Below are 80,851 nucleotides of genomic sequence, written 5' to 3' on the forward strand. Positions count from 1 at the left end.
GGGCGCTGAAGCCCACTGCCTCAACGGTACCTTGTCGGCTCGCTATTCCCGAGTTGCGCGGCCGCCGCAGTGGCCAGGCCCATGAGCTGGTTGACCGCATCGACCAGGGCCAGGCGCACCGAACCGGCATAGTCGGCGATCGCGTAGGCCGCCAAAATGCCCGCCGACCGCTGCGCGGAGTCGTCGAGGCAGACCTGGCCGGCCAGCACCAGCACCGGAAGTTGACGTGCCCGCGCGGCGGCCGCCAGCGACCCCACCACCTTGCCGTGCAGGGACTGCTCGTCCAACTGCCCCTCGCCGGTGACGATGAGATCGGCGGCAGCGATGTCGTCGGCCAGGCCGGTGTGCTCGGCGATGATCGCCGCCCCTGATGCGCACCGCGCGCCCAACGCGAGCAGCGCCGCGCCGATCCCGCCCGCGGCTCCGGCGCCCTGCTCGGCACTCACCTCACGTCCGGCGGCCGCGTCCAGCTCGGCGGCCCACGTGACCAGCCGCTGCTCCAGCTCGGCGACGGCGCGTGCGTCGGCGCCCTTCTGCGGCCCGAACACCCGGGCGGCGCCCCACGGCCCCAGCAGCGGGTATTCGACGTCGGAGGCGGCGACGAGCTCGACCCCGGCCAGCCGGCGGCGGGCCACGTCGAGTCCGCCGAGCTCGTCGACCAGGCCGCGGCCACCGTCGGTGCTGGCGCTGCCGCCCAGGCCGACCACAATGCGCGTCGCACCGGCGTCCAGCGCAGCGGCAATGAGCTGGCCGACGCCGCGGCTGTGGGCGGCCAGCGCGGTCTGCGGGGTCGGCGGCCCACCGAGCAGGGCCAGACCGCAGGCTTCCGCGCACCCCAGGTATGCCGTTGCCGAGGCGGGGTCGTACACCCACTCGGCGTCCACCTCGCCGTCCAGCGGACCCGACACCCGCAGCCTGCGGATCTCCCCCAGCCGGTCCGCCAGCACCGTGACGAACCCCGGGCCGCCGTCCGACTGCGGCGCGATGGTGATTTGATCACCGGGACGGGCCCTGTTCCAGCCCGCGGCGATAGCTGCGGCGGCCTGCACGGCGGTCAGGCTGTCGCCGTAGGAATCGGGGGCGATCAGGACGCGCAGGGCGGAGTGCTCAGCCCCCGAGCCGCTCATTCCAGAGAATGTAGCGGCGGACCCGCAAAGGCGCATCACAACGCGGAACGCCTGCGAAGTAACCTGGCGACTGTGAAGCTGCTCGGCCGCAAGAAAGACGAGACCGCTGCCTCGGAGGAGACCGACGCGGCCACGCCCGACGACGACATCGCCACCTCCTCGGCGTCTCGCGGGTCCCGCACCACCGCGCCGAAGGGCCGGCCCACACCCAAACGAAGTGATCGCCGTCGCGGCCCGGTCGCCCCGGCGCCGATGACCGCCGCGGAAGCCCGCGCCCGCCGCAAATCGCTGGCCGGGCCCAAGCTGTCCCGCGAAGAACGCAAAGCCCAAAGCGCCGCGCGCCGCGCCCAGATGTCCCAGCGCCGCGAGCGCATGATGGCCGGCGACGAAGCCTACCTGCTGCCGCGCGACCAGGGGCCGGTGCGCCGGTTCGTCCGCGACGTCGTCGACTCGCGCCGTAACGTGATGGGACTGTTCATGCCGTCGGCGCTGGGGCTGATGTTCGTCATGTTCGCCGTTCCGCAGCTGCAGCTGTACATGTCGCCCGCAATGATGGCGTTGATGGTGCTCATGGTGATCGACGGGGTCATCCTGGGCCGCAAAGTCAGCCGGCTGGTTGACGAGAAGTTCCCGGACAACACCGAAAGCCGTTGGAAACTGGGGCTTTACGCGGCCGGCCGGGCTTCTCAGCTGCGCCGAATGCGCGCGCCCCGGCCGCAGGTCAAGCGCGGCAGCAAAGTCACCTGAGCTGCCATGCGGACCCTGGTGCTCGGCGGCATCAAGTCGGGTAAGTCCCAGTGGGCGGAGGCGGCCATCGCCGAGTCGCTGGACCCGGTTGAGCCGGTGCGCTACCTGGCCACCGGATCGGTGGCCGAGGCCGACGCAGGCTGGTTGGAGCGTATCGCCGAGCATCGGGCCCGCAGGCCCGAGCACTGGTCGACCGTCGAAAGCGACGACATCGCAGCACAATTGCGGGAGTCGCCGGGGGTGCCGACGCTCGTCGACGACGTCGGCGGCTGGCTGGCCGCAGTCCTCGACCGCCGCGGCTGGGAGTACGGATCGATATCGGACGATGTCGACGAGATGCTGGCCGCGGTGGCCGCTTTCGATTCACCGCTGGTGCTGGTCAGCCCGGAGGTCGGGCTCATGGTGGTGCCCACCACGGCGTCCGGGCGGCGGTTCGCCGACGAATTGGGCACGGCGAACCAGCGGCTGGCCGACCTGTGCGATCGGGTGGTGCTGGTGGTGGCCGGGCAGCCGGTGCAGATCAAGCCCTCGGGCACCGGATGACATTCGGTCCGGTGTCGCCGCCCGACGCGGCCAGTGCGGCCGCAGCCCGCGCCCGGCAGGACACCTTGACCAAGCCGACGGGTGCGCTGGGCCGCCTGGAAGACCTGTCGGTGTGGGTCGCGGCGTGCCAGGGGCATTGTCCGCCAAGACAATTCGAGCGCGCACGGGTGGTGGTGTTCGCCGGTGACCACGGCGTCGCCCGGTCGGGGGTTTCGGCGTACCCGCCGGAGGTGACCGCCCAGATGGTGACGAACATCGACGGCGGTGGGGCAGCGATCAACGCTCTGGCCGATGTCGCCGGCGCGACGGTGCGGGTCGCCGATATCGCGGTAGATGCCGAACCGGCATCCGAACACATTGGGGCGCACAAAGTCCGGCGTGCCAGCGGCAACATCGCGGTCGAAGATGCGCTGACCGACGCCGAAACGACCGCCGCGATCGATGCCGGGCGGCGGATCGCCGACGAAGAGGTCGACGCCGGGGCGGATCTGCTGATCGCCGGCGACATGGGCATCGGGAATACCACGGCCGCAACCGTTTTGGTGGCCGCGCTGACGGACACAGAACCGGTCGCGGCAGTCGGCTACGGCACCGGCCTCGACGACGCCGGCTGGATGCGCAAGACGGCGGCGGTGCGCGACGCGCTGTTCCGGGCCCGGACGGTGAAATCCGATCCGATCGGGCTGTTGCGGTGTTGCGGCGGAGCGGATCTGGCAGCGATGGCCGGTTTCTGCGCGCAAGCCGCGCTTCGGCGCACACCGTTGCTGCTCGACGGGTTGGCGGTGACGGCCGCGGCGCTGATCGCCGAACGCCTGGCACCCGGTGCGCGGCAATGGTGGCAAGCCGGTCACCGCTCCCCCGAACCGGCGCACGCGCTGGCGTTGGCCGCCTTGGACCTGGACCCGATCCTCGATCTGCGGATGCGCCTGGGCGAAGGCACCGGTGCGACGCTGGCCCTGTCCGTGCTGCGGGCCGCGGTGGCCGCGCTGTCGTCGATGACGACCTTCGCCGCGGCCGGTGTGTCCAACCAGATCTCATCGTGATCCGCTCGGTCGCAACAGCTTTCGGATTCGCCACCGTGGTACCCGGGACCGGCGGGCGCCCGCTGGGCGGCGGTGCGATCACGGCGCTGCCGGTGGTCGGCGCCGCCCTGGGCGGGCTTGGCGCCGCCGTGACGTCTGGCGGGTCGCTGGCGTTCGGCGCGGGCAGCCCCCTGGCCGGGCTGCTCGCGGTGGCGGCCCTGCTGGCGGCCACTCGCGGCCTGCACATCGACGGGGTGGCCGACACCGCCGACGGGCTGGGCTGCTACGGGCCGCCCGAGCGCGCCCGGGACGTGATGCGCGACGGCTCGACCGGGCCGTTCGGGGTGGCCGCCGTCGTGCTGGTGATCGCGCTGCAGAGCTTCGCCTTCGCGATGCTGAACGCGGTCGGCATCGTCGTCGCCGTCACCGCGGGCCGGGTGGCGGCCGTGCTGGCCTGCCGCAGGTCGGTGCCGGCGGCCGATGGCAGCACGTTGGGCGGCGCCGTCGCCGGCACTCAGCCGGCGCTGGTGGTAGCGGGCTGGATTGCGGCGCTGGGCGTGGCGTCGCTGTGGGCGGGCCCGCGGCTGTGGGCCGGACCAGTGGCGGTGCTGGTGGCCCTGTACTGCTCGGCGGTGTTGGTGGCGCACTGCGTGCGCCGGTTCGGTGGCATCAGCGGCGACGTGCTGGGCGCCGCGATCGAACTGACCGCTACGGTGACCGCGCTGCTGCTGGCCGCGTTCTAGCTGCGACCTAACCCAGCCGGGTCATCCAGCCGTGGGTGTCGGCGAAGGTGCCGCGCTGGATTCCGGTCAGCGTGTCGCGCAGCGCCATCGTCACTTCGCCGGGTTCACCGTCGCCGATGGTGAATTCGGCGTCGCCGTATTTCACGTGGGCGATCGGGGTGATGACGGCGGCGGTGCCGCAGGCGAACACCTCGGTGATCTCACCGGCGGCGGCCTTCTTCTGCCACTCGTCGACGTCGATCTTGCGTTCCTCGATCGCGAAGCCCGCGTCAGTTGCCAACTGCAACAACGAATCCCGGGTAATACCCGGCAACAGCGAACCCGACAGCTCCGGTGTGACCAGCCGCGCCGAGCCGCCGCTGCCGAACACGAAGAAGATGTTCATCCCGCCCATCTCCTCGACGTAGCGGCGCTCCACGGCGTCGAGCCAGACCACCTGCTCGCAACCGTTTTCGGCGGCTTGGGCCTGAGCCACCAGCGACGCGGCGTAGTTGCCGCCGAATTTCGCCGCACCGGTGCCGCCCGGGCTGGCCCGCACGTATTCCGTCGACACCCAGACGGTGACCGGCCGCAGGCCGCGCGGGAAGTACGCGCCGGCCGGTGAGGCCAGCACCAGATACCGGTACTGCTTGGCGGGGCGGACCCCCAGCCCCGGCTCGGTGGCGAACACGAAGGGCCGCAAATACAACGACTCCTCGCCGCCGGCGGGCGGCACCCAGGCGTTGTCGACGGCGATCAGCTGCCGCAGCGACTCGATGAACAGCTCGTCGGGCAGTTCCGGGATCGCGATGCGCCGCGCCGACGATCGCATCCGGGCGGCGTTGGCATCCGGACGAAACGACACGATCGACCCGTCGCCCCAGCGGTAGGCCTTGAGCCCCTCGAACACCTCCTGTGCGTAGTGCAGCACGATCGCCGACGGATCCAGCTCGATAGGGCCGTAGCCGATGACCCGCGCGTCGTGCCAACCCTGGTCGTCGGTGTAGTCGATCGACACCATGTGATCGGTGTGGTACCTGCCGAAGCCGGGGTCGCGCAGGATCGACTCCCGTACCTCGTCGGCCGTCGGGTTTGCGGTGCGAGAAACCGTGAACTCGAGAAGGCCGCTGGTCATCCTGAGATTGTATCGCCGCCCGCTAGCGGGTTTTCGCGTCGACAAAAGGCGGTCGCACCACTTCGCACTCGACCGCGCGGCCGCGGACGTCGACCGTGACGTGCCGGCCGTCCTCGATGCCGGCGTCGGTGTCGATCAGCGCGAGCGCGATGCCGACTTGCAGTGTCGGAGAGAAGGTTCCCGACGTGGTGACCCCGACCTTGCGGTCGCCGTCGAGCACCGTCAGCGCGGGCCGCAACACACCCCGGCCGACCGCCCTCAGGCCGCGCAACAACCGCGACGGGCCGGCCGCCTTCTCAGCCAGCAGAGCATCCCGACCGAAGAACGCCTCCTTCTTCCAGCCGATGGCCCAGCCGCAGCGGGCCTGCAGCGGCGAAATGTCGGCCGACAATTCATGCCCGTGCAGCGGGTAGCCCATCTCGGTGCGCAGGGTGTCGCGCGCGCCCAGACCCGCCAGTTGCCCACCTGCACGGGTGACCGCGCCGACCAGCGCGTCGAACACCACGCCCGCGGACCCCCAGGGCGGCAGCAGCTCGTAGCCGTGTTCGCCGGTGTACCCGCTGCGGCACACCCGCACCGGGACGCCGGAAAACGAGGCGTCGGCATAGGCCATGTAGTCCATGCCGGTGGGCAGCCCCAACTCGTCGAGCACGTCGACCGAGCGAGGACCCTGCACCGCCAGCACCGCATAGGAGCGGTGCTCGTTGGTGATCGTCACTCCGGCCGGCGCGGCCGCCGCCAGCGCTGCCACCACCGCGGCGGTGTTGGCGGCGTTGGGCACCAGAAAGATCTCGTCGTCGCTGACGTAGTAGGCGATCAAGTCGTCAATCACACCCCCGGATTCGTTGCAGCACAACGTGTATTGCGCCTTGCCGGGTTCGATGCGGCGCAGGTCGTTGGTCAGTGCGGAGTTGACGAATTCGGCGGCGCCGGCGCCGACCACCGACGCCTTGCCGAGGTGGCTGACGTCGAACAGGCCGACGGCGGTGCGGGTTGCGGTGTGCTCGCTGACGGTGCCGGCATACGACACCGGCATCAGCCAGCCGCTGAACTCCGCGAAACTGGCGCCCAGCTCGCGGTGGCGGTCTTCCAGCGGTCCGTGCTGCAGGTTTTCGGGCACGGTGCTCCACACTAATCAAGTGGTCGATTTCGATGCGCTGGAAGCTGCCGGTATCGCCAACGCGCGTGAGCGGGCGCCGCTGATCGAATATCTGGCCGGCCTGGGCTTCAGCGCCGAGGAGATGGTCGACGCCGAGCGCCGAGGCCGGCTGTTCGGACTCGGCGGCGACACCCTGCAATGGTCGGGCCCGCCGATCTACACCCTGCGGACCGCCGCCGAGGCGCTGGGCCTGCCGGTCGAGGACGTCGAACACGCCTGGGCCATGCTCGGCCTGACCGTCGCGGACTCCGACACTCCCACCTTGAGCCAGGCCGACGTCGACGCGCTGGCGACGTGGGCAGCGATGAAAGCCGACTTCGGCGAGGACGCGGCATCCGGATTCCTGCGAGTACTCGGCGCGTCCATTGCCCGGCTGGCCGAGGCGGAGTCGTCGATGATTCGCGCCGGTCGGCCCGAGCTGTGGCTCGGCCACACCGGCGACGAGCTGACCACGGCACAGGTGTACCGCTCGGTCGCCAGGTTCATTCCCCGGATCGGCGCGATGATGGACGCGGTGCATCGCCATCACCTGACCAGCGCCCGGACCTTCATCGAGGGCGTCGTGCCGGGCCCGTCGCCGAGCGTGGTGTGCGGCGTCGGCTTCGTGGACCTGTCCGGCTTCACCGCACTGACCCAGATGCTCACGCCCGCGGAGCTCTCGACACTGCTCAACGGCTTTTCGGCCACTGTCTCCGATGTGGTGCACACCGACGGCGGACGCATAGTGAAGTTCATCGGCGACGCCGTGATGTGGGTGAGCCCGACACCGGAACGGCTGATCAGGGCCGCCACCGACCTCGTCGACCACCCGCAGGCACGCAAGGTCGGGCTGCAGGTCCGAGCCGGTCTGGGCTACGGCGAGATGCTGACGATCAACGGCGACTACTTCGGCAACGCGGTCAACATGGCTGCCCGGCTGGTGGCGGCCGCGCAGCCGGGGCAGATCCTGGCCGCGGCAGCTGTGCACGAGGCGCTGCCGGACTGGCCGGCGACCCTGCAGGAGCCGTTGACGCTCAAGGGTTTCGACGCGCCCGTGACAGCCTATGACCTGCACGTCCACCGCGGTGATTAGGGTGGTTGGCCGTGAGCACCGAACCCGGTTACCAGTCGCCGTCCGTCACCGTCAACTCCGCGCTACCGAGCCGCGGCATCGCCAAGTCGGTGCTGATCGTGCCGGTGGTGTCGACGGGCGACGAGGACCGGCCCGGGGCAAGGCTCGCGGCGGCCGAGCCGTTCCTGGGCGCCGAGGCGACCGCTGAGATCGAGGCCGGCCTGGCAGCGCTGGGCGCCAAGGGCGGCAGCGAGCAGGTACACCGGCTGGTGGTCTCGTCGCTTCCGGTGGGCAGCGTGCTGGCCGTCGGCCTGGGTAAGCCGCGCGACGAGTGGCCCGCCGACGTGATCCGCCGCGCCGCCGGCACGGCGGCCCGGTCGCTGAACGGCGCCGAGGCCGTCGTCACCACCCTGAGCGAGTTGAATCTCACCGCCGCGGTCGAGGGGCTGATCCTGGGCGGCTACCGGTTCACCGCCTTCCGCAGCGAGAAGACGGCGCCCAAGGATCCGGGCCTGCGCAAGATCACCGCGCTGTCGACGGCCGACGGCGCCAAATCGGACGCCGCGCACGCCGCCGCGGTCGCGGCCGCAGTGGCCACCGCCCGCGATCTGGTCAACACCCCGCCCAGTCACCTGTTTCCGGCCGAATTCGCCGCGCGCGCAAAGGCCTTGGGTGAATCTGCCGGCCTGGAGGTCGAGGTGCTCGACGAGAAGGCGCTGCAGAGGGCCGGCTACGGCGGGGTGATCGGCGTCGGCAAGGGCTCGTCGCGTCCGCCGCGGCTGGTGCGGCTGACCCACCGTAGTGGCAAGAAGAACGCCAAGAAGGTTGCCCTGATCGGAAAGGGCATCACCTTTGACACCGGCGGCATTTCGATCAAGCCGGCAGCCAACATGCACTACATGACCTCGGATATGGGCGGTGCCGCGGCGGTCATCGCGACCGTGACGCTGGCCGCGCAGCTGAAGCTGCCGATCGACGTGATCGCCACCGTGCCGATGGCCGAGAACATGCCGTCGGCCACCGCGCAGCGCCCCGGCGATGTGCTGACCCAGTACGGCGGCAGGACCGTCGAGGTGCTCAACACTGACGCCGAGGGGCGGCTCATCCTGGCCGACGCGATCGTGCGGGCCTGCGAGGACAACCCGGACTACCTGATCGAGACGTCGACGCTGACCGGTGCACAGACGGTGGCGCTGGGCGCCCGCACACCCGGGGTGATGGGCAGCGACGAATTCCGCGATCGGGTGGCCGCGATCTCCCAGCAAGTCGGCGAGAACGGGTGGCCGATGCCGCTGCCCGACGAACTCAAGGACGACCTGAAGTCGGCGGTGGCCGACCTGGCCAACGTCAGCGGTCAGCGCTTCGCCGGGATGCTCGTGGCGGGGGTGTACCTGCGCGAATTCGTCGCCGACGGCGTGGCCTGGGCCCATATCGACGTCGCAGGGCCGGCCTACAACACCGGCAGTCCGTGGGGATACACCCCCAAGGGCGGCACCGGCGTGCCGACCCGCACCATGATCGCCGTGCTTGAGGACATCGCCGAAAAAGGTTGATATAAGCCTTCATTCGACGGCATGCTCAGCGCAGGTCGGACCGTAATGCGCTTCGGGCAGCCAAATATCCCGGCATTCCATGAACTCCCGGGCCGGGCGGCGTGAACGACGAGTACAAATACGTGCACCGGCGCGGTAACCGGTGGGGCCGCAGCCCGACAGCCAAATTCAGCACGTATCGCAGCGGATCGTGCAGGCCGCCGTTGATCACTCCCCCACACATGGTTGGGTTGTGGGCTTCCTGCTCCTTGGCGGTGGTCGTCGCTTTCTTCACGATCCGGTCCGCGAAACCGGGCGCGAACCGTTCGATCTGGCTGCCGATGGCATCCGACATGTCGACCATAGATCCGTACGGCACATGGCAATACGTCCACACGGTCTCCATCCCACTTGAGGCACGGGTCGGATCGAACCGGCTCTGATTGGCGAGCGGAACGAACGGCTTGTCCGGATGCCGGCCCTTGTTCACCGCCGACTCGCCCGCAGCAATGTGTTGCAGCGTGCCGCCCAGATGGACGGTGGCCGCCTGCCGGCACTCGTCGGCGCGCCACGGGATCGGGCCGTACAACGGGTAGTCCACTTTGCAAAGCCCCGGACCATACCGGTAATTGGCGTACAAGCGCCGGTACCAGGCCGGCACGCTGTCTGCGAGTATCGACGCGACTTGTGTCGGGGACACGTCAAGCAACAGCACCCGGTGGGCGGGCACATCGGCGAGCCGTCGAACCCAATGGCCCAACCGGATTTGGCCGCCGAGGTGCTCGAAATATCCCAGTAGCGCATCGGCTATCTTTTGCGATCCGCCTCGCGGCATGGGCCAGCCGGTTCGGTGTGCGCTGGTGGCGAACATCAGACCGGCGGCGGCAGTGCCGAAGAGGTTCAGCGGCATGAAGGAGTGCGCGGCCATGCCGGCCAGTAATGCGGGTGCCCGCACGTCGTGAAAACGGCGCTTCGAAATGCCCGCGGTCGAGGCCAGTCCAACACGACCGAACTTGGCAACAGTCATCGGATGCTTGGGCGGGAACGGGTCGAGAATGCTGTCGAACAGCTCAATCCCGTTGGATACCAACGGAGTTAGCAGCTGTTCGTATGCGGACCGGTCGGCGCCCATTCCGGCAGCGGTCTTGCCGACGTCGCGATACAGTGCGACAGCGCTGCCGTCGCCGAGGGGGTGCGCCGCCTCTACCGGGGCGAAGATCCACTCGAGACCGTACTCTTTGAGCGGCCAACGCCGAAAGGCAGGCGATGCCATCGCCAGTGGATGTATTGCCGAGCAGATGTCGCGTACGGATTCGTCACCGGTCACGTGCCCCGACCGGGCGCCGCCGCCGGGTGTGTCCGAACCTTCCAGGTTGCGGGGGTAGATGGCAACCAATGTGAGCCGGTCGGGGATGAGCCGGACCGGTCCTTCGGCGGGCACTTCGATCATCTCGACTCGGCAGCCATCCGGAATCTCGTGCAGCCGCATCGTGATTCGTGCTGCGCCCAGTGCCCCGAGCCCCGCACGCAGCACCAGTTCGCGGCGCGGTTCGCATTTTTCGACGGACGCCTGGTCATTGATCACGAGGGGCCACACCCCGATCGAGTGCCGGATGGCCGCGCCCGGCTCCGGCCAGTTGGGGTCGACCGCCCGGGTGCGGCTGTTGCCGACCGCCCACTGGCTGTAGGTCCACCCGTCGGCCAGCACATCCCAGACCCGCTGACAGGACGCGTGCACGTCTCGGATCGCGGTAAATGCTCGTGTGGCAGCCATCGGCAGGGTTCCTTTCGCATGGCTCGAACCCTGCGGGTACCCGCGCGGGCGGTCGGCGACGCGCGTGAAATTCTCGCTACACCAACCGGCGGCGCGCGGTGCTGCGCAGCACCTGCGGCGCCCACCGGGACACGCCGTAGAGCAGATAGGCCTCCGGTGCCACCGGCCGAATCGCCTTGTTCTTCTTGACCGCCGCGATGATGGCGTCGGCCACCTTGTCCGGGGTGTAGCGGCGCAGGGCGAACATCTTCTCCAGCTGGGCCCGCCGCCCCTCGGCCTGCTCGATGTGTCCCGACGGGGCGTCGAACCGGGTGGTGTGCACGATGTTGGTGTCGATGACGCCGGGGCAGATCGTGGTCAGCCCGACGCCGGCCGCGTCCAGTTCGGCGCGCAGGCAGTCGGAGAACATGTACACCGCGGCCTTGGAAGTGCAATAGGCGTTCAGCTGCTGTGACGGTGCGTAGGCCGCCATCGACGAGACGTTGACGATGTGTCCGCCCGCGCCGCGCTCGACCAGCCGCCGTGCGAATGCGCGACAGCCGTTGACCACACCGCCGAAATTGACGCCGAGGACCCGGTCGAATTGCTCAGGCGGGGTGTCCAGGAAGCGGCCGGCCTGCCCGATGCCGGCGTTGTTGACGACGATGTCGGGCACTCCGTACTCGGCGCAGACCTGCTCGGCGAACGCCTCGACGGCCTCGGCGTCGGCGACGTCGAGCTGGTAGGCGTGTGCCACCCCGCCTGCCGCGGCGATCTCGGCGGCAGTGTCCTTGACGGCGGCGTCGTCGATGTCGCTGACGACGACCTCGGCGCCCTCGCGGGAGAACGCGAACGCGGTGGCCCGGCCGATGCCGCTGCCCGCCCCGGTCACCGACACCAGCATGTCGGTGAAGTAGTCGCGCCGAGGACCGACCTGTGCGCGCCGCAACGCACGGCATGGCGGTTTGCCCTCGGTGAAGTCGGCAAGCTCGTGCACCGCCGCCGCCAGCACCTGCGGGTGCGACATCGGCGACCAGTGTCCCGCCTTGATGTCGCGGCGCCACAGCCGCGGCACCCAGCGCGCGGTGGCGTCGTAGCCGTAGGGCCGCACGTAGCGGTCTTCGGTGTTGACGACGAGCTGCACCGGCACGTCGACGTAGTGGTCGTGCCGATGATGCGCGAACGACCGGAAATAGTTGGCCCGGTAGGTTTTCAGCGATCTGGCAGCGTCTGCAGCCATGGTGTCGGAGTGGTGGATCTGCTCGACGGGGACGTTGTCGACCAGGCGGCGCCGGATCGCCGCGCTCGACAACGCGGCCCGGATGAACAGCGGCGCGAGCACCGGTATGGAGAAGAACGCCATGTAGGTCAGCCGCAGCGCCTGGCTGAGCGCCCGCACAAAGGTGCGGGGCCGGTGCGGGCGCCGCAGGCCGGTGAAGATGTAGTCGACGAGGTGGTCCTGGCTCGGCCCGGACACCGACGTGAACGACGCCACCCGCTTGCCGGCGCCGGGCCGGCTCAGGTACTCCCACACCCCCACCGATCCCCAGTCGTGGGCAAGCACATGCACCGGCCGACCGGAACTGCAGGCGTCGACGACGGCGGCGAAGTCGTCGGCGAATCGGGCCATGGTGTACGCCGAAACCCGCTTGGGCGCCGACGATCCGCCGACTCCACGGTTGTCGTAGCGGACGACCCGGAAGCGCTCGGCCAGCAACGGGACCACGCCGTCCCACAGCACGTGTGAGTCCGGCCAGCCGTGTACCAACACGACCGTGGGTCCGTCCGCCTTGCCTTCTTCGCAGACCGCCAGGCGGACTCCGTCGGCGCTGTCGACGAACCGTTGTGGGGCTGCCATCGCACTCCTTCGCTCCCCCGAGACTTACTGTGACGGCCAGTAGCCCATACCGTTGGTAGCAAGCGTGTTTCGACCCTGCCCGGGCGCTGCAGGGGTGTCAAGAGCCGGCGGGGCCCACGCTGCCCTGGGTGAGTGCCGGTCGCGCCGCAGTGACAGGATGCTGTGGTAAGCCAGAGGTCGACCCGTGCCGACCGACCGATCGATCGAGGAGTCAACAGAGATGGCCTTCTCAGTCCAGATGCCGGCGCTCGGCGAGAGCGTCACCGAGGGGACGGTCACCCGCTGGCTCAAGCAAGAAGGCGACACGGTCGAACTCGACGAGCCGCTGCTCGAGGTGTCCACCGACAAGGTCGACACCGAAATCCCGTCACCGGCGGCCGGCGTGCTGACCAAGATCATCGCCCACGAGGACGACACCGTCGAGGTCGGCGGGGAGCTGGCCATCATCGGCGATGCCGCCGAGGGTGACGGCGGCCAACCCGCCGGCGGGCAAACGCCCGAAGCGCAACCGGAGCAGCAACCCGAGCCGCAAGCCGAAGCGCAACCGGAGCCGCAGCCGGCGGCCCAGCCTGAGCCGCAACCCGTCCCGCAGCCCGCGGCGGCGTCACCGGACGGCGAGGCCGCCGCAACCGGTGCGACCACGCCCGTGCTGATGCCCGAACTCGGCGAGTCGGTCACCGAGGGCACGGTGACCCGCTGGCTGAAGAAGGTCGGCGACCTGGTGGATGTCGACGAGCCGTTGGTCGAGGTGTCCACCGACAAGGTCGACACCGAGATCCCGTCCCCGGTGGCCGGCACGCTGGTCAGCATCACCGCCGAGGAAGACGTCACCGTCGCGGTGGGCGGCGAACTTGCCAGGATCGGCACCGGCGCCGCCGCGCCCGCCGCCAAGCCCGCACCCGAGCCGCAAGCCCCGCCAGCGCCGCAGTCCCAGGCCAAACCAGAAGCCAAACCGGCCCCACCGCCCGAGCCGGCGCCCCAGCCCGAAGCCAAACCCGAGCCGGCGCCCGCCGCCCAAGCGCCAACCACCCCGTACGTCACGCCGCTGGTGCGAAAACTGGCTGCCGACAACAACATTGACCTCAACGAGGTGACCGGCACCGGCGTCGGCGGGCGCATCCGCAAACAGGACGTGCTCGCTGCCGCCGAAGCCAAGAAAGCGCCGCCACCCCCGCCGGCAGCGCAGCCCGCTGCCGCCGGCCCCGCTCCCGCGCCGGCCGCGCCCACCCCGGCACCCGCGCTCGCGCACCTGCGCGGAACCACCCAGAAAGCCAGCCGGATCCGTCAGATCACGGCCAAGAAAACCCGGGAGTCGCTGCAGGCCACCGCACAGCTGACCCAGGTCCACGAGGTCGACATGACCAAGATCGTGGCGTTGCGGGCCAGGGCCAAGACCGCGTTCGCCGAACGCGAGGGCGTGAACCTGACCTTCCTGCCGTTCATCGCCCGCGCCGTGATCGACGCGCTCAAGATCCATCCCAACATCAACGCGAGCTACAACGAGGAAACCAAGGAGATCACCTACTACGACGCCGAACATCTCGGGTTCGCCGTCGACACCGATCAGGGTCTGCTCTCCCCCGTCATCCACAACGCCGGCGACCTGTCGCTGGCCGGGCTGGCGCGCGCGATCGCCGACATCGCAGCCCGCGCTCGCTCCGGCGACCTCAAACCCGACGAGCTGTCCGGTGGCACCTTCACGATCACCAACATCGGCAGCCAGGGCGCGCTGCTGGACACGCCGATCTTGGTCCCGCCGCAGGCCGCCATGTTGGGCACCGGCGCCATCGTCAAGCGGCCGCGGGTGGTCGTCGACGATACCGGCAACGAATCGATCGGAGTGCGCTCGATCTGCTACCTGCCGCTGACCTACGACCACCGGCTGATCGACGGCGCCGATGCCGGACGGTTCCTGACCACCATCAGGCATCGCCTCGAAGAGGGGGCATTCGAGGCCGACTTGGGTCTTTAGAAGGGCTTCGACACCGTGGCCAAGGTCGTCATCGCAATCGCTGGCTCGTCCGGGCTGATCGGTTCGGCCCTGGTCGCAGCGTTGCGCGCCGCCGATCACCGGGTACTGCGCATCGTGCGCAGAACGCCGTCGAACGGCACCGAAGTGCGCTGGGATCCCGAAGCCGGTGAGTTCGACGCTTCGGCGCTGCGCGGCGTCGACGCAGTGGTCAACCTATGCGGCATCAACATCGGCCAGCGCCGCTGGTCGGGCGCATTCAAGCAGACCCTGCGCGACAGCCGCATCACGCCGACCGAAGTGATGTCAGCCGCCGTCGCCGAGGCCGGGGTGGGGGTACTGGTCAACGCCAGCGCCGTCGGCTACTACGGCGACACCAAAGACCGCGCCGTCGACGAAACCGATTCGGCCGGAACGGGTTTCCTGGCCCAACTCTGTAAGGACTGGGAAGCGGCCACCGCGGTGGCCCAGCAGGCGGGCGCCCGGGTGGTGCTGGCCCGCACCGGTCTGGTGTTGGCCCCGTCGGGCGGCGCACTGGGTCGGCTGCGGCCGCTGTTCTCGGTGGGCCTTGGCGCCCGGCTGGGCAACGGCCGCCAATACATGTCGTGGATCAGCCTCGAGGACGAGGTGCGGGCGCTGCAGTACGTCATCACCCGCCGCAAGCTGTCCGGGCCGGTGAACCTCACCGGCCCTGCACCGGTCACCAACGCCGAGTTCACTGCGGCGCTGGGCCGCGCGGTGCACCGGCCCACACGGCTGATCATGCCGGGGTTCGCGGTGCGCGCCGCGCTCGGCGAGTTCGCCGACGAGGGCTTGTTGTGCGGCCAGCGCGTCATCCCGGCCGCCCTGGAGCGCGCCGGTTTTCAATTCCACCACAACACCATCGGCGAGGCGCTGCGCTACGCCACCACCCGACCGCACGTCGCGTAACCTCGCGCCCCATCGAGTGTGAATCCTTGGCTCTGAGAGTGAATGTGGGGTGGGAAAATTGCGATTTCGCCGCCCTGATCTCACACTCGACGCCGTAACTTCACTCTCGAAGCCAACGGTGCGCACTCGACGCCGCCTAGTAGCCTCGGCTTGTGAGCTCCATACGCTCAAGCACCGCGCCCATCGACGTCCGCCAGCTCGGCACCGTCGACTACGCCGCCGCGTGGCAGCTCCAACGAGAACTGGCCGACCAGCGCGTGGCCGGCTGTCCGGACACGCTGTTGTTGCTCGAACACCCGCCGGTCTACACCGCCGGGCGGCGCACGCTCCCGCACGAACGCCCCGTTGACGGCGCGCCCGTCGTCGACACCGACCGCGGCGGCAAGATCACCTGGCACGGACCGGGCCAACTCGTCGGCTACCCGATCATCGGGCTGACCGAGCCACTCGACGTCGTCAATTACGTTCGGCGCCTTGAGGAATCGCTGATCAAGGTGTGCATCGACCTGGGCGTGGAGGTGGGTCGCGTCGAGGGACGGTCCGGAGTGTGGGTGCCCGGCCGGCGCGCGCGCAAGGTCGCCGCAATCGGCGTTCGGGTGTCGCGGGCGACCACACTGCACGGCTTCGCGCTCAACTGCGACTGCGACCTGGCCGCGTTCGACCGGATCGTGCCGTGCGGCATCGTCGACGCCGGAGTGACGTCGATAACGACGGAACTGGGCCGGCGGGTCGGTGTCGGCGACGTCCGGTTGGCCGTCGCCGACGCGGTGTGCGACGCGCTCGACGGGCGGCTGACCCTGAGCTGGCAACCGTCGGCCCGCGTAGCATCGCCATTGTGACTGTCGCTCCGGAAGGCCGAAAGTTGCTGCGCCTGGAGGTGCGCAACGCGGCGACCCCGATCGAGCGCAAACCGCCGTGGATCAAGACGCGCGCGCGAATGGGTCCTGAATACACCGCGCTGAAGAGCCTGGTCCGGCGCGAGGGCCTGCACACCGTGTGCGAGGAAGCCGGCTGCCCCAACATCTACGAGTGCTGGGAAGACCGCGAGGCCACCTTCCTGATCGGTGGCGATCAATGTACCCGTCGCTGCGACTTCTGCCAGATCGACACCGGCAAGCCCGCCGCCCTGGATCGCGACGAGCCGCGGCGCGTCGCCGAGAGCGTGCAGGCGATGGGACTGCGGTACTCGACCGTCACCGGGGTGGCCCGCGACGATCTGCCCGACGGCGGGGCGTGGCTCTACGCCGAGACCGTGCGCGCCATCAAGAGGCTCAACCCGAACACCGGTGTCGAACTGCTGATCCCCGACTTCAACGGCGACCCCGACCGGTTGCAAGAAGTTTTCGAGTCTCGCCCGGAAGTGTTGGCGCACAACGTCGAAACGGTGCCCCGGATTTTCAGGCGGATCCGGCCGGCCTTCCGCTATGAGCGCAGCCTCGACGTGCTCACGGCCGCCCGCGAATTCGGGTTGGTCACCAAGAGCAACCTGATCCTCGGGTTGGGCGAGACGCCCGGCGAGGTGCGCACCGCGCTGGACGATCTGTACACCGCCGGCTGCGAGATCGTCACGATCACCCAATACCTGCGGCCGTCGGCCCGGCATCACCCCGTCGAGCGCTGGGTTCCCCCCGACGAGTTCGTCGAGTACTCGCACTACGCCGAAGGCCTCGGCTTCGCCGGCGTGCTGGCCGGACCGTTGGTGCGATCGTCGTACCGTGCCGGGCGGCTCTACCAGCAGGCTGTGCGGGCGCGCCCGACCGTATCCTGAACCAATGGCGAAATCCCGTAATACCGCGGCGAACAAGGCCGCCAGAGCCGAGGCGAAAGCGGCCCGCAAGGCCGCCGCCAAGGAGCGCCGTAGCCAGCTATGGCAGGCGTTCACCATGCAGCGCAAAGAGGACAAGCGGCTGCTGCCCTACATGATCGGCGCGTTCGTGCTGATCGTCGGGGCCTCCGTGGCGGTCGGGGTGGCCGCCGGCGGGTTCACCATGGTCACGATGATTCCGCTGGGCGTGGTGCTCGGCGCGCTCGTGGCGTTCATCATCTTCGGCCGGCGCGCGCAGCGGTCGGTCTACCGCAAGGCCGAGGGGCAGACCGGCGCGGCCGCGTGGGCGCTGGACAATCTGCGCGGCAAGTGGCGCGTTACCCCGGGCGTGGCCGCTACCGGTCACTTCGACGCCGTGCACCGCGTGATCGGTCGCCCCGGCGTCATCCTGGTGGCCGAGGGGTCGCCGGCGCGGGTCAAGCCGCTGCTGGCCCAGGAAAAGAAGCGCACCGCTCGGTTGGTGGGCGAGATCCCGATCTATGACATCGTCGTCGGCAACGGCGACGGCGAGGTCCCGCTGGCCAAGCTCGAGCGTCACCTGACCAAGCTGCCGGCCAACATCACGGTCAAGCAGATGGACTCGCTGGAATCCCGGCTGAGCGCCTTGGGCACCCGGGCGGGAGCGGCCGCGATGCCGAAGGGGCCGGTACCCGGCGCCGCCAAGATGCGCGGCGTGCAGCGCACGGTGCGCAGGCGGTAGCTACCTGCGGACGACCGCGGTGCCCGTCGCGCGGTCCTGCCAGCCGCGGCCGTCGGCGTCGACGAACAACGCCGGAATGACCAACGCGATGATCAGCCCGCGCAGGGCGGCCCGGCCGAGCCCGACGTACAGCCGCCCGTCGACCGACATCACCCGCAGCCCCAGCGCGAACTGCCCCGGCGTGAACTCGAACAGCCGCACCGCGATCACGCCGAGCACCAGCCAGACGACCAGCACCGCCGTCGACAGCAGGCTCGGCGCAACCAGACCCAGCGTCATTCCCAGCGCGGCAAGCCCATAGGCCACCAGCCAGTCGACCATCAACGCCGCCAACCGGCGCCCCAGCCGGGCCAGCGAACCGGCGCCGTGCTCGGGCAGGCCGAGCGTTTCACCGGGGTATCCGGACGACGAGCCCGGCGGGCCGGACAGCCACGATGCGATGTCACGGGCCATGGCCTCCACAATAAGAGGTCGCGACCCGGTTTCGACGGTGGCGAACCGCGTCGCGTAACGTCAGCGCAACATGGGGTTGACTGCCGGGCAACATCGCCTCCCTACGGTCTGATCGGGCCACCCGTCACGGCCAGTAAAGGAGAGCGCCTCAATGACCGCATTAGATTCGATGCCCTCAGTAAAGGAGAGCGCTTCGGTGTCCGAAAAGACGGCCGACGACATCATCAAGCTCATCAAGGACGAGAAGGTTCAGTACGTCGACGTCCGGTTCTGTGATCTGCCCGGCGTGATGCAGCACTTCACGATCCCGGCGTCGGCATTCGACCAGAGCGTGTTCGAGGACGGGCTGGCCTTCGACGGCTCCTCGATCCGCGGCTTCCAGTCGATCCACGAATCGGACATGATCCTGCTGCCGGACCCGGAGACGGTGCAGATCGACCCGTTCCGCGAAGCCAAGACGCTGAACCTGAACTTCTTCGTGCACGACCCGTTCACCCGTGAGGCGTATTCGCGCGACCCCCGCAACGTCGCCCGCAAGGCCGAAAGCTACCTGGTCAGCACCGGCATCGCCGACACCGCTTTCTTCGGCGCCGAGGCCGAGTTCTACATCTTCGACTCGGTTTCCTTCAACTCTCAGACCAACAGCGCGTTCTACGAAGTCGACGCCATCTCCGGGTGGTGGAACACCGGTGTGAAAACCGAGTTCGACGGCAGCGCCAACCGCGGCTACAAGGTGCGCCCGAAGGGCGGTTATTTCCCGGTCGCGCCCAACGACCAGTACGTCGACCTGCGCGACAAGATGCTGACCAACCTGATCAACGCCGGGTTCACCCTGGAAAAGGGCCACCACGAGGTCGGCAGCGGCGGTCAGGCCGAGATCAACTACAAGTTCAACACGCTGCTGCACGCCGCCGACGACCTGATGCTGTTCAAGTACATCGTCAAGAACACGGCCTGGCAGAACGGCAAGACCGTCACGTTCATGCCTAAGCCGCTGTTCGGTGACAACGGCTCCGGCATGCACACCCACCAGTCGCTGTGGAAGGACGGCGGGCCGCTGTTCTACGACGAGGTCGGCTACGCCGGCTTGTCTGACACCGCCCGCCACTACATCGGCGGCATCCTGCACCACGCGCCGTCGCTGCTGGCGTTCACCAACCCGACGGTGAACTCCTACAAGCGGCTGGTTCCGGGCTACGAGGCGCCGATCAACCTGGTGTACAGCCAGCGCAACCGGTCGGCGTGTGTGCGTATCCCGATCACCGGCAACAACCCGAAGGCCAAGCGGCTGGAGTTCCGCTGCCCCGATTCGTCGGGTAACCCGTACCTGGCGTTCTCGGCGATGATGATGGCCGGTATCGACGGGATCAAGAAGAAGATCGAGCCGCAGGCGCCGGTGGACAAGGACCTCTACGAGCTGCCGCCGGAAGAGGCCGCCAACATCCCGCAGGCCCCCACCTCGCTGGCGGCGGTGATCGACCGTCTCGAAGAGGACCACGAATACCTCACCGAGGGCGGCGTTTTCACGTCCGACCTGATCGAGACGTGGATCGCCTACAAGCGCGAGAACGAGATCGACCCGATCAATGTCCGCCCGCACCCCTACGAGTTCGCGCTGTACTACGACGTTTAAGGACGTTTGAGCACGTGTAGCCGTATCGTCGTCGCATGACGACGCGCAACCTCGAGGCCAGGCTCAGCCCGTACTCGCCTGTGGCGGTGGCGGTTTTCCGGGTGGTGTTCGGGCTGCTGTTTTTATGCCACGGCCTGCAGAAGCTGATCGGCTGGCCGGTCGGGCCCACCGTCCCCACCGGCGAGTGGCCGTTCTATTACGCGGGCTGGATAGAAGCGGTGACCGCGGGGCTGATCCTGGTGGGCCTGTTCACCCGGGCCGCCGCCTTCGTGGCGTGCGGGGAGATGGCGTACGCCTACTTCAGTCAGCACTTCCCGCATGGCTTTTGGCCGATCGTCAACCAGGGTGAGCTTGCGGTACTGTACTGCTTCGGTTTTCTGCTGTTGGTTTTCATCGGCGGGGGCGCTTACGCGATCGACACCCGCCGCCGCACCGGTGCGGGCTGGCGATCGACGAGCGCGCCCTGGACGCGGTTACGACGACATCGTCGGCTCGGCCGCCGGGCATGACCAACACCGCCGTGCCCGCTGCCCGACATCTCCTGCGGGCCAAGGACCTCGCGGACTGCCGTTACTTCGAGCCGCTTTCGGTCGCCGACCTCGCGCACGCGGCGGGACTGTCGAAGGCGCACTTCAGCAGAGAGTTCGCCCGGACATTCGGCGAGACGCCGCACCGATACCTGCTGACACGGCGACTGGAACGGGCAGCGGCGCTGCTGCGCACGACGGATTGGCCGGTTGCCCGGATCTGCTTTGCGGTCGGTTGGGACAGTGTCGGCTCCTTCACGACGAGCTTCCGGCGAATCTTCGGTCAGACCCCAACCGACTACCGGGCCGGATGGCCGCCCGCCGCCCGGCTGGTCCGGATACCGCTGTGCATCGCGAAAGCCTATGCGCGCCCGCAGAACCGCACTTTTCGAGAAGACGATCGCTCACCGCTTGCCTAGGCTTCCTCACACCAGCCAGGGAGGAGAACCCGTGATCAAGATCGCCAACACCCAGTTCTGGGTGCACGACCAAGACGAGGCCGCCGAGTTCTACACCAAAACACTGGGCTGGGAGGTCCGCTCCGACGTCACCATGGAGGCGTGGCAGTTCCGCTGGCTGGTGGTCGCACCGCCGGGCCAGTCCGATGTCGGCCTGGTGCTGATGCCGGTGCCGGGACCGCCGATGCTCGACGCACAGGCCAGCGCCGCACTGGCCGAGCTGGTCGCGAAGGGCGCCGGCGGAACCCTCTTCCTCGAGACCGACGACTGCCAGCGCAGCTATGACGAGTTGTCCGCTCGCGGCGTGGTGTTCAACGACCCGCCTACCCCGCAGCCGTACGGCATCGATACGTCGTTTCGTGACCCGTCGGGCAACAACATCCGCTTGACGCAGGTTCTCGAATTCGACCCGGCCCGAATGTCGGTGTGACAGCGCTCAGGTCGTCAGGCCCGTGGACGCGGCCACGGCAGCAGCATCGGCACCCGTCGGCGGTAGTCCCGGTATTGCGAGCCCAGCATGGCGATCAGGTCGTGCTCTTCCAGCTGAATCGCGATCAGGATGTAGGCGGTGGTGGCGATCGCAAACATCAGGTGACCGGCCGTCATCGTGGGAGCCGCCCAAAAGGCGACAATGAAACCGACCATCAACGGGTGGCGCACCACCCGGTAGAGCAGCGGCGTGCGAAAACTGATGTCGCTCTGCGGTTTTCCACGCCACACGGCAAGCACCTGCCGCAGCCCGAACAAATCGAGATGGCTGATCATGAACGACGAGACGAAGACGGTCGCCCACCCGAGCCAGAACAACGCCCACAACACCAGTGAGCCTGCCGGCATTCTGACATCCCACACCACGGTGGGCATCGATCGCCACTGCCAGTACAGCAGGAACAGCGCCAAACTCGACAGCAGCACATAGGTGCTGCGCTCCAGCGGCTGGGGCACCACACGGGTCCACCACCGCTTGAACGCCGGTCGCGCCATCACGCTGTGCTGGACGGCGAAGACGCCGAGCAGCAGCACATTCACCACGATCGCTTCCCCGATCGGGGCGGCGATGGCGTGATCGACGCTGCGTGGGACCCACAGGTCGCCGACGAAGCCGATCGCATACAGGAAGGACACCACGAACGCCAGATAGCCGACCGCGCCGTAGCCGATTGCGAACACGCGGTTGACCTTCCTTGGGGTAGTAGCTGGTTGGGTCATGGACAGTGCACCTCCCCGCCGGTCCCGACGGTCTCGATGTCCCACTATCCCGCTCTTCGGCGCAGCTGAATAGGGTAGCCGGCTACCCGAATCCGGGTCGCCAGCCAACTCAGCGGACAGTGGCAAAGAACGCGCGGACGTCGTCGACGAACAATTCCGGCTGCTCGAACGCGGCGAAGTGACCCCCGCGCGGCATTGTCGTCCAGTGCGTGATGTTGTAGGCGGCCTCACACCAGCGCCGCGGCGTGGGCAGGATTTCCTTGGGAAATGCCGCGACTCCGGTGGGCAGCTCAACCCGGCCAGCGCCGCCGAAGTTGTTGTAGCTCTCCCAGTACAGCCGCGCCGACGAGGCGCCGCTGGCGGTCGCCCAGTACAGCATCACGTTGTCGAGCAGTTCGTCGCGGCTGAGCACGTTCTCCGGATGCCCGTCGCAGTCCGTCCAGGCCCAGAACTTCTCGACGATCCACGCCAGTTGTGCCACTGGCGAATCCACCAATCCATAGCCCAATGTTTGGGGCCGGGTGGACTGCTGCTTGGAATAGCCGGTCCCCCAACGGCGGTGCTGCGCAATGGCCGACAGCGCCCGCTGCTCGTCCTCGCCGAGTTCGGAGCCGCTGTCTGCCGGCGGCCGGGCGATGGGCATGTTCAGGTGAATGGCGATGCACCGACCGCCGTTGCGGCCGAGTTGTGTGGTGACGGCGGCACCCCAGTCGCCGCCCTGCGCGCCGTAGCGGTCATAGCCGAGGCGGCCCATGAGCGTCTCCCAGGTCTGCGCGATCTTGTCGACGCCCCACCCGGTGCGCGTGGGCTTGCCGGAGAACCCGTACCCGGGAAGCGACGGGCACACGACGTGGAACGCGTCCCCGGGGCGGTCTGGATTGACCAGCGGCTCGATCACCTTGTGGAACTCCACGATCGAGCCGGGCCAGCCGTGGGTGATCAACAGCGGCAGGGCGTCGTCGTGGGGGGACCGTTGGTGGATGAAATGGATGTCGAGCCCGTCGATTTCGGTGACGAACTGGTCAAAGCGGTTCAGCGCCGCTTCGCGTGCCCGCCAGTCGTAGCCGTCGGCCCAGTAGGCGGCCAGCTCGCGGGTGTACGCCAACGGCATGCCCTGGCTCCAGTCGTCGACGCACTCCGCGTCGGGCCACCGGGTGCGCGCCAAGCGGGTCCGCAGGTCGTCGAGGACTTCGCTGCCGACGTCGATGCGAAACGGTGTGACGTGCGGGGTCACAGAATTCGCCGAGGTGACCTACCCATGTGGTAGCCGGCCGGGAAGGACATCTCGATCACTCGAAGCTGGTCGTTCGCCTTGGATTCGAGTTCAAGGACGACGCAGCCCTCGCCGATGGCTTTGGATTCGAGAACCGTGTAATGCTGACCGCCACCTTGGACGTCGGTGATCGGGTCACCTGAGCGCAATGCCTCGACCGGCACGAGTTCGGGGGTTCCGTGTGACTCCACGATCGCAACGTTAAGGCAATCCGACGAGCAAGGGAACGGTTTTGACCGGCGTGACGGCGTCCACTGTGCATTGAGGGCGCCGAGTGTGCACTGAGGGCGGGATTCCGGCGATTTCTTCACCCAGGATGCACAGTCGGCGTCCAGAATGCACACTCGACGTGGAGTGGCGCCGGCTCCACGGCCTGCCCTCAGCCGTCGAGCGCCAGGTCCTTGCGGAAGCGTCGCATGCCGTCGACTTTCTCGGCCAGCGTGGCGTCCGGGCCGGTGTAGAACATCCACGGCATGGTGAGGATCCCGGTGATGCCGGCGTCGGCCGCCCGCTGATAGTCGGCCACCGTGAAGGCATCGGTGAGCGGCGTAAGGATGGTGAAATCATCCATGCCCAAACCGCTTTCGGCCCGCAACGCACGCAGCCGGCCTACCACCTCGATCGCGCGCTCCGTGCGGATCAGGTCGCCGATCCAGCCGTCGTGGCGGGCGGCTCGGCGCAACGCGATCTCGCTGAGCCCGCCGACGTAGATCGGCACCCGCGGCGGCGTCGGCTCCATCTCCAGCCGCGGCGTCTGATAGAACTGGCCGTCGAACTCGGTCCAGCCCGGCCGCCACAAGGCAGCGAGAAGCTCGAGCATCTCGTCGGTGCGTTTGCCGCGGTCCTCGAATCGTTGCTCCATCAATACGAATTCGTCTGCGCACCAGCCGACCCCCACGCCGAGCTCCACCCGTCCGTCGGCCAGGCAGGCCGCGGTGCCGATGGCCTTCGCCGCCGAATACGGGTTGCGCATCGCAGGGATGTAGACGGTGGTGACGAACCGCAGCCGGTTGGTGACTTGCGCGAGCGCACCGACCAGCACCCACGGGTCGGGCCAGTCGGTGAACGGCTGCCAGCGCCGCTGCCCGTCCTTGGTGTACGGGTACGGCGTGCTCAGCGTCTCCAGGTTGACGACGTGATCGGGAATCCCGATCCCGTCGTAGCCCAACTCGTCGGCTGCCTTGGCGATTTCGATGATCTCGCGGGTCTTCAGGTAGGCGCTGCTGATGTAGAACTTCATCCGGCGTCCCGCGCCCACGCCGGCTGAACGAAGATCCCCTCCGCCTCGACGGTGATTCCTTCTGAATCGGAAAGATGGCCGCGGACAAAGGTTTTGACGCTTTCAGCGCGCTCGATCACGGCTTCGGCGCGCAGCTCGCCCAGCGGAGTGCCGCGCAGGTACCTGACGGTGATGGTTCCGGTGAACCGCGGCTTGGTCAGGCCCTCGCTGGCCGCCTCCCCCAGCACGTGGTCGAGCACCAGCGCGCAGACGCCGCCGTGCACCAGCCCCGGCGGCCCTTCGTAGGCCGCGCCGAGGCTGAATTCGCTCCAGCAACATCGGCCCTCATGGTGGATGGTAAGCGGCGGCGAGATCGGGTTGCGCAGACCGACCACGGCGTTGCCCCACGCCAGCGGGCGCCCGTCGACGGCATAGCGCACGCCGTGCGGCCCGTCGGGTGGGCGGCTGCGCAACTGCTGAGTCACCGCCCGGATTGCGGTGTGCGCGTGACGAATGGTGTCTTCGTCGACCCCGGTCCGGATGGTGGCGTCGATGAGCTCACGCACGGCGTCGGTCAGCGGGCCGTACAGCGCCGTCAGCCGGTCATGCTCGTCGGCGCCCATGACCTCGTACTCGATGTTCACCCGCGCCTGCTCCTCAATCTCCGAAAACCTTGCGCACCACCGCTTTTGCGCGACGCGTCACCCGCAGGTAGTTGTCCAGGAACTCGCCGCCGTCACCTTTATCCCAACCGGCGGCGGCCGCGACCGCGTTGAGCTGACGCCCCGGCCCCGGCAGCTGGTCGGTGGGCTTGCCGCGCACCAGCACCAGCGCGTTGCGTGCCCGCGTCGCCGTCAACCAGGCCTGGCGCAGCAGATCCACCTCGTCGGCGGCGATCAGCTCGGCCGCGGCGATGGCGTCCAGGGATTCCAGCGTCGAAGTGTTGTGCAGAGCGGGGATCGCGTGGGCGTGCCGCAGCTGCAGCAACTGCACGGTCCATTCGATGTCGGCCAGTCCGCCGCGCCCCAGCTTGGTGTGTGTGTTCGGGTCGGCGCCGCGCGGCAGCCGCTCGGCGTCGACGCGCGCCTTCATCCGCCGGATTTCGCGCACCGCTTCGGCGGACACTCCCCCCTCGGGGTAACGCGTCTTGTCGGCCATCAGAAGGAAACGCTGGCCGAGCTCCGCGTCACCGGCCACCGAGTGTGCGCGCAGCAGTGCCTGCACCTCCCACGGCTGCGCCCACTGCTCGTAGTAGGCGGCGTACGACGCCAGCGTGCGGACCAGCGGACCGTTGCGCCCCTCCGGGCGCAGATTGGCGTCGACCTCCAGCGGCGGATCGGCGCTGGGCGTGCCCAGTAGAGCCCGGACACCCTCTGCCACCGACACCGACCAGCGCACCGCGGCCGAATCCTCCACGCCGGCAGCCGGTTCGCAGACGAACATCACGTCGGCGTCCGAGCCGTAGCCCAATTCGCGGCCACCCAGGCGGCCCATCCCGATCACGGCAATCTTGGCGGGGGTCCGGCCATCCGCGGGAGTGTTCGCGCGGATCACCGCGTCCAGTGCGGCCTGCAGCACCGCCACCCACACCGAGGTGAGCGCGGCGCACACGTCGGTCACCTCGAGCATGCCGAGCAGGTCCGCGGAGGCGACGCGGGCCAGCTCTCGGCGGCGCAGGCTACGTGCGGCGGCGATGGCGCGAACCGGGTCGGCGTGCCGGCTCGCCGAGGCCACCAGCGCGCCGGCGACCGCGTCGGGATCGGTTTCCAGCAGCTTCGGTCCCGACGGTCCGTCGCCGTAGGACTGAATGACCTCCGGCGCGCGCATCAGCAGATCCGGCACATACGCCGAGGTGCCCAGCACCCGCATCAGCCGCTTGGCCACCGCGCTGCTGTCCCGCAGCGTCGACAGATACCAGCGGTGCGGCGCCATCGCCTCGGACAGCCGACGGTAGGACAGCAGTCCACCGTCGGGGTCCGGTGTGTCCGACAACCAGTCCAGCAGCTTGGGCAGCAGCACCGACTGCACCCGGCCGCGGCGCCCGCTCTGGTTGATCAACGCGGACAGATGGGTCAGCGCACTCTGCGGCGCGTCATAGCCGAGCGCGGCCAGCTGACGTTCGGCGGCTTCCGGCGTCATGCCCTGGGCGAACTCCAGGCCCGCCGGGCTGACCGATTCCAGCAGCGGCTGATAGAACAGCTTGGCGTGCAGCCGGGACACCCGCACGTTGTGGCGCTTGAGTTCTTCGCGCAGCACACCCAGCGCGTCGCGGCGCCCGTCGGGCAGGATGTGGGCCGCGCGGGCCAGCCAGCGCAGCGCCTCGTCGTCGTCGAGGGCCGGCAGCATGTGGGTGCGCTTGAGCCGCTGCAGCTGCAGCCGGTGTTCCAGCAGCCGAAGAAACTCGTACGAGGCGGTCAGATTGGCCGCGTCGTCGCGGCCGACGTAGCCGCCGCGTCCCAGCGCGGCCAGCGCGTCCACCGTCGAGGCAACGTGCAGCGACTCGTCGCTGCGGCCGTGCACCAGCTGCAGCAGCTGCACCGCGAACTCCACATCGCGCAAGCCGCCGCTGCCGAGTTTGATCTCGCGGCTGCGCACGTCGGCCGGCACCAGCTGCTCGACCCGTCGCCGCATCGCCTGCACCTCGTCGACGAAATCCTCACGCTCGCAAGCGCTCCAGACCATCGGCATCAACGCCGCCACGTAGCGTTGCCCCAGCTCGAGGTCGCCGGCGGCCGGTCGGGCCTTGAGCAGAGCCTGGAACTCCCACGTCTTGGCCCAGCGCTGGTAGTAGGCGATGTGCGAGTCCAGCGTGCGGACCAGCTCGCCGTGCCGGCCCTCCGGGCGCAGGTTGGCGTCCACCTCGAAGAAGGCCTCCGACGCCACCCGCATCATCTCGCCGGCAAGCCGGGTGCTCACCGAGTCGGCGCGCTCGGCAACAAAGATCACATCGACGTCGCTGACGTAGTTCAGTTCGCGGGCACCGCATTTGCCCATCGCGATGACGGCCAGCCGGGGCGGTGTGTCGTCGCCGCACACCGTCTGTTCGGCGACGGACAGCGCCGCGCCCAGTGCGGCGTCGGCGATGTCGGCCAAGTGGGCGCCGACCGCGGTGAACGGCAGCACCGGCTCGTCCTCGACCGCCGAGGCCAGGTCGAGCGCGGCCTGCACCAGCAGCCGGTCACGGTACAGCACCCGCAATTGCTCGAGGCTTGCGCCGCTTGACGTTTCGAGGAAGGTGCGCCGCAGCTCGTCGGCCGACGGCAGTGTCACGTCGCCCCGCAGTAGATGCCAGGACCGCGGGTGGGCGACCAGGTGGTCCCCCAACGCCAGCGAGGAGCCCAGCACCGCCAGCAGCCGGCCCCGTAGCCCGCGATCGGTCAGCAGCGCCGTGTTGAGTTCATCCCATCCGTCGCCGAGCGCCTCGGCCAGCCGGACCATCGCACCCAGCGCGGCGTCGGCATCGGGTGCGCGCGACAGCGCCCACAGCAAGTCGATGTGGTCTTGGTCCTCCTCGCTGTCCCAGCCCAGTTGCGCTAGGTAGGCGCTCGCGCGTGGGTCGACCAACCCGAGCCGGCCGACGCTGGGCAGTTTCGGGCGCTGCGTGGCGGGTTGGCTCACGACCACGACGGTAGCGCACACGGCGCGGCGTCAGAGCGAGAGATACGTCTTGAGCTCGAACGGCGTGACGTGGCTGCGATAGTTGGCCCATTCCCTGCGCTTGTTGCGCAGGAAAAAGTCGAATACGTGCTCCCCCAACGCTTCTGCGACCAGCTCGGAGCTCTCCATGGCGCGAAGCGCACTGTCCAGGCTCGACGGCAGCTCGCGGTAGCCCATCGCGCGGCGCTCCTCGGCCGTGAGGTCCCAGACGTTGTCCTCGGCTTGCGGGCCCAGCGCGTAACCCTTTTCGACGCCGCGCAGCCCGGCGGCCAGCAGCACCGCGAACGTCAGGTAGGGGTTGCACGCCGAGTCGGGGCTGCGCACCTCGATGCGCCGCGACGACGTCTTGTGCGGGCTGTACATCGGAATCCGTACCAGCGCCGACCGGTTGGCCGCTCCCCAGGACGCGGCGGTGGGCGCCTCGCCGCCGTGCACCAGCCGCTTGTAGGAGTTGACCCATTGGTTGGTGACCGCGCTGATCTCGCTGGCGTGCTCGAGGATTCCGGCGATGAACGACTTCGCGACGTCAGAGAGCTGCAGCGGGTCGTCGGGGCTGTGGAAGGCGTTGACCTCGCCTTCGAACAGGCTCATGTGGGTGTGCATCGCCGAGCCGGGGAACTGCCCGAACGGCTTGGGCATGAACGACGCCCGCACGCCCTCCTCCAGCGCCACTTCCTTGATCAGGTACCGGAACGTCATCACGTTGTCGGCCATCAACAGCGCGTCGGCGAAGCGAAGATCGATCTCCTGCTGACCCGGCGCGCCTTCGTGGTGGGTGAACTCCACCGAAATGCCCATGGATTCGAGCGCTTCGACCACGCGGCGGCGGAAGTTCGACGCGGAGTCGTGGATAGCTTGGTCGAAGTAGCCGGCGTCGTCGGCCGGGACGGGCGGCTGGCCGTCGTCGGGACCGGGTTGCAGCAGGAAGAACTCGATCTCTGGATGCACGTAGCAGGAGAACCCGAGCTCGTTGGCTTTGCCGAGCTGACGGCGCAGCACGTGGCGCGGGTCGGCCCATGACGGCGAGCCGTCGGGCATGGTGATGTCGCAGAACATCCGGGCCGAGTGGTGATGTCCGGTGCTGGTGGTCCAGGGCAGCACCTGGAAGGTCGACGGGTCGGGATGAGCCACCATGTCGGCTTCCGAGACCCTGGCGAAGCCCTCGATCGAGGAACCGTCGAAGCCGATGCCCTCCTCGAATGCGCCCTCGAGTTCGGCCGGAGCTATCGCGACCGACTTGAGGAAGCCGAGCACATCGGTGAACCACAGCCGGACGAAACGGATATCCCGTTCCTCCAGCGTGCGGAGCACGAATTCCTTCTGTCGATCCATGATGCGAAGCGTATCGCGTCTTAGCACTGCAGGCTGCCCGGAGACACCCCGTCGACGAAATAACGCGCGACTGCGGTGTCGACGCAGCGGTCGCCGTTGAACACGGCGGTGTGCTGGGTGCCGTTGTAGCTGATCAGCGGGGCGCCGAGCTGGCGGGCCAGGTTGACCCCAGCCTGATACGGCGTGGCCGGGTCGTGGGTGGTGGAGACCACGACGACCTTGCCCGGCGCGACGGGTGCCGCCGGATGCGGCGACGACGTGGCCGGCGCCGGCCACAGCGCGCACAGGTCGCGCGGCGCGTATCCGGTGAACTGCCCGTAGGACAGGAATGGTGCGACCTGGCGGATCCGGCGGTCGGCGTCTACCCAGGAGGCCACGTCGGTCGGTGAGGGAGCGTCGACGCATCGGACCGCGTTGAATGCGTCCTGGGAGTTGTCGTAGTGGCCGTCGTCGTCGCGCCCGTTGTAGTCGTCGGCCAGCATCAGCAGGTCACCGGCGTCGGTGCCGTGTTGCAGACCCAGCAACCCGCTGGTCAGATATTTCCAGTGCTGCGGGGTGTAGAGCGCGTTGATGGTGCCGGTGGTCGCGTCGGCGTAGCTCAAGCCGCGCGGATCCGACGTCTTGCCCGGCTTGGTGACCAGCGGGTCGACCAGCTGGTGGTAGCGGGCGACCCATTTGGCGGGGTCGGTGCCCAGCGGGCAGCCCGGCGAGCGGGCGCAGTCGGCCGCGTAGTCGTTGAACGCGGTTTGGAAGCCGGCTTCCTGGTTGACGTTCTCGTCGATCGGCCCGACGGTGGGGTCGATGGCACCGTCGAGCACCATCGACCGCACATGGTTGCCGAACCGCTCGACGTAGGCGGTGCCCAGCTCGGTGCCGTAGCTGAAGCCCAGGTAGTTGAGCTGCTCGTCACCCAGCGCCCGCCGGACCATGTCCATGTCGCGCGCCACGGACTCGGTTCCGACGTTCCGCAGGAACGCCGCGCCCATCCGGTCGGCGCATTGCTGGGCCAGCTGCCGGTAGACCTGTTCGATGTGGGCCACGCCGGCGGGGCTGTAGTCGACCATCGGTTCGCGGCGGTAGGCGTCGAATTCGGCGTCGGTGCGGCAGCGCAGCGTCGGGGTGGAATGGCCGACGCCGCGCGGATCGAATCCCACCAGGTCGAAGCGGCGAACGACCTCGCTGTCCGCCAGGGCGGCGCCCATGCCGGCGACGGTGTCGACGGCCGACGCTCCCGGACCGCCCGGATTGACCAGCAGTGACCCGATGCGGGGTCCGCTGGCCGGGATGCGAATCACGGCGAGCTGAAGCTGGGCCCCTCCGGGCACGGTGTAGTCGACGGGAACCGTCACGGTGGTGCAGCGCGCGCTGGGAATGTCGCTGGTGTCGTCGACGAATCGGCTGCAGCTCCCCCAGGCCGGCGCGGCGGAGCTGGGTGCCTGCCCGGAGTCGGGCTCGGGGGTGGCGTGCCCGGGTGCGACGGCCAGCGCCTGGAGCAACACGAAGGAAAGCAGCGCAGAGCTCAGCCGTCTCATGCGCCACATGGCCAGCAATCGTCGCATGCGCCGGTCACGCGTAGTGCCGCCGGAAGGTCACACCTTGGTCTCGTTATCTGCCGAGCAGACGTAAAATCGCCCAAACCGCACCGCTTTTGGGCGGTTTTGCGTCTGCTCGCCCTAGCATTTCGCGCCCTGGGGCGGCGTGGTGCCCTTGACCAGGTAGGCCGTCGCGTAGTCGTCGATGCAGCTGTTGCCCTGGAACACCACCGTGTGCTGGGTTCCGTCGAAGGTGAGCAGGGCGCCGTGCAGCTGCTTGGCAAGGTCGACACCGGCCTTGTACGGCGTCGCCGGGTCGTGAGTGGTCGACACCACCACGGTCGGCGGCAGCCCCGGCGCCGAGATGCTGTGCGGTTTGCTCGTCGGCGGCACCGGCCAGAACGCGCAGGTGCCCAGCGGCGCGTCGCCGGTGAACTTGCCGTAGCTCATGAACGGCGCGATCTCACGGGAGCGGCGATCCTCGTCGATGACCTTGGCGCGATCCTTGACCGGCGGCTGGTCGACGCAGTTGATCGCCACCCGCGCGTCGCTGGCGTTGGTGTAGTGGCCGTGCGAATCACGGCGCATGTACATGTCGGCCAACGCCAGCAGGGTGTCGCCCCGATCGCTTTTCAGCTCGGTCAGCCCGGTGGTCAGGTGGTGCCACAGGGTCGGCGAGTACAGCGCCATGATGGTGCCGACAATCGCGTCGCTGTAACTGAGCCCGCGTGGGTCCTTGGTGTGCGCCGGCCTGCTCTTCATCGGATTGGCCGGATCGACAAGCGGATTCACCAGGCTGTGGTACACGTCGACCGACTTGGCCGGGTCGGTGCCGAGCGGACAGTTCGGGGCCTTGGCGCATTCGGCCGCGTAGTCGTTGAATGCGTCCTGAAATCCCTTGGCCTGCCGCAAATCTGCCTCGATCGGGTCCGCGTTCGGGTCGACCGCGCCGTCCAGGATCATCGCCCGCACGTTCTGCGGGTAGGCCTCGGCGTAGGCCGACCCGATCCGCGTGCCATACGAGTAGCCCAGGTAGGTCAGCTTGTCGTCGCCCAGCGCATCGCGGATCGCGTCCAGATCGCGTGCGACGTTGACGGTTCCGACGTTCTCCAGGAACTTCTTGCCCATTTTGTCGACACAGCGCTGCACGAACTGCTTGGTCTCGTCTTCGATGTGTGCCACGCCCGCCGGGCTGTAATCCACCTGCGGTTCGGCGCGCAACCGGTCGTTGTCGGCGTCGGAGTTACACCAGATCGCCGGGCGCGACGACGCCACCCCGCGCGGGTCGAAGCCGACCAGGTCGAAGCGCTCGCGGACCTGCGGCGGCAGGGACTGCACGACGCCCACGGCCGCCTCGATCCCGGATTCACCCGGGCCGCCGGGATTGATGACCAGCGAGCCGATCTTGTCGCCGGTTGCCGGGAAACGAATCATCGCCAGCGTCGCGGCGTCGCCGTCGAGGCGGTTGTAGTCGACGGGCACGGCGATCTTGCCGCATTGTGCGCCGGCCGGAAGCTTAACCGCGGTACCGCCGGAGACCCGGCACTGTCCCCACTCCAGCGCCTGGCCGATTTTCGGCCCGGCCATCCGCGCCCGACCGGCGACGACGTGTGTGCAGCTCGCTACAGTGAGCACGATCGCGGCCATTGCGGTCCAGATCAACGTCGTGCGCGCGATCGCGTCGCGGCGAGGCAGGCCCATGTCCACCTATGCTGCCATGCGCCGTAAGCAGCTCGCGGCTACCGGGTCGCGAGGAGCAGTTCTTCCATCCCGACGGCGAAGTCGTCGGCCAATTCCCACAAGTCGGGCACCAGCTCTGGGCAGGCGATCAATCCCACGTTCAGCTTGCCGTTGAGCGACATGACGGTGATGTTGAGCCCCGAGCCGTGGAAAATCGGGCCCAACGGATACATAGCCTTGACCTCGCAGCCCAGCAGATACAGCGGCATCTGCGGACCGGGGACGTTGGACACTACCAGGTTGTGCACCGGCCGGCTGCGGGTCAGCCGGGTCTTGGCGTAGGCCCGCATCGCCAGGCCGAACACGGCCGGCGCGGCGAACTGCGACCAGTCCTGCAACAGCGTGGCGCTGATCGCCGAACTATGTTGCTTGGCAACCGAATTCGCATCGGCAATGGCCTTGATGCGCTCGGCCGGGTCGGCGATATGGGTTTGCAGGCTGGAGAACAGTCCCGAAACCTGGTTGCGGCCGGGCCGGTCGGATTTTCCGTGCACCGACACCGGCACCATCGCCACCAACGACGACTCCGGCAATTCGCCGCGGTCGAACAGGAATTGGCGCAGCACCCCGGACACCAGGGCCATCACCACGTCGTTGACTTTGACGTTGAAGTGGTCCTTGACCTTCTTGATGTCCCCGAGATCCAGCTGCGCATAAGCGATGTTGCGGTGCCCGGTGATGCTGGCGTTGAACGTGGTTCGCGGCGCGGCGAACGGCCGCGCCATCGCCTGACCGCTGCGCGCCCGCGCCACCGTCTTCGCCACCGACGCCGCCGTATTGGGCAGCACGTTGGCCAAATGCAGCGGCCGCGACGCGAACTTCGCGAGACCACTCACGGCGATCTGCATGGTGTTGGCCCCGCCTACCCCGTCGACCGGTTCCGGTGGCGGCGCATCGGCTTCGGTGCTGCAGAGCTGCGACATCAGGTTCGCACCGGTCACTCCGTCCACGCAGGCGTGGTGGACCTTGGTCATCAAGGCCAGCCGGCCGTTCTGCTGGGCGTCGGTGCCCGCGACACCCTCGATGACCCACATTTCCCACAACGGTCGGCTGCGGTCGAGCGGCAGACCCGCGATGTGGCCGCAGATCTCCGACAGTTCCATCCGGCCGCCCGGCGGCGGCAGCCCGATGCGATGCAGATGCCGGCTGATGTCGAAGGTGTCGTCGTCGACCCAAACCGGGTGGTCGAGGTTAAACGCGCTGTCCGCCAGCTTCTCGCGGAACTGCGGCATCGCCTTGATCCGGATCGCCAATTCGTCGCGCAGCCGGTCGAAGCTGTAGCCGCCCGGCATTGTCGAGGTGTCCAGCTCCAATATGGAGCACACATGCAACGGCTGGGAGGGCGTTTCCAGGTACAGAAAACTGGCGTCGAGTCCGCTGAGCCGCTGCATGCGCAGATGGTATGCCCGGCGCACCGCGATGGCGGGGGAATCGCCAATGCACCCACTGTGAGCAACTCAACTGACCTTGGTATGTATCGGTGGGGCGATAGATGGCAGACTGGCAACGTCAGACGAACCCGGGGACCCGGCAGGGCCACGAGGATCGACCCGGCGAACACTCAAGGACAATGATGTCTGAGCACACTGTTTACGGTGGCGCGTCCGGTGCCGCGCCGCGAACCAAGACCCGCATCCACCATCTGCAGAAGATGAAGGCGGAGGGCCACAAGTGGGCCATGCTCACGGCCTACGACTACTCCACCGCACGGATTTTCGACGACGCCGGCATTCCGGTGCTGCTGGTCGGTGACTCCGCCGCCAACGTCGTCTACGGCTACGACACCACGGTGCCCATCAGCATCGACGAGCTGATTCCGCTGGTTCGTGGGGTGGTCCGGGGCGCCCCGCACGCGCTGGTGGTCGCGGATCTGCCGTTCGGCAGTTACGAGGCCGGGCCCGCCGCGGCGCTGGCCAGCGCCACCCGGTTCATGAAGGAAGCCGGCGCGCACGCGGTCAAACTCGAAGGCGGCGAGCGGGTCGCCGAGCAGATCGCTGCGCTCACCGCGGCCGGTATCCCGGTCATGGCGCACATCGGGTTCACCCCCCAAAGCGTCAACACGCTTGGTGGTTTTCGGGTGCAGGGCCGCGGCGACGCCGCCGAACAGACCATCGCCGACGCGATCGCGGTCGCCGAAGCCGGTGCGTTCTCGGTGGTGATGGAGATGGTGCCGGCCGAATTGGCCACCCAGATCACCGGCAAGCTGACAATTCCGACCATCGGCATCGGAGCCGGCCCCAACTGCGACGCCCAGGTGCTGGTCTGGCAGGACATGGCCGGGCTCACCAGCGGCAAGACGGCTCGCTTCGTCAAGCGGTTCGGTGACGTCGGAGGCGAATTACACCGTGCTGCAACACAATACGCTCAAGAGGTGGCCAGCAGCGTTTTCCCCGCCGACGAGCACAGCTTCTGACGTCCCGCGCGACATGCCGCTGAAGGCCCCCAGCACGTCGCGTCAGGTGGAGGTGGAGCGCAAGTTCGACGTCGGCGAGTCGACGTTGCCGCCGTCGTTCGGGGGTATCCCGGGGATCAGCCGGATAGAAAAGCGGCCGGCACAGACGCTGGAGGCCCGGTATTTCGACACGCCCGCGCGTGACCTGGCATCGCATCGAATAACGTTGCGCCGCCGCACCGGCGGCGCCGACGCCGGATGGCATCTGAAACTGCCGGCCGGTCCTGATGTGCGCACCGAGATTCGGGCGCCGCTGAGCGACACGGTGCCCGACGACGTGCGAGATGCGGTGCTGGCCATCGTGCGGGATCGCGAGCTGCGACCGGTCGCGCGGATCACCACGATCCGGGAAGTCCAGCTACTGTCCGACGCCGACGGCGAGCCGCTGGCCGAGTTCTGTGATGACCGCGTCACCGCTTGGCCGGGCGATGCCGGCGCCGAACAGCGGTGGCGCGAATGGGAACTCGAACTTGCCAGACCCGACGCGGTCGCAAAGACTGAGCTGCTGGACCGGCTGAGCACCCGGCTGCTCGACGCCGGAGCCACACCGGCGCGGCATGCATCGAAGTTGGCGCGGGTGCTCGACCGCCACGATACGAATACGATGCCGGCCGATCCGCTGCGCCGGGCAGTAGCTGCGCAGGTCGACCAGTTGCTGGCTTGGGATCGCGCCGTGCGCGCCGACGTCGACGACGCCGTGCATCAGATGCGGGTGGCTACCCGCAAGATTCGCAGCCTGTTGCGGGCCTCGCCGGAATCGTTCGGGGTGTCCGACGACCCTTCGGTGCTCGACCAATTGCGGGAGCTAGCGGCGGTGCTGGGCGAGGCCCGCGATGCCGAGGTCTTGGCCGAGCGCTACCGGCAGGCGCTTGACCGGCTCCCACCACAGCTGGTGCGCGGACGGGTCCGGGAACGTCTGGTCGATGACGCTCAGGACCGCTACCGGGCGGGCTTGCGTCGGTCGTTGGACGTGATGCGCTCGCAGCAATACTTCCGGTTGCTCGACGCCCTGGAAGCGCTGGTGGCCGAACCCGCGGCGACGGGCGCCGGCCAGAAGCCGAAGCCAGCGGTCGGCGCCGGTTACAAACGAGTGCGCAAGGCCGCCAAGACCGCGGCCACGACGCCCGACGACGGCCGCGATGCGGCACTGCACCGAATCCGTAAGCGCGCCAAGCGACTTCGATACATCGCTGCCGCAGTGAGCATGACGAAGGTGGCGAAGCGCGCGGAGGCGATTCAGTCTTTGCTCGGCGAGCATCAGGACAGCGTGGTCAGCCGAGCACATTTGCAGCAGCAGGCCGACGCCGCAAGCGCGGCCGGCGAGGACACGTTCACCTATGGCCTGCTCTATCAGCAGGAGGCCGATTTGGCCGGTAGTTGTCGACGGCAATTGCCCAATGCGCTGCGCAAACTCGACAAGGCGGTGCGCAAGAAGCTGCGGTAGTCGGGGCGGGCGAGTTGGCCTGTAAGCCGGATTCTGTACCGCGCCACCAAGTGCGCGGCGGCGACCATCCATCTGGACACACCGTCACCGGGTGCCTCAAGCGGCCTACCCGCAGGCTCGGGCGAGCAACCCTCGGACGCCTGCGCGACCGCACCGAAGGTGCGGTCTTCTTGGCCTTGCTTCGGGTGGGGTTTGCCGAGCCATTCCGGTCACCCGGAATGCTGGTGCGCTCTTACCGCACCGTTTCACCCTTACCACCGCGAAGGTGGCGGTCTGTTTTCTGTGGCACTTTCCCGCGGGTCACCCCGGGTTGCCGTTAGCAACCACCCTGCTCTGTGAAGTCCGGACTTTCCTCGACTCGCCGAAACGAGCCGCGGCCGCCCGGCCAACTCGTCCGCGCTACTACCGTACTCGCTAGCGTATGTGCAGGCCAACGGCCGTCGTACGGTTACGCGGCGTGGAGGTCCGACAAGGTTACTCGCACCGCGGCTTCCAGCTCGCTCATATCCAACCATGACGGCGCTCTGGGCAGCGGCGGGGCACTCGATAGGTAGCGAGCTCCCGTCGGAGTGGTGAATTGGGCTGTGTGACGGCCGGTTTCGTCGATGTCGGTTCTGACCTGCCAACCGGCGGCTTCTTTGACGTAATTGCAGTGTTCACAGGCGCCGAGTCCGTTGACGGCTGCGGTCGGTCCACCACGGGCGTGCGGCGTGGCGTGGTCGCGGTGTCGGATCGGCGCGTCACAGTACGGGGTGCGGCATCGTTGGTCCCGGAGTTCGATGAAGGTGGCGAGCCCGCGGGGAAAGGTCCGGGCCCGGGATTCCATGGCCACCAGCGCACCCGAGCGGGGATGGGTGTACAGCCGGCGCAGTGTTGCGCGCGACCGTGGGTCCGTGGCGGCGGCCGAGACCAGCCCGCGGGCGATCGCCGCCGGGATCGGGCCATAACCGCGAATATCGGCCGGGAGGGCGTCACCGCCGAGCAAGGTGTGGTCGGAAAGCACCAGGCTTACCGCGATCGGCGTCGCGGTGGCTGCGCTGCGACCCGTGACCCGCTCAACGAGCGTGTCGGCCATGACCTGGCCGCGCGAACGTTGGTCAAAGGTGGTGTCAGCGGCACGGCGCAGGGCAGCGTACACCGACACGCCCTGGGCCACCGGCAACAGCGCCGTCAGATAGGTCATGGTGTCCGGTGCGGGACGGATGGTCACGTTGCGCTCGGATTCCGCTTTGGCCGCGCGGTCGACGACGGCGTGCGGATCCAGGCGGTAGGCGATCGACTTGGCGGCTGCGGCCAGCCGGGCGTCGCCCATCCCTTCCAGATCGCCCGGATCGGCGCACAGTTCGGCGTCCAGCGTCTGTCGATCCTCGACACCCAGGCACGCGCTCTCCCGCACGATCAGCGTGGCCCGCCATTCCGAAAGGAACCCCAGCTCCAACGCGGCCAGCGTATGCGGCATCTCATGCACGAGGGCCTTGGCGAACCCGAGGTGGCGACCGCCGCGGACCGGCGAATCGCGCCGGGCGAGGGCGACCTCGCTGGCCACTCCCCGCCCTCGACGCGCTGCGGGCATACCAGCCGCTGCTTCCGCGGCCCGCCGAGACGCATCCAACGCAGCCGCTGCCCGAGCCTGCCCGGCGGCCGCCGCCGATTTGAGCCGCTCGAGCTCGGCGATCCGCGCGACCAGCGCCGACTCGTCGGCGGCCGGGTCGATGCGAGCCATCTGTTCGAACATATTTTCGATAGTACACGACTCTGGCGACATTGCCTATCGTCTACTCAATGCCGAACCGCTGGGAAAAGCGCGTCGACGCCGGCGACTGGGCAGCCATCGCCGCCGCCGTTAACGACCACGGCGGCGCGCTGCTGCCGAAACTGCTGACCCGCGCCGAGGCAGGCAAGCTGCGCAAGCTCTACAGCAGAGACGAGCTGTTCCGCAGGACCATCGACATGCGACAGCACCGGTATGGGGCAGGTGAGTATCGGTACTTCCATGCGCCCTACCCCGAGCCGATCGAGCGGCTCAAGCACGCGCTGTATCCGCGGCTGGTGCCCATCGCCCGCGACTGGTCAGCCAAGCTCGGCCGGGACGCGCCATGGCCCGACAGCCTCGACGAATGGCTCGCGAAGTGCCATGCCGCCGGTCAGGTCAGACCGACGGCGCTCATGCTGAAGTACGGTCCCGACGACTGGAATGCCCTGCATCGAGACCTCTACGGCGACTTGGTGTTTCCGCTTCAAGTGGTGATCAATCTGAGCGACCCGGACACCGAATACACAGGCGGCGAGTTTCTGTTGGTCGAGCAGCGGCCACGGGCGCAGTCCCGCGGCACCGCAATCCAGTTGCCGCAGGGCCACGGCTTCCTGTTCACCACCCGGGACCGCCCGGTCCGCTCTACCCGCGGCTGGTCGGCATCACAGGTGCGCCATGGTCTTTCGGTGGTCCGCTCCGGTGAGCGCTATGCGCTCGGCCTGATCTTTCACGACGCCGCCTGAACGCGCAGTCAGAGATACGCCGTCTGGTTCACCAGCCGTACCGACGACGCCCCGTCCGGATAGAACTCGGCGATGCTCAGCGACGCCAGGTCCAGGTGCAGCCGATACAGAATCCCGGGTCCGGCGTCGAGCGCGATCCGCAGCAGCATCTTGATCGGCGTCACATGCGAGACCACCAATACCGTTGTGCCGCCGTGTTCGTCGATGATCCGATCCCGCGCCCGGACGACGCGCCGATGCACGGCATCGAAGCTCTCTCCGCCCGGCGGTGTGGTGCTGGTGTCACGCAGCCAGCGCCGGTGCAGCTCCGGATCACGTTCGGCCGCTTCGGAAAACGTAAGCTCCTCCCACGCACCGAAATCGGTTTCGACCAGGTCGTCGTCGACGGTCACATCGAGGCCGAGCGCCTTGGCCGCCGTCGTCGCGGTGTCATAGCAGCGCTGCAGCGGTGAGCTGACCACCGCGGCGATTCCGCCCCGTTGCGCCAGATACCGTGCCGCCGCGTCGGCTTGGCGCCTCCCCAGGTCGGTCAGGGCGGGGTTGCCGCGTCCTGAGTAGCGGCGCTGGACCGACAGTTCGGTCTGGCCATGGCGCAACAGCAGCAGCCGGCTGGCGGCGCCGCGGGCCCCGGTCCAGCCGGGCGCCATCGCGGGTTTGGTTGCAGCCGTCCCGGATTCGACCTCTGCAGCGGCGTCCATCGCTTCATTGGCCAACCGGTCGGCGTAGGAGTTCTGTGCGCGCGGCACCCACGAATAGCTGATCGCCTCGAACCGCGACGCCAGCGCGCGCGCCTGCGCATGCAGTTGCGCCAGGTCGGGGTGCTTGACCTGCCAGCGCCCCGACATCTGCTCGACCACCAGCTTGGAGTCCATCGAGACGGCAACCTCGGTGGCGCCAAGCCTCGCCGCCTCCTCCAAACCCGCGATCAAGCCGCGGTATTCGGCAACGTTGTTGGTGGCCCGGCCGATCGCCTGCTTGCTTTCAGCCAGGACGGTGGAACGGTCGGCCGTCCACACCACCGACCCATACCCGGCCGGGCCGGGATTACCGCGGGATCCGCCGTCCGCCTCGACGATGACTTTCACTGGTCGAAGCCCTTGACCCGCAGCAGGATCGCGCCGCATTCCGGGCAGCGCAGCACGTCGTCGTCGGCGGCCGTCGCGATTCGGGAAAGCTCGCCGCGGTCGATTTCGATCCGGCAGGCACCGCATCGGCGTCCTTGCAGCGGCCCTGCACCCGGTCCGCCGTGAGCACGCTGCCGTTCGTAGAGCGCGACCAGCTCGGGGTCCAGTGCCGCGGTCAGTTCGTCGCGTCGCGTCGCGCGCCGCCGGCGGGTCTGGTCGATTTCGGCGAGCGCGTTGTCGAGAGCCTGCTGGGCGGCGCTCAATTCGGCCTGCAACCCGTCGATCGCGGCCAGTTCGGCGTCCTGCCGAGCCTGCAGTTCCTCACGGCGCTCCATGACCTCCAGCAGCGAATCCTCCAGGCTGGATTGGCGCCGCTGCAGCGTTTCCAGTTCGTGCTGCAGTTCGGAGAGTTGCTTGGCGTCTGCCACCGACTGCAGCAGCGCACGGTCGCGGTCTTCGCGCTGGCGCACGGCGTCGATCTCGGATTCGAATCGTGCGACCTGAGCGTCCAAGTCCTCCAGCGCGATTCGCAGCGCTGCCAGCCGGTCGTTGGCTGCGCCGTGGTCGGCCTGTATCCGCTCGTAGTCCTGCTGTTCGGGCAGATGACCGGCCCGATGCGTGAGGCGAGCCAGCTCGGCGTCCAGCTCGGCCAACTCGAGCAGCGAACGCTGCTGGGCTACTGCGGCTTTCACGTGTGTGGCCCTCCGGCGATGTTGTCGATGTTCCAGGGGTCGGTGCGGACGGGGCATACCCGTACCGGTAGCGCGTCGTCAAAAGCGGACCGTAAGACCTCGGCGGCCTGGTCGCACCACGGGTATTCGCTGGCCCAGTGAGCGACGTCTATCAGAGCCACCTCCGACGCGCGACGGTGTTCGTCGGCCGGGTGGTGGCGCAGGTCCGCGGTGACATAGGCCTGCACACCGGCCGCTGCCACGGCGTCCAGCAACGAGTCGCCGGCGCCGCCACAGACCGCGACCCGCGACACCGGCATATCGGGATCACCGGCGGCGCGCACTCCCCACGACGTCTTGGGCAGGCCGGCGTTGACGCGGGACACGAAGTCGCGCAACGGTTCTGGTTGTGGCAGCGTCCCGATGCGGCCCAAGCCGACGTCGGTGGGCGAAGCCGTCAGTGCGATGATGTCGAACGCGGGTTCTTCGTAGGGATGGGCGGCGCGCATGGCGGCAAGGACCTGCCGGCGTGCCCGGGCCGGCGCGACGAACTCGACCCGGTCCTCCGCCACCCGTTCGACGGCGCCGACGCTACCGATCGCGGGCGTGGCCGCGTCGCCCGGCAAGAACTGGCCGGTGCCGGTGACGCTCCAACTGCATTGCGAATACTCGCCGATGACGCCGGCGCCCGCTGCGAAGACCGCCGCGCGCACGGCGTCCGCGCTCTCCGGCGGCACGAAGATCACCCACTTGTCCGAGTCGGTGACCGCGGGCAGTGGTTCCACGACCGCTTCGACCGTCAACCCGAGCGCCCGTGCCAGCGCGTCGGACACACCCGGGGACGCCGCGTCGGCGTTGGTGTGGGCGGTGAACAGCGAACGGCCGGAACGGATCAGCCGGTGTATCAGTGCGCCCTTGGCGGTGCTGGCTGCGACGGTGTCCACGCCGCGCAGCAGCAGCGGGTGATGAGCCAGCAGCAGGCCGCCGTCGGGAACCTCGTCGACCACGGCCGCGGTGGCGTCGACCGCCACCGTCACCGACTCCACCGGGTCGTCGGGGTCGCCGCACACCAGCCCGACCGAATCCCACGACTGGGCGAGCCGCGGCGGGTAGGCCTCGTCGAGCACGCCGATGACGTCGGCAAGCCGCGCGCTCACGGCAATGCCCCGGCGATAGCCTCGATCAGCACCGGCCACTCCGGGCGCACCGCGGCGCGCAGGTAGCGCCCGTCCAGCCCGACGAACGTGTCACACCGACGAACGGCAATCCCCTTGGCGTGCAAGTGCTTTCGCATTAGCTCGGCGTCGGGCACGCTGAACAGCACAAAAGGCGCGCGGCCGTCGACCACGTCCAGGCCCAACGACTCCAGGCCCGCCGCCATCTGGCTGCGCAACTCCGCCAGCCGCTGGGCGCCGGCCGCGGCCTCGGCCACCGCGCCGGGCGCACAACAGGCCGCGATCGCCGTCAACTGGAGGGTGCCCAGCGGCCAGTGCGGCCGCGAGCAGCCCAGGCGCGCCAGCACGTCGGGGGCACCCAGCGCGTAGCCCACCCGCAGCCCGGCCAGCGACCAGCTCTTGGTCAGGCTGCGCAGCACCAGCACGTCGGGCAGCGAAGCACCGGCCAGCGACTCCGGTTCGCCTGGAACCGAATCGGCGAACGCCTCGTCGACCACGACGATCCGGCCGGGCCGGCGCAGCGCGAGGATCTGCTCGCGCGCGTGCAGCACCGCGGTCGGGTTTGTCGGGTTGCCCACCACGACCGTATCCGCGTCGTCGGGCACGGAAGCGCCGGCCAGGCCGAACGGCGGCGCCAGCACGACGTGCCGCACCGGGATACCGGCGGCGGCCAGCGCCACCTGCGGTTCGGTGAATGACGGCACGATGGTCGCGGCCAGCCTCGTGCTCAGGTTGGGCAGCAGCGCGAATCCCTCGGCCGCACCGGCCAGCAACATCACCTCGTCGGCGGCGCGGCGGTGGCGTGCGGCGACGGCCTCAATCGCGGCGCGCTCGTCGGCAGCCGCCGGGTAGCGGGCCAGATCGGGCAGGCGGGCAGCCAGCCGCTCGACCAGCCACTGCGGCGGCCGGGTGTCGCGGACATTGACGGCGAAATCGAGCATCCCGGGTTCGGCGGCCTGATCGCCGTGGTAGCGCGCCGCCGCACGCAAGGTCGGGTCCGGACTCGCCACGCTTGAAACACTAACGGTCCTGCCGACGGTGCAGGTGAGCGCGTCGGAGACAATGGGACGGTGCCAGCCAGCCCTCCGCACATGGTGATCTTCGACCTCGACGGGACCATCACCGATTCCGCAGCCGGGATCGTGTCGAGCTTCCGCCACGCGCTGCGCCATGTCGGCGCCGCCGAGCCCGACGGCGACCTGGCCGGCCGGATCGTCGGCCCGCCGATGCACCACACGCTGGCCGCGATGGGACTCGGCGAGCACACCGACGCGGCGATCGCGGCCTACCGCGCCGACTACACCACCCGCGGCTGGGCGATGAACAGCGTGTTCGACGGGATGGTGCCGCTGCTGGCGGACCTGCGCGCCGCCGGTGTGCGACTGGCGGTGGCCACCTCCAAGGCCGAGCCGACGGCGCGGCGCATCCTGGCGCATTTCGGGCTGGACGGGCATTTCGAGGTCGTCGCCGGGGCCAGCGTCGACGGCTCCCGCAGCAGCAAGGCCGACGTGCTGGCTCACGCGCTGGCACAGTTGGCGCCGCTGCCTGAGCGGGTGCTGATGGTCGGCGACCGGGTGCACGACGTCGACGGCGCCGCCGCGCACGGCATCGACGCGGTGGTGGTCGGCTGGGGCTACGGTCAGGCCGACTTCCCCGACAACGCCGACGTGCCGCGTGTCGCGACCGTCGCCGAATTGCGGAGGGCGCTGGGTGTCTGACCGACGGCTGCACATCACGTTCGTCTGCACCGGCAACATCTGCCGGTCGCCGATGGCGGAGAAGATGTTCGCCCACCAGATCACCCAACGCGGCCTCGACGACGCCGTGCGAGTGACCAGTGCGGGCACCGCCGGCTGGCATATCGGCAAGGCCGCCGACGAGCGAACCAACCGGGTGCTGCGTGCGCACGGCTACCCCACCGACCACTGCGCCGCCCAGGTCGACCTCGACCACCTCAACGCCGACCTGGTGGTGGCGTTAGCCCGTAACCACGTGTGGCTGTTGCGGCAACTGGGTGTCGATGCCGACCGGATCCGCATGCTGCGGTCGTTCGACCCGTGCTCCGGCGCGTATGCCCTCGACGTCGACGACCCGTACTACGGCGACCACGACGACTTCGAGGCGGCCTTCGCCACCATCGAGGCCGCCCTGCCCGGCCTGCACAAATGGGTCGACGAGCAACTGGCGCAGAACGGGCACCGCTGATGCGACGGATGGCGTTTCTGCTGCGGCCGGGCTGGCTGGCGCTGGCGGTGGTGGTGATCGCGTTCTCCTACCTGTGTTTCACCGTGCTCGCGCCGTGGCAACTGGGCAAGAACACCAGGACGTCGCGGGAGAACAAGCAGATCGAGCAGTCGCTGAGCACGCCGCCTGTCCAGGTGAAAACACTGTTGCCGCAGCAGGATTCGTCGGCGCCTCAGGCGCAGTGGCGTCGGGTCACCGCGACCGGGCATTACCTGCCGGACGTGCAGGTGCTGGCCCGGTTGCGGGTGGTCGGCGGAGAGCCGGCGTTCGAGGTGCTGGCGCCGTTCGTCGTCGACGGCGGCCCGACCGTGCTGGTCGACCGCGGCTACGTGCGGCCCGAGCAGGGTTCACGGATTCCGCCGATCCCGCCGCCACCCGCGGAGCCGGTGAGTATCACCGCGCGGCTGCGCGATTCCGAGCAACCGGTTCCCGAAAAGGAGCCGTTCACCAAAGACGGTGTGCAGCAGGTGTATTCCATCGACATCGGGCAGATCGCACGGTTGACCGGGGTGCCGCTGGCCGGGTCGTATCTGCAGCTGGTGGACAACCAGCCCGGCGGGTTGGGCGTGCTCGGGGTACCGCATCTGGATGCCGGGCCGTTCTTGTCGTATGGCATCCAGTGGATCTCGTTCGGCATCGCCGCGCCAATCCTGTTGGGCTACTTCGTCTACACGGAGGTCCGCGCCCGCCGCGCCGAAAAAGCGGCATCGAAGTCGGCGCCGCAGACCGTCGAGGAGAAACTCAGCGACCGCTACGGCCGGCGGCGATAACGACCGCGGCGGCGGCGAGTTGCACTGCCACAGATAGCCGCACCGCGCGGCGCAGGTCGGCCACCGTCGGGGCCGGCCCGTCGCCGAGGCTGGGCCGGATCTGCAGCCCGTACTGGTAGTGCGTAGGCCCGCCGAGCCTCACCCCTAGTGCTCCGGCGAACGCCGCCTCGACGACGCCGGCGTTGGGGCTGGGATGCCGGGCCGCGTCGCGGCGCCACGCCCGCAGCGCGCCCGACGACGAGCCGCCGACGACTGGGGCGCAGAGCACCACCAGCGCGGCAGTCACGCGCGCGGCGGGATAGTTCGCCATGTCATCCAATCGTGCTGCGGCCCAACCGAATCGGGCATAGCGCGGCGAACGGTGACCGATCATCGAGTCCAACGTGTTGACGCCGCGGTACATCAGCACGCCCGGAATCCCGCCGACGGCAGCCCACAGCAGCGGCGCCACCTGCGCGTCGGAGGTGTTCTCGGCGACCGATTCCACCGCCGCGCGAGCGAGCCCGTCGGCGTCGAGCAGCGCGGGGTCGCGGCCGCACAGCGACGGCAGCAGCCGCCGAGCCTCCTCAATGTCTTCGCGGCCCAACAGCTCCGACATCGCCGATCCGGTGCGCGCGAGCGACGTGCCGCCCAGCGACATCCAGGTGGCGACCCCGGTTACCGCAATGGACCACAGTGGACCCCGCTGCCCCACGTAGCGCTGCGCCGTCGCACCGAGCAGCCCCAGCGCGCCGATCAGTACGCCGGCATGCATCGCGCCCGCGAGCCGGGAATCGCGGTAGCTGAACCGCTCCAATCCTGCGGCCGCGGCGCCGAATGCCGCGACCGGATGACCGCGCCGCGGGTCACCGAACACCGCGTCGGCCAGATAACCGGCCAGCACGCCCACGAGCCGGGTCCGCCCAAACACTCCGGCAGCCTCTCACACGTGGTCTACTCGCCTCATAAAGCGATCCGGTGTCGCCGACTTGCTGAACCCGGCCGCCATGCTGCTGCCCGCCGCGAACGTGATCATGCAGCTGTCGTTGCCCGGCGTCGGCTACGGCGTCCTGGAAAGCCCGGTCGATTCCGGCAACGTGTACAAGCATCCGTTCAAACGGGCCCGCACCACCGGCACGTATCTGGCCGTTGCCACGATCGGGACACACAAAGACCGCGAGCTGATCCGCGCCGCCGTCGACACTGCGCATCGGCAGCTGCGGTCGCGGCCGTCAAGCCCGATGTCCTACAACGCCTTTGACCCGAGGCTGCAGCTGTGGGTGGCCGCCTGCCTGTACCGCTATTCGTCGACCAGCACGAGTTTCTACACGGCCCACTCGACGACGCCAGCGCCGACGCCGTCTATCAAGAGGCCAGGCGGCTGGGCACCACCCTGCAAGTGCGCGAAGACATGTGGCCACCGGACCGGGTCGCGTTCGACGAGTACTGGAAACGCACCCTCGACAAGTTGCACATCGATCCCCCGGTGCGCGAGCACCTTCGCGGGGTGGCATCGATGGCGTTCCTGCCGTGGCCACTGCGCGCGCTGGGCCGGTTCAACCTGTTCGCGACGGCGGGTTTTCTGGCCCCCGAGTTCCGGGCGACGATGCAACTGGACTGGTCGGAATCGCAGCAGCGCCGCTTCGAGTGGCTGCTTTCCGCGCTGCGACTGGCCGACCAGCTGATCCCGCACCGGGTCTGGATATTCGGCTATCGACTTTATCTGTGGGACATGCGATTCCGCGCCGGCCGCGGATGGAGAATCGTGTAACGGCTAGCCGAACATCACGAGCAACACCATGGCGATCATGCACAGCACCGCTGTCCAAAACCACGGCTGCAGCAGAATGCGCTCGTTGGGTTTCTTCGGTCTTGCGGGGACGGGACGTCGTACGTTCGGGCGTCAACTGTGAAGTCATACTAACTATCGTGACCGATTAGCTGACCTTAGTAAATGTGTTGCTGACCTCATCGTTCCGGGTTTGCGACCCAGGTCACACTGGTGGGCGCGGACGGGATCGAACCGCCGACCGCTGGTGTGTAAAACCAGAGCTCTACCACTGAGCTACGCGCCCGTGCCGCGACAGGCTACACGGCTGCCGACCGGCGCCCAAACGCCCGCGATCCTGTCGAGCGTGCGCAGAATCGGGTTTGAACGCGGCGTGTCGTGCGGGGACGCACGCTCGCGCCAAAGGCCGTCACGCCTTGAGCGCGGCCAGCGCGTCGGTCCACAGCTGCTGATCGCGGGTCTCGCCCGGCTGCTTCATCTCCGCGAACCGGATGATCCCGGACCGGTCGATGACGAAGGTGCCCCGGTTGGAATAGCCGGCGTCCTCGTTGAACACGCCGTAGGCCTGGCTGACCGCGCCGTGCGGCCAGAAGTCCGACAACACCGGGAACAGGAAACCGCTCCCGGCGGCCCACACCTTGTGGGTGGGCGGCGGACCCACCGAGATTGCTAGCGCAACGCTGTCGTCGTTTTCGTAGTCGGGCAGGTGATCCCGCAACTGGTCGAGCTCGCCCTGGCAGATGCCGGTGAACGCCAGCGGGAAGAACACCAGCAACACGTTCTTCTCGCCGCGGTAGTCGGACAGGGTGACCGGCTGCTGGTTCTGGTCGCGCAGGGTGAAATCCGGCGCCTCGGTTCCGACGCTGAGCATCAGCGCCGCCCCGCCCGGGACTTCGGCTGCACCAGTCGGCTGGCGCTCCAGTCACCCAGGCTCACCGACGACGTCGGCATCAGGCCCGCGGTGGGTGCCGACTCCGCGATCTCGGCGGGCAGCACATGGCCCGGCCTGCCGGTCTTCGGGGTCAGCACCCAGATCACGCCGTCGTCGGCCAGCGGGGTGATGGCGTCCATCAAGGTGTCCACCAGATCTCCGTCGCCGTCCCGCCACCACAGCAGGACGACGTCGACCACCTCGTCGGTGTCTTCGTCGAGCAGTTCGCTGCCACAGGCTTCCTCGACGTCGGCGCGGATGTCGTCGTCGGTGTCCTCATCCCAGCCCCACTCCTGGACAACCTGACCTTTCTGGATGCCGAGCTTGCGGGCGTAGCTCGGGGCGTCGTCCGCCGCCACCACCGTGCGCCTCCTTAGTCCTATGCATCAACACGCCGTGCGATGGGCACTATCGTTGCACAGCAATCAGCGTCACGAGTACGCAAGGCACGCCTTGACCGTTCTGGACTTGGTGTCGTTGAGCTGATCGACGCGCTGGTTGAACTCCGAAGTGGGCGCGTGGGCGCGAATGGCCTTCGCCACGTCCCGGGACGCGTCGACGTAGGCGTTGAGCGCCTCGCGCAGCTCCTGCGACAACGGGTCACTGATGCTTTGAGCGACGACGTCGGCGCTGTTGTTGAGCGCGTCGATGGCCGGGCCCTCGGCGGCGGCGGTATCACCGCCCTGATTGAACGCCCCGACAAAGGCATTCACCTTCTCGATGGCGTCCTTGCTGCTGTTGGCAAACGACTCACACGCCTTGACCACTGCCCGCGTCGTCAGCGACTGCTGGCGCTGTGTCTCGCGGATCCGCGAGGTCGCCGACGACGCAGACACCGATGCCGACACCGACGCCCGGTAGGCCGGTGCGACGGCGGTGTCTACGGTCGCGGTGCCCTCGGTGACGCTGGTGCACCCGACGATCGCCATCAGCGTCGCCGCGACACTGCCGAGTACCAGCAGGCCGATGCGCAATCGGACCAGCACACCGACTGACGTTACCGGTTGCGAAGGCCCCTACGCGGTAGGGGCTGCTGTGCGGCACGATAGGGGGATACAACCGAAAACAACACGGCGGGGATGGGCCACAAGCAGCTGAACCGCCACGCAAGGAGTAGTGAGTTGACTACCGAGTTCGTACGCCACGATCTGGCGAAAAACTCAAGTACCGCAAGCGAACACGACCGGGTTCGAGTGATCCGTGAAGGGGTGGCGTCGTATCTGCCCGACATCGACCCGGAAGAGACGTCGGAGTGGCTGGAGTCCTTCGACGAGCTGCTGGAGCGCTCCGGGCCGTCGCGGGCCCGCTACCTGATGCTGCGCCTGCTGGAACGTGCCGGCGAGCAGCGGGTCGCCATTCCGGCGCTGACGTCCACCGACTACGTCAACACGATCCCGACCGAGCTGGAGCCGTGGTTCCCCGGCGACGAGGACGTCGAACGCCGCTACCGGACATGGATCCGGTGGAACGCGGCCATCATGGTGCACCGCGCCCAGCGACCGGGAGTCAGTGTGGGCGGCCACATTTCGACCTATGCCTCCTCGGCCGCGCTGTATGAGGTCGGCTTCAACCACTTCTTCCGCGGCAAGTCGCATCCCGGCGGCGGGGACCAGGTCTTCATCCAGGGCCACGCCTCCCCCGGCATCTATGCACGCGCCTTCTTGGAGGGCCGGCTGACTGCCGAGCAGCTCGACGGCTTCCGCCAGGAACACAGTCACCCCGGCGGCGGGCTGCCGTCCTACCCGCATCCGCGGCTGATGCCCGACTTCTGGGAATTCCCCACCGTGTCGATGGGCCTGGGGCCGATGAACGCCATCTACCAGGCCCGGTTCAACCACTACCTGCACGACAGGGGCATCAAGGACACCTCCGACCAGCACGTGTGGTGCTTCTTGGGCGACGGCGAGATGGACGAACCGGAAAGCCGGGGCCTGGCTCACGTCGGCGCGCTGGAGGGACTGGACAACCTGACCTTCGTGGTCAACTGCAACCTGCAGCGCCTGGACGGCCCGGTGCGCGGCAACGGCAAGATCATCCAGGAGCTGGAGTCGTTCTTCCGGGGTGCCGGCTGGAACGTGATCAAGGTGATCTGGGGCAGGGAGTGGGACGCGCTGCTGCAGGCCGACCGCGACGGCGCACTGGTAAACCTGATGAACACCACGCCCGACGGTGACTACCAGACCTACAAGGCCAACGACGGCGCCTATGTGCGCGACCACTTTTTCGGCCGCGATCCCCGCACCAAGGCGCTTGTCGCGAACATGAGCGACGCCGAGATCTGGAACCTCAAGCGCGGCGGCCACGACTACCGCAAGGTCTACGCCGCCTACCGCGCCGCCGTCGACCACAAGGGTCAGCCGACGGTGATCCTCGCCAAGACCATCAAGGGCTACTCGCTGGGCGCGCACTTCCAGGGCCGCAACGCCACCCATCAGATGAAAAAGCTTGCGCTGGAAGACCTTAAGGCTTTCCGCGATTCCATGCGGATCCCTATCAGCGACGCTCAGCTGGAGGAAGACCCCTACCTGCCGCCGTACTACCACCCCGGCTCGGAGGCCCCTGAGATCCGTTACCTGCTCGACCGCCGGCGCACCCTCGGCGGCTTCGTTCCCGAGCGCCGCACCAAGTCCAAGGCGCTGACGCTGCCGGGCCGCGACATCTACAAGTCGCTGAAGAAGGGGTCGGGCAACCAGGAAGTCGCCACCACGATGGCGACGGTGCGGACATTCAAGGAAGTGTTGCGGGACAAGGAGATTGGCCCGCGGATCGTCCCGATCATTCCCGACGAGGCCCGCACCTTCGGGATGGATTCCTGGTTCCCGTCGCTCAAGATCTACAACCGCAACGGCCAGCTCTACACCGCCGTCGACGCCGACCTGATGCTGGCCTACAAGGAAAGCGAAGTCGGCCAGATCCTGCACGAGGGCATCAACGAAGCCGGCTCGGTGGCGTGCTTCACCGCGGCCGGCACCTCGTATGCGACGCACAACGAGCCGATGATCCCGATCTACATCTTCTATTCGATGTTCGGCTTCCAGCGCACCGGCGACGGGCTGTGGGCGGCTGGCGACCAGATGGCCCGCGGCTTTCTGCTCGGCGCCACCGCCGGGCGCACGACGCTCACCGGCGAAGGGCTGCAGCACGCCGACGGCCATTCGCTGCTGCTGGCGGCCACCAACCCCGCGGTGGTCTCCTACGACCCCGCGTTCGCCTACGAGATCGCCTACATCGTCGAAAGCGGGCTGGCCCGCATGTACGGCGAGAATCCGGAGAACATCTTCTTCTACATCACCGTCTACAACGAGCCGTACGTGCAGCCGCCCGAGCCGGAGAACTTCGACCCGGAGGGCCTGCTGCGGGGCATCTACCGGTACCGCAAGGCCACGGCATCCCGGTCTAATACCGCGCACATCCTGGCTTCCGGGGTCGCGATGCCGTCGGCGCTGCAGGCCGCCGACATGCTGGCCGCCGAGTGGGATGTCGCCGCCGACGTGTGGTCGGTGACCAGTTGGAGCGAACTCAACCGCGACGGGGTGGCCATCGAGCGCGAGAAGCTGCGCCACCCGGACCGGCCGGCCGGCGAGGCCTACGTCACCAAGGCGCTGTCGCAGGCGAGCGGCCCCGTCGTCGCCGTGTCGGACTGGATGCGCGCGGTGCCCGAGCAGATCCGGCCATGGGTCCCGAACACCTACGTCACGCTGGGCACCGACGGGTTCGGTTTTTCCGACACCCGGCCCGCCGCCCGTCGCTACTTCAACACCGACGCCGAGTCGCAGGTCGTCGCGGTGCTGGAGGCACTGGCCCGCGACGGCGAGATCGACCCCTCGGTGCCCACCGCGGCGGCGCGCCAGTACAAGATCGACGACGTGCAGGCCGCGCCGGGGCAGACCTCCGACCCCGGCGTGGCGTAACGGCTCCCGAAGCCCGCCGAGCGTGAAACTAGGTTCACGTTGGCCGCCGAAAGTGAGCCCAGCTTCACGCTCGGCGGTGGCGCCGGGCCGGAGTTAGCGGAAACATCCAGAAAAGCGGCGTAGCTTTTAGGGGTGGCCGACAAGGATATCGGGCAGTTCGCGCTGCCGCGCACGACGCTCGAGCTGCTGGACGTGGCCCCCGAGTCGCTGCTGCGGCGGCTCAAACAGCTTTCGGGCCGGATAGCGACCGAGGCGGTCTCGGCGATGCAGGACCGGTTGCCGTTCTTCGCCGACCTGGAAGCCTCCCAACGCGCCAGCGTGGCGCTGGTGGTGCAGACCGCGGTGGTGAACTTCGTCGAGTGGATGCGCGACCCGCGCAGCAACATCCGCTACACCGCACAGGCCTTCGAGCTGGTACCGCAGGAGCTGCGAAACCGGATCGCATTGCGCCACACCGTCGACATGGTGCGGATCACGATGGAGTTCTTCGAGGAAGTCGTCCCGATGGTGGCCCGCTCCGAAGAGGAGGTCACCGCGCTCACCGTCGGCATCTTGAAATACAGCCGCGACCTGGCGTTCACCGCTGCCACGTCGTACGCCGACGCCGCCGAAGCCCGCGGCACCTGGGACAGCCGGATGGAGGCCAGCGTGGTGGACGCGGTGGTGCGCGGCGACACGGGTCCCGAGCTGTTGTCGCGCGCGGCGGCGCTCAACTGGGACACCACCGCGCCGGCGACCGTGGTGGTGGGCACCCCGGCGCCGGGCCGGGACGCCCACGCCAGCCAGGACGTCCGTGACATCGCCACCCGTCACGGCCGCGCGGCGCTCACCGACGTGCACGGCACGTGGTTGGTGGCGATCGTCTCGGGCCAGCTCACGCCCACCGAGAAGTTCTTCGGCGACCTGATGGGCGCCTTCTCCGACGGCCCGGTGGTGATCGGGCCGACCGCGCCGATGCTGACCGCGGCCTACCACAGCGCCAGCGAGGCGATATCCGGGATGAACGCCGTCGCCGGGTGGAGCGGCGCCCCGCGGCCGGTACTGGCCCGCGAGCTGCTGCCGGAGCGGGCGCTGATGGGCGACGCCTCGGCGATCGCGGCGCTGCACACCGACGTGATGCGGCCACTTGCCGACGCCGGACCCACGCTCACCGAGACGCTGGACGCCTATCTGGATTGCGGCGGCGCGATCGAGGCGTGTGCCCGCAAGTTGTTCGTTCATCCAAACACCGTGCGCTACCGACTGCGCCGGATCGCCGACTTCACCGGGCGCGACCCCACCCAGCCCCGAGACGCCTACGTCCTTCGGGTGGCAGCTACCGTGGGTCACCTCGCCTACCAGGCGCAGCACACCAGCAGCACAAGCAACACTGTGACACCGGTCACCACGCCGGTGGCGAAGGACCTGGTCGAGCCCTCCGCCGGGCACCGCGTCGAGTGAGCAAGTTGCGGCACGATATCAAACAGATCGCATCCAAAGCGGTTTTGTGGGGTCTCCACAAAAACCTAAGACAAGGTTCATAATCTGTTACACCCCGCAAAACCGTCTTCACAGTGTTCTCTTAAACACGTGATTGCGTTGCTTGCCCCTGGACAGGGTTCGCAGACTCCCGGAATGCTGTCGCCGTGGCTGGAGTTGCCCGGCGCGGCGGACCAGCTTGCGGCGTGGTCCACGGCCAGTGGCCTGGACCTGGCCCGGTTGGGCACTACCGCATCGGCGGAGGAGATCACCGACACCGCGATCACTCAGCCGCTGGTCGTGGCCGCCACCCTGCTGGCCCACCAGGAGCTCACCCGACGCGGGCTGTTCAGGGACGCCGCGACTGTCGTCGCGGGCCATTCCGTCGGCGAGATCGCGGCCTACGCGATCGCCGGCGTGATCTCGGCCGACGACGCCGTCTCGTTGGCCGCCACCCGCGGCGCGGAGATGGCCAAGGCCTGCGCCAACGAGCCGACGGGCATGTCGGCGGTGCTCGGCGGCGACGAAGCAGAGGTGCTGGCCCGGCTCGAGCAGCTCGACCTGGTGGCCGCCAACCGCAACGCCGCCGGCCAGATCGTCGCCGCCGGCCGCCTGGACGCGCTGCAGAAGCTGGCCGAAGACCCGCCGGCCAAGGCCCGGGTGCGCCCGCTGGCCACCGCAGGCGCCTTCCACACCGAGTTCATGAGTTCGGCGCTCGACGGCTATGCCGCGGCGGCCGCGAAGGTCACGCCGGCCGAGCCCACCACCACGTTGCTGTCCAACCGCGACGGGCAACCGGTATCGTCGGCCACCGACGCGATGGAGAAGCTCGTCGCGCAGCTGACCCGTCCGGTGCGCTGGGACCTGTGCACCGAGACCATGCGTCAGCGCAATGTCACGGCGATCGTCGAGTTCCCGCCCGCGGGCGCTCTCGCGGGCATCGCCAAGCGTGAACTTCGCGGCGTTCCGACGCATGCCGTCAAGTCCCCCACAGATCTGGACGGGTTAACGGAGCTCTAGAAGCCGGTCTCGCCGCCAGTACAACCGCATATCGCACGTTTTATCCAGTAACACAACACATTACGAAGGGAAGCTCACCGTGCCCGTCACTCAGGAAGAAATCATCGCCGGTCTCGCCGAGATCATCGAAGAGGTCACCGGCATCGAGCCGTCCGAGATCACGCCGGAGAAGTCGTTCGTCGACGACCTGGACATCGACTCGCTGTCGATGGTCGAGATCGCGGTGCAGACCGAGGACAAGTACGGCGTCAAGATCCCCGACGAGGACCTCGCAGGGCTCCGCACCGTCGGTGACGTCGTCAACTACATCCAGAAGCTCGAGGAAGAGAACCCCGAGGCCGCTGCCGCCATTCGCGAAAAGATCGAGGCGGAGAACCCCGACAAGGTCGAGGCCGTCCGCGCCAGGCTGGAAGCAGAGCGCCAGTGACCAAGCCTTCCACTGCTAACGGCGGTTACCCCAGTGTTGTGGTAACCGCCGTCACGGCGACGACATCGATCGCGCCGGACATCGAGAGCACGTGGAAGGGTTTGTTGGCCGGCGAGAGCGGCATCCACGTCCTCGAGGACGAGTTCGTCTCCAAGTGGGATCTGCCGGTCAAGATCGGCGGACACCTCAAGGAGCCCGTCGACGATCACATGGGCCGGCTGGAGTTGCGGCGCATGTCGTATGTCCAGCGGATGGCCAAGTTGCTCGGCGGCCAGCTCTGGGAGACCGCCGGCAGCCCCGAGGTCGACCCGGACCGGTTCGCGGTCGTGGTCGGCACCGGGCTGGGCGGCGCCGAGCGGATCGTCGAAAGCTACGACCTGATGAACGAGGGCGGCCCCCGCAAGGTGTCGCCGCTGGCCGTGCAGATGATCATGCCCAACGGCGCCGCGGCGACCGTGGGACTGCAGCTAGGCGCCCGCGCCGGGGTGATGACGCCGGTGTCGGCATGTTCGTCGGGTTCTGAGGCCATCGCGCACGCGTGGCGGCAGATCGTCATGGGTGACGCGGACATCGCCGTGTGCGGCGGTGTCGAGGGCGGCATCGAGGCGCTGCCGATCGCGGCGTTCTCGATGATGCGGGCCATGTCGACACGGAACGACGATCCCGAAGGGGCGTCGCGCCCGTTCGACAAGGACCGCGACGGTTTCGTGTTCGGCGAGGCCGGCGCGCTCATGCTCATCGAGACCGAGGAGCACGCCAAGGCCCGTGGCGCCACGCCGTTGGCCCGGCTGATGGGTGCCGGCATCACGTCGGATGCCTTCCACATGGTGGCGCCGGCTCCGGACGGTGTGCGTGCCGGTAAGGCGATGCAGCGCTCAATGGAGCTGGCGGGCTTGTCCCCCAAGGACATTGACCACATCAACGCGCACGCCACGGCCACGCCGATCGGTGACACGGCCGAGGCGAACGCCATTCGGGTCGCCGGGTGTGAACACGCCGCGGTGTACGCACCGAAGGGGGCGTTGGGCCACTCCATCGGTGCCGTCGGCGCCCTGGAGTCGGTGTTGACCGTGCTGACGCTGCGCGACGGCGTCATCCCGCCGACGCTCAACTACCACACCCCGGACCCCGAGATCGACCTCGACGTGGTGGCCGGCGAACCCCGTTATGGCGAGTACAAGTACGCCATCAACAACTCGTTCGGGTTCGGCGGGCACAACGTCGCGCTCACCTTCGGGCGTTACTGAGCACGACGTCCGGCGACGACGCGGGCCGTGGACGGCCCGACGAGGAGCCGGACAAGTATGAAAGGAACAGGCCGCAAGACCCATGACAGCATCGTCATCGTTGGCCACGGGGAAAGGCTTCCCCAATGTCGTCGTCACCGGCATTGCCATGACGACTGCTCTTGCAACCGATGCGGAGACCACCTGGAAGCTGCTGCTTGACGGGCAAAGCGGGATTCGCACACTCGACGACCCGTTCGTCGAGGAGTTCGACCTGCCGGTCCGGATCGGCGGACACCTCGTCGAGGAGTTCGACAGCCAGCTGAACCGCATCGAGAACCGTCGGATGGGCTACCTGCAGAAGATGGCGACCGTGCTGGGCCGCCGGGTGTGGGACAACGCCGGGGCACCCGAGGTCGACACCAACCGGTTGGCGGTGTCGATCGGCACCGGTATGGGTTCCACGGAGGAACTGGTCTTCAGCTACGACGACATGCGGGTGCGCGGCATGAAGGCGGTCTCGCCGCTGGCCGTGCAGATGTACATGCCTAATGGCGCCTCGGCGGCCGTCGGGCTGGAGCGGCACGCCAAGGCCGGAGTGATGACCCCTGTGTCGGCGTGCGCCTCAGGGTCGGAGGGCATCGCCCGCGCCTGGCAGCAGATCGTGCTGGGCGAGGCCGACATCGCGATCTGCGGTGGCGTCGAGACCAAGATCGAGGCGGTGCCCATCGCCGGGTTCGCTCAGATGCGCATCGTGATGTCGACGAACAACGACGACCCGGCCGGTGCCTGCCGCCCGTTCGACAAGGACCGCGACGGCTTCGTGTTCGGCGAGGCCGGGGCGCTGCTGGTCATCGAGACCGAGGAGCACGCCAAGGCCCGCGGCGCCAACATCCTGGCTCGGCTGATGGGGGCCAGCATCACCTCCGACGGCTTCCACATGGTGGCCCCGGACCCCAACGGCGAGCGCGCCGGGCACGCGATGACGCGGGCGATCCAGCTGGCCGACCTGACACCGGCCGACATCACCCACGTCAACGCTCATGCCACCGGCACCTCGGTCGGTGATCTGGCCGAGGGCAAGGCGATCAACAATGCGCTCGGCCCGGGCGGCGGGAACGCGGCGGTGTACGCGCCCAAGTCGGCGCTGGGCCACTCGGTCGGCGCGGTCGGTGCGGTGGAGTCGATCCTGACCGTGATGGCGCTGCGCGACCAGATCATCCCGCCGACGCTGAACCTGGTGAACCTCGACCCCGAGATCGACCTGGACGTCGTCGCGGGTAAGCCGCGACCCGGTGACTACCAGTACGCGATCAACAACTCGTTCGGATTCGGCGGACACAACGTAGCCCTGGCATTTGGCCGGTACTGATACCGAGGCACCGCCTCGAGGAGGAGACCTGCGATGACGATCATGGCCCCGGAGGCGGTTGGCGAGTCGCTCGATCCCCGCGATCCGCTACTGCGCCTGACCACGTTTTTCGACGACGACAGCGTCGAGCTGTTGCACGAGCGTGACCGCTCCGGGGTGCTGGCCGCCGCGGGTACCGTCAACGGGTTGCGCACCATCGCGTTCTGCACCGACGGCACGGTGATGGGCGGTGCGATGGGCATCGAGGGCTGCACCCACATCGTCGACGCCTACGACACCGCCATCGAGGAGCAGAGCCCGATCGTGGGCATCTGGCACTCCGGCGGTGCCCGGCTGGCCGAGGGCGTGCGGGCGCTGCACGCGGTCGGCCTGGTGTTCGAGGCGATGATCCGGGCTTCCGGGTACGTCCCGCAGATCTCGGTGGTGGTCGGCTTCGCTGCCGGCGGCGCCGCCTACGGGCCGGCGCTGACCGACGTCATCGTGATGGCACCGGACAGCCGGGTCTTCGTCACCGGGCCGGACGTGGTGCGGAGCGTCACCGGCGAGGACGTCGACATGGCGTCTCTGGGTGGGCCCAACACCCACCACAAGAAGTCCGGGGTGTGCCACATCGTCGCCGACGACGAGCTCGACGCCTATGAGCGTGGTCGCCGGCTGGTCGGATTGTTCTGCCAGCAAGGGCATTTCGACCGCGCCAAGGCCGAGGCCCAGGACACCGACCTGCACGCGTTGCTGCCGGAGTCGCCGCGCCGCGCTTATGACGTGCACCCGATCGTGACGGCGCTGCTCGACGACGACGTGCCGTTCGACGAGTTCCAGGCCAAGTGGGCGCCGTCGATGGTGGTGGGGCTGGGCCGGCTGTCGGGCCGCACGGTCGGTGTGCTGGCCAACAACCCGCTGCGGCTGGGCGGCTGCCTGAACTCCGAAAGTGCCGAGAAGGCAGCGCGTTTCGTGCGGCTGTGCGACGCGTTCGGCATTCCGCTGGTGGTGATCGTCGACGTGCCGGGCTACCTGCCCGGTGTCGACCAGGAGTGGGGCGGCGTGGTGCGCCGCGGCGCCAAGCTGCTGCACGCGTTCGGCGAGGCGACGGTTCCGCGCGTCACCCTGGTGACCCGAAAGATCTACGGCGGCGCCTACATTGCGATGAACTCGCGGTCGTTGGGCGCCACCAAGGTGTTCGCCTGGCCGGACGCCGAGGTCGCGGTGATGGGCGCCAAGGCGGCTGTCGGCATCCTGCACAAGAAGAAGCTGGCAGCCGCGCCCGAGCACGAGCGTGAAGAGCTGCACAACAAGCTGGCCGAGGAGCACGAGCGGATCGCCGGCGGCGTCGATTCTGCGATCGACATCGGCGTGGTCGACGAGAAGATCGACCCGGCGCACACCCGTAGCAAGTTGACCCAGGCGCTGGCCGAAGCGCCCGCCCGCCGCGGCCGCCACAAGAACATCCCGCTGTAGTTTTTCCCGCGCGAGCGTGCGTGTCCCCGCACGACTCGCCGGGTCGAACCTCGGGTTTGCGCACGCTCGCGCTGGGGTCAACGCGTGGTGTAGCCCCCGTTGGCGAAGATCGTTTGGCCCGTCACCCAGTGGCCCTCGTCGGCCAGGAACACCACCAGCGGGGCGATGTCCTCGATGCGGGTCAGCCGGTTGCCCATCGCCTGCGACTTGTGGAACTCGACGCGCTCCGGCGTCTCCTGCGGATAGAAGAACGGCGTGTCCATCGGCCCGGGTGCGACGTTGTTCACCGAAATACCGCGCGGCGCAAACTCTTTCGCCGCCGCCCGGGTGAAGTGCTCGACCGGGCTCTTGGCGCCGGCGTAGGTGGAGTAGCCGTCGGTGAATGCCGCCAGCAGCGCTGTCACAATCGTGATCACCGAGCCGCCGTCGTTCAGCCGCTTGCCCGCCTGCTGCAGGACGAAGTAGGCAGCCTTGGCGTTGATGTCGAACATCGAGTCGTACTCGGCCTCGGTGGTCTCGATGATGGGTTTGCGCAACACCTTCCCGACAGTGTTGATCGCGATGTCGACGCCACCGAAGGCGTTTACCGCCGCGTCGAACAGTGTCGCCACGTTGGCCGGCTCGGTGAGATCACCCTGCACCTTGATCGCTTTGACTCCGGCGTCTTGCGCGGCCGCCACTGTCTTGTCGGCATCCGGCTCAGAGGACGCGCTGTTGTAGTGCACCGCGACATTGACACCCCTGCCCGCCAACGTCGTCGAGATCAGGCCGCCCAGGTTCTTGGCTCCGGCGGCCACCACCGCGGATTTTCCTGTCAAGTTGCTCATGGTCACGAATCTAGGCCGCGCTACTACAAATGAGAAACAGGGATTGGTGAGCTTTTCACAAGCAATACTTGTAGCTAGGCTTGGCCGGATGCCGGACATCGCCGTCCCAGACCTCCGCCGCCTCGGTCATTTCGTCGCGGTGGTGGAAGCATCCGGATTTACTCGGGCGGCTGAGAACCTTCACCTGTCCCAGCAGGCGCTCAGCAGCTCGGTGCAACAACTGGAAAGAGAGATAGGCGCGTCGCTGCTGGTGCGGGCCGGCCGGCGGATCTCGCTGACACCGGCCGGCCAGACGCTGCTCGACGAGGGACGCGCGCTGCTTGCCGCGGCAAAAACCGTCGCGCAGCGCACCCGAGAGGCAGCGAGTGCCCAACCCGACGAGTTCGTCGTCGGGCATTCCCCCGCGATCAGCAACGGCGAGGTGTATCAGTTGCTGGAACCGGCGATCGCGGCGTCGCCGATGACGTCTTTCACTGTGGTGCAACTCTTTCCGGACCGGCTGGTGAGCGGAGTGCGAGACGGCACGGTCCATCTGGGGTTGCGCCGCGGGGTGGTGCCCCAGGAGCGGCTGGCCAGCGCCGTCGCCCGGTACGACACGCTGCGCGTCGCCCTGCGCAGCGACCATCCACTCGCCGCCGCACGCGCGCACATCCCCGTCGCCGATCTTGCCAGCGAGAGCATCGTGCTTTGGGCACCACCCGGGGCGTCGTACTACAGCGATTTCCTCGTAAACGTCTGTCGCCGAGCAGGTTTCGAGCCACAGTACCGGGTCAGCCGGGTGCAGGGCTGCCCGCCGGAGGTGGCGCCGCTGACCGACGACGCCGTCGCATTCGTCACCTCTCCCCCGGGCCCGGCGATCGGCGACGCTGTCACCGTCGTCGACATCGACGGCCCGGTGTTAGTGCCGTTGCAGGGCTTGTGGCAGCCACACACCAGTTCTGCCGTGCGAGACCTGATCCTCGACGCAACAGTGACTACTTGACCAACGCGGAAATTAGTGCTCTACCCACTTTGGATTTTGCGCGACTCCGCAATCTGTACCAACCATCGCCACCAGAGTCGATGTTGCGTGGCTGATCGTCAAGCCGTAGAAGCCTTTCGGCGGTTCCGTGAGCAAAGCGCTCTTTGTCCTCGCGGGAGAGGTCACACCGCTCAAGAAATTCCATCGCGGCGAAGTTGTCCTGGAACGGATAGTCGACCGAGAACATCAGGTTGTCGAGACCCAACATCGCTCGGGCACAATCGAACACCGGCACGTCGAACACCCCACTACTGGTGATGAGGATGTTCTGCCGCAGATAATGGCCCACGCTGTACCGTGACTTCGACTCCGATGCGGACAACCAGCCGGCCATGGTCAGCCCGACGTTGAGCCTGGTGAAGCAATAGGGCAGTAATTCTCCCATGTGCCCGACGATGATCCTCAGGTCGGGATGGCGGTCGAAAACGCCCGCACAGATCAGCCGCAGCAAATGCGTACCGGTTTCCACCGGCCACCCCCAGGTCGGCACGAGGGCCGCATCGAACGGCGCGAAGTAGGTGTCGGTCACCGTTTGTGGAGGGTCGGTGGGATGGATATAGATTGGGACGCCCAATGATTCGGCTCTGCCAAGAAGAACCTCGTACGACGGGTCATCAAGGTAGCGCCCGTTGGTGTGTCCATTGATCAGCGCGCCGCAGAAGCCAAGGTCGCGAACCGTGCGCTGCAGTTCGTCGGCCGCATCTGCGGGCGATTGGGTCGGCAGCATGGCAAAACCGGCGAACCGGGTCGGGTGCGCGGCGATCACCTCGGCCAGCCAGTCGTTGACTTCGCGACTGACGGTGACGGCCAATTCGGCCTCGCCATCCGGGAGGATCTGGATGCCGGGCTGGACGTGTGAGAGCACTTGCAGGTCGATTCCCGCCGCGTCCATGAGGCGAATGCGCCCGAACCCGACTTCGGTGAGCCGAGCCTTGACGGGCTCGTATTTTTGTTGCAAGGACTCCGGATACAGCTCCCAAACCCGTGGATGGACGAAGGCCTCTTCCAGCGCCACCACTCGAGAAACCGGCTTGTGGGTCACCACCGACTCGCTGGCTTAGTGGCGGTGACGGCGTGGGTGCGGATGAACGGCAGACCCCACCAGGCACGCCACCCGAGATCGCGGCGCTTGACGTCGGCCATGCCGAGTTCGCGAAGGCGCCTGGCATACAGACGGGTGAAGCCGATGTCGGCGATGACGACGCGCCCACCGGGCCGAAGTACGCGGACGGCTTCGTCGATCGCGGACCTTCGCGCGTTGTTGCCGGGCAGATTGTGGATCGCGAGGCTGCTCACGACGAAATCGAAGGACGCGTCCGGGAATTGGAGCGCGGTCATGTCCCGGGTGTGCAGTTCGATGCGGTCGGCGACGCCCTCGGCTTCGGCGTTCGCCAGTGTCGCGCCCATCGAGTTACCGGTCTGGTCGGCTCGCCAAATATCCACTCCGACGGCACGTCCGTGCGGGACTAGCTTGGCCGCTGCCAACAAGACGGCGCCACGTCCGCAGCCCAGGTCGAGAACGCGTTCGTCGCCGCGCAGCCCGACGTCGGTGAGCAGACGCGCCCAGACTTCGAACTTTCCTCGCCGGCTGAATCGCACAATGCTGAAACCCCCGGCGATCAGTGCAACGACAACCACGGCTGCCGTGCACCCCGCGGCAGTGCGTCCACCCGCCAGCCACCCGATCGCCAAACTACTTCCGGTAACGCACACCAGCGCATAACAGGCGAAGACCACGGGCGCCGGGATCAGCCGGTAATCGCCGTCGACGCCGTATCGTCCCCGCGGGCGGGTGAGATCGGGTGCCAGCTCAGCCATCGTCGCCTCCGTATGTTGCCGCCCGGTACTCTCGGGCGAGCCTTTCCAGTATCGGAAGAGCTTTGGCCGCGGCGCGTTTCACCGTGTCGCGGTTTGGGGCTTCGGTCGGTTCGAATGCCCGCCGCACGGTGTCGGCGAGCTGGTCGGCCTTCTCTTCCAATGTCAATGTGATCGACGGCGGGTGGAACGGCTCTGCCGCAAAGAAGCCGAAGACGATCGTGGGCAGCGTGTAGTCCAGATCTCCCATATGCAGGTCGGACCGCAGCATGCCCTCCGCGGCGAGCACACCCAGATAGTCGCGGTTGACACCAAGCTTGGTTTCCTCCAGCCGTTGATGACGCGCCGCGGAAAGAAAGCTGCCCAGGGTATCGAAGTCGCGGGTATAGAGCGCGCGCAGAACTGGACGATTCATGGCCTCGACGAACAGCCGGCGCAGGTAGCGATGCAGCGCAACTTCGGCCGGATCGTTGCGGACCGCGGCCACGATCGCGTCCGCCATCGCCGCCGCCTCGCGGGCGCTGACGGCGTGGAACACCTCCTCGCGAGAACGCCAATGCAGATAGATAGTGCCCTTACCGACACCGGCGCGGCGGGCCAGTTCGTCGATGGTCACTCGCCGATAGCCCCACGACAACAGCAGGTCGCGACCAGTATCAAGAATCCGATCGGCCCGCTCTCGCCGACCGACACGCGAACGTTCCACCATCGCCGCTACCCTTCCTGTCTTCTGACCAAAATACTATATTGGTCAACAGTCATGCATGGGCAACACACCACGTTTGGAGAGACAGATGGACTCGATCATCAGCCGCGGCCTGCTAGTCCGCCACGAGGACGCTGAACGACTGGAAACTATGGGAGTCACGCTGTACGCCGACCACGACATGACCGGCGGGAAGCTCAGCGGCAATCGGACTTATCTCCCGGCTGGCACCAACGGACCACCACCGCATTTCCATAAGACTTCGGCGGAACTGTTCTATATGTTGAGCGGGACACTGCGGGTATTGGCCGGCGAGGACGTCCTACTCATCAATGAGGGCGACTTTCTGCTGGTGCCGCCCTACCTACTCCACGCCTGGGCCGCCCCGCCCGATGCCGCAGCAGATGTGCTGATCATTTTCACACCGGGCATTGAGCGGTTCGAGTACTTCCGGCTTGGCGATCGCATTTTACGGGGTGAGGCAGACCCGGCTGAAATACTCGACACGCAGGAGCGATTCGACAACCATTTCGTCGACAGCGCCGTCTGGCGGCAGGCACAACAGGCTCCTGGCGCAGCGGAACGCTAGAGAGGAGATTCTGAGGAGTGACCGGGCACCTGCGGTGCGCAATCTACTCACGATGCCAGCGAGATTCACTCCGAACCCCGAGGGGTTGACGAAGCAAACCGCTGTTTTGCGGCGGCTTCTACGATCGCCGACCCAGTTGCCGGTTCCCTCCCTGCGATGGGACTCGACCCCAGGCAGGCCAGTGTCTTAGTCATGGATTCCGGCCCAGGATGGACGAAAGTACTTGTCGTAATTCCTTTTCCGGGTAAGTCACGAGCTCATCGGTGCGCCAGCCAACGAAGTCGTCGGGACGCACCAAGAGCGCCCCGGCGGGCGGGAGGCCGGTGACAGTGACCCATTCAGTGTCGGGTCCGAGTGCGTGGGCGGCGACCGGGACGCCGATCGCCTTCGACACGGACGCCGCGGCGTCGGACCAAGCAGCGCCGTCGTCGCCAGTGAATAGCGTGAATCCCGGGCCGAGTAGGTCGAGGGTCGACACCCGCTTCCCGCCGTCGTCGACCCAAGCGTGCGGGACCCGCGTTCCGGGTTGCCCGCGCAACTCCTCGACGAGCGACACGGCGTCTGGCTCTGCCGGCATCGGCTCATCGGAAACCACTGCGGCGGAATGGTATTGGTAGCCGACCAGCAGGGCGAACATCGGCGCCTCCTCCTCCGGCGGTATCTGCGGCCGGTTGTCCTCCAACTTCAGAAACGTCAGCGCAGGCCCGGTCAGCGATTGGCGCGCATTGAACCGGCCTACCGGGTGTCGTTCGGCGTGATAGGTGCCCAGCAGCGCGGGATCGGCGGTACCGTCCAAGACGGCGGCCAGCTTCCAGGCCAGATTGTGCGCACTCTGGATCGCGGTGTTGGCGCCGCCTGCTTTGAATGGCGGCATGGTGTGCGCCGAGTCGCCGACGAGAAAGATTCGCCCGCTTTGGAATTGGTCGGCCACCCGCTCGTAGGGCTGCCACGGCGCCACATCAATGACCTCCAGGTCGATCGGCTCTCCTATTGCATTGGTGAGCATCTCGCGGCAACGGTCCGCGGTGAATTGTGCTGCGGTCTCCCCCCGATCGGGAAAGTAGGTGGTTATGAACATTCCGAAGTCGTCACGGACAGGCAGGAAAATGCCCTCCACGTCGGCGTTCTTGACTTGCACGGCGTCGCCGTCGGCGAGCTGCGGGACGAACTTTCGCCAGGGTCCGCGAAAGTATACGAAGACGACATAGATCGGCAGCGCGCCGTAGCCGGATGTCGGCACGCCAAGTGCGTCGCGGATCGGGCTGTGCACGCCGTCGGCGGCGACGAGATAGTCGGCGCGCACAGTTTCCGAAACCCCTGACTCCCGGTCGCGCACCACGATTGTCACACCGTCGTCGTTCTGCTCGAACGAGCACAACTCGGTCCCGTAGCGCACTTGGCTACCGTTCCGGCGGATGTGCGCAAGCAGCATCGGCTCGAATTCGCTCTGTGGACAATATTGCCCGGACGGTTCGGGGCTTAGCCCGTCGAAGGCCGAGAAGATGGCGTCGACGTCGAACGCCTGCGTCTCTTCGGGGCTATTCAGCGACGGCTTGGCGAGCATGTCCGAAACACCTTCTGCGACGGCGTGGACTTCGTCGGCCAGTCCCAGCCCGCGCAGGATCTCCAAAGAGCGAAAGCTCAGATTGCGCGCCTTCGGGTAAATGAACATCTCCCGCCGCTTCTCGACCAGCAAGGACGGCACTCCATGCTTGGCGAGCAGCGCGGCAGTGGCCAGCCCGGCCGCGCCGGCGCCGACGATCAGAACCGGAACACGCGTGACGCCCATTGCCTACTCCCTTCTAGACGGAACTGCTTAGTTCCGCCTATGGGCTAGGGTGGCACGCTTACGCTCAACGCGCAACTGTTACGTCGTCGGTGCGCCGGCGAGCGGCAGGATCACATCTTCGAGCACGCGGCGGACGTAGACTCGGTCGATCGGCCGTCCCGTGATCACACGCAGGACATTGAGGCCCAGCGCCACGTCAGGTATCAGGCTCAAGTCGCGGCCGGCCGGGATTTCGCCACGGGTCACCGCACGGTCGAGCAGCGTCCGCACCGCATGGCGCGGCGGCGACAGCACAAGGTCGTCCATGGCAGCCGCCAAAACGGGATTATGCATCGCTGCCGCCGCTACCCCGACAACGACTTGAATTGTGTTGGAATTAGCGGTATCCAGCTCTGGCATGGCTGCAATTACTGCCTCGATGTCACCTCGGAGGCTGCCGGTGTCGGGTGGCTCGACGGGCCCCAATCGTCGTCGCCAGTGCGCGATCGCTTCGGCCACCACGACGGCCTTCGAGGGCCAGCGGCGATAGATCGCGGCCTTGCCGACGCCGGCACGGCTCGCGACGTCGTCCATGCTCAGCCGGTCGTAGCCCAGTTCGGCCACCCCCGCCAGCGCGGCGTCGAGGATGGCCGCATCCAGGGACCGGTCGAGTCTTGCCGGCCGCCGCGTCCGCGATGTGCCGCTTGTGGGCTCCATGACACCGTCCTCGTCGATACCGGTTAGTTCCGTCTATGGTATGCCGAAGTGTGCCAGGAATTCCTCCGCCACGTCGATCACTCGTTCGCGGTCGGCGGGCACCAGGCCGATGCGGGTTCGGCGGTCGAGGATGTCGCCGACGTCCAGCGCGCCCTCGTGGGTGATGGCGTATTCGAATTCCGCGCGGGTCACGTCGATGCCGTCGCCAACAGGGTCGGTGGGCCGTTCGCACGTGGCGGCGGCGACGACGTTTGCCGCCTCGGCCCCGTAGCGGGCGATCATCGACTCCGGCAGATCGGTGGTCAGCGCGACGGCCGTCCCCGGGTTTGTCAACGCGCCGACCAACGGCAGGTCGTGGGTCCGGCACGCGCCCGCCGCGAGGTAGCGCTGCGCGACCGCGTGATCGACGACGTCTTGGGCCATCCGCCGGTATTCGGTGAGCTTGCCGCCGATCACGCTGACCACGCCGGAGTCCGACTCGACGATCGCGTGGTCGCGCGATACGTCGGCTGTCCGGCCTTCGCCGGTGTCGATCAGGGGCCGCAGACCGGCGTAGGTACCGATGACATCCGAGTCGTCGAGCGTGATCTCCAGGGCGGTGTTGACTGTTTGTAGCAGGAAGTCGACCTCGTCCGAACTCGGTTGCGGCACATCGGGTATCGGGCCGGGCGCGTCTTCGTCGGTCAGGCCGAGGTAGACCCGGCCCAGCTGCTCGGGCATGGCGAAGATGAAGCGATTCAGTTCGCCGGGTATCGGAATGGTCAGCGCCGCAGTGGGATTGCCGAACGTCTCCGCGTCGAAGACCAGATGTGTGCCGCGGCTGGGCCGTAACTTCAACGCCGGGTCGATCTCGCCGGCCCACACCCCGGCGGCGTTGACGACGGCGCGTGCCGACACGTCGAACGATTCGCCGCTGCGCTGGTCCGTGAGCCGTGCCGAGGTGCCCGTCGCCTCCGATGCGGCCACATAGGTCAGGACGCGGGCGCCGCGCTGCGCCGCGGTGCGCGCGACGGCCACCACCAGTCGGGCGTCGTCGATCAGCTGGCCGTCGTAGGCGAGCAGTCCGCCGTCGAGGCCGTCGCGCCGCACCGTCGCGGCCATCTCGATGACGCGCTGCGCCGAGATACGCCGCGACCGCGGCAGTATCGACCCCGGCGTGCCCGCCAGCGTGCGCAACACATCGCCGGCCAGAAACCCGGCGCGCACCAAGGCCCGCTCGGCGCGGCCCATCGACGGCAGTAACGGGACCAGCTGCGGCATCGCACGCACCAGGTGAGGAGCGTTGCGGGTCATCAGGATTCCGCGCTCGACGGCGCTGCGCCGGGCGATGCCGACGTTGCCGGTGGCAAGGTAGCGTAGGCCGCCGTGTACCAGCTTGGAGCTCCACCGGCTGGTGCCGAACGCGAGGTCGTGCTTTTCCACCAGTGCCACCCGTAGACCGCGGGAGGCGGCGTCCAGCGCAACGCCCGCGCCGGTAATACCGCCACCGATGACCAGTAGATCCAGCGGTGCGCCGTCGGCGAGGGCGGTCAACTCCGCGGTGCGTCGCGCCGCGTTCAGGGCAGTCGACATCACGACAGGTATCCGTTCAGCGCGTGGGTGAGCTCGGCGGCCAGCGCCGTGGCGTTCAGGATGGGCTCGACGATCTGGGCGGACTGAATCGCGGACTGGGTGATCAGCAGCACCATCGCGGCCATCCGGCGCGGGTCGCCGGGCCGTACGCTGCCGTCGCGCTGTGCGGCGCGCAGGTTGTCGGCGAGGCCGTCGATCAGCAAGCGTTGGCTGGTCCCGAGCCGCTGGGTGATGTAGACCATCGCCAGCTCTGAGCGCAGCACCGCCATCACCAGCTCGTCACGGCGCAGGCGTTCGGCCACCGCCACCACTCGCTCCACCAGCGCCTCGCGGCCTTCGCCGCGGGCCGGCACGTCGCGCGCCGCGCCAGTGATATGCCTGGTCAGCAGGTCAGCCAGGATCGAGCGAGTGTCGGGCCAGCGGCGGTACACGGTCGGTCGGCTCACGCCGGCCCGCCGCGCAATCTCGGCCAGCGCCACCCGCTCGACGCCGAAATCGCGCACACAGCTCGCGGCGGCGGCCAGGATCCGGTCATCCACCGTGACGTTACTGATTGACAGCATATGTAATACTGTAACGCATGCCTGCCGAGTTGCTGCCACCGATGAAGTGGAACGCCTGGGGCGACCCCGCCGCGGCCAAGCCCCTCTCCGAGGGAATCCGGTCGCTGCTCGAGCAGGTCCTCGGCGTCACCGAAGCACCGGCCCCCGAACTCGACCCCGACCAGGTGCAACCGCGCCCGTCTGCGCTCGCCGACGACGACCGCGACGCGCTGGCCGCGATCACCGGCGCCGACTACTGCCGCGTCGACGGCCACCACCGGTTGCTGCACGCCGGCGGCAAGTCCACACTGGATCTGTTGCGCCGCAAGGATTCTGGCGCGCAGGACGCTCCCGACGCGGTGCTGCTGCCCGGTTCCGAGGACGAGGTCGCCGCAATTCTGCGGTACTGCACACAACACGGCATCACCGTCGTCCCGTTCGGCGGTGGCACCAGCGTGGTCGGCGGGCTCGACCCGATCCGCGGCTCATTCAACGCCGTTGTCTCACTGGATCTGCGCCGCTTCGACAAACTGTTGGCGTTCGACGACGTCTCGGGTGAGGCCGAGTTCGGCGCCGGCGTCACCGGCCCGCAGGCCGAGCGGCTGCTCGCCGAACACGGTTTCTCGCTCGGGCATTTTCCGCAAAGCTTCGAGTTCGCCAGCCTCGGCGGGTTCGCCGCCACCCGGTCGTCGGGTCAGGATTCGGCGGGATACGGCCGGTTCGACGACATGGTTCGCGGCCTGCGCGCGGTCACCCCGGCGGGTGTGTTGGACCTGGGCCGGGCCCCGGCGTCCGCGGCCGGCCCCGATCTGCGTCAACTGCTGATCGGCTCGGAGGGTGTCTTCGGCGTCATCACCCGGGTGCGGGTGCGGGTACACCCGGTGCCCGAGGCCACCCGCTACGAGGCCTGGTCGTTTCCCGACTTCGCCACGGGCACCGCCGCATTGCGTGCCGTCACCCAGACCGGGACCGGCCCGACCGTCATCCGGCTTTCCGACGAGGCCGAGACCGGCGTCAACCTCGCCACCACCGAGTCGATCGGCGAGCAACAAGTCACCGGCGGGTGCCTGGCGATCACCGTGTTCGAGGGCACGGAGGCACATGCCGAGAGCAGGCACGCCGAAACCCGGGCGCTGCTCCAGGCGAACAGCGGCACATCGCTGGGCGAAGCCCCGGCGCGCGCCTGGGAACAGGGCCGATTTTCCGCCCCCTACCTACGAGATTCGCTGCTGGCCGCCGGCGCGCTCTGCGAGACACTCGAAACGGCGACCACATGGTCGAACATCCCGGCGCTCAAGGCGGCGGTCACCGACGCGTTGACTCAAGCCTTGGCCGAATCCGGCACGACCGCCTTGGTGTTGTGTCACATTTCGCATGTGTATGCCACCGGCGCGTCGCTGTACTTCACCGTCGTCGCCGGACAACGCGGCAACCCGATCGAGCAGTGGCGCAAGGCCAAGGCCGCGGCGTCGGATGCGATCATGGCCACCGGCGGAACCATCACCCATCACCACGCGGTCGGCGCCGATCACCGGCCGTGGATGCGCGACGAGGTGGGTGAGCTGGGCGTGCAAGTGTTGCGCGCAGTCAAGTCGACGCTGGATCCCGCCGGAATCCTCAACCCGGGCAAGCTCATTCCGTGAAGCACGGACCCACGCAGGTAACGCTGCTCACCAATCCGAAGTCGGGCCACGGCAACGCGCCGCACGCCGCCGAGCAGGCGATCGCCCGACTGCAGCAGCGTGGTATCGACGTCGTCGAAATCGTGGGCACCGACGCCGAACACGCACGCCGACTGCTGCGCGACGCGGTGGAGCGCGGCACCGACGCGGTGGTGGTCGCCGGCGGCGACGGAGTGATTGCCGATGCGCTGCAAGTATTGGCGTGCACCGGCATTCCGTTGGGAATCATCCCAGCGGGTACGGGTAACGACCACGCCCGCGAATTTCGGCTGCCCACCAAAGATCCCGCCGCGGCCGCGGACGTCGTCGCCGACGGCTGGACGGAAATCGTTGACCTGGGCCGGATTCGAGACCAACGCGGTGCCACGAAATGGTTCGGCACCGTCGCCGCCGCCGGATTCGACTCACTGGTCACCGATCGGGCCAACCGGATGCGCTGGCCGCGCGGGCGGATGCGCTACAACCTGGCGATGCTCGCCGAGCTGTCTCAGTTGCGGCTCTTGCCGTTTCGGCTGGTGCTCGACGGACGCGAAGAGATCGTCACCGACCTCACCCTGGCCGCCTTCGGCAACACCCGCAGCTACGGCGGCGGAATGCGGATCTGTCCCAACGCCGATCACGCCGACGGCAAACTCGACATCACCATGGTGCATTCCGCGTCGCGCCTGCGGCTGATCCGGTTGTTCCCCACCGTGTACAAGGGCACTCATGTCGAGCTCGACGCGGTGACGACGGCGCGCGCATCGACCGTCGACGTGGAGTCGACGGGAATCAACGCCTACGCCGACGGGGAATTCGCGTGCCCGCTGCCGGCCGAGATCTCCGCGGTGTCCGGAGCGCTGAAAATCCTTACCCCACGCCCCGGCTGAGCCAGGACACCTCGGCGCCGTCGCCGCCGTCGCGGTAGATCTCGAGCGCCTCGTCCCACGCGGTGCCCAGCGCCGAATCCAGCTCGGCGGCCAGCGCGTCGGCGCCGTCGGCCATCATGGCCCGCAGCCGCATCTCCCCGACCATGATGTCGCCGTTGGCGCTCATCGTCCCGCTCCACAGTCCCAGCTGCGGGGTGTGGCTGAACCGCTGGCCGTCGACGCCGGGGCTGGGGTCCTCGGTGACCTCGAAGCGCAGCACCGACCAGGACCGCAACGCATTGGCCAACCGGGCGCCGGTGCCGACCGGCCCGACCCAGTTGGTGACCGCGCGCAGCTGCCCGGGCATCGCCGGTTGCGGCGTCCACTTCAGGTTCGCCTTGGCGTTCAGGGTCGACGACAACGCCCACTCGACATGCGGGCACACCGCGGCGGGCGAGGCGTGGATGTAGACCACGCCGGTCGTCGCGTCGGCGAACTGGTTCGACGCACGCATCTGCTGCTCCTTCGGTTCCACGAGGGACGTCTTCCCCAACGACCTGGTGACCCGACGAGCAGTATTTGTGTGTCTTGCGTGTCTATTGTGCCTTGTGAGACCCCTGTTGCGCTAGTGTGCGCGGTGTTCGGATATCACGGTGTCGGATAGCGCGGGCCAGACCGGCAGCGCCCACTCCCCGAAATCGCGGTCGGTGAGCACGACGAGCGCCAGCTCGGCCTCCGGATCAGCCCAGATGAACGTACCCGACTGGCCGAAATGGCCGTAGGTCCGCGACGAGTTTTTGCCCCCCGTCCAGTGCGGGGCCTTGGAGCCCTTGATCTCGAAACCCAGCCCCCAGTCGTTGGGCCGCTGCACGCCGTATCCGGGCAAAACACCGTCCAACCCGGGGAACTGCACGCAGGTCGCCTCGGCGTGCATCGGCGCCGAGACCGTCGTCGGGCGCAGCAGGTCGGCCGCGAATGCCGCCAGGTCGGCCACTGTAGACGTCGCGCCGAAGCCGGCAGCGTCCGCGCCACCGTCCAGCCGGGTGTCGGCCATCCCGAGCGGCTCGAAGACCGCTTCGGTCAGGTACTGGGTGAACTCGATGCCGGAGGCCTGCTCCACCGTCTCGGCCAGCACCGTGAACCCTTGGTTGGAGTACATCCGGCGAGTGCCCGGCTTGGCCAGGATATGGTCGGAATGCATCGCCAGCCCCGACGCGTGGGCGAGCAGGTGGCGGACGGTGGATCCGGGCGGGCCAGCCGGGGTGTCGAGTTCGGCGACCCCTTCCTCGATCGCGACCTGCACGGCCCGCGCGACCAACAGCTTGGTCACCGATGCCAGCACGAACTCGCGCCCGGTGTCGCCGTGGGTGGCCAAAACGCCGGACGGCCCGACGACCGCCGCAGCGGCAAGGGTGACCGGCCAGTCGTCGAGCGCGTCGAGTGCGGCCATCGCGCAGCAGCCTATCGACCCCTGGCCCGTCGTTGATTTTGCGTACACCACGCAAGAGTGCGAGTGGACCGCGTGGTCAGTGCAGAGTCAACGTCACTAGGGTTGTGGCCCATGAGTCAGACAGTGCGCGGTGTGGTTTCACGAAAGAAGGGCGACCCGGTCGAGGTCGTCGACATCGTCATCCCCGACCCCGGCCCAGGCGAGGTGGCCGTCGACGTCATTGCGTGCGGGGTCTGCCACACCGACCTGACCTACCGCGAAGGCGGAATCACCGACGACTACCCGTTTCTGCTCGGCCACGAAGCCGCCGGCACAGTCGAATCCGTCGGTCCGGACGTGACCGCGGTGCAGCCCGGCGACTTCGTGATCCTCAACTGGCGCGCGGTCTGCGGCCAGTGCCGCGCTTGCAAACGCGGCCGCCCGCACCTGTGCTTCGACACCTTCAACGCCGAACAGAAGATGACGCTGACCGACGGCACCGAGCTGACGCCGGCGCTGGGGATCGGGGCGTTCGCGGACAAGACGCTGGTACACCAAGGACAGTGCACGAAGGTCGATCCGGCCGCGGACCCGGCGGTGGCCGGTCTGCTGGGCTGCGGGGTGATGGCCGGCCTGGGCGCGGCGATCAACACCGGCGCCGTCACCCGCGACGACACGGTCGCGGTGATCGGTTGCGGCGGTGTGGGTGACGCCGCGATCGCCGGAGCCGCGCTGGTGGGTGCGCGACGAATCATCGCCGTCGACACCGACGACACCAAGCTGGACTTGGCGCGCACGTTCGGTGCCACCCACACCGTCAACGCCCGCAACCAAGACGTCGTCAAGACAGTCCAGGACCTCACCGACGGGTTCGGCGCCAATGTGGTGATCGATGCCGTCGGCCGGCCGGAAACCTGGAAGCAGGCGTTTTATGCCCGTGATCTCGCGGGAACCGTTGTGCTGGTGGGGGTTCCGACGCCGGACATGCGACTCGAGATGCCGCTACTGGACTTCTTCTCGCACGGCGGGGCGCTGAAGTCGTCGTGGTACGGCGACTGCCTGCCCGAGCGTGATTTCCCCACCCTGATCGACCTGTACCTGCAGGGCCGGTTGCCACTGGAGAAGTTTGTCTCCGAACGCATCGGCCTCGGCGATATCGAGGAGGCGTTTCACAAGATGCACGACGGCAAGGTGCTGCGCTCGGTGGTGATGCTGTGATTGCGCGGGTGGTCACCCACGGCACCTTCGAACTCGACGGCGGCAGTTGGGAAGTCGACAACAACATCTGGATCGTCGGCGACGACTCCGGCGTCGTGGTTTTCGACGCCGCCCACACCGCGGACCCGATCGTCGAGGCTGTCGGCGGGCGCAACGTGGTGGCGGTGGTTTGCACGCACGGCCACAACGACCATGTGACAGTGGCCCCCGAGCTGGGTAAGACGCTCGACGCGCCGGTGCTGCTGCACCCGGGCGACGAGATACTGTGGCGAATGACTCACCCTGACAACGACTTTCGCACTGTCGCCGACGGGGACACCATCAGCGTCGCGGGAACGGAGCTGCGCGCGCTGCACACCCCCGGCCACTCCCCCGGGTCGGTGTGCTGGTATGCCCCCGAGTTGGGCGCGGTATTCAGCGGCGACACGCTGTTCCAGGGCGGACCCGGCGCGACGGGACGATCGTTCTCCGACTTCCCGACCATCCTGCAGTCGATCTCCGGCCGGCTCGGCACGCTGCCCGGCGACACCGTTGTGTACACCGGTCACGGCGACACCACCACCGTCGGCGACGAGATCGTGCACTACGACGAGTGGGTGGCCCGAGGGCACTAACTCGCCCCCCTCGGCGCGAGCGTGCGTGTCGACCGCCGACACGCACGCTGGCGGAAGGCGAGGGCTAACGTCCTTGGAGGATGCGGCGTTTTTCGGCCTGGAACTCCTCTTCGGTCAACGCGCCCGAATCCCTCAACGCCGACAGTGTTTTGAGTTGCTCCAGCTTGATGCCCTCGTCGCCGGCTGCATACGGGTCGGCCGGACTGTACGCCGCAATGGGCTCCGTCTGTCGTTTAGACGATTGGCTGCGCCCCGACCACCACGCCGTCCAGACCAGGCTCAGCAGGGCGATTCCGAACAGCACGACGAATGCCCAGACCAGCCAGCCATACGAACTCTTGTGCCCGAATGCCAGTCGCGGACTGAGCTACCGCCCCTGGCGCTAACTAGCTGCCGATATTGTCTCCGCTTCGTCGTACTCGGGTCCTGAATACCGCAGTGATACCGCAGTGCTCTCCGATCGCTTCGTCTAATGCGTCCGCCACGCCGGCCAAGTCGTCGCTGAGCAAGTGCCCGTAGCGGTCAAGAGTCATGGCCGCTGTCGCGTGTCCTAGGAGCCTCTGCACGACCTTGACATTAGCGCCCGCGCTGATCGCCAACGACGCCGTGGTGTGCCGTAGCCCGTGCGGTACGAGGCCAGCGATCCCGACAGCATTGCAGGCTTTGTCGAATGCTCTGCGGTACTCCTCGATAGGCAGGTGCCCGCCTCGATGGCTTGGAAACACGAGTGCGTTTGGATCGCTCGGCAACTCTGGTTGCAGCCGGTCCCATACCGGCCCTGGGACGGGGACATGGCGGGCACGGTTTGTCTTGGTTGTCGATTCGACAATGCCTCTGCCCGTCACGTAAGTGGCCGATGAGCGGACGAGCAGCTCGCGGTCACCCACGTGCTTACGGCGCAGTGCGGCAGCCTCGCCGAAGCGCAGTCCGCAGTAGCCGAGAACCAAAGTCAGTGTCTCGAAGCGCTCTGTCGCCTTGGCCAGCTGGAGGAGCTCGGGGTGGTTCAAGTATCGGCGCTCCCGTTCAGCCGGCGTTGGCAGATCTTCGGACCGCTTGATCTCCGCCGCCACGTTTCTAGAAATCTTCCCGGTCCGTTGCGCGTACTTAAGCACTGCGCCGACGAGCTGGTGAGCCTGCGTGATGCGACTAGCCGAGAGTGCGGTGCCGCGCTGCGATCCGTCCACAGCTAAACTGCCTAGCCACGTTGAGTATGCCTGGTAGTCAATCTGTTTCAGTGGCACCTCACCCCACTTAGGAAGTACGAGGGTTTCGAGGATGGACCGGTATCCTGCGACAGTCTTGGGTTTTCGATGACCCTTGGTGGCGAACCACTGTTCAGCGACCGATCCAAACGTCTCAGCACTCTTGCGAGGGTCAACGTACGCGCCCCGTTGGATGTCCGCCGTCAGGCCGTCGAGATAAGCCCGAGCGTCCGGTCTCCGCTCGAAGACTCGTGTGTGCTCACTGCTGCTGTCATCAACCCACCGCACACGCCACCGCGACCTTGCCGTAGACAGCGGAGCGTTCCTTGCGAACCTTTCCATCGGAGCCCTTGACCTTCTTGTGCCATCGGTCGTCAATGCCGGCTCGCTGGTGTCTGGTAATCATGGAATAAAGATACCGCATAAATCCGTGGTACGAATCCGTTATTCCACCAATCCCCCGCGCTCGGTCTTGGCAGCTTCTGCCTCTATCCACGCGTCCAGGTCGGCGATGTCGTAAAACGTATGTCGGCCAAGGCGATAGCTGCGCGGCCCCGTGCCCATGTAACGCCAGTACCTCAGCGTCGACTCGGTTAATCCACCCAGGTATTCGGCTGCGGCCTTGGTGCCCAGTCGAACTACTGATGTTGCGGTCATCGCTCTACTTCCTGTTCTCGCTCAATGGGCGTATAGCCGAATCCCGCTTTGACAGAGACGCGCCCGTGCCAATTCATGGACTTGCTCCGCTGTTCTGGCTGGCATCCAAACGAGCCAGGTACCGTTGCTCTCGGGCACGCAGCGCCGCGGTGTGGACTAGCAGCCGTTCGCCGTCGTTGCGGTGGCCGGCGCCGTCAATGCGCCAGTCGCTCAGTTCGCACGGGCTGCTTGACCAGTCCTGCTGGTCGCGCGGATTATCTTGACAGTCTTCGCGTTCCGGTTGGTCGGCGCGTTGGATCCGCCAGCGGTGACGGACGGCGCGTAGCGCGGTCATGGTGACTGAGTAGCGACGCGACTTGGTGGTGATGTGCCCGCGATAGCCCAAGGTATGCAGCCATCCCAGCATCGCTGTGTGTCCCGGTAGTGTCGCCAGCTTGGCGAGGGTGGACAGGATGCGGCGGATATGTGCCGAGATATCCAGGTCCCCAATAGCGGCTGGGCTGATGCGACGGGCGGCGATGCCGAATTCGGCGACCGATTTAGTGGTGTATTTGGCCAGGTATGCAGCGACCCGCCGGGCCAACCCCAGCTTGCCGGTGTCATCGCCTCCGGTGAGGGGCTGGATATCGATCTGGGTGCCGAACCGCAGCATGCGAGCGGACTCCAGAGACGAGATATTAACGGGGCTGCTCACTGGCAGCTGTATTCGGTCGACGGCTTGGCGCACGATCGCTGCCAATTCGGTTGCTGATACAGCGGTATCGGATTTCCCGGTAGTGCTGTCGTCGTCGGTGGGATCGAGCCGGATCAGGGTGTGGTAGTGCACGACGGCGCGACGTTGGTATTCGGCGACTTTGACAAACGACACTCGGACAGCGTCCGGCTCGATGCCGATACGGCGCAGGTGGGCCGCCACTGCCCGGCGCAGCGCAATAGTGAAGCGCCGCCACAGTTCCGGCGCGTGCCAGTTGAATAACACATGCCCGGTGTAGTCATAGCAGTCTGGGCACAGCGGTTGCCCGACCTTTGGGTCGTCGCTGGCGTGGATCATGTTGCATTGCAAGGCTTTCCCATGCGGGCAGTAACTCTTACCGTGGCCGGCTGGGTGGCACACCGTATCGGCGAGTCCTGGTCGGCCGCTGCTCGTGTGCACGGCACCGAAACTGGGTGCGGTTAAGGTCGCGAAGACTTGCGGCCGATCGACGGTAGTTTCGGGCATACCGTGATGACCGCCCTGGGCTCCTGCGTGGACTAGCTGCCAGGTGTCGGCGGCATACAAGTCCGAACACGATGGGCAGATCGCCGCACGGCGGTTGCCGCAGCGGATCATCACTGCTACTCGCCGACCGCGGTCGGGGTCATAGGCGCTGGACTGAACGGGGTTGGCACAAAACCCCACCGACGCGCAGCGCTGCCACCACGAGTCATAGCCGAGTGAGGATGCACGGCGGATCGCCTGATCGATGGCCGGCGAGCCCGGTGCCACCCAGTCGGACAGCGAAGTCGAGGCAAGCATTACCGGCACCTTTGGTTGTTGCCGCGACGAGCCGGTGGTGCGAAATTCGCTGCCAACCAAGCGATATCGTTGTCAGTGACATGAAAGGCCCGTACCCGTTGGACGGCGGTGTTGCCTTCGGTGAGCACGTAGCCCACGCCGGGTGTGGCGTCGGGGATCTCTTCACAGCGCGCCCCCTGCTGATGGGCCGCGGTGGACAGGATCATCGCGGTTTGCGTCGCTTCGGTCATGCGTAGCCCAACCCGGACAGGGAACAGCTGGCGCAGCGCGACCACGTCTTTGGAGGGGTCTTGCACGGCGGCGATGACGCTGACCCCGACCGCGCGGCCTTGAGCCAGCCACAACCCCACCAGCCGCTCAACTTCGGCGCGTTGTTTACGGTCGGCGAAAGCCGTCAAGGTGGCGAGCTCGTCGACCAAAAGCACGATATGGGGTTCGGTGCGACTGGGCCGATGACAGCGGGTGGTGCCGCGCAAGCGTTGGGCGCGAGCCAGCATGGTGGCCGTCGTGTCGCGCAGCACTTCCAGAATCGAGTCGCTATCGTAGGCAAATCGGTCGAATAGGGCTGCGCCGGCGGCGAATTCCATGCCGCCCTTGGGGTCCAGGCAGCGCACCGCGATCAGCCCCGCCTTGATGCCCGGCGCCAGCCCGGCCACCAGCGACCACAACACCGAGCCTTTGCCGGCTCCGGTGGCACCACCAACCAAGATGTGGCGGCCGGCCACCGGCAGCAGCCATGGGTTGCCCTGTTCGGCGACGCCCGCGGGCACATTCGCCAACCGCACTACCGGACTGTCGGGGCACGGACGCGCCAGCGGGATGGCGGCGGCCAGGGCGTCGTGGTGGCGCACGCGGAGCACGATGTCGCGGCCCCGCCCCGTGGCCACCGGCCCGGGTTGGATCGTCACATGGTGGGCGCCGAACGCTGCGGCTAGGCCATCGACTTGCGTCTGCCAGGTTTTCACGGATTGCCCGACTAGAAGCCGCACTACCAAGGTGTCGACCGCCGTGCCGATGCGGACTGAGGACAAGTCTGGCACCAGCGGGTCGGTGTCCGGTTTGCCGCGCTGAGAGATGGTGAGGCAGTGGCGTTCGCAGATCGTGCGCCAGCGCCGCCGATACACCAGATAGGCGCGCCGATAATCGGCGACAGGCTTGCCGACCAACCGCTCATACGAGTCCGGCCAGCCCAGCCGCCACGCCCACGCGCCCGCCGCGCACACCACGGTCAGCACGCACGCCACGCGCAGGCCGGCCAAGACACCGGTAACCGCGAAGACGGTTAGCACGGCCGCGATGTCGGGCCAGCGCAGCGCGAAGCGGAACATGCCGATGCTGGTGAACGTCGCCAGCTTCACCAGCACTTCGCCGACCCAATCCTCGTCGGCTGCCGTTTTGCTCTTACTGTTAGAAGACATCACGATCTCCGCGAGAGCTACTGGTGCCGTGGTGATTTGGTGGTCCGGTCATCACTTATCCTTCCAATGCTGTGAAAAGAGTTGGCTGGCAGATGGTTAGGTTGAGCCGGTGCACCGCACCACTCCAAGGTGGCTAGTTGTGGTGGTGCGGCCACCTGCTACGCGCTGGCGCTAAGCCGCGGGCTTACTCGGATTGCTCGGCGCGCCTGAGGCTGTAGTAGCCTTCGGCGCCGCGACAACTCCGGGCAGCGGGGCGCCGGTTGCCCGGATCGCCTCGGCACGAAACGCGACACCCGAGCGTCCCGACTGGCTCCACGGCAATGCCACCAGTCCATCGACCTGGACCGGTTGGCCCACAGTGATTTTCGGGTCACCAGCCACGGTGACCGCGATGACTTCACCGCCCGAGCTGTCCAAGGCCATCAGCTGGGCCAGCCATAGCGGCAAACCGGTAGCATGGTCGATCTTGGGTTGGCCCGTATCGAAGGCGGTCCGGGGTTCCGGCGCGCGTGTGCACACAAAAGTGGTGCCGCTGGTATCAATTCGCAATTTCATGGTGGTGTGTCCTGTCTTCTCGGTGATGCGGCAACGGTGTCGTTGGACGCACCACCAGTTGAGCCGGACAACCCTGCCGTCGAAAACGACAGACTCAAACACACAGCGCGGCTGTGCAAAACTGTGCGCCGCCGCGGGTATCTCGCCCGCAGTCGGACCCACTGCGACGACCGTGCCCGCGCTCTCGCTCAACAAGCCGGCCACGTAGCCAGGGAGGGTATGCGGCAAACGAAGCACGCAAGAAGGCACCGGCCCGTCCGAGCCGCGCCACACTGGGATGAGATGTTCGCACTGCTAGTCAGGTTCAGGGTTCTCGCTGGTCACGAGGATGCGTTCGACGCTCTGGTCGCTGAAACACTGGCCGGTATTACTGCCAATGAACCCGGCACGCTCGTTTATGTCAGCCACGCCCAGGCCGACGAGCCCAACCTTCGGGTGTTCTACGAGTGCTACAAAGATCACGATGCGTTCAGTGCGCACGAAGCCACACCGCACACCCGCCGGTTCCTCGCCCACCGCACCCAGTACTTGGCCAGCCCGCCCGAGGTGTGGACCCTTACCCCCATCGTTGGTGCGATCGACGGGACGCCCCTTCGAGGCGACGGTGCCCCGCGCTGACCTAACACCCGGCGATCTCGTTCGCAGCTACCGAGAAGGAAAGACCTGGTCACGCGACCGCTTGGCCCGTGAGATGCACAGATCTGTCAGCTGGGTCGCCCAAATCGAGCGCGGCGAGCTACCGCTGACCGATGTCACCATCCTTGGACGGCTCGCGGCGCTGCTTGGCGCTCCGCTGCAGGAGTTCATCGAGGCCGCGCTTGGCCCCGATACCGAGACTGCCCGCAACCGGCCCTATGTGGAGCAACTTCGTCTGGCAATTGCTGGGCATCCCGCACCCGAAAGCATCACCGCGCCGGTCCCTGATGGCCCACCCTGCGATCTGGAATCACTGCGACAGCGCACCCTCCACATTTGGAAAGGCATCCACGCCAGCTCCTACCGCGAAATGGGCCCAGCCGTTGCCGCGCGGCCAAGTCCGGAGGCGTGGTGTAAGAGTTCGCTCGATCGCGTGACCCTTCGGCTGGCAGTTTAGGCGGTCAGGGCT

At 67.7% G+C, this 80,851-nt stretch carries 77 protein-coding genes, 1 tRNA gene, 1 other RNA gene and 2 pseudogenes; 37 read left to right on the forward strand and 44 right to left on the reverse strand.

The genetic code is table 11. The annotated features are described in order from the left end of the window. Positions 1–20 precede the first annotated feature (20 nt). Entirely contained in the window at positions 21–1,097 is a 1,077-nt protein-coding gene (locus AWB95_RS12110) for a glycerate kinase family protein (protein ID WP_085168297.1), read from the reverse strand. Positions 1,098–1,199: 102 nt separating this feature from the next. Between AWB95_RS12110 and AWB95_RS12115 the strand changes: the two genes are divergently transcribed. Genes AWB95_RS12115 through AWB95_RS12130 form a run of 4 tightly spaced genes read left to right on the forward strand, consistent with a single transcriptional unit; the run spans position 1,200 to position 4,182 of the window. Beyond that, on the forward strand, positions 1,200–1,874 hold the full coding sequence (locus AWB95_RS12115) for a DUF3043 domain-containing protein (RefSeq protein WP_085168274.1): 675 nt from the start codon (positions 1,200–1,202) through the stop codon (positions 1,872–1,874). Positions 1,875–1,880: 6 nt separating this feature from the next. Next, complete coding sequence (locus AWB95_RS12120; RefSeq protein WP_062541803.1) at positions 1,881–2,417, forward strand: bifunctional adenosylcobinamide kinase/adenosylcobinamide-phosphate guanylyltransferase; 537 nt, start codon at positions 1,881–1,883, stop codon at positions 2,415–2,417. Further along, entirely contained in the window at positions 2,414–3,460 is a 1,047-nt protein-coding gene (gene cobT, locus AWB95_RS12125) for a nicotinate-nucleotide--dimethylbenzimidazole phosphoribosyltransferase (RefSeq protein ID WP_062541802.1), read from the forward strand. Before AWB95_RS12120 ends, cobT begins: the two co-directional genes overlap by 4 nt. Beyond that, the gene (locus AWB95_RS12130; RefSeq protein WP_085168275.1) at positions 3,457–4,182 is read left to right on the forward strand and encodes an adenosylcobinamide-GDP ribazoletransferase; all 726 of its coding nucleotides are present in this window, start codon (positions 3,457–3,459) and stop codon (positions 4,180–4,182) included. The genes cobT and AWB95_RS12130 overlap by 4 nt, the downstream gene beginning before the upstream one ends. 7 nt (positions 4,183–4,189) lie before the next feature. Here the strand turns inward: AWB95_RS12130 and AWB95_RS12135 are convergent, their stop codons facing one another. Continuing rightward, on the reverse strand, positions 4,190–5,296 hold the full coding sequence (locus AWB95_RS12135; RefSeq protein WP_085168276.1) for a branched-chain amino acid aminotransferase: 1,107 nt from the start codon (positions 5,294–5,296) through the stop codon (positions 4,190–4,192). A 22-nt stretch (positions 5,297–5,318) separates the two neighbouring features. After that, complete coding sequence (gcvT, locus tag AWB95_RS12140; RefSeq protein ID WP_099539464.1) at positions 5,319–6,428, reverse strand: glycine cleavage system aminomethyltransferase GcvT; 1,110 nt, start codon at positions 6,426–6,428, stop codon at positions 5,319–5,321. Between the two features lie 7 nt (positions 6,429–6,435). Here gcvT and AWB95_RS12145 point away from each other — a divergent pair, with 7 nt between their 5' ends. Beyond that, positions 6,436–7,527, forward strand: coding sequence for an adenylate/guanylate cyclase domain-containing protein (locus AWB95_RS12145; RefSeq protein ID WP_062541299.1), 1,092 nt, complete (start codon positions 6,436–6,438; stop codon positions 7,525–7,527). Between the two features lie 11 nt (positions 7,528–7,538). After that, entirely contained in the window at positions 7,539–9,059 is a 1,521-nt protein-coding gene (locus tag AWB95_RS12150) for a leucyl aminopeptidase (protein WP_085168277.1), read from the forward strand. A gap of 25 nt (positions 9,060–9,084) precedes the next feature. On the opposite strand, the gene AWB95_RS23495 is transcribed toward AWB95_RS12150, so the two are convergent. Then, positions 9,085–10,812 carry an FAD-dependent oxidoreductase gene (locus tag AWB95_RS23495; protein ID WP_139818490.1) on the reverse strand — a complete coding sequence of 576 codons (1,728 nt, stop codon included), beginning with the start codon at positions 10,810–10,812 and terminating at the stop codon, positions 9,085–9,087. Between the two features lie 76 nt (positions 10,813–10,888). Beyond that, positions 10,889–12,649 (reverse strand): SDR family oxidoreductase, encoded by a 1,761-nt coding sequence (locus AWB95_RS12160; protein ID WP_085168279.1) that lies wholly within the window; start codon positions 12,647–12,649, stop codon positions 10,889–10,891. Between the two features lie 220 nt (positions 12,650–12,869). On the opposite strand from AWB95_RS12160, the gene sucB reads away from it, so the two are divergent. From sucB to AWB95_RS12185, 5 genes are all read left to right on the forward strand, one after another. Then, positions 12,870–14,621 carry a 2-oxoglutarate dehydrogenase, E2 component, dihydrolipoamide succinyltransferase gene (gene sucB, locus AWB95_RS12165; protein WP_085168298.1) on the forward strand — a complete coding sequence of 584 codons (1,752 nt, stop codon included), beginning with the start codon at positions 12,870–12,872 and terminating at the stop codon, positions 14,619–14,621. A 15-nt stretch (positions 14,622–14,636) separates the two neighbouring features. Next, positions 14,637–15,548: a TIGR01777 family oxidoreductase gene (locus AWB95_RS12170; protein ID WP_062540404.1), complete on the forward strand. Its 912-nt coding sequence runs from the start codon at positions 14,637–14,639 to the stop codon at positions 15,546–15,548. 152 nt (positions 15,549–15,700) lie between these two features. Next, positions 15,701–16,387 (forward strand): lipoyl(octanoyl) transferase LipB, encoded by a 687-nt coding sequence (lipB, locus tag AWB95_RS12175; protein ID WP_062540405.1) that lies wholly within the window; start codon positions 15,701–15,703, stop codon positions 16,385–16,387. Beyond that, positions 16,384–17,316, forward strand: a complete 933-nt coding sequence (gene lipA, locus AWB95_RS12180; protein ID WP_062540406.1) for a lipoyl synthase — start codon at positions 16,384–16,386, stop codon at positions 17,314–17,316. Before lipB ends, lipA begins: the two co-directional genes overlap by 4 nt. Positions 17,317–17,320: 4 nt before the next feature. After that, positions 17,321–18,073 (forward strand): DUF4191 domain-containing protein, encoded by a 753-nt coding sequence (locus AWB95_RS12185; RefSeq protein ID WP_062540407.1) that lies wholly within the window; start codon positions 17,321–17,323, stop codon positions 18,071–18,073. Here the strand turns inward: AWB95_RS12185 and AWB95_RS12190 are convergent, their stop codons facing one another. Next, on the reverse strand, positions 18,074–18,526 hold the full coding sequence (locus tag AWB95_RS12190) for an RDD family protein (protein ID WP_062540415.1): 453 nt from the start codon (positions 18,524–18,526) through the stop codon (positions 18,074–18,076). A gap of 196 nt (positions 18,527–18,722) precedes the next feature. On the opposite strand from AWB95_RS12190, the gene glnA (AWB95_RS12195) reads away from it, so the two are divergent. Genes glnA (AWB95_RS12195) through AWB95_RS12210 form a run of 4 tightly spaced genes read left to right on the forward strand, consistent with a single transcriptional unit; the run spans position 18,723 to position 21,574 of the window. Further along, positions 18,723–20,159 carry a type I glutamate--ammonia ligase gene (gene glnA / locus AWB95_RS12195; RefSeq protein ID WP_062540408.1) on the forward strand — a complete coding sequence of 479 codons (1,437 nt, stop codon included), beginning with the start codon at positions 18,723–18,725 and terminating at the stop codon, positions 20,157–20,159. A 35-nt stretch (positions 20,160–20,194) separates the two neighbouring features. Next, positions 20,195–20,668: a DoxX family protein gene (locus AWB95_RS12200; protein WP_062540409.1), complete on the forward strand. Its 474-nt coding sequence runs from the start codon at positions 20,195–20,197 to the stop codon at positions 20,666–20,668. After that, complete coding sequence (locus AWB95_RS12205; protein WP_062540410.1) at positions 20,665–21,105, forward strand: helix-turn-helix transcriptional regulator; 441 nt, start codon at positions 20,665–20,667, stop codon at positions 21,103–21,105. The genes AWB95_RS12200 and AWB95_RS12205 overlap by 4 nt, the downstream gene beginning before the upstream one ends. A gap of 31 nt (positions 21,106–21,136) precedes the next feature. Continuing rightward, positions 21,137–21,574 carry a VOC family protein gene (locus AWB95_RS12210; RefSeq protein WP_062540411.1) on the forward strand — a complete coding sequence of 146 codons (438 nt, stop codon included), beginning with the start codon at positions 21,137–21,139 and terminating at the stop codon, positions 21,572–21,574. A gap of 14 nt (positions 21,575–21,588) precedes the next feature. Here the strand turns inward: AWB95_RS12210 and mddA are convergent, their stop codons facing one another. The 10 genes from mddA to AWB95_RS12260 all read right to left on the reverse strand — a co-directional run bounded on the left by mddA (position 21,589) and on the right by AWB95_RS12260 (position 34,497). Next, complete coding sequence (mddA, locus tag AWB95_RS12215; protein ID WP_062540412.1) at positions 21,589–22,353, reverse strand: methanethiol S-methyltransferase; 765 nt, start codon at positions 22,351–22,353, stop codon at positions 21,589–21,591. Positions 22,354–22,462: 109 nt separating this feature from the next. After that, positions 22,463–23,587: an epoxide hydrolase family protein gene (locus AWB95_RS12220; RefSeq protein WP_062540413.1), complete on the reverse strand. Its 1,125-nt coding sequence runs from the start codon at positions 23,585–23,587 to the stop codon at positions 22,463–22,465. Next, on the reverse strand, positions 23,584–23,817 hold the full coding sequence (locus tag AWB95_RS12225; protein ID WP_045378126.1) for a hypothetical protein: 234 nt from the start codon (positions 23,815–23,817) through the stop codon (positions 23,584–23,586). The genes AWB95_RS12220 and AWB95_RS12225 overlap by 4 nt, the downstream gene beginning before the upstream one ends. Positions 23,818–24,005: 188 nt before the next feature. Continuing rightward, entirely contained in the window at positions 24,006–24,866 is an 861-nt protein-coding gene (locus AWB95_RS12230) for a TIGR03619 family F420-dependent LLM class oxidoreductase (protein WP_062540414.1), read from the reverse strand. Continuing rightward, positions 24,863–25,468 (reverse strand): PaaI family thioesterase, encoded by a 606-nt coding sequence (locus AWB95_RS12235; protein WP_062540416.1) that lies wholly within the window; start codon positions 25,466–25,468, stop codon positions 24,863–24,865. The genes AWB95_RS12230 and AWB95_RS12235 overlap by 4 nt, the downstream gene beginning before the upstream one ends. Before the next feature lie 34 nt (positions 25,469–25,502). Further along, entirely contained in the window at positions 25,503–28,469 is a 2,967-nt protein-coding gene (locus tag AWB95_RS12240; protein WP_085168280.1) for a bifunctional [glutamine synthetase] adenylyltransferase/[glutamine synthetase]-adenylyl-L-tyrosine phosphorylase, read from the reverse strand. Between the two features lie 24 nt (positions 28,470–28,493). Next, positions 28,494–29,834, reverse strand: a complete 1,341-nt coding sequence (gene glnA, locus AWB95_RS12245; protein ID WP_085168281.1) for a type I glutamate--ammonia ligase — start codon at positions 29,832–29,834, stop codon at positions 28,494–28,496. Positions 29,835–29,854: 20 nt separating this feature from the next. Further along, positions 29,855–31,384 (reverse strand): alpha/beta hydrolase, encoded by a 1,530-nt coding sequence (locus AWB95_RS12250; protein ID WP_099539473.1) that lies wholly within the window; start codon positions 31,382–31,384, stop codon positions 29,855–29,857. Between the two features lie 123 nt (positions 31,385–31,507). Beyond that, on the reverse strand, positions 31,508–33,073 hold the full coding sequence (locus AWB95_RS12255) for an alpha/beta hydrolase (RefSeq protein WP_099539465.1): 1,566 nt from the start codon (positions 33,071–33,073) through the stop codon (positions 31,508–31,510). A 32-nt stretch (positions 33,074–33,105) separates the two neighbouring features. Continuing rightward, positions 33,106–34,497, reverse strand: a complete 1,392-nt coding sequence (locus AWB95_RS12260) for a WS/DGAT/MGAT family O-acyltransferase (RefSeq protein ID WP_062539914.1) — start codon at positions 34,495–34,497, stop codon at positions 33,106–33,108. 182 nt (positions 34,498–34,679) lie between these two features. Here AWB95_RS12260 and panB point away from each other — a divergent pair, with 182 nt between their 5' ends. Together panB and AWB95_RS12270 are read left to right on the forward strand one after the other, a co-directional pair. Continuing rightward, positions 34,680–35,519 (forward strand): 3-methyl-2-oxobutanoate hydroxymethyltransferase, encoded by an 840-nt coding sequence (gene panB / locus AWB95_RS12265; protein ID WP_062539913.1) that lies wholly within the window; start codon positions 34,680–34,682, stop codon positions 35,517–35,519. A 13-nt stretch (positions 35,520–35,532) separates the two neighbouring features. Next, a complete protein-coding gene (locus tag AWB95_RS12270; RefSeq protein ID WP_062539910.1) occupies positions 35,533–37,002 on the forward strand; it encodes a CYTH and CHAD domain-containing protein in 1,470 nt (489 codons plus the stop codon). A gap of 6 nt (positions 37,003–37,008) precedes the next feature. On the opposite strand, the gene rnpB is transcribed toward AWB95_RS12270, so the two are convergent. Together rnpB and AWB95_RS12280 are read right to left on the reverse strand one after the other, a co-directional pair. Next, an RNA gene (gene rnpB / locus AWB95_RS12275) (RNase P RNA component class A) lies at positions 37,009–37,395 on the reverse strand. A 55-nt stretch (positions 37,396–37,450) separates the two neighbouring features. After that, complete coding sequence (locus AWB95_RS12280) at positions 37,451–38,737, reverse strand: HNH endonuclease (RefSeq protein ID WP_085168282.1); 1,287 nt, start codon at positions 38,735–38,737, stop codon at positions 37,451–37,453. A gap of 47 nt (positions 38,738–38,784) precedes the next feature. Here AWB95_RS12280 and AWB95_RS12285 point away from each other — a divergent pair, with 47 nt between their 5' ends. Further along, on the forward strand, positions 38,785–39,498 hold the full coding sequence (locus AWB95_RS12285) for a 2OG-Fe(II) oxygenase (RefSeq protein WP_062541268.1): 714 nt from the start codon (positions 38,785–38,787) through the stop codon (positions 39,496–39,498). A gap of 8 nt (positions 39,499–39,506) precedes the next feature. Here AWB95_RS12285 and AWB95_RS12290 read toward each other — a convergent pair whose 3' ends face one another. From AWB95_RS12290 to cobC, 4 genes are read right to left on the reverse strand one after another with little or no spacing between them, the layout of a single operon-like run. Next, positions 39,507–40,583 carry a bifunctional RNase H/acid phosphatase gene (locus tag AWB95_RS12290; RefSeq protein ID WP_062541269.1) on the reverse strand — a complete coding sequence of 359 codons (1,077 nt, stop codon included), beginning with the start codon at positions 40,581–40,583 and terminating at the stop codon, positions 39,507–39,509. After that, on the reverse strand, positions 40,580–41,314 hold the full coding sequence (locus AWB95_RS12295; RefSeq protein WP_062541270.1) for a zinc ribbon domain-containing protein: 735 nt from the start codon (positions 41,312–41,314) through the stop codon (positions 40,580–40,582). Before AWB95_RS12295 ends, AWB95_RS12290 begins: the two co-directional genes overlap by 4 nt. Further along, positions 41,311–42,450, reverse strand: a complete 1,140-nt coding sequence (locus tag AWB95_RS12300; RefSeq protein ID WP_062541271.1) for a Nif3-like dinuclear metal center hexameric protein — start codon at positions 42,448–42,450, stop codon at positions 41,311–41,313. Before AWB95_RS12300 ends, AWB95_RS12295 begins: the two co-directional genes overlap by 4 nt. Continuing rightward, positions 42,447–43,478 carry an Rv2231c family histidinol phosphate aminotransferase CobC gene (cobC, locus tag AWB95_RS12305; protein WP_085168283.1) on the reverse strand — a complete coding sequence of 344 codons (1,032 nt, stop codon included), beginning with the start codon at positions 43,476–43,478 and terminating at the stop codon, positions 42,447–42,449. Before cobC ends, AWB95_RS12300 begins: the two co-directional genes overlap by 4 nt. Before the next feature lie 81 nt (positions 43,479–43,559). On the opposite strand from cobC, the gene AWB95_RS12310 reads away from it, so the two are divergent. From AWB95_RS12310 to AWB95_RS12320, 3 genes are read left to right on the forward strand one after another with little or no spacing between them, the layout of a single operon-like run. Next, complete coding sequence (locus tag AWB95_RS12310; RefSeq protein WP_085168284.1) at positions 43,560–44,186, forward strand: HAD-IA family hydrolase; 627 nt, start codon at positions 43,560–43,562, stop codon at positions 44,184–44,186. Further along, entirely contained in the window at positions 44,179–44,673 is a 495-nt protein-coding gene (locus AWB95_RS12315) for a low molecular weight protein-tyrosine-phosphatase (RefSeq protein WP_062541818.1), read from the forward strand. Before AWB95_RS12310 ends, AWB95_RS12315 begins: the two co-directional genes overlap by 8 nt. Continuing rightward, positions 44,673–45,482, forward strand: a complete 810-nt coding sequence (locus AWB95_RS12320; protein ID WP_062541817.1) for an SURF1 family cytochrome oxidase biogenesis protein — start codon at positions 44,673–44,675, stop codon at positions 45,480–45,482. Before AWB95_RS12315 ends, AWB95_RS12320 begins: the two co-directional genes overlap by 1 nt. Here the strand turns inward: AWB95_RS12320 and AWB95_RS12325 are convergent. Further along, positions 45,454–46,392 carry a cobalamin biosynthesis protein gene (locus AWB95_RS12325; RefSeq protein WP_085168285.1) on the reverse strand — a complete coding sequence of 313 codons (939 nt, stop codon included), beginning with the start codon at positions 46,390–46,392 and terminating at the stop codon, positions 45,454–45,456. The two genes, AWB95_RS12320 and AWB95_RS12325, sit on opposite strands and share 29 nt — an antisense overlap. A gap of 76 nt (positions 46,393–46,468) precedes the next feature. Between AWB95_RS12325 and AWB95_RS12330 the strand changes: the two are divergent. Next, positions 46,469–47,232: pseudogene (locus tag AWB95_RS12330) on the forward strand (oxygenase MpaB family protein). A gap of 229 nt (positions 47,233–47,461) precedes the next feature. Here AWB95_RS12330 and AWB95_RS12335 read toward each other — a convergent pair. The 4 genes from AWB95_RS12335 to AWB95_RS12350 all read right to left on the reverse strand — a co-directional run bounded on the left by AWB95_RS12335 (position 47,462) and on the right by AWB95_RS12350 (position 49,110). Then, a tRNA-Val gene (locus tag AWB95_RS12335) sits at positions 47,462–47,536 on the reverse strand. Between the two features lie 123 nt (positions 47,537–47,659). Next, positions 47,660–48,121: a peroxiredoxin gene (locus AWB95_RS12340; RefSeq protein WP_062540312.1), complete on the reverse strand. Its 462-nt coding sequence runs from the start codon at positions 48,119–48,121 to the stop codon at positions 47,660–47,662. Beyond that, on the reverse strand, positions 48,121–48,543 hold the full coding sequence (locus AWB95_RS12345) for a DUF3052 domain-containing protein (protein WP_045378191.1): 423 nt from the start codon (positions 48,541–48,543) through the stop codon (positions 48,121–48,123). Before AWB95_RS12345 ends, AWB95_RS12340 begins: the two co-directional genes overlap by 1 nt. A 69-nt stretch (positions 48,544–48,612) precedes the next feature. After that, positions 48,613–49,110 carry a hypothetical protein gene (locus AWB95_RS12350; protein ID WP_232080359.1) on the reverse strand — a complete coding sequence of 166 codons (498 nt, stop codon included), beginning with the start codon at positions 49,108–49,110 and terminating at the stop codon, positions 48,613–48,615. 192 nt (positions 49,111–49,302) lie between these two features. On the opposite strand from AWB95_RS12350, the gene aceE reads away from it, so the two are divergent. The 7 genes from aceE (at position 49,303) to AWB95_RS12385 (ending at position 59,050) form a co-directional block, all read left to right on the forward strand. After that, positions 49,303–52,092: a pyruvate dehydrogenase (acetyl-transferring), homodimeric type gene (gene aceE / locus AWB95_RS12355; protein WP_062540313.1), complete on the forward strand. Its 2,790-nt coding sequence runs from the start codon at positions 49,303–49,305 to the stop codon at positions 52,090–52,092. A gap of 132 nt (positions 52,093–52,224) precedes the next feature. Beyond that, entirely contained in the window at positions 52,225–53,532 is a 1,308-nt protein-coding gene (locus tag AWB95_RS12360; protein ID WP_085168286.1) for a PucR family transcriptional regulator, read from the forward strand. Positions 53,533–53,661: 129 nt separating this feature from the next. Next, positions 53,662–54,570, forward strand: a complete 909-nt coding sequence (locus AWB95_RS12365) for an ACP S-malonyltransferase (protein ID WP_085168287.1) — start codon at positions 53,662–53,664, stop codon at positions 54,568–54,570. 79 nt (positions 54,571–54,649) lie between these two features. Further along, the gene (gene acpM / locus AWB95_RS12370) at positions 54,650–54,997 is read left to right on the forward strand and encodes a meromycolate extension acyl carrier protein AcpM (protein ID WP_062541456.1); all 348 of its coding nucleotides are present in this window, start codon (positions 54,650–54,652) and stop codon (positions 54,995–54,997) included. Then, a complete protein-coding gene (gene kasA, locus AWB95_RS12375; protein WP_062541457.1) occupies positions 54,994–56,244 on the forward strand; it encodes a 3-oxoacyl-ACP synthase KasA in 1,251 nt (416 codons plus the stop codon). Before acpM ends, kasA begins: the two co-directional genes overlap by 4 nt. 82 nt (positions 56,245–56,326) lie before the next feature. After that, positions 56,327–57,595, forward strand: coding sequence for a 3-oxoacyl-ACP synthase KasB (kasB, locus tag AWB95_RS12380; RefSeq protein ID WP_062541458.1), 1,269 nt, complete (start codon positions 56,327–56,329; stop codon positions 57,593–57,595). Between the two features lie 33 nt (positions 57,596–57,628). Continuing rightward, positions 57,629–59,050, forward strand: a complete 1,422-nt coding sequence (locus AWB95_RS12385) for an acyl-CoA carboxylase subunit beta (protein WP_062541459.1) — start codon at positions 57,629–57,631, stop codon at positions 59,048–59,050. A gap of 77 nt (positions 59,051–59,127) precedes the next feature. Here AWB95_RS12385 and AWB95_RS12390 read toward each other — a convergent pair whose 3' ends face one another. Next, entirely contained in the window at positions 59,128–59,877 is a 750-nt protein-coding gene (locus AWB95_RS12390) for an SDR family oxidoreductase (protein WP_062541460.1), read from the reverse strand. A gap of 88 nt (positions 59,878–59,965) precedes the next feature. On the opposite strand from AWB95_RS12390, the gene AWB95_RS12395 reads away from it, so the two are divergent. After that, complete coding sequence (locus AWB95_RS12395) at positions 59,966–60,859, forward strand: LysR family transcriptional regulator (protein WP_062541461.1); 894 nt, start codon at positions 59,966–59,968, stop codon at positions 60,857–60,859. Here the strand turns inward: AWB95_RS12395 and AWB95_RS12400 are convergent. Genes AWB95_RS12400 through AWB95_RS12410 form a run of 3 tightly spaced genes read right to left on the reverse strand, consistent with a single transcriptional unit; the run spans position 60,852 to position 63,422 of the window. Beyond that, positions 60,852–61,940 (reverse strand): amidohydrolase family protein, encoded by a 1,089-nt coding sequence (locus AWB95_RS12400; protein WP_084707357.1) that lies wholly within the window; start codon positions 61,938–61,940, stop codon positions 60,852–60,854. The genes AWB95_RS12395 and AWB95_RS12400 overlap by 8 nt on opposite strands. Beyond that, complete coding sequence (locus tag AWB95_RS12405) at positions 61,937–62,716, reverse strand: class I SAM-dependent methyltransferase (RefSeq protein ID WP_062541463.1); 780 nt, start codon at positions 62,714–62,716, stop codon at positions 61,937–61,939. Before AWB95_RS12405 ends, AWB95_RS12400 begins: the two co-directional genes overlap by 4 nt. Then, complete coding sequence (locus AWB95_RS12410) at positions 62,709–63,422, reverse strand: TetR/AcrR family transcriptional regulator (protein ID WP_062541464.1); 714 nt, start codon at positions 63,420–63,422, stop codon at positions 62,709–62,711. Before AWB95_RS12410 ends, AWB95_RS12405 begins: the two co-directional genes overlap by 8 nt. Before the next feature lie 85 nt (positions 63,423–63,507). Between AWB95_RS12410 and AWB95_RS12415 the strand changes: the two genes are divergently transcribed. Continuing rightward, complete coding sequence (locus tag AWB95_RS12415; RefSeq protein ID WP_062541465.1) at positions 63,508–64,008, forward strand: cupin domain-containing protein; 501 nt, start codon at positions 63,508–63,510, stop codon at positions 64,006–64,008. Positions 64,009–64,198: 190 nt separating this feature from the next. Here the strand turns inward: AWB95_RS12415 and AWB95_RS12420 are convergent, their stop codons facing one another. The 4 genes from AWB95_RS12420 to AWB95_RS12435 form a co-directional block, all read right to left on the reverse strand. Next, complete coding sequence (locus tag AWB95_RS12420; protein ID WP_062541466.1) at positions 64,199–65,797, reverse strand: FAD-dependent monooxygenase; 1,599 nt, start codon at positions 65,795–65,797, stop codon at positions 64,199–64,201. Positions 65,798–65,875: 78 nt separating this feature from the next. Beyond that, positions 65,876–66,493, reverse strand: coding sequence for a TetR/AcrR family transcriptional regulator (locus AWB95_RS12425; RefSeq protein WP_062541467.1), 618 nt, complete (start codon positions 66,491–66,493; stop codon positions 65,876–65,878). A gap of 33 nt (positions 66,494–66,526) precedes the next feature. After that, positions 66,527–68,065 carry a glycerol-3-phosphate dehydrogenase/oxidase gene (locus tag AWB95_RS12430; RefSeq protein ID WP_085168288.1) on the reverse strand — a complete coding sequence of 513 codons (1,539 nt, stop codon included), beginning with the start codon at positions 68,063–68,065 and terminating at the stop codon, positions 66,527–66,529. After that, the gene (locus AWB95_RS12435) at positions 68,065–68,628 is read right to left on the reverse strand and encodes a TetR/AcrR family transcriptional regulator (protein WP_085168289.1); all 564 of its coding nucleotides are present in this window, start codon (positions 68,626–68,628) and stop codon (positions 68,065–68,067) included. Before AWB95_RS12435 ends, AWB95_RS12430 begins: the two co-directional genes overlap by 1 nt. 41 nt (positions 68,629–68,669) lie before the next feature. Here AWB95_RS12435 and AWB95_RS12440 point away from each other — a divergent pair, with 41 nt between their 5' ends. Next, positions 68,670–70,250, forward strand: a complete 1,581-nt coding sequence (locus AWB95_RS12440) for an FAD-binding oxidoreductase (RefSeq protein ID WP_062540979.1) — start codon at positions 68,670–68,672, stop codon at positions 70,248–70,250. Further along, positions 70,247–71,158: a diacylglycerol kinase gene (locus tag AWB95_RS12445; protein WP_062540978.1), complete on the forward strand. Its 912-nt coding sequence runs from the start codon at positions 70,247–70,249 to the stop codon at positions 71,156–71,158. Before AWB95_RS12440 ends, AWB95_RS12445 begins: the two co-directional genes overlap by 4 nt. On the opposite strand, the gene AWB95_RS12450 is transcribed toward AWB95_RS12445, so the two are convergent. Next, positions 71,139–71,651, reverse strand: coding sequence for a DUF3145 domain-containing protein (locus AWB95_RS12450; protein ID WP_045378414.1), 513 nt, complete (start codon positions 71,649–71,651; stop codon positions 71,139–71,141). The two genes, AWB95_RS12445 and AWB95_RS12450, sit on opposite strands and share 20 nt — an antisense overlap. Positions 71,652–71,762: 111 nt before the next feature. Next, the gene (locus AWB95_RS12455; protein WP_062540977.1) at positions 71,763–72,587 is read right to left on the reverse strand and encodes a serine hydrolase domain-containing protein; all 825 of its coding nucleotides are present in this window, start codon (positions 72,585–72,587) and stop codon (positions 71,763–71,765) included. Between the two features lie 111 nt (positions 72,588–72,698). Here AWB95_RS12455 and AWB95_RS12460 point away from each other — a divergent pair, with 111 nt between their 5' ends. Together AWB95_RS12460 and AWB95_RS12465 are read left to right on the forward strand one after the other, a co-directional pair. Beyond that, positions 72,699–73,784 carry an S-(hydroxymethyl)mycothiol dehydrogenase gene (locus AWB95_RS12460; protein WP_085168290.1) on the forward strand — a complete coding sequence of 362 codons (1,086 nt, stop codon included), beginning with the start codon at positions 72,699–72,701 and terminating at the stop codon, positions 73,782–73,784. Next, the gene (locus tag AWB95_RS12465) at positions 73,781–74,398 is read left to right on the forward strand and encodes an MBL fold metallo-hydrolase (RefSeq protein ID WP_062541724.1); all 618 of its coding nucleotides are present in this window, start codon (positions 73,781–73,783) and stop codon (positions 74,396–74,398) included. Before AWB95_RS12460 ends, AWB95_RS12465 begins: the two co-directional genes overlap by 4 nt. Before the next feature lie 64 nt (positions 74,399–74,462). Here the strand turns inward: AWB95_RS12465 and AWB95_RS12470 are convergent. The 7 genes and pseudogenes from AWB95_RS12470 to AWB95_RS12495 all read right to left on the reverse strand — a co-directional run. Beyond that, positions 74,463–74,765: pseudogene (locus AWB95_RS12470) on the reverse strand (SHOCT domain-containing protein); the annotation flags it as partial. A 19-nt stretch (positions 74,766–74,784) separates the two neighbouring features. Next, positions 74,785–75,888 (reverse strand): tyrosine-type recombinase/integrase, encoded by a 1,104-nt coding sequence (locus AWB95_RS12475; RefSeq protein WP_420799398.1) that lies wholly within the window; start codon positions 75,886–75,888, stop codon positions 74,785–74,787. Further along, complete coding sequence (locus tag AWB95_RS23955) at positions 75,875–76,006, reverse strand: hypothetical protein (RefSeq protein WP_269745779.1); 132 nt, start codon at positions 76,004–76,006, stop codon at positions 75,875–75,877. The genes AWB95_RS12475 and AWB95_RS23955 overlap by 14 nt, the downstream gene beginning before the upstream one ends. Positions 76,007–76,044: 38 nt before the next feature. After that, a complete protein-coding gene (locus AWB95_RS12480) occupies positions 76,045–76,257 on the reverse strand; it encodes a helix-turn-helix transcriptional regulator (protein ID WP_062541721.1) in 213 nt (70 codons plus the stop codon). A gap of 73 nt (positions 76,258–76,330) precedes the next feature. Continuing rightward, positions 76,331–77,773, reverse strand: a complete 1,443-nt coding sequence (locus AWB95_RS12485) for a replication initiator (protein WP_062541720.1) — start codon at positions 77,771–77,773, stop codon at positions 76,331–76,333. After that, on the reverse strand, positions 77,773–79,191 hold the full coding sequence (locus tag AWB95_RS12490; RefSeq protein ID WP_062541719.1) for an FtsK/SpoIIIE domain-containing protein: 1,419 nt from the start codon (positions 79,189–79,191) through the stop codon (positions 77,773–77,775). The genes AWB95_RS12485 and AWB95_RS12490 overlap by 1 nt, the downstream gene beginning before the upstream one ends. A 171-nt stretch (positions 79,192–79,362) precedes the next feature. Continuing rightward, positions 79,363–79,746: a hypothetical protein gene (locus AWB95_RS12495; RefSeq protein WP_062541726.1), complete on the reverse strand. Its 384-nt coding sequence runs from the start codon at positions 79,744–79,746 to the stop codon at positions 79,363–79,365. Between the two features lie 282 nt (positions 79,747–80,028). Here AWB95_RS12495 and AWB95_RS12500 point away from each other — a divergent pair, with 282 nt between their 5' ends. Together AWB95_RS12500 and AWB95_RS12505 are read left to right on the forward strand one after the other, a co-directional pair. Then, positions 80,029–80,364 (forward strand): putative quinol monooxygenase, encoded by a 336-nt coding sequence (locus tag AWB95_RS12500; protein WP_062541718.1) that lies wholly within the window; start codon positions 80,029–80,031, stop codon positions 80,362–80,364. After that, entirely contained in the window at positions 80,351–80,839 is a 489-nt protein-coding gene (locus AWB95_RS12505; RefSeq protein ID WP_085168291.1) for a helix-turn-helix domain-containing protein, read from the forward strand. Before AWB95_RS12500 ends, AWB95_RS12505 begins: the two co-directional genes overlap by 14 nt. The last annotated feature ends 12 nt before the right edge of the window (positions 80,840–80,851 follow it).

Source organism: Mycobacterium celatum, from assembly GCF_002101595.1.
GTDB classification, from domain to species: Bacteria; Actinomycetota; Actinomycetes; order Mycobacteriales; family Mycobacteriaceae; genus Mycobacterium; species Mycobacterium celatum.

Excerpts from the sequence above, each read along its gene's own strand:
- AWB95_RS12310 (WP_085168284.1), top strand. The coding sequence starts at position 43,560 with ATGGTGATCTTCGACCTCGACGGGACCATCACCGATTCCGCAGCCGGG.
- AWB95_RS12235 (WP_062540416.1), bottom strand. The coding sequence starts at position 25,468 with ATGGGCGCCGACGAGCATGACCGGCTGACGGCGCTGTACGGCCCGCTG.
- AWB95_RS12160 (WP_085168279.1), bottom strand. The coding sequence starts at position 12,649 with ATGGCAGCCCCACAACGGTTCGTCGACAGCGCCGACGGAGTCCGCCTG.
- mddA (WP_062540412.1), bottom strand. The coding sequence starts at position 22,353 with ATGACCCAACCAGCTACTACCCCAAGGAAGGTCAACCGCGTGTTCGCA.
- AWB95_RS12435 (WP_085168289.1), bottom strand. The coding sequence starts at position 68,628 with ATGCTGTCAATCAGTAACGTCACGGTGGATGACCGGATCCTGGCCGCC.
- AWB95_RS12425 (WP_062541467.1), bottom strand. The coding sequence starts at position 66,493 with ATGGAGCCCACAAGCGGCACATCGCGGACGCGGCGGCCGGCAAGACTC.
- sucB (WP_085168298.1), top strand. The coding sequence starts at position 12,870 with ATGGCCTTCTCAGTCCAGATGCCGGCGCTCGGCGAGAGCGTCACCGAG.
- AWB95_RS12450 (WP_045378414.1), bottom strand. The coding sequence starts at position 71,651 with ATGCGTGCGTCGAACCAGTTCGCCGACGCGACGACCGGCGTGGTCTAC.
- AWB95_RS12420 (WP_062541466.1), bottom strand. The coding sequence starts at position 65,797 with ATGGGCGTCACGCGTGTTCCGGTTCTGATCGTCGGCGCCGGCGCGGCC.
- AWB95_RS12185 (WP_062540407.1), top strand. The coding sequence starts at position 17,321 with ATGGCGAAATCCCGTAATACCGCGGCGAACAAGGCCGCCAGAGCCGAG.
- AWB95_RS12460 (WP_085168290.1), top strand. The coding sequence starts at position 72,699 with ATGAGTCAGACAGTGCGCGGTGTGGTTTCACGAAAGAAGGGCGACCCG.
- AWB95_RS12430 (WP_085168288.1), bottom strand. The coding sequence starts at position 68,065 with ATGTCGACTGCCCTGAACGCGGCGCGACGCACCGCGGAGTTGACCGCC.
- AWB95_RS12270 (WP_062539910.1), top strand. The coding sequence starts at position 35,533 with ATGCCGCTGAAGGCCCCCAGCACGTCGCGTCAGGTGGAGGTGGAGCGC.
- panB (WP_062539913.1), top strand. The coding sequence starts at position 34,680 with ATGTCTGAGCACACTGTTTACGGTGGCGCGTCCGGTGCCGCGCCGCGA.
- AWB95_RS12260 (WP_062539914.1), bottom strand. The coding sequence starts at position 34,497 with ATGCAGCGGCTCAGCGGACTCGACGCCAGTTTTCTGTACCTGGAAACG.
- AWB95_RS12190 (WP_062540415.1), bottom strand. The coding sequence starts at position 18,526 with ATGGCCCGTGACATCGCATCGTGGCTGTCCGGCCCGCCGGGCTCGTCG.
- AWB95_RS12490 (WP_062541719.1), bottom strand. The coding sequence starts at position 79,191 with ATGTCTTCTAACAGTAAGAGCAAAACGGCAGCCGACGAGGATTGGGTC.
- AWB95_RS12410 (WP_062541464.1), bottom strand. The coding sequence starts at position 63,422 with ATGGTGGAACGTTCGCGTGTCGGTCGGCGAGAGCGGGCCGATCGGATT.
- AWB95_RS23495 (WP_139818490.1), bottom strand. The coding sequence starts at position 10,812 with ATGGCTGCCACACGAGCATTTACCGCGATCCGAGACGTGCACGCGTCC.
- AWB95_RS12385 (WP_062541459.1), top strand. The coding sequence starts at position 57,629 with ATGACGATCATGGCCCCGGAGGCGGTTGGCGAGTCGCTCGATCCCCGC.
- AWB95_RS12395 (WP_062541461.1), top strand. The coding sequence starts at position 59,966 with ATGCCGGACATCGCCGTCCCAGACCTCCGCCGCCTCGGTCATTTCGTC.
- AWB95_RS12280 (WP_085168282.1), bottom strand. The coding sequence starts at position 38,737 with ATGTTCGAACAGATGGCTCGCATCGACCCGGCCGCCGACGAGTCGGCG.
- AWB95_RS12440 (WP_062540979.1), top strand. The coding sequence starts at position 68,670 with ATGAAGTGGAACGCCTGGGGCGACCCCGCCGCGGCCAAGCCCCTCTCC.
- AWB95_RS12485 (WP_062541720.1), bottom strand. The coding sequence starts at position 77,773 with ATGCTTGCCTCGACTTCGCTGTCCGACTGGGTGGCACCGGGCTCGCCG.
- AWB95_RS23955 (WP_269745779.1), bottom strand. The coding sequence starts at position 76,006 with ATGATTACCAGACACCAGCGAGCCGGCATTGACGACCGATGGCACAAG.
- AWB95_RS12415 (WP_062541465.1), top strand. The coding sequence starts at position 63,508 with ATGGACTCGATCATCAGCCGCGGCCTGCTAGTCCGCCACGAGGACGCT.
- cobT (WP_062541802.1), top strand. The coding sequence starts at position 2,414 with ATGACATTCGGTCCGGTGTCGCCGCCCGACGCGGCCAGTGCGGCCGCA.
- AWB95_RS12285 (WP_062541268.1), top strand. The coding sequence starts at position 38,785 with ATGCCGAACCGCTGGGAAAAGCGCGTCGACGCCGGCGACTGGGCAGCC.
- AWB95_RS12390 (WP_062541460.1), bottom strand. The coding sequence starts at position 59,877 with ATGAGCAACTTGACAGGAAAATCCGCGGTGGTGGCCGCCGGAGCCAAG.
- AWB95_RS12120 (WP_062541803.1), top strand. The coding sequence starts at position 1,881 with ATGCGGACCCTGGTGCTCGGCGGCATCAAGTCGGGTAAGTCCCAGTGG.
- AWB95_RS12500 (WP_062541718.1), top strand. The coding sequence starts at position 80,029 with ATGTTCGCACTGCTAGTCAGGTTCAGGGTTCTCGCTGGTCACGAGGAT.
- glnA (WP_085168281.1), bottom strand. The coding sequence starts at position 29,834 with ATGGATCGACAGAAGGAATTCGTGCTCCGCACGCTGGAGGAACGGGAT.
- AWB95_RS12135 (WP_085168276.1), bottom strand. The coding sequence starts at position 5,296 with ATGACCAGCGGCCTTCTCGAGTTCACGGTTTCTCGCACCGCAAACCCG.
- AWB95_RS12320 (WP_062541817.1), top strand. The coding sequence starts at position 44,673 with ATGCGACGGATGGCGTTTCTGCTGCGGCCGGGCTGGCTGGCGCTGGCG.
- AWB95_RS12405 (WP_062541463.1), bottom strand. The coding sequence starts at position 62,716 with ATGGCTGAGCTGGCACCCGATCTCACCCGCCCGCGGGGACGATACGGC.
- AWB95_RS12495 (WP_062541726.1), bottom strand. The coding sequence starts at position 79,746 with ATGAAATTGCGAATTGATACCAGCGGCACCACTTTTGTGTGCACACGC.
- AWB95_RS12205 (WP_062540410.1), top strand. The coding sequence starts at position 20,665 with ATGACCAACACCGCCGTGCCCGCTGCCCGACATCTCCTGCGGGCCAAG.
- AWB95_RS12350 (WP_232080359.1), bottom strand. The coding sequence starts at position 49,110 with ATGGCGATCGTCGGGTGCACCAGCGTCACCGAGGGCACCGCGACCGTA.
- AWB95_RS12455 (WP_062540977.1), bottom strand. The coding sequence starts at position 72,587 with ATGGCCGCACTCGACGCGCTCGACGACTGGCCGGTCACCCTTGCCGCT.
- kasB (WP_062541458.1), top strand. The coding sequence starts at position 56,327 with ATGACAGCATCGTCATCGTTGGCCACGGGGAAAGGCTTCCCCAATGTC.
- AWB95_RS12480 (WP_062541721.1), bottom strand. The coding sequence starts at position 76,257 with ATGACCGCAACATCAGTAGTTCGACTGGGCACCAAGGCCGCAGCCGAA.
- AWB95_RS12340 (WP_062540312.1), bottom strand. The coding sequence starts at position 48,121 with ATGCTCAGCGTCGGAACCGAGGCGCCGGATTTCACCCTGCGCGACCAG.
- AWB95_RS12200 (WP_062540409.1), top strand. The coding sequence starts at position 20,195 with ATGACGACGCGCAACCTCGAGGCCAGGCTCAGCCCGTACTCGCCTGTG.
- AWB95_RS12230 (WP_062540414.1), bottom strand. The coding sequence starts at position 24,866 with ATGAAGTTCTACATCAGCAGCGCCTACCTGAAGACCCGCGAGATCATC.